This window comes from Flavobacteriales bacterium (assembly GCA_016713875.1).
Taxonomy (GTDB): Bacteria; Bacteroidota; Bacteroidia; order Flavobacteriales_F; family PHOS-HE28; genus PHOS-HE28.
Genome location: JADJOI010000003.1, coordinates 1767332 through 1882674 on the forward strand (window position 1 = coordinate 1767332; position 115343 = coordinate 1882674).

The window sequence follows — 115343 nt, forward strand, 5'->3', positions numbered from 1 at the left end:
CGAACACGATCCACCGGATGGTGCTGCTGGGCAGCGCCCAGAGCGGCGGCCTCACGGCCAGCCAGTTGAACTATGCCCTCTTCAGCGGCAGCTGTGGCAACCTGGGCGCCACCGGCCAGGTGGTCTGCGTGCAGGATGGTGACGGGTACGACATCCCGCTCACGGGCCTGACGACCGATACGGATTACCTCCTGTACATCTACAACCCGGGCAGCACGGGCTTCGAGGGCACCTTCGAGGTGCTGCTGGAACACCCGGGTGTGAACGATGCGGGCATCACCGACATCATCTCGCCGACCGGTCTGGTCTGCTCCTCGTTCCTGGCCCCGAAGGTGGCGCTCACCAACTTCGGCGAGGCCACCCTCACCAGCGTGGACATCGTGTATGACCTGAACGGCGGTGGTCCGAACCAAGGGCCCTTCACCTACACCTGGACGGGCAGCCTGCCCTACGAGGACACCCTGGTGGTGGACCTGCCCGGCTTCACGGCCCCATATGGCACGCATACGCTGAACGTGACGGTGCAGAACCCGAACGGTATGGCGGACGAGATCGCCATCAACAACAGCTTCAGCGAGCCGAACATCGACGTCACCGGCGAGACCGTGGTGGTGGAGATCACCACGGACAACGACCCGAGCGGCATCTACTGGGAGATCCAGGACCAGGCCTTCCAGACCGTGGCCCTCGCACCGGTGTACAACACGGGCAACACCACCGAGACCGTGCCCACCTGCCTGAGCACGCTGAACGGCAACTGCTTCAGCTTCTACCTGTTCGACTTCCTGGGCAATGGCCTCAGCGGCACGGGCAACGGCAATGGCAACTGGCGCCTGCGCACCACCGATGGCCGCACCCTGCTGGGCGACGACTTCAACGGTACGATCAACGGTGTGCTGAGCCCGAACAGCCCGCCGGCGACGGCCGGTTATGTGAGCGGCCACGAGTTCTGCCTGCCCCCGGGCCCGAGCCAGCCTCTGGCGGCCGAGTGCGGGGTGTTCACCAACCTGCTCCAGAGCAAGGTGTTCACCAGCATCGTGCCCGGCGTCACCACCTACCAGTTCGAGTTCTCCGACCCCGACGCCGGATTCCGTCGCCGTATCGCGGTGCCGCGCAACTGGGTGAAGTTCTCCGAGATGGTGACCAGCCCGCTGCTGCCCGGCGTGCGCTACTTCACCCGTGTCCGGGTGGACCAGGGTGCCAGCGGCTTCGCCGATGACCGGTTCGGCACGGGCTGCGAAATGGGTCTGGATCCGACCGCCGTGCCGGGCTGCACCGGCCTGGTGGACGACATCGGCTTCCCCGCCCACAGCTGCGGCGTGATCAAGACCTTCGGCGGGTCCGACAAGGTGTTCGCCCAGCCCGTGGTGGGCGCCACGCAGTACCGCTTCCGCTTCGTGAACGCGGGCGAAGGCTACCTGCGCACCATCGTCCGTCCGAACTACATCTGCCCGCTGAACTGGGTGACCCTGCCGCTCGTGAACGGCAGCACCTACGACGTGAGCGTGGAGGTGTTCTACGCCGGTCAGTGGAGCGGCTACTGCGGCCCGGTGTGCCAGGTGACCATCCTGAACCCGCCGGCCATGGCCCAGCAGCGTGATGCGGAGGTGGTGACCAACAGCGGTCTGCAGGCCTGGCCGAACCCGGTGCGCGACGGCGCAGTGAACCTCCGCCTGGACGGCCTCACGGCCGGCACCCAGCGCGTGAGCCTGGAGGTGTACGACCTCACCGGCAAGCGCGTGGTGGCCCAGGACATGGAGAACAGCGGCCCCGTGTTCAACACGGTGCTTGACCTGGATGGCTTCGCCGGTGGCGTGTACATGGTCCACCTCAACGTGGACGGTGCCGATCATCAGCAGCGCATCAGCGTGGTGAAGTAGCCCCGCTGACCGACCTTAAGCGAAAGCCCCCCGCCGGAGCGGGGGGCTTTTCGCGTTCGGGGGGGCAGGGGCTGTTGATAAATCAAAGCGACCAACGGCGCTATCCGGACGACGAATTCGGGGTTAACCCTTGTCGATCGGCAAACGATCCCTACATTTCACGTCCCGATCACATCCCCGTCCCAACGGACCCATTGCCGCACATCCTGAACCGACCTCCGGCCCTTGGGCCGGCCCGAACGAACACGCTGACCAGCCTGCGGGCTGCACCCACCGGACGATGGCCCGGCACCGCCACATCCACGAACCGAACCTCAACCAAAACCCTTCATCCATGAATTGTCGACCCTACTCGACATCGCCCCGGCGCCAGCGCTGGTGGCAACGTGGTGCCCTCGCTTTGGGCACGGTGGCACTGCTCGGCCTTCCCGCCGCTCAGGCCCAGTTCGTCATCATCGGCACGGACGCCGCCACCACCGCCGGCAGCGGCAGTGACCCGGTTGATGACTACTTTAATTACATGCGCTACCAAACGGTGTACACCGCCGCCCAGCTCAGCGGTGCCGGTATGCCGGCCGGGGCGCAGATCACGGGCCTCGGCTTCTCGGTGATCGAGGACAACGGCCCGGCCTTCCCCGCCTACACCATCCGGATGGCCCACACCGCGGCCACCAACAGCGCCGCTCACAATGCGGCCGCGCTGACCACGGTGTTCGGTCCGGCGAGCTACGATGCGGTCACCACCGTGGCCGGCTCGCATGACATGATCACCTTCAGCAGCAATTTCACCTGGAACGGCACGGACAACATCCTGGTGGACATTTGCACGGGCTCCAGTTCAATGGCCTTCGCCACTCCCTACGGGGGTGTGCGCGCGGCCACGCTGACGAGCGGTTCCCGGTATGTCCGCTGCGACGGCTGCGGCAGCCAGTGCGGGGTGAGCACGACCTCGACCAACGGCAACCGTCCGCAGATCCGCTTCAACTACACGGCCTTGAGCTGCACGCAGCCCGCCGCCGGCGGTACGGTGAGCGCGTTCTCCTGCGCCAGCCCGAACTACACCGTGGACGTGAACCTCACGAGCCTGGGCGACGCGCCCAACGTGGACATCGTGAGCAGCGTGCACGGCATCATCGCCGATGACGTGACCACCCTGACCGTCTACACCACGCCTTCCACGCCGTGGGGTACCCCGCAGACCATCACCGTGGTCCACAACGGGGACAACACCTGCAACTACGTGGTCGGCACCTATAACCAGAACGACCGGGACAACACCTGCCATACGGCAGGCACCTACCCCATTCCGGACAACGGCTGTGCAACATTGACCTATCAGGACCTGTCCTTCTGCGTGACCGACCCAGGCACGGTCCTGGGCACGGATGTATATGTGAACAGCGTGGACCTGATCATCGCCCACACGTGGAACGATGACATGGACATCCAGCTGATCAATCCGAACGGCACCGCGGTGAACCTGGTGCTCGACCGCTTCGGCAGTGGCGACAACCTGGGCGATCCGTCCTTGTGCCCGGGTGGCCTCTTCACCCTGCAGGCAGGCGGTGCGGCCCTGACGAACACCGCCACCAGCAACGTGGTGGGCACCTTCACCCCCGAGCAGCCGCTGAGCACGCTGCACGACGGCAGCGACCCCAACGGCGCCTGGACCCTGCGCGTATGTGACGACACCAATGGCGACTTCGGCGATGTGCGTTTCGTGAGGGTGAACCTGATCCCCTGCCTGCCGCCTACGGCCACCCCCAGCAGCACCAACGACTGCAGCACGAACACCTACACGGCCAGCGTGAACGTGACCGCCTTGGGCACCAGCGCCAGCGTGGACATCACCAGCAGCGTGCACGGCACCCTGTTCACCGGTGTGGGCACGGGCAGCTACAACAGCAACCCCACGACCCTGGGCACGCCCGAGACCATCACCGTGGTGGCCACGAACCCCGCGTGCAACCTCACCTTCAACTTCACCAACGCGGATAACGACGAGGTATGCCACACGATCGCCGCTTTCCCGGTGAGCAACACCTTCCCCATCACCAACGTGCCGTTCTGCGTGAGCGACCCGGGCACGGCCTTGGGTACGGACGCCTTCGTGCAGAGCGTGGACCTGATCATCAGCCACACCTGGAACGATGACATGGACATCCAGCTCATCAACGCGAACGGCACCATCGTGAACCTGGTGTTCGACCGGTTCGGCAGCGGCGACAACCTGGGCGACCCGGGTTTGTGCCCCGGTGGCCTCTTCACCCTGCAGGCGGGCGGTGCGGCCCTGACGAACACCGCCACGCCCAACGTGGTGGGCACCTTCACGCCCGAGCAGCCGCTGAGCACCCTGCACGACGGCAGCGACCCGAACGGGACCTGGACCCTGCGTGTGACGGATGATACCGGTGGCGATGACGGCGGCGTGCGCTACGTCGCTGTGAACATCGTGCCTTGCGAGGCGCCGGTGGCCGGTGGCCAGACCATCGTGCCGGCCTGTGGCACCAACGAGTACTTCATCGACGTGAACCTCACGAGCCTGGGCAGCAGCGCCAGCATCGACCTCACCAACAGCTACGACGCGAACGTGGTGACGGCCAATGCGACGGGCGTGTGGCAGGTGGGCCCCTTCCCCACCGGCACCACGGTGATCGTGACGCTGGAGGCCTCGAACCCGCTGTGCAACGTGAACCTGGCGCCGCAGACCTACAACTGCCCGCCGCCGAACGATGATTGCACGGGCGCCATCGCGGTGAACTGCAACAGCATCACCAACGGCAACACGCAGTTCGCCACCATCGATGCCGTGGGCACCTGCACCACGACACTGAACACGGCCGGTGGCGTGTGGTACACGGTGACCGGTACGGGCGGCGAGATCAAGGTGGCCCTGTGCGGATCGGCCTACGACACCAAGCTGGGCGTCTTCACGGGCACCTGCGGTTCGCTCGTTTGCCTGGAAGGCAATGACGACGACAACGGAACGAACGGCATCAATGTCTGCTCCAACGACCTGCACAGCAGCCTGAGCTTCCCCAGCACGAGCGGCACCACGTACTACGTGCTGGTGACCGGCTTCAGCACGAACGTGGGCGCCTTCAGCATGGAGGTGACCTGCGCGGGCAACAACGTGCCCCCGTGCGTGGACAACAGTGTGACGCTGGAGCTGCAGACGGACGGCTTCGCCTCTGAGACCAGCTGGAACATCGTGCCCTTCGGCAACACACTGCCGGTGTGCAGCGGCTCGGGCTACCCGGACAACGCGGTGGTGACGGCGGACTGCTGCCTGATCGACGGGTGTTATGACCTGAACGTGTTCGACAGCTTCGGCGATGGCATCCTGGCTCCGGGCGGCTACCGCCTGTGGGCCAATGGCGTGACCGGTCAGCGCATCATCGACAACTGGAACGACGGTGACGACTTCACCAGCGTGAGCAGCGCGGCCTCGCCGTTCTGCCTGCCGCTGGGCACGGACCAGCTGCTGTTCAGCAGCTGCGACCGCGAGGACTGGACCCCGAACGAGTTCGTGGTGGCGGCCGAGAACGCGGCCGTGAGCGCCGAGTGGACCGTGGGTGACCAGACGGACGATGGTTACCAGTTCTGGTTCTTCAACCCCGATGGTGGCTACAACCGCCGCATCTTCCGCAACCACGCCACCAGCGGCGGCTTCGGTCCCCCGAGCGCCACGCGTGCGTGCCATGTGAAGATCAGCAGCATGGTGACCAGCCCGGTGCCATACGATGTGCTGCTGAACGTGCGCGTGCGCAGCCGTGTGAACGGTGCGTACAGCGAGTTCGGCCCCGCCTGCCGCTTCCTGATGCCGAGCACGCCTCCGGCCTGCCCGACCACGAGCCTGGTGAACAACCCCGGCAACCCGAACTTCAGCTGCGGGGTCACCCGCACCTTCGGCGGATCGGGCAAGGTGTACGCCAACCCGGTGGCCGGGGCCAACAAGTACCGCTGGCGCTTCGAGCGTGACGGCGGCGGCTTCACCCGCGTGATCACCAGCAACACCGCCACCCTGGTGCTGAACTGGCTGACGCAACCGCTGGTGGACGGTGACACCTACAACGTGACGGTGGCGGCCAGCTTCGACAACGGAGCGAACTACTGCGCCTACGGCCTGAGCTGCCAGGTGACGATCGACAACACGCCCGGCGCCCAGCCGCGCGCGATGGAGACCGCCAGCGGCTTCAGCCTGTATCCGAACCCGAACCGCGGCGACCAGGTGGTGCTGAACATCACCGACCTGCCCGAGAGCGAGGTGCTGGTGACCGTGGACATCGTGGACGTGTTCGGCAAGCGCGTGATGAGCCTCACCGAGGGCGCCCAGAACGGCAGCCTGAACCTGGTGCTTGCGCTGGACAACAGCTTGGCCAGCGGTATGTACACCGTGCAGGTGACCGCAGGCGAACAGACCTTCACCGAGCGATTGGTGATCAACAAGTAAGGAGCTCCGCTCCTGCTGAAGGGGAAGCCCCGGCCGATGGCCGGGGCTTCTTCATTCCCGGGCGGGTATCACGAGATCCTGGGAGAAGCGACGAGGGGCACGTTCTACACAAGCTCCTCACGTCCAGGATATTTCAACCCGATCGAGCGAACCAGGATCCGGTCTTGTCGGGTTTATCAACCGTTTCGTCGGAAAAAATGATCCTTCCGTCGACGAATCCTCTTGACAGCAGGGTGAGATCGTGGCCAGTTTTGTCGACCGGTTACGACAATCGATCGGACCGGAACAACCGAACTCCCATGGCACACATCGAACTCCGTACCCGACCGGTGCTCCGGTCCTTGCGGTCGCTGCTGGCGATCGCCGCGTGGCTGCTGCCCAGCTTGTGGGCCACAGCGCAGGTCGCACAGACCTTCAACTCGTCCGGCAGCTTCACCCCGCCGGCCGGTGTCACCCAGGTGGTGGTGGAATGTTGGGGTGGTGGCGGCCGCGGTGGTACGCGCACCACGAACGGACAAGGCGGCGGCGGCGGCGGCGGGGCCTATTCCCGCGCGCTGGTGGCGGTGACCCCGGGCACGCCTTACACGGTGACGGTGGGTGACGGCAGCACGGGTACCGGCCCCGGGGGCGACTCCTGGTTCGGTACTGCGGGCACGGTGATGGCCCAGGGCGGCAACAGCTGCGGCAACAACAGCTCCACGGGTGTTTCGGGCGGCACGGCCGCAGCGTCGGTCGGCTTCGTGAAGTTCGACGGCGGCAACGGCGCGAACGGCGGCAACATCTTCATCACCCGGTGGGGCGGTGGCGGTGGCTCGAGCGCCGGGTATGGTGCAGCTGGCGCGAACGGTGTGCTCGGCACGGGCGGCACCGCGCCCGCAGGCGGCGGCAACGGTGGGAACGGCCCCACCAGCCAGGCCAACGGCGCGGCCGGCACCGTCCCAGGTGGGGGCGGTGGCGGTGCGGTCCGGACCAGCAGTGGCACCCGCACGGGTGGCGCCGGAGCCGATGGTTTGGTGATCGTCACCTACTACGACCCCGGTGTCTGCATCAGCGGCACGAACGGCTTCAACAGTATCCCGGACAATGCCTGCGGGGCCAGCCAGTTCATGCACGCCCCGATGCCGGTGACCGGCCAGCCCACCACCCTGGGCACCAACCCCGGCAACGCGCGCCTCACCAGCGTGGAGCTGATCGTGGCGCACACCTTCAACAGCGACTTGCGCGTGTCGCTGACCACCCCGGGTGGCCAGACCCGCAACCTGATCCTGAACCGCTTCGGTAACGGTGACAACCTGGGCAACCCGGGCGCCTGCCCCGGCACGGTGCTCACCCTGGCCGATGGTGGATCCGCCTTGGTGAACACCAACACCAGCAACGTGGCCGGCACCTACCAGCCTGAGCAGACCCTGGCCGGCTTCACCGGCGACCCCAATGGGGCCTGGGTGCTGAACATCTGCGACAACGCGAACTCCGACGTGGGCCGCCTGGTGATGGCGCGTCTGAACTTCTGCACGGTGCCACTGATCACGAGCTTCGGGTCCAACAGCCCGATCTGCGCCGGCCAGACCCTGACCTTGACCTCCGCCGCCACGGGCAGCCCGGCGCCGACCTTCTCCTGGTCCGGCTCCGGAACCTTTGCACCGAACACCACCAGCGCGAACGTCTCGGTGACCGGTGCGTCCACAGGCAACTATACGGTGACCGTCAGCAGCAGCTGCGGCTCGGCCCAGCAGGTGATCCCGGTGACGGTGAACCCGCTGCCCACGATGAGCTGCCCGGGTAACATCACCGGGATCTGCAGCGCGGACGCGCCCTTTGTGCTCGGCGGCGCCACGCCCCTGGGCGGCACCTACAGCGGCACGGGTGTGAGCGGTGGCAGCTTCGACCCCGGCGTGGCCGGAGCGGGCACGCACACCATCACCTACAGCTACACCGACGGCAACTCCTGCTCCAACAGCTGCACCTTCACCATGGATGTGACGCTGGCCACCACGTGGTACAGCGACCTGGCGGACGGCGACGGCCTGGGCGATCCGGGAAGCCCGCTGCTGGCCTGCAGCCAACCGGTGGGTTACGTGGCCGACAACACGGATGGCTGCCCTGCGGTGAGCGGCACGGTGGGCAGCGCGTGCAACGACGGCAACCCCTTCACCAGCGGCGACGTGCTGAACGGCAGCTGTGTGTGCGCCGGCACCCCGGCCCCCTGCACCAACTGGAACCTGGCGATCGCCACGGACGCCAACGGCGGCGACGTGAGCTGGCAGCTGAAGGACGCCAACAGCCCCTTCATCCTGGCCAGCGGCAGCGGCCTGGCCAACAACACCACGGTGAACAGCTCCTTCTGCGTACCGGTGGGGGCCTGCTTCGAGCTGACGGTGAACGATGCGGGTGGCAACGGCATCGCGGGTGGCGGCTGGGTGCTCACCAACGACCAGGGCGAGCGCGTGATCGACAACACGGGCAACGGCGGCTGCTTCGGCAGCAGCAGCACCTCGGTGAACGAGAGCGTGTGCAACGCCGTGGGCACGGACAAGCTGATGTTCAGCGACTGTGACAAGGAGGACCACCAGCCCGGTGGCAACGTCTTCGCCAGCGAGAACCCGGCGGTGAGCGCCCAGTGGGGCCTCGGGAACCAGGCGGACGACGGCTACCAGTTCTGGTTCTACGACCCCTGCGGTGGCTACAGCCGACGGATCTTCCGCAACCACGCCACCAGCGGCGGCTTCGGCCCGGCCAATGCGCAGCGCGCGACCAAACTGGCCCTGGCCAGCATCGTCACCAACCCGTTGCCGCAGAACACCCTGCTGAACGTGCGGGTGCGGAGCCGGGTGAACGGAGTGGACAGCAACTGGGGTCCGGCCTGCCGCTTCCGCATCGCCACGGTGGCCTGCCCGCAGACCAAGCTGATCGACACGCCGAACCACATCAACTACAGCTGCAATGTGACGCGCAGCTTCGGCGGCAGCGACAAAGTGAGCTGCTTCCCGGTGGCCGGCGCCAACAAGTACCGGTTCCGGTTCGAGAACGCCGGTGAAGGCTACCTGCGCAACGTGACCAGCAACAGCGCCACGCTGGTGCTCAACTGGTTGACCCTGCCCCTGCAGAACGGCGTGAGCTATGACGTGCAGGCGCAGGCCAGCTTCGACGGCGGCCTTACCTACTGCCCGCTGGGCGCCACCTGCGTGGTGACCATCCTGAACCCGCCCGGCCAGAGCGGGCAGCGTGCGCTGGAGGTCACCGCCGGGGTTGACGAGCTCGCGATGTGGCCGAACCCCACCGCGGACGGCGCCTTCGACATCCGCTGGAGCGGTCTGCCAGAGGGCGTGAGCACGGTGGAGCTTGCGGTGATCGACCTGAGCGGCCGCGTGATGGTGCAGTTGCAGCTGCCTGTGGCCGATGGCCTGCTCACCGGCCGGATCGTCCCGGACGCAGTGCTGACCAGCGGGCTCTACTTCGTCCGCCTCACGGCGGGCGAGCTGCAACGCACGGAGCGCCTCGTCGTGCGCTGAGCAGCGGAACCACGAACAGCGAAGAGCCCCGGCCGAACGGTCGGGGCTCTTCGCATCCACGGGGTGAGCCACCGTGTCGAAACCCGGCCTGGTCCGCCGGCGTAGAAGGCCTGCCCGGAGGACCCATGCCCGCTCGGCATCACCGGTCCACGGAACACGCAAACCCGCCTGCCATGGCACACATCTTCCCCGTTGAACCCCGGTCGCATCGTTACCTCCGCCTTGCCTTGCTGCCGGCCATCCTGGCCCTGGTCAGCATCCCGTGGAACCTGGCGGCCCAGGTGTCCACGAGCTACACCTTCAGCGCCTCCTCTGGCTCCTACAGCGAGATCAGCGGCGGTACGCAGCTCTGGGGTGGCTTCAATGGCACGTTCGATGACCAGGTCTCCAGCGCACAGACCATCCCGTCCTTCAACTTCAACGGCACGGCCTACACCGAGATGTACGTCTCGGCGAACGGGTTCATCACCTTCGGTTCGGCGCCGTCCGGTACCAACTACACGCCGTTGAGCAGCGGTGAGAGCTATTCGGGTGCGATCAGTGCGTTCGGAGCGGACATCGAGAACCGGAGCACGAGCTTCACTACACGGACCGTCCGTTGGCAGACCGTCGGCAACGAAGTGATCGTGCAGTGGAAGAACGCACGCCGGCAGGGCGAGAGCGAGTACTTCGACTTCCAGATCCGCTTGAACACGAGCACGAACGCGATCGTGATCGTCTATGGACCCCGGAGCACGCCGGACAATGCCACCTCCAACCAACCCCAAGTGGGCCTGCGGGGAGCGAACAACCTGCTCCTGAGCAACCTGAACAACCGGCGCGTCGGCACCGGCAGTGAGACCTGGGCGAACCCGCTGGCCGGGAACGCCTTCAGCAATACGATGCGGTACACGGACAGCTCCCCGGCCAAGAGCTGGAGCAGTGGACAGACCTATAGCTGGACCGCCTGCACGCCGCCCACGGTGAGCGTGACGCCGTCCGCTCCGTCCTATTGCCCGGGCGGCAGCGTGGCCTTGACCGCCTCCGGGGCCAACGCCTACACCTGGTCCCCGGCAGCGGGCCTCAGCGCAACCACCGGAGCCAACGTCACAGCGAACCCGACCAGCACATCCAGTTACACCGTAAGCGGCACCAACACCGGGTGTGCCTTCGCCGGGACCACGAACGTGACGGTGACCGTGCTGGATGCCCCGACCGGCGTGAGCGCGAACAGCTCGGCCGCTTCGGCGTGCGTGAACGGGACAGTGAACCTCACGGCAACGGGCAGTTATCCGGGCACGATCCTGTCCCAGAACTTCAACAGCGGCGCAGGCGGGTGGACCACGACGAACAGCTCCACGGGCGGAACCCCGGCTGACGCCGCCTGGACCTTGCGTCCGAACAACTACTTCTACAACGCGAGCTCCGGCTCCGACCCCACGTTCAGCAGCAATGATGGCAGCCAGTTCTACCTGAGCAACAGTGATGATCAGGGCAGCGGCGGCATCACGGCCACCACGCTCGTATCGCCGTCGTTCAGTCTGGTCGGCTACACCACCGCTTCACTGAACTTCTACCACCACTATCGGTTCAACTCGGGCGCTTCGGACCGCGCCTACGTGGATGTGTCCACGGATGGCACGAACTACACCAACTTGGTGACGTACAGCTCCACGCAGGGCAACTGGAACGCCTTCACGCAGGCCAACCTGAACCTGAACAGTTACGCGGGACAGCCGACAGTGTATGTCCGCTTCCGCTATGCCGCCACCTACGACTGGTGGTGGGCGGTGGACAACGTGAGCATCACGGGCGTGGGCAGTGCCCCGTTGACCTGGGGATGGACCTCGACCCCCAGCGGATTCACCTCCAGCGTGCAGAACCCGAGCGGCGTGGTGGTGACCCAGACGCGCACCTACACGGTGACGGCCACAGCGCCGAACAGCTGCACAACACAAGCAACGACCGGGACCGTGACGGCCGTCCCCGCTCCGAACGCCGGCACCAACGGAACTGTGACCGTCTGCAGCATCGACGCGCCGGTCAGCCTGTTCGCCCAGCTGGGCGGCACGCCGGACGGTGGCGGCATCTGGAGCGGGCCCAGCCCGGTGGTGGGCGGCAACTACGATCCGGCCACGATGAACCCCGGGGTATACACCTACACGGTGAGCGCGCCGCCCTGTGCGAATGCACAGGCCACGGTCACCGTCACGGAGAACACCGCTACCACCTGGTACGCTGATGCGGATGGCGACAGCTTCGGCGACCCCGGCGTGACGCAGCAGGCCTGCGCGCAACCGCCCAGCTACGTGGCCAACAACTCGGACAACTGCCCGAACGCCTTCGGTCTGATCGGCAGCGCCTGCAACGACGGCAACGCCTGCACCATCAACGATGTGCTCGACGGCTCCTGCAATTGCGTGGGCACCTTCCAGGACACGGACGGTGACAGCGTGTGCGATGCGAACGACAACTGTCCCACGGTGCCGGGGCAGATCGGCAGCGCGTGCGACGACAACAACGATTGTACCCTCAATGACGTGCTCGACGGCTCCTGCAACTGCGCGGGCACCTATACGGACACGGACGGTGACGGCACGTGCGATGGTGAGGACGGCTGCCCCACGGACCCGAACAAGACCTGGGAAGGCATCTGCGGCTGCGGCAACCCCGACGTGGACGGCGACGGCGACACGGTGATGGACTGCCTGGACGGCTGCCCCACCGACCCCAACAAGATCGCGCCGGGTGCATGCGGTTGCGGTACGCCGGACACGGACACCGACGGTGACGCTACACCGGACTGCAACGACCTGTGCCCGATGGATCCGAACAAGACGGCTCCCGGCACCTGCGGCTGCGGCCAGGCGGAACCCGGATCGGCCTGCAACGACGGCAACCCCAACACCGGCAACGACGTGGTGAACGCCAGCTGCCAGTGCGTGGGCCAGCCGCTGGACTGCGCCGGTACGCCGGGTGGTCCTGCCCTCCCGGGCACGACTTGCAACGACGGCGACCCGAACACGGCGAACGACGTGTATGATGCCAACTGCGTCTGTGCGGGTACACCGACCAACCAGGTGGTGGGCCTCACCTTGAACACCGACGCTAACGGCGGCCAGACCAGCTGGGAGATCATTCCCCAGGGAGGCGGCGCGCCCCTGTGCAGCGGATCCGGCTATCCGGACAACGCCACGGTGCCTTTGAACTGCCCGCTCGCCGACGGCTGCTACGAGCTGCGCGTGATGGACAGCTTCGGTGATGGCATGACCACCGGTGGATATGTGCTGCGCGACGCCGGCAACAAGCGCATCATCGACAACGCCAATGACGGTGCCTTCGGCTCGGTGAGCCAGATCGCCAACAGCGGCGGCTTCTGCCTGCCGCTGGGTAACGACCGCATCCGTCCGAGCCGCTGCGACCTGGAGACCCTGCTGCCCACGGATTGGATCGCCGCCGACGAGAACCCCGCCGTGGACGCCCAGTTCGGTGTGGGCAACCAGGCCGATGACGGCTACCAGTTCTGGTTCTTCAACCCCGATGGTGGTTACAGCCGCCGGGTGCTGATGACCCATGCCACCAACAACTACCTCTTCCCTTGGGGCCCCGGCCGGTGCAGCTACCTGCGCCTGAGCAACCTCACCACCTCGCCCCTGCCGCACAACCAGCTTCTGAACGTGCGGGTGCGCAGCATGGTCAACGGCGTGTACACCGCGTTCGGTCCGGCCTGCCGCCTGAAGATCGACCTGGTGAACCAGTGCCCGACCAGCCAGCTGGTGAACGACATCAACAGCAACCTGCACTCCTGCGGCATCACGAACGTGGTACTTGACGGATCGCAATACCTGCACACCCAGTACGTGGCCAACGTGGTGACCTACCAGTGGGAGTTCGACGACATCAACAGTGCCTACCTGCGCCGCATCACCAGCAGCGGCAGCGCCTTGCGCCTGAGCGCCTGGGCCACCCTGCCGCTGCAGTACAACACCACCTACAACGTGCGGGTGCGGGTGAGCTACGACGGCGGAGCGAACTACTGTCCCTGGGGCACCGCGTGCACCATCACCACGGCCCCGGTGCCACCGGGCCAGGGTCAAGGACGTGGGGTGACCGCCATGATCGAGAGCCCGGTGACCGAGTTCCGCCTGTGGCCCAACCCCAACCGCGGCGATGTGGTGAACGTGCTGGCCGATGGCCTGCCCATCGAGGCCTCTACCGCCGACCTTTCCATCACCGACCTCTTCGGCAAACAGGTGTACAACGGCCAGGTGCCGGTGGCCGATGGCACCGTGCGGCAGGTGATCGACCTCAGCGGCCGCGCGGCCTCCGGGGTCTATCTGGTGGTGCTGCGCGCGAACGAGGTCGAACGCATCCAGCGCTTGGTGATCGAGTGATCCGGATGTGCTCCATGGAACCCCGGGCGATGCTCGGGGTTTCATGCTTAGGGGCCCTCCGGATACAGGAGGTAGCGCGCCCGCACCGACCGGAACGCCTCCACCGCCGGCTTCCATGAAGCCCGGATGGCCTCCTCGGTCTCGCCGCGCCGGATGCGCTCCCGCAGATCGGGGCCACCGGCCAGCTTGTCGAAGAACGGGTTGAAGAACCCGTCCTTGTCCGCTGCGGCCTGGTACATGCCGATGAGCCAGCCCAGATGCAAACGCGGATCGAGCCGGCTGTAGAAGGTGCCGTACTCGGACAGGTCCAGTCCGGTGCATTCCTGCCCCTTGAACGGGGGCTCCTTGGCGCCGGGCATCGAGCGCGGCGTGAAGCGGTACGAACCCAGCGTACAGCCGGGGAAGCCGATGCACTGGAACGGCGCATCCGTGCCACGGCCCACGCTGACCACGGTGCCCTCGAAGAGGCCCAGCGCCGGGTACAGCATCACCGCGGAGAGGTTGGGCAGGTTGGGGCTCGGGCGAACCGGAGGCGCGTAGGCCATGCGGTGATCGTACCCGGTGCAGGGGATCACCGTGAGCGCCACCTGCCGACCCTCGCCGAGCCAGCCTTCCCCGGCGATCATGCGGGCGAACTCCCCCACCGTCATGCCATGCACCAGCGGCACGGGGTGCAGGCCCACGAACGAGCGGTGCTTGGGGTCCAGCACCGGGCCGTCCACGTAGAAGCCGTTGGGGTTGGGCCGGTCCAGCACGATCACCGGCAACCCGGCGTCCGCCGCGGCCTCCATCACGTAGTGCAGCGTGCTGATGTAGGTGTAGAAGCGCACCCCCACGTCCTGGATGTCGAAGAGCAGCACATCCACGTCCTGCAGCTGCTCCGGGCGGGGCTTCTTGTGGTCGCCGTAGAGCGAGACCAGTGGCAGCCCGGTGGGTGCATCGCGGCCGTCCTTGACCTGCTCGCCGGCGTCGGCGTCGCCCCGGAACCCATGCTCGGGCGCGAACACCTTCGTCACGCGCACGCCCAGCCCCACCAGCGTGTCCACCAAGTGCACGGCGCCCACCCGTCCGGTCTGGTTGGTGACCACGGCCACGCGCTTTCCCTGCAGCAGGGGCAGGTACTCCGCGGTGCGTTCCGCTCCCACGAGCAGGGCCTCAAGATGGGGTGGAGGCAGGGGATCCACCTGGGCCGGCATCTTCGCCGAGCAGGCGGAGAGCAGCGCGAGACCCAACAGGAAGGGGAACAGCGAAGGCATGGCGGAACGATCGAGGGCAGCGATGGAATGACGTCCGAGCGGGCGCGAAAGTAGCCCGGAGGCGCCCGCCCTACCTTGCGCCGCCATGGGCCTCGCCAGCTTCATCGCGCGCCGCATCCTGGCCGATCCCGAGCGGCAGGACCGGCTCTCCCGACCGATCGTCCTCATCGCTATGATCGGTATCGTGCTGGGCATGGCCGTCATGGTGCTCACCGTGGGGATCACGCGGGGCTTCCAGCGCGAGATCCGGGCCAAAGTGGTGGGCATCGGCGGCCATCTGCAGCTCACCGCCATCGCGCAGAACGACCCCAAGGAGACACCGCGGATGGTGTTCGACCCCGCGCAGGCCGAGGCCTTGCGCGCCCTGCCCGGGGTGGCCCACGTGCAGACTTACGCCACCAAGCCCGGCATCGTGGAGACCGAGGGCGACATCGAAGGCGTGGTGGTGCGCGGCCTCGGAGGCGACCTGGACCCCACCTACCTCACACGCCATCTGGTGGAAGGCCGGCTGCCGGTGCTCGCCGCCACCGAACGGCCGAACGAGGTGCTCATCAGCGCCTACCTCGCCGACCGCATGCGCATCGCGGTGGGCGACACGATCACGATATACCTGGTGAAGGACCGCGACGACATCCGACCGCGCAAATTCACCGTGACGGGCACGTACCGCACCGGCCTCGAGCAGGTGGACCACCAGGTGGTGGTGGTGGACATCGGTCACCTCCAGCGCTTTGCCCAGTGGGGCCTGACGGCGGAGATCCTCGTCAGCGATACCACCGTCGGACGTGCACGCCTGTTCCGCGTGGAAGGCCTGGCCTTCGGCGGCGACCGCGACCACATGGTCGAGTGGCCCGGCACCGCGCTGCACGGCAAGGGACCGCACCTCATCGACCCGGCGGAGCTGGCGCACCAGGATGGACGCCTGACGCTCGTGGTGCACGATGCCAGCGGGACCATGCCCGACACCGCCTGGGTCCGGTTGAGGCCCGATGATCTCGAACGGGTCACGGACTCGTGGGGCACCAACTATCCCGTCTTCTCAAGCTACTCCGTGGAACGCGGCGGCGGCGGCGGCAGCCACCGCCGGTATGTCGGCGGCATCGAGGTGGACCTTGCCTCCTTCGATCGGCTGGACGAACTGGAGGAGGTGGTGCACGCGCAGGTGCTCGAACCGGATCAGCGGCTCACCACCGTGCGCGAGCGGAGCCCGGAGATCTTCGCCTGGCTGGAGCTGCTGGATACCAACGTGGCCGTGGTGATCGTGCTGATGGTGATGGTGGCGATGATCAACATGACCAGTGCCCTGCTCCTCATCATCCTGGAACGCACCACCATGATCGGCGTGCTGAAGGCGCTCGGGGCCACCAATGGTCAGGTGCGCCGGATCTTCCTGCTGGACGGCGCCTACATCCTCGGCCTCGGCATCCTGGGGGGCGACCTGCTGGGCGTGGTGCTGGCGCTGGTGCAGCGCTGGACCGGCTGGGTGCGCCTGCCTGTGGAGAGCTACTACGTGGACGTGGTGCCGGTGGACCTGGAGCTCTGGCCCATGCTGCTGCTGAACGCGGGCACCCTGATGGTGTGCGTGGCCGCGCTGGTGCTGCCCAGCATGCTGGTGACCCGCATCGCACCGGCCCGTGCCATCCGCTTCGACTAGGGACGTGGATCCGGTCGCCCCTACCCGACCGACGCGTCGGTCTACCTTCGCGGAGCCATGCAGATCCACGAGAACATCCTCAGCACCATCGGCAACACGCCCCTGGTGAAGCTGAACCGCATCACCAAGGACGTCGCCGCCACCGTGCTCGCCAAGGTCGAGACCTTCAACCCCGGCAACTCGATCAAGGACCGCATGGCGATCAAGATGATCGAGGACGCCGAGAAGGCAGGCCTGTTGAAGCCGGGCTACACCATCATCGAGGGCACCAGCGGCAACACCGGCATGGGCCTGGCCATCGGCGCCATCATCAAGGGCTACAAGTGCATCTTCACCACCACCGACAAGCAGAGCAAGGAGAAGGTGGACATCCTGCGCGCCTTCGGCGCCGAGGTGATCGTGTGCCCCACCAACGTGGACCCCGAGGACCCGCGCAGCTATTACAGCGTGAGCAGCCGCCTGGTGAAGGAAGTGCCCAACAGCTGGAAGGCCAACCAGTACGACAACCCCAGCAATGCCCGCGCGCATTACGAGCAGACCGGGCCCGAGATCTGGGAGCAGACCGGCGGCAAGATCGACCACCTCGTGGTGGGCGTGGGCACCGGTGGCACCATTTGCGGCACCGCGCGCTTTCTGAAGGAGAAGAACCCGAACCTCAAGGTCTGGGGCATCGACACCTACGGCTCCGTGTTCAAGAAGTTGAAGGAGACCGGCATCTTCGACAAGAACGAGATCTACCCGTACATCACCGAGGGCATCGGCGAGGACTTCGTGCCGGAGAACGTCGACCTCAGCCTCATCGACCACTTTGAGAAGGTCACCGACCGCGACGCCGCCATCTACACGCGGAAGATCGTGAAGGACGAGGCCATCTTCGTGGGCAACAGCGCCGGCGCGGCCATGGCGGGCCTGCTGCAGCTAAAGGACCACTTCAAGAAGGGCGAAGTGGTGGTGGTGATCTTCCACGACCACGGCAGCCGCTACGTGGGCAAGATGTTCAACGACGACTGGATGCGCGAGCGCGGTTTCCTCGTGGAGGAGAAGCCCACCGCCGGCGACCTGCTGAAAGGCAAGGACCTGCAGTTGCTCAGCGTGGAGGCCGAGGAGCCCGTGCTCGCCGCGATCGACAAGATGCGCAAGCACAACATCGACCAGTTGCCCGTGTTCGAAGCCGGCAAGCCGGTGGGCACCATCACCGATGCCCGCCTGTTCGATGCCATCCTGGAGGACGCCGACGTGCGGACGCAGAAGGCCCGCGTGGTGATGGGCCCGGCCCTGCCCGTGGTTCCGCCCGATGCGCACCTGGACGAGATCGCGAAGAAGCTGGGGAACGGCAGCCCGGCGGTGCTGGTGGAGCAGCCGAACGGGTACGGGATCATCACCAAGCAGGACATCATTGGGAAATTGCGGTAACCCTCGGGATCATGCCTGAACTCTGCCGCTTCTATGGGATCATCATCCGGATGTAATTCATGGACCACAACCCGCCGCACTTTCATGCGGAATACCAAGGCCAATGCGCAGAATTCGACATCAGAACCCTTGAACTGATCGCCGGATCCTTGCCTGGTAGGGCGCACGCGCTTGTACTCGAGTGGGCATCCTACACCGCACGGAACTGCTGGCCAACTGGAACCGTGCTGTGGAGGGCGAGCTTCCTTCACCGATCGATCCACTAGCTAAGTGTCATGAACACGGTCGTCAAGGTCATTCCACTAGCCGCGAACCGGCTCATCCTGACCTTCGCGGATGGCTTCCAAGCGGAGGTCGACCTACAGCCTTTGCTCACCAAAGGCATCGCTTTGCAGGTCGCCGCTCCCGACCTCTTCGCACAAGTGGCCACCGAGCCGGGCGGTGGCATTTCCTGGCCGAACGGGTTCGACCTGTGTCCGGAATTCCTACGGGAACTGGCCGAGAAGCGGCAGGCAGCGGCATGATCAGCCACGCATCCGGTGAGCAGACGAGCGCCGGGTTGAGGCGAAGCACGGGAGAATGAAAATGAGAGCACGATATCCAGCTGCGGGTCTTCTGGTCATCTCGTTCGTTGCTTTCATCGGCTGGGCCTATTCGAATCTGGCTTTGGTCAACGTCGGGCTTGACCTGAAGTACTTGGAGTCCGCAACAGAGATCCTTTTGGGGCGTCAAGCAGAATGGATGATCATCCGATCAAGGACCGGCTGGGTTTCCCTTGGCTCAGCGACCGTGCTCTCCGTTCTGCTCGCTTATCGGTGGTTCTTCGTTCCGAGCAAAGGGTGAGTTGGGCGATCGCCCCATCATCTGATCATCTCATGATCTGATCTTCTGAACCTGATGCGCACCGTCACCGACCAGATGCGCCGCACCCTCCAGGTGACCGAACGGCCGGAACGCATCATTTCCCTGGTCCCCTCGCAGACCGAGCTGCTGCACGACCTGGGCCTGGGCGAACGCGTGGTGGGCATCACCAAGTTCTGCATCCACCCGGAGGCCTGGTTCCGCGGCAAGGCGCGCGTCGGCGGCACCAAGCAGGTGGACCTCGACAAGGTGCGCGACTTGAGACCCGACCTGATCATCGGCAACAAGGAGGAGAACGCACAGGCCGACATCGAAGCGCTCGAACGCGAGTTCCCGGTGTGGATGAGCGATGTGCGCGAGCTGGACGGGGCCCTGGACATGATCCGGCGCGTGGGCGCGCTCACCGGCACCACCAGCAAGGCCGAAGCGCTCGCGACCGGGATCGGGCACGCCTTCGCCACGTTGCAGCCGCTCACCCCTCCCCTTTCGGCCGCGTACCTCATCTGGCACGAGCCCATGATGGTGGCCGGCAACGACACCTTCGTGAACGACATGCTCGCGCGCGGCGGCCTCACCAACGCCTTCGCCCACCGCACAGAGCGCTATCCGCAGGTCTCCCCCGCCGAGCTCGCCGCCGCCGACCCGGACGTGATCCTGCTCTCCTCGGAACCCTTCCCCTTCGCTGAAAAGCACATCCAGCCCTACAACATGCTCTGCCCCGGCACCCCGGTGCATCTGGTGGACGGCGAACTCTTCAGCTGGTACGGCAGCCGGTTGCTGAAGGCTCCGGCCTACTTCAGCGGACTGAGAGCCGGATGGATGGCCTGATGGCCGGGAGGCCCCGGCCTACTTTTGCGCATCGCCCATGCGCCTTCGCGGACTTCTCCTCGCTCTGCTGCTGCTTCCCCTCGGGAGCCCGGCCCAGACCGTGGGCGTGGTGCTCAGCGGCGGCGGGGCGTCGGCCATGACGCACATCGGGGTGCTCATGGCGCTGGAGGACCATGGCATCCCCATCGACCGCATCACGGGCAGCAGCATGGGGGCCTTGGTGGGCGCCATGTACGCCGCAGGGTATTCGCCGCACGAGATCGACAGCCTGTTCCGGACGGACCAGTTCCGCACCATGGCCGAGGGCCGCGTGGAGGACCGCTACACCTACTTCTTCAAGCACGACCAGCCCGATGCCTCGGTGATCAATGTGAAGATCGACCTGGACACCCTGCTTCAGACCTCCCTGCCCACCAACCTGCGAAGCCCCGTGCTGATCGACTTCGAGCAGATGCGCGGCTTCGCCGGTGCCGGGGCCGCCAGCGGCTACGACATGGACAGCCTGTTCGTGCCCTTCCGCTGCGTGGCCAGCGACATCACGGCGCAGCGTGCGGTGCTGTTCAGGCGGGGAGATCTGGCCCAGGCAGTGCGCGCCAGCATGAGCTACCCGTTCTACTTCAAGCCCATCCGGGTGGACGGGCACCTGATGATGGACGGCGGCCTGTACAACAACTTCCCCAGCGACGTGATGTACGAAGAGTTCCTGCCCGATGTGATCATCGGCAGCAACGTGGCCAGCAACTCCGCACCACCCACCGAGGACGACCTGCTGAGCCAGCTGAAGGCCATGCTCCAGGAGCCCACGGACTATTCGGTGCGGTGCGACTACGGGCTCATCATCGAGCCGCGCACCAACACGGGCCTGTTCGATTTCAGCAGGATCGGCCCCACGATCGAGGAAGGCTACGCGGCCGCCATGGAGTGGATGCCGGAGATCGAGGCGCTGATCCCCAGGCGGGTGGCCCAGGCTGAGGTGGCCGCACGAAGGGCGGCCTTCCGGGCAAGGTGGCCCGCGCTTCGCTTTGGAGGCCTGGAGGTCACGGGCCTGCGCAAGGGACAGACGAGGTATGTGGAACGGATGCTCACCGATCGGGACAGTACGATCGCCATGCGGCGGTTCAAGAGCCTCTATTTCCGCCTGCACGATGACGACAACATCGGCCGCCTCTTCCCCATCGCCCGCTACGTGCCGGAACGGGGTGATTTCGACCTGCGCGTCGACGTGCGCGCCGAGAAGGACCTGCACGCCCGGTTCGGCGGCATGTTCTCCTCGCGTCCGATCAACACGGGCATGGTGGGGCTGCGATACAACCTGTTCGGTCGCTGGAGCTCCTCCTTGCAGGCGTTATCGTGGTTCGGCAAGTTCTACGCGGCCGGCCAGGTGCGCCTTCGGGCCGACCTGCCCACGGCGGCGCCCATCTACCTGGAGCCGCTGTTCACCATCCACCGCATGGACCACTTCCGGAGCTTCGCCACCTTCTTCGACGAGGTGCGCCCGTCCTTCCTGGTGCTGCGGGAGACCTGGGGCGGGTTGAACGCCGGCGTCGGCCTGGGGAACAAGGGCCGGCTGCGCTTCGATGTCAAGTACGGGCAGACACGCGACAGCTACTACCAGCAGCTCGACTTCAGCCCCACGGACACGGCCGATGTGACCGAACTCGTGCACTGGACGGGCGGCTTCATCGTGGAGCGCAATTCCCTGAACCGCAAGCAGCACGCCAACGCCGGTGATCAGTTGAAGTTCGAGGCGCGCTACGTCACCGGCCAGGAGCGCACCGAGCCCGGCAGCACGAACGCCCAGCGGGACCTGGTGCGCGACCAGCACGACTGGTTCTTCCTGAAGGCGACGCTGGACAAGTACTTCCTGGAGCGCGGTGTGTTCCGGTTCGGCGCGTTGGCGGAGGCGCTCTACAGCAACTACCCCTTCTTCGCCAACTACACGGCCACCGTGATGCGGGCGCCGGTGTTCCAGCCCACACCGGAGAGCCGCACCTATTTCCTGGAGAACTTCCGCGCGCAGCAGTACATCGCCGGCGGGGTGCGCACCATCATCGCCGTGTCGCGCAACAGGTTCGACCTGCGCTTGGAGGGCTACGTGTTCCAGCCCTACCGGGCGATCCTGCGCGCGGCCGACGACGAGCCGGAGGCGGGATTGGCGGTGAGCGACCGGGCCTATCTGGCCTCCGGCTCGCTGATCTATCAAAGCCCGGTGGGGCCCATCTGGTTCAACACGAGCTACATCGACGGCCTGCCCGAGCCCTGGGCCTTCAGCCTCAACTTCGGCTACGTCATCTTCGCCCAGCGCAGCTGGGAATGACAAGGCCCCGTCACCGGGGCCTCGTTCATCAGGGTGGTCGGTCTCAGGCCTGTGCCGTGGGCCCGCCGAAGTTCATCGGCACCTCGGGCATCTCGGTCTCGCGGATCGCACCGTGCACCTGCTCGTACTTCTGCACGTTGTCCGCCAGGGCGCGCATGAGGCGTTTGGCGTGCTGGGGGGTCAGCAGGATGCGGGCGCGCACCTTGGCCTTCGGCACCCCGGGCATCACGCGCACGAAATCGAGCACGAACTCCGAGTTGCTGTGGGTGATGATGGCCAGGTTGCTGTACACGCCATCGGCCACCTCCTCGCTGATCTCGATGTTCAGTTGGTTGGGTCGGGGTTGGTCTTTCTGGTCGGCCATGGTCAGGCTTGTTCGAGTGGCGAACGGCGAGTGTCGAGTGCCGAACTATCAACGGCACTCGCCACTCGCCTGCTCAATACGCGCCACTCATGTTCACTCGTCGATCTCCTGGGCGGCCAGGTTGTCGGCCATCATGCGGGCGTACTCCTCCTTGTTGTACACGGTGACCTCCTGGAAGCGGCGGGTACCGGTACCGGCGGGAATGAGATGGCCGACGATGACGTTCTCCTTGAGGCCGTTGAGGTTGTCCTCCTTGGCGTTCACGGCGGCCTCGTTCAGCACCTTGGTGGTCTCCTGGAAGGAGGCGGCGCTGATGAAGCTCTCCGTCTGCAGGCTGGCGCGTGTGATGCCCTGGAGCAGCGTGCGGGCCGTGGCCGGGCGGGCGGCGCGGGCCTCCACCGGCCTCTGGTCCTTGCGCTTCAGCACACTGTTCTCATCGCGCAGCTTGCGCATGGTCACCATCTGGCCCTCCTTCATGGTGGTGCTTTCTCCGGCGTCGGTCACCACCATCTTGTCGAACAGGTCGTCGTTCTCTCCCATGAACTCGGTCTTGTTCACGGCCTGTTTCTCCAGGAAGCGGGTGTCGCCGGGGTCCTCGATCTCCACCTTCCGCATCATCTGGCGCACGATCACCTCGAAGTGCTTGTCGTTGATCTTCACGCCCTGCATGCGGTACACCTCCTGCACCTCGTCCACCAGGTACTCCTGCACGCGGGTGGGGCCCTGGATGTCCAGGATGTCGGTGGGGCTGATGGAGCCGTCGCTCAGGGGCTGTCCCGCCTTCACGAAGTCGTTCTCCTGCACCAGGATGTGCTTGCTCAACGGCACGAGGTAGTACTTGTGTTCGCCGGTGCGGCTCTCCACGATGATCTCGCGATTGCCGCGCTTGATCTTGCCGTAGGAGATGATGCCGTCGATCTCGCTGACGATGGCCGGGTTGCTGGGGTTGCGGGCCTCGAAGAGCTCCGTCACGCGCGGCAGACCGCCGGTGATGTCACCGCCCTTGCCGCTGGTGCGGGGGATCTTCACCAGCACGTCGCCGGCCTCGATCTTCTGTCCGTCCTCCACGATGATGTGGGCGCCCACCGGCAGGCTGTAGCTCTTCAGCTCCTCCTTGCCCTTGGGATCCATGATGCGGATCGTCGGGTTCTTCTTCTTGTCGCGGCTCTCCACGATCACCTTCTCGGTGAAGCCGGTCTGCTCGTCGATCTCCTCCCGGTAGGTCACGCTCTCCTCGATGCTCTCGAAGGACAGGCTTCCGGCCAGTTCGGAGATGATGACCGCGTTGTACGGGTCCCAGGTGCAGATCACGTCGCCCTTCTTCACCTTGCCGGCCTTGCCGTACAGGTAGGCGCCGTAGGGCACGTTGCTGGTGGTGAGCACGATGCCCGTGTTGCTGTCCACGATGCGCATCTCGGTGCTGCGGCTGATGACCACCTCGGCGTTCTCGCCTTTGCGGTCCTTCTTCTTCACGGTGCGCAGCTCGTCGATCTCCAGGATGCCGTCGTACTTGGCCGTGATCTGGCTCTCCTCGGTGATCTTGCCGGCCACACCGCCCACGTGGAAGGTGCGCAGGGTGAGCTGGGTGCCGGGTTCGCCGATGGACTGCGCGGCGATGACGCCCACGGCCTCGCCCATCTGCACCTTGCGGCCGGTGGCCAGGTTGCGGCCGTAGCACTTGCCGCACACGCCCTGCTTCTGTTCGCAGGTGAGCACGCTGCGGATCTCGACCTCCTCGATGGGGCTGGCCCCGATGGCGGCGGCGATGTCCTCGTTGATCTGCTCACCACTGGCCACCAGCAGTTCGCCGGTCTGCGGATGATGGATGTCGTGCACCGCGGTGCGACCCAGGATGCGGTCGTGCAGGCTCTCCACCACCTCCTCGTTCTTCTTCAGGGCGGTGGCCACCAGACCGCGGAGCGTGCCGCAGTCCTCGGTGGTGATCACCACGTCCTGAGCCACGTCCACCAGACGGCGTGTGAGGTATCCGGCGTCGGCGGTCTTCAGCGCGGTATCGGCCAGGCCCTTGCGGGCACCGTGGGTGCTGATGAAGTACTCCAGGATGGACAGGCCCTCCTTGAAGTTGGACAGGATGGGGTTCTCGATGATGTCCTGACCGCCGCCGCCGCCGCTCTTCTGGGGCTTGGCCATCAGGCCGCGCATGCCGCTCAGCTGGCGGATCTGCTCCTTCGAGCCGCGGGCGCCGCTGTCCATCATCATGTAGATGGAGTTGAAGCCCTGCTTGTCGCTCTTGATGCGCTCCATGAGGCTGAACGTCACCTTCGAGTTGGTGTGCGTCCAGATGTCGATCGTCTGGTTGTACCGCTCGTTGTTGGTGATGAGGCCCATGTTGTAGTTGTTGGTCACCTCGTCCACCTCCTTCTGGGCGGCGCCGACCAGCTTGTCCTTCTCATCGGGCACCACCACGTCCATCAGGTTGAAGGACAGGCCGCCTTTGAAGGCGCTCATGAAGCCCAGCTCCTTGATGTCGTCGAGGAACTGCGCCGCCTTGGCGGTGCCGCACTCCTTCAGCACCAGGCCGATGATGTCGCGCAGCGCCTTCTTGGTCAGCAGTTCGTTGATGAAGCCCACTTCGTCGGGCACCACCTCGTTGAAGAGCACGCGGCCGCAGGTGGTCTCGATCATGCGGGAGGTGCCCGTCTTGGGATCGGTCCAGCGCACCTTGATCCAGCTGTGCAGGTCCACCTGGCCCTCGTTGTAGGCGATGATGAGCTCCTCGGGGCTGTAGAAGCTCCGGCCCTCGCCCTTCATCGCGCGCTCCTTGTCGCTCTTGCGGCCCTTGGTGATGTAGTACAGGCCGAGCACCATGTCCTGGCTGGGCACCGCGATGGGCGCGCCGTTGGCCGGGTTCAGGATGTTGTGGCTGGCCAGCATCAGCAACTGGGCCTCCAGGATGGCGGCATGACCCAGGGGCACATGCACGGCCATCTGGTCACCGTCGAAGTCGGCGTTGAACGCGGTACACACCAAGGGGTGCAGCTGGATCGCCTTGCCTTCGATCAGCTTCGGCTGGAAGGCCTGGATACCGAGGCGGTGCAGCGTTGGTGCGCGGTTCAGCAGCACCGGGTGCCCCTTCAGCACGTTCTCCAGGATGTCCCACACCACGGGCTCCTTCTTGTCCACGATCTTCTTCGCGCTCTTCACCGTCTTCACGATCCCCCGCTCGATGAGCTTGCGGATGATGAAGGGCTTGAAGAGCTCGGCCGCCATGTCCTTGGGAAGGCCGCACTCGTGCAGCTTCAGCTCGGGGCCCACCACGATCACGGAACGGGCGCTGTAGTCCACGCGCTTTCCGAGCAGGTTCTGGCGGAAGCGGCCCTGCTTGCCCTTGAGCGAGTCGCTCAGGGACTTCAGCGGGCGGTTGCTCTCGCTCTTCACGGCGCTGCTCTTGCGGCTGTTGTCGAAGAGGCTGTCCACGGCCTCCTGCAGCATGCGCTTCTCGTTGCGCAGGATCACCTCGGGCGCCTTGATCTCGATGAGGCGCTTGAGGCGGTTGTTGCGGATGATCACGCGGCGGTACAGGTCGTTCAGGTCGGAGGTGGCGAAACGGCCGCCGTCCAAGGGCACCAGGGGGCGCAGCTCGGGCGGGATCACAGGCACCACCTTCACGATCATCCACTCGGGCTTGTTCTCGCGGCGGCTGTTGGCGTCGCGGAAGGCCTCCACCACGTTGAGGCGCTTGAGGGCCTCGTTCTTGCGCTGCTGGCTGGTCTCGGTGTTGGCCTTGTGGCGCAGGTCGTAGCTCAGGCTGTCGAGGTCGAGGCGTTTGAGCAGTTCCTGCAGCGCATCGGCACCCATGCGGGCGATGAACTTGTTGGGGTCGGCATCATCGAGGTACTGGTTCTCCTTGCCCAATTGGTCGAGGATGTCCAGGTACTCCTCCTCGGTGAGGAAGTCGAGGTACTGCACGGGGTTGCCCTCCTTGTTCTTGGCCAGACCGGCCTGCACCACCACGTAGCGTTCGTAGTAGATGATCTGGTCGAGCTTCTTGGTGGGCAGGCCCAGCAGATAGCCGATCTTGTTGGGCAGGCTGCGGAAGTACCAGATGTGGGCCACGGGCACCACGAGCTGGATGTGGCCCATGCGCTCGCGGCGCACCTTCTTCTCGGTGACCTCCACGCCGCAGCGGTCGCACACGATCCCCTTGTAGCGGATGCGCTTGTACTTGCCGCAGTGGCATTCGAAATCCTTCACCGGACCGAAGATGCGCTCGCAGAACAGGCCGTCGCGCTCGGGCTTGTACGTGCGGTAGTTGATCGTTTCGGGCTTGATCACCTCCCCATGGCTGCGCTCCAGGATCAGCTCGGGGCTGGCGAGGCTGATGACGATCTTGTTGAAGTTGCTGTTGAGCTTGACCTCCTTCTTCATGGTTGACTAGGCAAGGCGTTCGACGTTGGGTGACCGCATGGCGCTCTTCATTCGAGCGACACGTTGAGCGCGAGGCCGCGCAGTTCGTGAAGCAGCACGTTGAAGGACTCGGGGATGCCCGGTGTGGGCAGGGGTTCGCCCTTCACGATGCTCTCGTAGGCCTTGGCACGGCCCACCACGTCGTCGCTCTTCACGGTGAGGATCTCCTGCAGGATGTTGCTGGCGCCGAAGGCCTCCAGGGCCCACACCTCCATCTCGCCGAAGCGCTGGCCGCCGAACTGGGCCTTGCCGCCCAACGGCTGCTGGGTGATCAGGCTGTAGGGGCCGATGGAACGGGCGTGCATCTTGTCGTCCACCATGTGGGCGAGCTTGATCATGTAGATCACGCCCACGGTGGCCGGCTGGTCGAACCGATGCCCGGTGCCGCCGTCGTGCAGGTAGGTGCGTCCGAAACGGGGCACGCTGGCCTCGTCGGTCTGCGCGTGGATCTCGTCCAGCGTGGCGCCGTCGAAGATCGGTGTGGCGTACTTGCGGCCCAGCCTCAGACCGGCCCAGCCCAGCACCGTCTCGTAGATCTGCCCCAGGTTCATGCGGCTCGGCACGCCCAGCGGGTTCAGTACGATGTCCACCGGTGTCCCGTCCTCCAGATAGGGCATGTCGGCGTCGCGCACGATGCGGGCCACGATGCCCTTGTTGCCGTGGCGGCCGGCCATCTTGTCGCCGATCGCCAGCTTGCGCTTGGCGGCCACGTACACCTTGGCCAGCTTCACGATGCCTGCGGGCAGCTCGTCGCCGATGCTCACCTGGAACTTCTTGCGCTTGTAGACGCCACTGACGTCGTTGTGCTTGATGTTGTAGTTGTGGATGAGCTGGCGCACCAGTTCGTTGACCTTCTTATCGGCCGTCCAGTTCGTGGGGTCCACCGTGATGAAATCGATGGCCTGCAGCACCTTGGGGGTGAACTTGACGCCCTTCTTGATCTGCTCCTCCTTGTACTTGTTGTACACGCCGTTGGAGGCCTGGCCGTTGAGCAGCTGCATCATCTTGTCGATGAGCACGTTCTTCAGCTCGCCCAGCTCCTTCTCGTAGTCCTTGTCGATGGCCTCCAGGACGGACTTCTCGTTGGTCTTGCCCTTCTTGTCCTTGATGGCGCGGCTGAAGAGCTTCTTGTCGATGACCACGCCCTTGGTGCTGGGGGGCGCCTTCAGCGAGGCGTCCTTCACATCGCCGGCCTTGTCGCCGAAGATGGCGCGCAGCAGCTTCTCCTCGGGGCTGGGGTCGGTCTCGCCCTTCGGCGTGATCTTGCCGATGAGGATGTCGCCCTCGTTGATCTCCGCACCGATGCGGATCAGGCCGTTCTCGTCGAGGTCCTTGGTGGCCTCCTCGCTCACGTTCGGGATGTCGGCCGTCAGTTCCTCCAGGCCGCGCTTGGTGTCGCGCACCTCCATGATGTACTCATCGATGTGGATGGAGGTGAAGATGTCCTCGCGGGCCACGCGCTCGCTGATCACGATGGCGTCCTCGAAGTTGTAGCCCTTCCAGGGCATGAAGGCCACCCGCAGGTTGCGGCCGATGGCCAGCTCGCCGTCCTGCGTGGCATAGCCCTCGCACAGGGTCTGCCCGTAGGTGACCTTCTCGCCCTTGCGCACGATGGGGCGCAGGTTGATGCAGGTGCTCTGGTTGGTCTTCAGGAACTTGGTGAGCTTGTACTCCTTCTCGTCGCCGTGGAAGGTCACGATGCGGTCCTCCTCGGTGCGCTTGTACTCGATGACGATGCGGTCGCTGTCGACGTACTTCACCACGCCCTCGCCCTCGGCGGTGAGCAGCACACGGCTGTCGCGGGCCACCAATTCCTCCAGGCCGGTTCCCACGATGGGGCTCTCGGGCCGCAGCAGCGGCACGGCCTGGCGCATCATGTTGGAGCCCATCAGCGCGCGGTTGGCGTCGTTGTGCTCCAGGAAGGGGATCAGGCTGGCGGCGATGGAGGCGATCTGGTTGGGCGCCACGTCCATCAGGTTGATCTCCTTGGGCGCCACCACGGGGAAGTCGCCCATCAGGCGGGCCTTCACGCGGTTGCTGTTGAACACGCCCTCGGTGGTCACCTGGGCGTTGGCCTGGGCGATCATCTTGTTGTCCTCCTCCTCGGCGCTGAGGTAGACCGGCACGGCCTTCAGGTCCACCTTGCCCTCCACCACCGGTCGGTAGGGGGTTTCGATGAAGCCCAGGCTGTTGATCTTGCTGTACACGCAGAGGCTGCTGATCAGACCGATGTTCGGTCCCTCAGGCGTTTCGATGGTGCACAGGCGCCCGTAGTGGGTGTAGTGCACGTCGCGCACCTCGAAGCCGGCGCGCTCGCGGCTCAGACCGCCGGGGCCCAGGGCGCTCATGCGGCGCTTGTGGGTGATCTCGGCCAGCGGGTTGGTCTGGTCCATGAACTGGCTCAGCTGGTTCGTTCCGAAGAACGAATTGATCACCGAGCTCAGGGTCTTGGCGTTGATCAGGTCGGTGGGCGTGAACACCTCGTTGTCGCGCACGTTCATGCGCTCGCGGATGGTGCGGGCCATGCGGGCCAGGCCCACGCCGAACTGGGCGTGCAGCTGCTCGCCCACGGTGCGCACGCGGCGGTTGCTCAGGTGGTCGATGTCGTCCACATCGGCCTTGGAGTTCACCAGCTCGATCAGGTAGCGGATGATGCTGATGATGTCCTCCTTGGTGAGCACACGCACGCTGAGCTCGCTCTCCAAGCCCAGCTTCTTGTTGATGCGGTAGCGGCCCACCTCGCCGAGGTCGTAGCGCTGCTCGCTGAAGAACAGCTTGTCGATCACCCCGCGGGCGGTCTCCAGATCGGGCGGCTCGGCGTTGCGCAGCTGGCGGTAGATCACCTCCACGGCCTCCTTTTCGGAGTTGGAGGTGTCTTTCTGCAGGGTGTTGTAGATCAGGGCGTAGTCGGCGGCGTTCACCCCGGCCTTGTGCAGGATGATGGTCTTGGCGCCGCTCTCCATGATCTCCTCCACGTGCTGCTCCTCCAGGATGGTCTCGCGGTCGATGAGCACCTCGTTGCGCTCGATGCTCACCACCTCGCCGGTGTCCTCGTCCACGAAATCCTCCACCCAGGTCTTCAGCACGCGGGCGGCCAGTTTGCGGCCCACGGCCTCCTTCATGGCGGCCTTGGTCACCTTCACCTCGTCGGCCAGGCCGAAGATGTTGAGGATGTCCTTGTCGCTCTCGAACCCGATGGCCCGCAGCAGCGTGGTCACGGGCAGCTTCTTCTTTCGGTCGATGTAAGCGTACATCACCCCGTTGATGTCCGTGGCGAACTCGATCCACGAGCCCTTGAAGGGGATTACGCGGGCGCTGTACAGCTTGGTGCCGTTGGCGTGGCGGCTCTGGCCGAAGAACACGCCGGGGCTGCGGTGCAGCTGGCTCACCACCACGCGCTCGGCGCCGTTCACCACGAAGCTGCCGCGCGGGGTCATGTAGGGGATCTGGCCCAGGTAGACATCCTGCACGATGGTCTCGAAGTCCTCGTGCTCGGGGTCGGTGCAGTAGAGCTTCAACTTGGCCTTCAGGGGCACGCTGTAGGTGAGGCCCCGTTCGATGCACTCATCGATGCTGTAGCGCGGGGGATCGATGAAGTAATCGAGGAACTCCAGCACGAACTGGTTGCGCGTGTCGGTGATCGGGAAGTTCTCCGAGAACACCTTGAAGAGGCCCTCGCTGACCCGGTTCTCCGGGAGGGTCTCGATCTGGAAGAACTCCTCGAAGCTCTTGAGCTGGATCTCGAGGAAGTCGGGATACGGGGTCGGCAGGGGGTTCGAGCCGAAGTCGATGCGCTTGCTCTTCTTGCTGATGGTCTTCGCCTGGGCCATGGGTTGCGATCGGGGAAAGGGAACGGGAAGGGACCGGGAACTTCGGGTGCGGCCGGGCGCCGGGCGCCGGGCATGCACATCAGGGCGGGGAACGACGTGCGACCACGACGCATCCGATCAGGCCCCGCAAGGGGTCTGTCCGGAGCGCCGTGGTCGTTTCGTCGTCAGGGGCTTTACTTGACCTCGACCTCTGCGCCGGCCTCCGTCAGTTGCTGCTTAACGGACTCGGCCTCCTCCTTGGAGACGCCCTCCTTCAGCGGCTTGGGAGCGCCGTCCACCAGGTCCTTGGCCTCCTTCAGGCCGAGGCCCGAAAGCTCCTTCACCAGCTTCACCACGGCCAGCTTGTTCTGGCCGCCGGACTTCAGGATCACGTCGAAGCTGGTCTTGGCCGGAGCGGCTTCGCCACCACCGGCGGCGGCGCCACCGGCGGCCACGGCCACGGCTGCGGCGGCGGGCTCGATCTTGTACTCGTCCTTCAGGTACTGGGCCAGGTCGTTCACCTCCTTCACGGTGAGGCTCACGAGCTGATCGCCCAGGGATTTGATGTCTGCCATTGTTCGGGGTTGTTACTTGTTGTTCGGGGAAGCGGACTGTGCGTAACGCGTTCGTGGGGGCGACGGTCGGGTCGCCCTCGTGGTCTGTTGTCAAGCGGCGCGCTCCTGCAGGGCCTTCACCAGGCCGGCGACCTTCTGGCCACCGGAGGCCTGGAGGCCGCCAAGCACGTTCTTGATCGGGCTTTGGAGCAGCGCGATGATGTCACCGATGAGCTCCTCCTTGCCTTTGAGCTTGGCCAGCACGGCCACCTGGTCGTCGCCGATGAAGACGGCCTCATCGATCCAGGCGCTCTTCAGCACGGGCTTCTTGTGGCTCTTGCGGAAGTCCTGGATCACCTTCGCCGGGGTGTTGCCCTTGTCGGCGAACAGGATCGAGGTCTGTCCCTTGAGCGAGCCCAGCAGGCCGCTGTAGTCGCGGCCCTCGACGCGCTCCATCGCCTTCTGCAGAAGGGTGTTCTTCACCACTTTCATGCGGATGCCGCTCTTGTGGCAGGCGCGGCGCAGGTTGCTGGTGGCCTCGGCCGTCAGCTCGCTGGTGTCGGCCAGGTACAGCACGTTGGTCGCCTTGATCTCCTCGACCAGTACGGCGATCGCCTGGTCCTTTTCGGTACGGGTTGCCATGGTTCTCGGGGATCTGGGGTTACTGCACGGTACGGGTGTCCACCTTGACGCCCGGGCTCATCGTGCTGCTGATGGCGATGCTCTTGATGTATGCGCCCTTCGCGGTGCTGGGCTTCAGCTTGATCAGGGTCTGGATCAGCTCGTGGGCGTTCTCGCTCAGCTTCTGGGCGTCGAACGAGGCCTTTCCGATCACCGCGTGGATGATGCCGGCCTTGTCCACCTTGAAGTCGATCTTGCCCGCCTTCACCTCCTTCACGGCCTTGGCCACGTCCATGGTCACCGTGCCGGTCTTGGGGTTGGGCATCAGGCCGCGGGGACCGAGCACACGGCCCAGCGCACCCACCTTGGCCATCACGTTGGGCGTGCAGATGATCACGTCCACATCCGTCCAGCCGCCCTTGATCTTCTCGACGAACTCGTCGAGGCCGGCCATGTCGGCGCCGGCCGCGGTGGCCTCCTCGCACTTGGCGGGGTCGGCCAGCACCAGCACGCGCACGTCGCGGCCCGTCCCGTGGGGAAGGCTCACCGTGCCGCGCACCATCTCGGTGCTCTTCTTGGGGTCCACCCCGAGGCGCACGGCGATGTCCACCGTGGCGTCGAACTTGGTGGTGCTGATCTGCTTGACGATGGACGCGGCATCCTTGAGCTCATAGCTCTTGGTGGCGTCGTATTTGGCCATCGCGGCCTTGCGTTTCTTGGTCAGGGTCGCCATGGCATCAAGCGTTCTCAAAGGGGTTCGTACCGGTCACCGTCACGCCCATGCTGCGGGCCGTTCCGGCCACCATGCTCATGGCGCTCTTCAGCGTGAAGCAGTTCAGGTCGGGCATCTTGTCCTCGGCGATGACCTTCACCTGGTCCCACGTGATGCTGCCCACCTTCTTGGTGTGGGGCACCCCGCTGCCGCCCTTGATCTTGGCCTGCTCGATGATCTGCACGGCCGCCGGCGGCGTCTTGATGACGAAGTCGAAGCTCTTGTCGCTGTACACGGTGATCACCACGGGCAGCACCTTGCCGGCCTTGTCCTGCGTGCGCGCATTGAACTGCTTGCAGAACTCCATGATGTTCACGCCCTTGGCGCCGAGCGCCGGGCCGATGGGGGGCGAGGGGTTCGCCGCCCCTCCTTTCACCTGGAGCTTGATCAGCCCCGATACTTCCTTGGCCATTGTTCTGGGTTTGTGTCCTGCTGGCGTCCGTCTTTCGGCGGACTCGGACGGGTTGTTCTCTTGCTTCTTCTATCGTGATGACGGGGCGATCCGATGGGTCGCCCTTCCGATGTTCAGACCTCTTTTTCCACTTGCATGAAGCTCAGTTCGAGCGGGGTCTTCCTTCCGAAGATCTTCACCATCACCTTGAGCTTCTTCTTCTCCTCGTTGATCTCCTCGATCACGCCGTTGAAGCCGTTGAAGGGACCGTCGATCACCTTCACGCCCTCGCCCACGTGGTAGGGGTTGTGAATGGCCTCCTCGGTCTCGGCCAGTTCGTCCACGGTGCCCAGGATGCGGTTCACCTCGCTTTGGCGAAGGGGCACCGGATCGCCGCCCTTCTCGGCCCCGAGGAAGCCGATCACGTCCGGCAGGTTCTTGATGCTGTGGGCGATCTCGCCGGTGAGGTCGGCCTCCATCAGCACGTAGCCGGGGAAGAAGTTGCGCTCCTTGCTCACCTTCTTGCCGTCGCGGATCTGGTAGAACTTCTCGGTGGGGATGAGGACCTGGGTGATGTACGTGCCCATGTTCGAGCGCTTCACTTCGCTCTCGATGCGCTCCTTCACCTTCTTCTCCTTCCCGGAGATGGCGCGGATGACATACCACTTGCGGTTGGCGGTCGCTACGGCCATGGTCAGCTCATCAGTTTGTAGATGAAACCGAGGATCCCCTTCCAGAAGGAGGTGTTGGTCATGTTGTGCACGCCGAACACGTAGTCCATCACGAACACCACCAGGCTGATGATGAGCGCGGTGACGAGCACGACGATGGCGCTGCCCTGCAGCTCCTTCCAGGTGGGCCAGGAGACCTTGTTGACGAGCTCGTTGTAGCTCTCGCTCAGGTATGTCTTGAAGCTTGCCACGTTGATCGCTTGCTTGGGCACGGGTGGCAGGAATCGAACCCGCAGCCTACGGTTTTGGAGACCGTCGCTCTACCAATTGAGCTACACCCGTTCGTTGTGTCCATTTTCGGCGGCGAAGGCCGGTCCACCTTGCGGCGGACCGGCCCGGCCACCAGGGTCGTTGTGCTTACTTGATGATCTCGGTCACCTGGCCGGCACCCACGGTACGGCCACCCTCGCGGATGGCGAAACGCAGGCCCTTGTCCATGGCGATCGGCACGATCAGCTTCACGTTGATGCTCACGTTGTCGCCCGGCATCACCATCTCGCGACCGGCCTCGAGGGTGATCTCGCCGGTGACGTCGGTGGTGCGGAAGTAGAACTGCGGGCGGTACTTGTTGTGGAAGGGGGTGTGGCGTCCGCCTTCCTCCTTCTTCAGCACGTAGATCTCGGCCTTGAACTCGGTGTGCGGGGTGATGCTGCCGGGGGCGGCGATCACCATGCCGCGGCGGATGTCCTTCTTTTCGATGCCGCGCAGCAGGATGCCGCAGTTGTCGCCGGCCTCGCCACGATCGAGCAGCTTGCGGAACATCTCCACGCCGGTGCAGGTGCTGTTCATCTTCTGCTCCTGCATGCCGATGATCTCCACGTTGTCGCCCACCTTCACCACGCCGGTCTCGATGCGGCCGGTGGCCACCGTGCCACGACCGGTGATCGTGAACACGTCCTCCACGCTCATCAGGAAGGGCTTCTCCACCTCGCGGGGCGGCACGGGGATCCAGTTGTCCACCGCGTCCATCAGGGCCATCACGGTGTCCACCCACTTGCCCTCACCGTTCAGGGCGCCCAGGGCGCTGCCACGGATGATCGGGGTGTTGTCGCCGTCGTACTCGTAGAAGGACAGCAGCTCGCGGATCTCCATCTCCACCAGGTCCAGCAGCTCCGCGTCGTCCACCATGTCCACCTTGTTCATGAACACGACGATCTTGGGCACGCCCACCTGACGGCCGAGCAGGATGTGCTCGCGGGTCTGGGGCATGGGGCCGTCGGTGGCGGCCACCACCAGGATGGCGCCGTCCATCTGGGCGGCACCCGTCACCATGTTCTTCACATAGTCGGCGTGGCCCGGGCAGTCCACGTGGGCGTAGTGACGGTTGGCCGTCGAATACTCCACGTGGGCGGTGTTGATGGTGATGCCGCGCTCCTTTTCCTCGGGGGCGTTGTCGATGGAATCGAAGCTGCGCTTCTCCGAGAGGCCTTTGGCGGCCAGCACGGAGGTGATCGCCGCGGTCAACGTGGTCTTACCATGGTCAACGTGACCGATGGTGCCGATGTTGACGTGCGGCTTGGTACGTTGGAAAGTCTCCTTAGCCATTGTCGTTCGGTCGTTATGGGTGTTCTGTTGTCGATCTGTCCGTTCACCTGTCGCACGTGCCTCCCCGCTTGGGGCGGGATGGAGCCGCAGCCGGTCCGGCGGAGCCTTTGACGGGAATTGAACCCGTGACCTCTTCCTTACCAAGGAAGTGCTCTACCCCTGAGCTACAAAGGCCGATGTTCTGGTCGGAGAAGGAGCGGGACCTTTCGGCGCCCGGACCTCCTCGATCGTGGAAGAGCGGGAGACGAGACTCGAACCCGCGACATTCAGCTTGGAAGGCTGATGCTCTACCAACTGAGCTACTCCCGCTTGAAAGGAAGGCCGATCGGTGAGGCAGGCCGGGCTCCTTGGCTCCGTGAGTGATGTGGTGGGGAGAGCAGGATTCGAACCTACGAAGCTGTGAAGCAGCAGATTTACAGTCTGCCCCCGTTGGCCACTTGGGTATCTCCCCTGTTCCGATCACGGAGCCAATGGACGGATTCGAACCCCCGACCTGCTGATTACAAATCAGCTGCTCTACCAGCTGAGCTACATTGGCACGTACAGCAAGCGAAAGAACGTCTTTCACCCACCTCCCGGAGAGGCCTCCCCGGGAATTGGGCCTGCAAATGTAGGAAACTTCCCGGCACCTCCAAACATGCGCAGGGCCCCGCTTTCGGCGGAGCCCTGTTGGCGCGGTGCGCCGGCCCATCGGGCCGGCACCCCAAGGTTATTTGGCGCGGGTCTTCGAGCGCTCTAGCTGACGCCGGATCGCCTCGGCCACCTGGTCGGTGGCCTCCTCGAAGCTCTTGCTCTGGCGCTTGGCGAAGAGCTCCCGGCCGGGCACGGCCATCTTCACCTCCACCACCTTGTTGCGGCGGTCCTCCCCGTCATGCTCCAGCCGCAGGAACACCTCGCTGCTGAGGATGCGGTCGTGGAACAGGGACAGCTTCTGCAGCCGTTCGCGGATGAAGCCGACCAGCTTGTTGTCAGCGTCGAAATGGATGGAATGCACGTTCACGTTCATGATCTGCTGAGGTCGTTTATGGGGTTTCCTGCCCCCCGCCACGCGGGTGGGCCTGCGCATGCACCTTGCGGAGCTTCTCCACCGTGTTGTGGGTGTACACCTGGGTGGCCGCCAGGTTGGCGTGGCCCAGGAGCTCCTTCACGGCGTTGAGGTCGGCCCCGTGCTCTAAAAGATGCGTGGCGTAGGTGTGCCGCAGCACGTGGGGGCTTCGTTTCGTTTGTGTGGTCACGGTGGCGAGCACGCGTTGCACGAGGCGTTGTACGCTGCGCCGCGCCAGGGGTTCCCCGGTGGGCCCCACCAGCAGGGGCGCCGCAGGGTCCGTGGTCGGCCGCTGGGAAAGATACACGCGAACGGCATCGAGCGTTCCGTCCGGCAGGGGTACGATGCGTTCCTTGTTGCGCTTGCCCAGCACACGGATGGTGCCCCGGTGCAGGTCCACCGCACCAGGCGTCAGGCCCAGCAGCTCGGCCAGGCGGATGCCCGTGCCGTAGAGCAGCTCCAGCACCAGCCGCTCCTCGGGCCGCAGCCCGGCGGCCGGACCGGCGGGGTCGAACAGGGGGGCCATGTGGCCCTCCGGCACGAAGGTGGGCAACCGCTTGGGCTGCTTGGGCGGCTCCACCAGCGCCGTGGGGTCGCCCTCCACCGCCCCCACCGTGCGGGCGAAGCGGTAGTAGGCGCGCAGCGCGCTCAATTGCCGGTTCACCGTGCGGGCCCCGGCGCCATCGCTCAAGCGCTGCATGATCCACGCGCGCACATCGCCGCCCTGCGCGCTGTCCAGCCCGTCGGACCCCCGGGCGGCCAGGTGGTCGGCGAACTGCCGAAGGTCACGCCGGTAGGCGGCCAGGGTGTGGGGGCTGCACCGTTTCTCGTAGGCCAGGTGCTCCAGGAAGCGGTCGACGGACATCCGGAAAGCAAGATAGGCGAAAGGTCCGGATGGACCCTTCGCCTATCAGTACGGCGAAGCGTTCGGGCTTATTGCTCGACGCTGTACGTCTTCAGCTTGTAGGCGGCGCGGATGATCTCCTTGCGGCGCTCTACGGACGGCTTGGTGAAGCTCTGGCGCCGGCGCAGGGCACGCATCGTGCCGGTGCGCTCGAACTTCTTCTTGAACTTCTTGAGCGCCTTGTCGATGCTCTCGCCTTCCTTGACAGGGATGATCAGCATGGGGTCCTTTTGTTCGAAGGGGGCGCAAAGATAGCGTCCTCGTTGATCTATGCAAATGGGTTCACTTGAGCACCTCCCGGCTGATCACCAGCTTCTGGATCTCGCTGGTACCCTCGCCGATGGTGCAGAGCTTGCTGTCGCGGTAGAACTTCTCAACGGGGAAATCCTTCGTGTAGCCGTAGCCACCGAAGATCTGGACCGCCTCGTTGCTGGCCCACACCGCCACTTCGCTGGCGTAGTACTTGGCCATGGCGCTCTCCTTGGTCATCTTCTTCCCGCGGTTCTTGAGATCGGCGGCCTGCTGGGTGAGCAGCTCGGCGGCCTCGATGCGGGTGGCCATGTCGGCCAGCTTGAAGGAGATGGCCTGGAAGTTGGCGATGGGTTGGCCGAACTGCTGGCGCTCCTTGGCGTACTTCACGCTGGCGTCGTAGGCGCCCTTGGCGATGCCCAGGCTGAGGGCCGCGATGCTGATGCGGCCGCCGTCCAGGACCTTCATGGCCTGCTGGAAACCCTGCCCCACCTCGCCCAGCACATTCTCCTGCGGCACACGGCAATCCTCGAAGATCACCTCCGCCGTCTCGCTGGCGCGCATGCCCAGCTTGTTCTCTTTCTTGCCTGCCTTCAGGCCCTTGGTACCGCGCTCGATCACGAATGCGGTCATGCCCTTGCTGTCCAGGAGTTCGCCAGTGCGTGCGATCGCCACCACCACATCGCTGCTGATGCCGTGGGTGATCCAGCACTTGGCGCCGTTCAGGACCCACTCGTTACCCTCCTGGCGGGCCGTGCACTTCATACGCATGGCGTCGCTGCCGGTGTTGGGCTCGGTGAGCGCCCATGCGCCCAGCCACTGGCCGCTGGCCAGCTTGGGCAGCCAGCGCCGCTTCTGCTCCTCGCTGCCGAAGCTGAGGATGTGGCCCGTGCACAGGCTGTTGTGCGCCGCCACGCTGAGGCCTATGCTGCCACAGATGCGCGACGTCTCCACGATGGTGTGGATGTACTCGAAATAGCCCAGCCCCGCTCCACCGTATGCCTCCGGCACCAGCACGCCCAGCATGCCGGCCGGGCCGAAGTGCTGCTTGAACAGGTCAATGGGCATGTACTGCCGCTCGTCCCAGTCCATCACGTGGGGGCGCAGTTCACGTTCGCACAGGTCGCGCACCGACTGCGCGATCAGGGTCTGGTTCTCGGTGGTGGTGAATTCCATTCGGGTTCAATAGGTCACCAGGCGGATGATGTCGGCGTCGTAGGGACGCAGGCGTTCAACACCGGCCAGGGCGGAGAGTTCGATGACGAAGGTGAAGGCGGCCACACGGCCACCTTGCATGCGTACGAGGTCGGCGGCGGCGGCAGCCGTGCCGCCGGTGGCCAGCAGGTCGTCGTGCACCAGCACCTGCATGCCGGGCCGCACCACGTCCACGTGCATCTCGATCTCGGCCGTGCCGTACTCGAGGGCGTAGCTGGTGCTCACCGTGCGGTGGGGCAGCTTGCCCTTCTTGCGCACGGTGACGAAGGGCACGCCGAGCTTCAGCGCCAGGGGCATGCCATAGAGGAAGCCGCGGCTCTCGATGCCGGCGATGGCGTCGATGGGGCGACCGTGCAGCCGCTCCATGAAGCCGTCCACCACCGCCTGGCTCAGGGCGGGGTCCTCCATCACCGGGGTGATGTCGCGGAACAGGATCCCGGGCTTGGGAAAGTCAGGCACCGCCCGGATGGCGGCCTGCAACCGGTCCTGTAGAAGCATTACTTCACGGAAAAATAGGGCGCGAAAGTACGGAGCGTCCCTTCATCCACCAGCGCACAGCCACGAAGGTCGTCCACCGTGCGGAACGGGCCGTGTTGGCGGCGATAGGCTACCAGGGTCTTGGCCAGCTTCCACCGCAGGTAGGGGTGTGCCGCCAGTTCCTCCACCGTGCCGCTGTTCATGGGCACGCGCCGCACCAGGGCGGTGTCCACCCGCAGCAGGGTGCGCAGCTGCGCCAGCGCCTCGGGCTTGTCCTTCAGCACGTACACCTCTGCCAGCTGGTCCAGGCTATGATATCCACCCAATTGGTCGCGGTAGCGCAGGATCCCGCGCGCGAACGACGGTCCCACGCCCGGCAGGGCCACCAGGGCGGCGCTGTCACAGCCGTTGAGCTCCAGCGCGACGCGCTCCGGGCGTGCGGGCCGCTCCGTGCGGGTCCAGATGCGCGTGCTGTCCCGCGGCCAGCGGCGTTCCGCGCGGGCCGCTCCCCCACCCTCCGGCCGGTCGGGCAGCTGCACGAAGGGCAGCAGGCGCGCCACCTGGTCGGGGTGCAGGCTGCGCAGGCGGGCCAGGTCCTGCCTGTGCTCGAACTGGCCGCCGTGGGCGATGTAGCTCAGCACCCCGCGGGCCTGCCGTTCGCTCAGGCCCAAGCGGCGCCAATCGTTCTCGGTGGCGGTGTTGGGGTCGAAGGCGAACAGGCTGTCGGCCGCCGGGGCCGCGTCGGCGGACCGGGCGCGCAAGCTGTCGGCGGCCTGTTGCTCGGCGAGCCAGGTGGCCAGTTGGGCTTCAGCGGCGGCCAGCAGCGCGGGATCGGGCGGTCGCTGCCGCATCCACGCGATCCACGCACCGAAGGCGGCGATGGTGAGCACCAGCACGAAGAGGCCGCGCCGCTCGGCGCGGTGCATGCTGAAGGCGTCCATCCATCGGGCACGACGCATGGTGCGGGATCCGCACCAAGGTAATGATCCGGATCAACCGACCAACTGGTCGCGCACCACGGCCAATCCCGCCTCGAAACCGCGCGGTGCATACCCCAGCTCGCGGCGCGCTTTGTCCAGCACGAATCCCGTGCGCGGCGGCCGATTGGCGGGCTGGCCCAGCGTGTTGCTCTTCACGGGGAGCACACCGTCCACCTTCAGACCGAAGAAGCGGCCCACGCGGTGCACCAGCTCCAGGATGCTCATGCCATCGGGACCGCTGAGGTGGTAGATGCCGGTGGCTCCCTGCTTGGCGATGCGGATGCAGCCCTCGGCCAGGTCCTCCGCCAGGGTGGGCATGCGCCATTGGTCGTCCACCACGCGGATGGGCTCGCCCTTCTCCAGGGCGCCCTTGGCCCACAGCACCACGTTGCTGCGGCTCAGCCCCGGGGCCACGCCGTACACGATGATGGTGCGGGCGATGGCCCACTTCGCCAGTCCGCCTTCCCGCACGGCCCGCTCGCTGTCCAGCTTGCTGTGGCCGTAGACGCTCAAGGGGGCGGGGGCGTCCTCCTCACGGTAGGGACCGGCCGCGCCGTCGAAGATGAAGTCGGTGCTGAGGTGGATGAAGTGGCTGCCGTGGCGCCGCGCGGCACGCACCAGGTGCGCGGTGGCCGTCACGTTCTGGAGGTGGCAGGCCGCGGGGTCCAGCTCGCAGGCGTCCACGTTGGTCATGGCGGCGGTGTGGATCACCGCCTCGGGGCGCACGACGTCGAACACGGCGTCCACCGCGGCGGCGTCGGTGATGTCGAGGGCGCGGTAGCGGTCGTGCAGGGGGTCGGGGCTGCGGTCGGGACCGCGGCTGGTGGCGGTGAGCGCCACAGTGGGGTCGTTCCGCAGGGCGGCCACGAGCTTCTGGCCCAGCAGGCCGTTGCTCCCGGTGATCAGGATGCGCATGCGGTGCGAAGAAAGGGCCTGGGGCGTGATCCTTCACACCAACCCCAATGACCGGGAACTCCGGCGGTATGCACGGGCGCGATCGAGCGGCATTCCATGCGGATCGAGCAGGACTATCTTTACGCTGTGCGCAGGATGCCTGCCTGCTGCGGTTGGAGGAAGCCTAGCGTGGCGAAGTCACAGACTTCGCGAGGCTCGTCGGCGGCTGGCCGACAGGCATCCTCCGCACAAGTCGCCCCGCGCGAACCCAGGGCGCGGGAAGACTTGCGCGATTTTGGGCACGGTGCCGAAGGCACGGGAGGACGGCCTTCCCGCTCTCGGGCCCATGCGCGCCTAACTCCCGCGCCAGGGAGAGGCTTGCACGGCCTTCCCACGGACCGGACCGGGCGGGAACACCCTTGGTAACCCGCGCACCGGTCCCGCCCCTCCTCACTTGCGGAGGTCCTCGAAATAGCCCTTCGTGTTGCCCATGTTGAAGAAGCTGATGAAGAGGGCGATGTAGCTGAGGTAGAAGAGCGATTGCACCGTCACCACGAACTTTCCCCAGCCGGTGACCGGGAAGTACTCGCCGAACCCGATGGTGCTGGTGACCACGAAGCTCAGGTACACCGCGTCGGTCCACCGGGCGATGGGCTGGTTCATGGCCTGCATGGCCATGTGCAGCACGGCAAAGCTGAACACCACCTCCAGGTAGTTGAGGAAGATGAGCAGCTTGCTGCGGCGGTAGCTGCGGGGCGAAGCAAAGGCGTCCGAAGCGAAGATGAGCGTGGGGATGTACAGCATGGTCTCGGCCATGAGCCAAACCACGAGGACCAGCGCCAGGGGATGCCGCTCCCAGCCCAGGACCAGCACCACCAGCGGAAGCAAGGTCTTGGCCAGCACGAGGAGCTCGATGGCGAAGTCCTGGTAGAGGGGACCCTTGCGCCAGAACAGGTGCTTGATGTACATACCAGGGAAGAGGAACTGACTGGCGGCGAGCAGCAGCCGCACGAGCTTTTCCAGGCCGGCGTCCTCCTCGAACGTGTTGTCCCAGATGGCACGCAGGTTGTCCCACCGCCGGGCGATGGTGGGATGCCGCTCACCGGGCCGCTGACCCCGCCCGATGATGAGCTTGCGGACCGTGCTGCGCATGGCCCCAAGGTAGATGCCGGTGCCCGACCCGGCGCGTGATGCCCGTCACGATGGTCCGTCCTACAGCTCCCACACGGTGCTGCGCTTGGCGAAGGGGCGCTTGATGCGCTCCTTGTGGGCCAGCACGAAGGCCATCACCAGGTAGACCACCAGGTTGAGACCGGCGGTGACGAAGCTGAGGTAGATGAAGCTGAGCCGCACCTGCTCGGTCTTGATGTTGAGCTTGTCGCCCCACCAGGCGCAAACCCCGAAGGCCTGGCGTTCGAAGGTGGTCTTGATGCGGTCGATCATGGCCTAAGGACGCGTGCCGCGCAAAAGGTGGCGTCCGAAGCCGCAAGATAAGCATCGGCGAGGGGTGCAGTACTGGTGTTGCAGCTCCAGCAGGGCCTGGCCCCGGGCGGCGGAATCCACCTGCACCCCCCGCTCGGTCCACTGCGCCAGCACGGTGTTGTGCTCGGGGGGTAGCTGTTCCAGCAGGGCGATGGCGCGGTCGCGCAGGGCCTGGTCGCCGCGGGCGCGGCCCAGCACGAAGAGCAGCGGCACCACGGCGTTGATGATGAGCTGGTCCACCGTGGCGGCCCCGAGGGGCTTGGGGCGCGGAGGCGTGGCGTGGTCGAAGCGGTAGTGCGTGGTCCAGTACGGCGTGGGCTCGGCCTGCAGCAGACGCCGCAGCGCGGGCACATCGGGCGCGGCGGCCAGGTCGGTGAGCTCGCCACTGAGGCGGGCCACCAGGGCGGCCAGCTGGGCCAGGCGCACGGTGGGGAAGGCAGCGGGGCGCAGGCGCCCGAAGGTCCACGCGGCCACGGGGGCCGGACGAAGGCCGTGCAGGCGCGCCAAGGCGCGGTGCTCGGCCTGCAGGCGCCGCGGGTGCTCGTCCACGAAGTCCACCTGCAGCAGCCCGGCCTGGCCGAAGACGAGGGCCTCCACCCGGAAGGCGTCGTCGCGCACGCGGCGCAGCACGCTCCACGGCAGGGCGTGGGCCAGCATGGCGAAGGGCTCGGCGTTGGCGCGCTGGCCGAAGGCGCGGCACAGCAGGTGCCAGGCGAGGGCGGCGCTGTCGCGCTGCAGCAGACCGTACAGCTCCTCGGCGGCGGCGGTACGGCGCACCAGGCGTTCCACCAGCACGCTCTCCAGCCAGGTGTGCAGGCGTTCGGGCTCGGCCGGGGGCAGGTGGGCGGCGCAGGGCACGGCCCCGCGCCCGCGCAACAGGCCGGCGAACAGGCTGAGGCTGGCGGTGCTCACGCGGGGCAGCAGCTCCACGGTGGGCAGCATGCGGCCGCCGACCGTGCGCGCCTCGGCGTCGTGCTCATACACCACGTGCAGCGCCACGCTCTCGTAGGCGGGATCATGCTGGTGGCCGTGGCGGGCCCATTCGCTGCTGCGCACATGCACCTCCACGGTGCCGGCCCACTCCAGGCCGCCGATGCGCAGCCGGGCATCGCGCAGGTCGGGACCGGCATCGCGCTGGATGCGGCCGGGGTGCAGCACCTCCACCGGGCGGCCGTCCACCGTGCGCAGGCCGTGGCGGTCGAAGAGCTGGGCCTCCCAGATGAACTGCAGCAGGTCCTCCCCGTATGGGAAGGCCGGATCGAGGAGCAGGTCGTGCGGTGCGGCGGCCTCGGGGTCGCGCACCACGTGCAGCGGGACGTGGGCGGGTGCGGAGCGCCACACCTGGGGTGATGCCTGTGGATGAAGGAGCATGGCTTGACGGATTTCAGATCAAATGAACGACGGATAAGATAACGATCCGTGGGGACCGACCGCACACCGATCCACGGAACGTGGGTTCCTTCAGGGTGAGCGCGCGATGAAGGGCGATAGCTTGGCGGCATGCGCACGTCGCTCGTCCTCCTCGGGTTGCTCAACACATGTGGGCTAATGGCCCAGCAGGTGGCGGATCCCGGTTTTCGCCCGGTCTTCAGCGATGCGGCGTTCCCTCCAGAAAAGGGCGCAGTGGTGGCCATCGATGAGGCGCACGGCAACTTGCACACCCGCGACGGCCGCTACCAGGGCTTCACGCGTGTGGCCGAGGCCGATGGTCATCGTGTGCGCACGTGGGACAGGGTGTTCGCTCCGGAGGCGCTGAACGCGGTGGACGTGCTGGTGATCGCCAACGCGCTGCATCCCTCGAACGCCGAGCAATGGGCACTGCCCACACCGTCGGCCTTCACCGATGCGGAGGTATCCGCTGTGCGCAAATGGGTGGAGAGCGGGGGGGCGCTGCTTCTGCTGGCGGACCACATGCCGTTCGCCGGCGCGGCCTCGGAGCTGGCAGAGGCCTTCGGCTTCACCGTGAGCAACTGCTTCGCGATGCGAGAGCCGCAGCGGTCCCTGGACCTCTTCACCAGCGGGCAGGGGCTGCTGGCCGAAGGACCGGCCGCCGGGCTGGACACGGTGGCCACCTTCACGGGCAGTGCGTTCAGGCTGGCCCCGGATGCACACCCCCTGCTGGAGTTGGGCCCGGACTGGACCCTTCTGGAGCCGGATACAGCGTGGAGCTTTTCCGATGGCACATCGCAACGCTCGGGCGAAGGCTGGGTGCAGGGCGCCGCGCTCGAGCTCGGCCAGGGTCGCATGGTGCTCTTTGGTGAGGCCGCGATGTTCAGCGCGCAGTTGGCCGGACCTGAGCGGAAGCCCGTGGGCATGAACCATCCGCAGGCGCGGGGTAACGTGGCCTTGTTGCGCGGGACCTTGCGCTGGCTCACGCGCCGCTGAGCGCGCGGGCCATCACCTGCTGCAGGCGCTGGGCCTCGCGGCGGGCGGCGGGCAGGGCCTCCCCGCCTTGTCCGGCGTAGAGGATGCCGCGGCTGCTGTTGATCAGCAGGCCTCCGTCGGCGGTGAGGCCGGCGCGGAGCACGGCATCGAGGTCGCCGCCCTGGGCGCCCACGCCGGGCACCAAGAAGAAGTGGCCGGGCGCCGTGCGGCGCGCCTCGGCGAGCACTTCGGGACGGGTGGCGCCCACCACGAACATGAGCTCATCGGGCCCGCCCCAGGTGGCGCAACGGTCCATCACGGTGCTCCACAAGGGGCGTTGACCGTAGACCGGTAGCTGCTGGAAGTCGTCCGCGCCCGGGTTGCTGGTGAGGCCGAGCACCACGGCCCATTTCCCCGGCCGGCTCAGGAAGGGGGTGATGCTGTCGCGGCCCATGTACGGCGAGAGGGTGACGGCGTCCACGTCGAGCCGGTCGAAGAAGGCCTCGGCGTACTTGCGGGCGGTGTTGCCGATGTCGCCGCGCTTGGCATCGGCGATGATGAAGCTGGGGCCGGTGCTGCGGATGAAGGCGATGGTGGCCTCCAGGTCCGGCCAGCCCTGATCGCCCAGGGCCTCATAGAAGGCGAGGTTGAGCTTATAGGCCACGGCCAGGTCATGTGTCACCTCCACGATGGCCTCGTTGAAGGCGCGCACGGGGTGGCTCTCGGCGCGGAAATGGTCCGGCAGCAGATGGGCCTCGGTGTCGAGGCCCACGCAGAGCAGGCTTCGGCGCTGGTGGATGAGGTCGACGAGGACGGCGCGGGTCATCGGGGGCGAAGTTCGGCCGATCGGCTGCTCACAGCCCGGCCTCGGCCTGCAGCTTCTCGGTGCGCTCGGCGAGCTGAAGGGCATCAATGAGGGGCTGTAGCTCGCCGTTCATCAGCTGGGGAAGGTTGTGCGCGGTGAACTCGATGCGGTGGTCGGTGACGCGGCTCTGTGGGTAGTTGTAGGTGCGGATCTTAGCGCTGCGGTCGCCGCTGCTCACCTGGCTCTTGCGCTGGGCGGCCACGGCGGCCTCCTGAGCGCGCACCTTGTCCTCATAAAGCTTGGTGCGCAACATCTGCATCGCCTTCAGTCGGTTGCCCAACTGGCTCCGCTCGGTCTGGCACATCACCACGATGCCGGTGGGCAGGTGGGTGAGGCGCACCTTGGTCTCCACCTTGTTCACGTTCTGGCCGCCGGCACCGCCGCTTCGGGCGGTCTCCATCTTCACATCGCTCTCCTTGAGCTCCACATCGGTCTCCTCGGCCTCAGGCAGGACGTTCACGGTGGCGGCGCTGGTGTGGATGCGGCCGCTGGCCTCGGTGGCGGGCACGCGCTGCACGCGGTGCACCCCGGCCTCGAACTTCAAGGTGCCGTAGGCGCCCTCGCCCAGCACGTTGAAGATCACCTCCTTGTAGCCGCCCACGGTGCCCTCGCTCACGTCCACCACCTCCACCTTCCAGCCACGGCCCTCGCCGTAGCGGGTGTACATGCGGAAGAGGTCGCCCGCGAACAGGCTGGCCTCGTCGCCCCCAGTGCCGGCCCGAACCTCCACGGTGCAGTGGCGGGCGTCATTGGGGTCCTTGGGCACCAGCATCAGGCGCACCTCCTCCTCCATGGCCTCAATGGCGGCTCTTCGCTCATCCCGCTCCGCGCGGGCCATCTCCAGCAGATCGGGGTCCTTCTCGGTGCGCAGCATCTCCTCGGCGCCGGCCAGGTCGCTGTGCAGCTTGCGGAAGCGCAGGAAGGCCAGTTCGATGGGCTCCAGGTCGCGGTAGGTGCGGTTGAGCTCGACGAACTTCCGCTGGTCGGCGATCACGGCCGGGTCGGCGAGCTGCTTGCCGATCTCGCTGCGGCGGTCGTACAGGGCGGAGAGCTTGGAAAGGAGATCGGACATGATGGTTCAGCCGCGGAGGCGCGGAGTCGCGGAGGAGGTGGAGGGGTGCGAGGGTGGAGAGGTGCGGGGGTGAAAAAGTGCAGGGCGTGGATCAGGTGTAGGTGAAGACCCCGTGCGGGCTGGTGAGCACGACCTCCTTGGCGGGCGCGGCCTCCACCCGGCCGATGACCTTCGCGTCGATGCCGAAGGACGTGGCGATGGCGATGACCTCCTGAGCACGGGTGGCTGGCAGATAGAACTCCAGGCGGTGGCCCATGTTGAAGACCTTGTACATCTCCTGCCAGTCGGTGCCGCTCATGCGCTGGATGGTGGCGAAGAGCGGCGGCGTGGGAAAGAGGTCATCCTTGATGACGCGCAGGCCCTCCACGAAGTGCAGCACCTTGGTCTGGGCGCCACCGCTGCAGTGCACCATGCCGTGAATGTCGGCGCGCAGGCCCTCCAGTACCCGCTTCACCACGGGGGCGTAGGTGCGGGTGGGCGACAGCACGGCCCGGCCGAGGTCGAGCGGAGTGCCCTCCAGGGGATCGGTCAACCGGGCCTGGCCGCTGTACACCAGCTCGCTCGGGGTGCCGGGGTCGTAGGTCTCGGGGTACGTCTCCCCCACCGCCTTGGCGAACACGTCGTGGCGGGCGCTGGTGAGGCCGTTGCTGCCCATGCCGGCGTTGTAGCTGCGCTCATAGCTGGCCTGCCCGGTGCTGGCGAGACCCACCACGACGTCGCCGGCCTGGATGCGGTCGTTGTCGATCACCGCCTCGCGCCGCATCCGGCAGGTGACGGTGCTGTCCACGATGACCGTGCGCACCAGGTCGCCCACGTCGGCGGTCTCGCCGCCGGTGCTGCGGATGTCGATGCCCTGATCGCGCATCTCCTGCAGGAAACGTTCGGTGCCGTCGATGAGGGCCGCCACCACCTCACCGGGGATCAGGCGCTTGTTGCGGCCGATGGTGCTGCTCAGGAGGATGTGGTCGGTGGCGCCCACGCACAGCAGGTCGTCGAGGTTCATCACCACGGCGTCCTGGGCGATGCCGTGCCACACGGTGAGGTCGCCCGTCTCGCGCCAGTAGGCATAGGCCAAGGCGCTCTTGGTGCCGGCGCCGTCGGCGTGCATCACGATGCAGTGGTCGGGGCTGCCGGTGAGGGTGTCGGGCACCACCTTGCAGAAGGCCTTGGGGAAGAGGCCCTTGTCCAGGTGGGCGATGGCCGAGTGCACCTCCTCCTTGCCGGAGGAGACGCCGCGCCGGGCATAGCGATCGGTGGTGCTCATGGTGGAAAAGAAGAACGCACCCACCGGATGGCGGATGCGTTCCGTGATCGATCGTGGCTAGTTGTTGGGCGCCGGTGCGGGTGCGGTCTGCTCCTTGGGCACGTGGTCGAAGCTGAGCACGCGGAACTCGGTGCGGCGGTTCATCTGGTGGGCGGCCTCCTGCTCCTCCTTGGTCTTCATCTTCGCGATCTCGGCATCGCTGATGCGGAGCTTGGTCTCACCATAGCCCACAGCTTGCATCCGGGCCGGGTCGATGCCCTTGCTGACGAGGTAGTTCACGCAGCTCTTGGCGCGGTTCTCCGAGAGCACCTGGTTGCGTTTATCGCTATCGCGCGAGTCGGTGTGGGCGGCGAGCTCGATCACGATGGTGGGGTTCTCCGTGAGGGTGGCATAGAGGAACTCCAGGGAGTCCTTGCCGGCCTGGGTGAGGGCGAAGCTGCCCAGCTCGTACTGCACCTCGGGCATCTTGATCACCACGTCCTTGCGGGCGGGCTGCAGGAAGTACTCCTTCACGAAGGTGGTGCTCTCATCCAGGCCCACGGTGGTGATCTGGTCGTTCACCACCAGGTACTCGTCCTTGCTGACGCGGATGGTGTAGGTGGTGTTCTCCTTGATGAAGCGGTCGCGGCCGTTCTCGGCGAAGGTGAAGCCGCCGTTGTCATCGGCCAGGGCGTTGTAGCTGGTGCCGTCGGTGCCCACCACCTCGATCTTGGCGCCGGGCAGCGGCGTGCTGGTCTCCTTGTCGTACACCGTGCCCTGGAGGGCGAAGACCAGGTCGGGCATGTAGAAGCGCCAGATGTCGTCCTGGCCTTTGCCACCGGGGCGGTTGCTGGTGAAGTAACCCCGCTCCTCCTCACCGTCGAAGATGATCCCGAAGTCGTCCGCGGGACTGTTGATGGGATACTTCACGTTCTCCACCTGGCCCCAGGTGTTGTCGCCGGTCTTCTCGGCGCGAAAGATGTCCATGCCGCCCATGCCCGGGTGGCCGTCGCTGCTGAAATAGAGGCTGCCGTCCTGGCGATCGAAGGGGAACATCTCGTCCTTCTTCGTGTTGATCTCGCCGCCCAGGTTGGTGGGGGCGCCCACGGGCTTGCCGTCCTTGTCCAGCTTCACCATCCAGATGTCCTTGCCGCCTTTGCCGCCCTTCATGTTGCTGCTGAAGAAGAGGGTCTGGTCGTCGGGGGACAGGGCGGGATGGCCGATGGTGACCACGGAGGTGTCCTGCTTGCTCTCCTTGCCCGTGGCCGCAGGCGCCAGCGCGAGCAGTTCGGGCTCGCTGTAGTTGCTGCCCACCTTCTTGGTCATCCAGATCTCGCAGCCGTGCACCTTGTTCTTCTCGAAGGCGCAGCGGGTGAAGTACATGATGGTGCGCTTGGCGTTGAAGGTCGGCGCGCCTTCATTGCCTTCGGTGTTGATGCTGGGGGGCAGCTTCACCGGCTCGCTCCACTTGCCGAGCTTGTCGCGGCTGCTGGCGAAGAGGTCGCTGAAGGCCTCGCCGATGATCTGGTCGGTGTTGGTGCCGGTGCTGGCGGCGCGGGTGCTGGTGAACACCACGTCCTCGTTCTTCTTGTCGCTGAAACCGGGGGTGAAGTCGTACTGCTGGGAGTTGAGCAGCACCTCGGGGTCCACGCTGTAGCGGCTGGGATTGTCCTTCCACTGCTGGGCCACCTGGCAGGCGTTGATGCCGGCGTCGGCGCGGGTGTCGCCGGGGTTCTTCTCCTTGTACTTGTTGTAGGCGGCGATGGCCTCGGCGTACTTGCCCTGCTCCTTCAGGGCCTCACCCAGGTGGAAGTAGGTGATGGGGTCGGAGTACTGGGCCTTGTTGGCCTTCTCGTACCACACGGCGGCCTGCTGGGCATCGCCGAGCACGCGATAGCACTCGCCCACCTTGAAGATGAGGGCGGCCTTGTCGCTGGCCTTCTTCTCGGTGGTGTAGGCCTTCTTGTAGAGCTCGATGGCGTTGAAGTAGTAGCCCTTGTTGAAGGCTGCATCCGCTTCCTCGGCGAGCTTGGTCTGGCCCATCGCCACGGTGGAGAACAGCAGGCCGGCGCTGAGGCAGGCCAGGTACAGGCGTGTACGCATCGGATCGTGCAGGATAAGTCCGGTTGGTTCCGGGCGAAAGTAAGCAAATGTTGGCACCTCCGCCTTGGATACCCAAGGCTGCCGGGTACAGCGCAGCGGCCCCGGTATACGGGTGGCTCAACGGGTGAAGAGCAGCTCGCGCAGCTTTGGCAGTGGCCAGATCTCGTCGTCCACCAGCAGCTCCAGCTTGTCGCTGTGGTAGCGGATCTGGTCCAGGAAGGGCTTCACCTTGTCGCAGTAGGCGATGGCCTTCTCCCGGGCGTCCTCGATGGTGTTGGCCTTCTTCCGAGCCTCGATCATCTGGCCGACCAGCGCGAAGATCCTGCCGATGTGCTCGCTGATCTCCTCGATGAGGGCGACCTGGGGGGCAGATGCCTTTTTCGCCTTTTCGGTACCGAGCACCTCGCGCAACCCTTTCACGTTGTCGATCAGACGGTTCTGGTAGGAGATGGCGGTGGGCACGATGTGGTTCTTGGCCAGGTCGCCGGCCACGCGGCTCTCGATCTGCACTTTCAGCATGTAGCTGTGCAGCTCGATCTCATGGCGGGCATCGAGCTCCACCTCGCTGAGCACCCCCATGTCGGCGAAGAGCTTCTTGGTCTCCTTGCGACCCCATACGTCCAGCGCGCGTGGTGTGTCAGGGATGTTGCTCAAGCCACGCTTCTTCGCCTCTACCTTCCACTCGTCGCTGTAGCCGTTGCCCTCGAAGCGGATGCGTTTACTGGCTACGATCAGGTCGCGGAGCGCGCGTAGGATGGCCTCATCGCGCTTCACATCCTTCTCCACCATGGCGTCCACGCTCTTGCGGAAGGCCACAAGCTGCTGGGCCACGATGGTGTTGAGCACGGTCATGGCCCCGGCGCAGTTGGCGCTGCTGCCCACGGCGCGGAACTCGAATTTGTTGCCGGTGAAGGCGAAGGGGCTGGTGCGGTTGCGATCGGTGTTGTCGAGCATCACCGGCGGGATGCGGCCGATGTCGAGCTTGAGCTCGGTCTTCAGGGCCGGGCTCATGGTGCTCTTCACGTTCTTCTCCAGTTCGTCCAGCAGCTTGCTCAGATGCTCGCCGATGAAGGCGCTGATGATGGCCGGCGGCGCCTCGTTGGCACCAAGGCGATGGTCGTTGCTGGCACTGGCGATGCTGGCACGCAGCACATCGGCATGGGTGTCGATGGCCGCGATGGTGTTGACGAAGAAGGTCAGGAACAACATGTTCTCCTTCGGGGTCTTCGCTGGGCGGAGGAGGTTCCTGCCCGTGTTGGTGGCCAGGCTCCAGTTGTTGTGCTTGCCGCTGCCGTTCACCCCTGCGTAGGGCTTCTCATGGAAAAGCACGCGGAAGCGGTGCTTGCGCGCGGTCTTCTCCATCACGTCCATCAGCAGCATGTTGTGGTCCACGGCGAGATTGAGTTCCTCGAACACCGGGGCGCACTCGAACTGGTTGGGGGCCACCTCGTTGTGGCGGGTCTTCACCGGGATGCCCAGCTTCAGGGACTCGGTCTCGAAATCGCGCATGAAGGCTTGGGCGCGCTCAGGGATGCTGCCGAAGTAGTGATCCTCCAGCTGTTGGCCCTTGGCTGGACTGTGGCCGAAAAGGGCGCGGCCGGTCATCATGATGTCCGGACGGGCGTAGTAGTGGGCCTCGTCGATCAGGAAGTACTCCTGCTCCCATCCCAGGGTACAGGTCACCTTGGTGACGTCCTTGTCGAACCACTGACAGATGGGTGTGGCGGCCTCGTCCACGGCCTTGATGGCGCGGAGCAGCGGCATCTTGTGGTCCAGCGCCTCGCCGGTGTAGCTGATGAAGATGCTGGGGATGCAGAGCGTGCGGCCGATGAGGAAGGCGGGGCTGCCGGGGTCCCAGGCGCTGTAGCCGCGGGCCTCGAAGGTGTTGCGGATGCCCCCGCTGGGGAAACTGCTGGCGTCGGGCTCCTGCTGCACGAGCATGCTGCCGTCGAAGCGCTCGATGCTGCGGCCGTTGCCGATGGGCTCGAAGAAGGCGTCGTGCTTCTCGGCGCTGGTGCCCGTGAGGGGCTGGAACCAGTGGGTGTAATGCGTAGCCCCTTTGCTGGCGGCCCACTCCTTCATGCCGCTGGCCACCTGGTCCGCCAGCTTCCTGTCAATGCGGTTGCCATGGGTCATGGCCTGTCGTACTGCGAAGTAGGCCTCCTCGGTGAGGAACATGCGCATGGCCTCCTCGCCGAAGACGTTGGCGCCGAAGTACTCGCTGATGCGCATGCTGGGGGGGTCCACCGGGCGGGGCTCCCGGTTCAGCACATCCTCCTGGGCCTTCGAACGCAAATGGGGGGTGGACATCGAAAAGAGGGGTGTTTCAGGCGGCGAAGGTATTTCAAGGAGGGGGTACTGCTCAAGAATGAACCTATTATCTTACGAACATCCTGTTCATCAGGGAGGGGGTACACCGAAAAAATCCACAGAAGTCCAGGTGAAAGCACCCCACCCCTCCCCGCCGACCGGCTGGAGGCACGGGGCTCATCACGGGCGCATCAATGGCCTGTGGAGGGCGCGGCAGGCGGCTCTACCGCAGGCGGCGGCGGCACCGCAGGCTCCTGCGGGGTGCTCCCCTCGGCGGGCCGGGCCTCGAAGGCCCGCTGCTGGGTCTCTACCTCGCGCCGCACCTCGTTGGCGCCCTTGCGGATCTCGCGCTGCACATCGTCGGTGGCGTCGCGCAGCTGACGCATGGTGCGGCCTGCGGTGCGGGCGATGTCGGGGATGCCCTTGGCGCCGAAGAACAACAGCACGAAGAGCAGGATGACGATCAGCTCGCCGCCGCTGACATCGAAGAAGAGGAGCACGCCCATGGACCCGTCAAAAGTAGGAAGGTCCCGCAGCGAGGCTGCGGGACCTTCCGGGATCATGGTGCCGATCAGGCGGCCACGGGGGTGGCGGCCGTGCGGCGTTCCTTCAACAGGTCCACGGTGGCGGCGCTCGCGATGAAGATGGAGCTGTACGTACCCACCAGGATGCCCATGAACAACCCGAACACGAAGCCCTTGATGGACAGGCCCCCGAGCAGGAAGATCACCAGCAGCACCAACAGGGTGGTGGCCGCCGTGTTCAAGGTCCGGCCCAGGGTGGAGTTGATGGCGCGGTTGAAGACCACGATGTTGCTGTCCCGCTTGTGCTCGCGCAGGTATTCGCGGATGCGGTCGAACACGATCACCGTGTCGTTGATCGAGTAACCGATCACGGTGAGGATGACCGCGATGAAGGCCTCGTCGATCTCCAGGCTGAAGGGCACGATGCCGTTGAGCAACGAATAGAGACCGAGGACGAAGAGGGCATCGTGGGCCAGGGCGAGCAGGCCCCCGAGGCCGTACTGCCAGCTGTTGAAGCGGATCCAGATGTAGACGAAGATGGCCAGCAGGGCAAGGGTCACGCTCCAGAACGCGGAGGTCTTGATGTCGTCGCTGATGGTGGGGTCCACCTTGCGGCTCTCGGTGACCTCATAGGCGTTGTTGAGCCCACCCAGCCCGGTGCGCAGGCGTTCCTCCACCTGGGCGTCGGCCTCCAGGCCGGTGCTGTTCACCAGGTAGTTGGTGACCACCTTCACCTGGCTGGCCCCACCATAGGACTTGACGTTGACCGTGCTCTGTGCACCGTCGGCATTGAAGCTGCGCTCCAGGCTGCCGCGCACCTGTTCCACGTCCACGGCCTGCTCGAACTTCACCACATAGGTGCGGCCGCCGCTGAAGTCGACCCCGAGGTTGAACCCGCGGGTGACCATGCTGAAGACGCCCACGCCGATGATGACGGCCGAGATGAGGTAGAACACCCGGCGCTTGCTCATCCAGTCCACTTTCACATCCACCAGGATGTTGCGGCTCCAATTGTTCCAGAAGCTGATCGTGCGGCCCTGCTCCAGACGCCAGGTCATGATCATGCGGGACAGGAAGAGGGCGGTGAACAGGGAGGTGAGGATGCCCAGGCCGAGGGTGGTGGCGAAGCCGCGGATGGGGCCGCTGCCGAACAGGTACAGGATCACCGCGGTGAGGAAGGTGGTGACGTTGGAGTCGATGATGGCCGAGAGGGCGCCCTTGTAGCCCAGGTCGACGGCGCTCTTGAGCATCTTGCCGTGGCGCAGTTCCTCACGCACCCGTTCGAAGATCAGCACGTTGGCGTCCACGGCCATGCCCATGGTGAGCACGATGCCGGCGATGCCGGGCAGGGTCAGCGAGGCCTGCAGGCTGGCCAGTGATCCGATGAGCACGAAGAGGTTCACCGCCAGGGCGATGTCGGCGATGAGGCCCGCGCTGGCGTAGTAGAGCCACATGTACAGCATCACCATCACCAGGGCGATGGCGAAGCTGAGCATGCCCTTGTTCACGTTGTCCTTGCCGAGGGAGGGACCCACGACGGTCTCGTCGATGATGCGGGCCGGGGCGGGCAGGGCGCCGGCCTTCAGGATGTTGGCCAGGTCGTCGGCCTCCTGGATCTGCTGGTTGAGGTCGCCCGAGCCCATGCTGATGCTGCTGCGACCGCCGGCGATCTCGCTGATGACGGTGGGCGCGCTGTACACCAGCTCGTCCAGCACGATGGCGATGGACTTGCCCACGTTATCACCGGTCATCACCTTCCAGGTCTGGGCACCCTCGGCGTCCATCTGCATCATCACCTCCACATCGCCCTTCATATCGAAGTCCTGGGCGGCGTTCACGATGGAAGAGCCGTCCAGCTTGGGCTTGCCACCGCGCGGCACGCGCAGGGCATACAGGGTGAGCACGTCGGTGCCTTCGATGGGCTTGGCGCCCCATGCGAAGCGCAGATCGGCCGGGAACACGCCCGCCAGGGACGTTCCGCGCAGCGTGGCGTTCACTGAGGCGGTGTCGAGCGCGCGGGCGTTGCCCACGGCGGCGCCCTTGGAGAGCTGGTAACCACCGGCCTGGGTGCCGAACACGCTGGGGGTAAGGATGGCGAAGAGCGGGTTCTCCTTCTGGAATTCGGCACGGCCACCAGCGGTGTCCACCGCGGCGGAGTCGCTATCGGCGCTCAGGGCCTGCAGCAGGTCCTCCCCGCTGTCGCTGTCCGCAGCGCTGCTGTCCGCGGCGGCCACAGCACCGGTCTCCAGCACGCGGAGGGCCATGCGGCGGTTCTTGGCGCGGCCCTCCTCGGTGGCATTGCTGGCCACGGGGTGTTGGGAACCATAGCCCTCGGCCTCCAGGCGGCCGTTGGCCACGCCCTTCTTCTCCAGGTCGGCCACCACGGCCTCGGCGCGCTGCTGGCTGAGCTTCTGGTTGGCCGCGGCGTTGCCGGTGCTGTCGGTGTAGCCGCCGATCTTCAAGCGGACATCCGGGTAGGCCTTCAGGATCTCCGCCAGGTTGTTCAACTGGGCATCACTGCTGTCGGCAAGCAGTTCCGCACTGCCACTGCGGAACACCACGCGGTCGAAGTTGAACCAGGTGGTCTTGTCCACGGGACGGCCGCTCTCGAGGAAGCCGAGCAGGCCGCTTTCCACCCCGCCGGCCAGGCCGTCGATGCTGACCCCGGTGGACAGGGCCTTGTTGTAGGCGCCATCCGTTTCGGCAGCGGTGGAGGCGCCCCCCTTGGCATCGCGCAGGCGCTTGTTGGCCGCCTCCAACAGGGGATACACTTCAGTGTTGTCGTAGGTCTCCCAAAACTCCAGGTTGGCGGTGCTCTGCAGCACCTTGCGCACGCGCTCCTTATCCTTCACGCCGGGCAGTTCCACCTGGATGCGGCCGCTGAACTGCTGCTTCTGGATGCCCGGCTGGGCCACCCCGAACTTGTCGATGCGGTTGCGGAGGATGTTCTCCGTGTTGTTGATGGCGGTGCGGGCCTCGCGGCGCAGGGCCTCCACGATCTCGTCGTTGGAGGCTTCGCGGGGGAACATGTCCTTCTTGTCGGCAGAATGGAACACGGCGGCCATCTTGGCGTTGGGGGCCTGCTTGTTCCATTCGTCGGCGAACAGGGTGATGAAGTCCTCGGTGCTGCTGCTCTGGCGGGCGCGGGCGGCGGTCATCACCGCCTGGAAGGTGGCGTCGTTGCTGTTCTCGCTGAGGTTGGCCACCAGTTCGGGGATGCTCACCTCGAGCGTAACGGCCATGCCGCCCTTGAGGTCGAGGCCCAGGTTGATCTCCTTCTCCTTGCACTCGCGGTAGCTGTAGCCGAACACCGGGTAGATCCTCTCCTCGGCCCGGTCGCGGAGCACGCGGTTCTCCATGGCGATCATCAGCGAGTCGCGGTCGGCCATGGCGTTGCCGGGCACGGCCATCACCGAATCGGCCAGGTAGGCGGCCTGCTCGCGGGCCTCACGTTCCACCCGAGAGGTGAAGAGGGAGAAGGAAAGCTGCCACAGGCACGCGAGCGCCAGCAGGATGGTGAAGATCCACAACGCGCCTCTGTTCTGCATATCCGACGGGGTGTTTCGGGGGATGGGGACCGCGCCAGGATGCGGCACGGCCTTTCAATGGGGCGGCAAATATAGAAAGGGCCTCGAAGCGCCGGACCGCTTGGCCGGCACCTAGCTTTGTCCGGTCCCGGCGGGCAACGGAGCGCCTCCATCCCTCGTCCGGACGTTACCTCCCATGCGTTCCAAGCTCCTCCCCTACGCCGCCGGTCTCCTGCTGATCGGCGTGCCGGCCCACGGCCAGTTCGTACTTCGCCACGATGGCAGCCTGCCGGTAACGCGCAACGGCGCTGCTGTGCCGATGGCCTGGGCCGGAGGGCTCAACTGGTGCCAGGTGTCACAGGCCGACCTGGACCTCGACGGCACCAACGACATCTTCATCTTCGACCGGGCGGGTGATGAGGTGGTGGTGCTGCTGCACGACGGTGTGCCGGGAAGCACGAACTACACCTACGATCCGGTGCTGAGCAGCACCTGGCCCTTCAACGAACTGGACAGCTGGGCCCTGCTGCGCGACTACAACTGCGACGGTAAAAAGGACCTCTTCGGCTATGTGCAGGGCCAGGGCGGCTTCGCCGTGTACAAGAACGTGAGCGACGGCAACGGGCTTGAGTTCGAACTGGCCTTCAGCCTGGTGGGCAGCAACTACGTACCCACCTGGAGCCCGAACCTGTACGTGACCCAGGTGGATGTGCCCGCCATCGACGACATCGACGCGGACGGCGACCTGGACGTGCTCACCTTCAGCATCTTCGGCGCGTACGTGGAGTACCACAAGAACCTGAGCATGGAGCTGTACGGCACCTGCGACAGCCTGGTGTACGAGGTGCGGAACCGGTGCTGGGGCTACTTCAGCGAGAACGTGAACAACAACTCCACCCAGCTGAACCACCCGTGCGGATTCAACGTGCCGGATCCGGAGTTCCCGCTGGAGCCGGGCGTGATCGCCGATGCGGTGGAGGCCCTGCACCAGCGTGGTCACGAGGCGACACGCACCCAGGGCGAAGAAGTAGTGGACGGTCGTTCCGCCGCACACGTGGGCAGCACCTTGCTGACCCTCGACCTCGATGGCGACACCGTGAAAGAGCTGATCCTCGGCGACATCTCCTTCAACACGTTGAACGCCCTGTTCAACGGGGGCAGCTTGAACGATGCCCTGATGGTGGCGCAGGACAGCACCTACCCGGTCCAGGATGTGCCGGCTTCCCTGCCGGTGTTCCCCGGGGCCTACCACGTGGACGTGAACCACGACGGCAAGCGTGACCTGGTGGTGAGCCCCAACGCCACGAGCCTCGCGCACAACTTCCTAAGCGTGTGGTACTACCTGAACACGGGCACCGATGCGGTGCCGGTGTTCGATCAGACCAGCACCACGCTGTGGCAGGGCGACATGCTGGACTTCGGGGAAGGCGCCTACCCGGTGCCTTTCGACCACAACGGCGACGGCCTGATGGACCTGATCGTGGCCAACTACGGCTACTACAACCCGGGGGGCGACTACCCCGGCAAGCTGGCGCTGCTGGAGAACACGGGCACGGCCACGGCGCCGGCGTTCACCCTGGTGACGGACGACTACATGAGCTTGAGCACGAGCGGCATCGGCGCCGCCATGTACCCGGCCTTTGGCGATGTGGACGGCGACGGGGACCAGGACCTGATCATCGGCGACCTCCAGGGGCGCATGCACCTCTTCCGCAACACCGCCACGGGCCCGGTGGCCGCCTTCAGCCTGGAAACGCCCAACATCACGGACGGCAACGGGGCCGTCATGGACGTGGGCCAGTTCGCGACGCCACAGCTGGTGAAGGTGGACAACGACCCCCTGCTCGACCTGATCGTCGGGGAGCGCAACGGCAACATCAACTACTTCCGCAACACAGGCACGACCGCCGCGCCCATCTGGACCCCGGCAGCGGACACGCTGGGCGGTGTGGTGGTGAACGAATGGTGGAACGTGACGGGCTACAGCGTGCCGTGGATGTACCTCAACAGCGATGGCGAGCGTGAACTGGTGGTGGGCTCCGAGTCAGGCTGGTTCCACCAGTTCAAGAACATCGATGGCAACCTCAATGGGGTGTTCACCTTGATGGACAGCACCTTCCAGGAGATCCGCGAGGGCATGCGCAGCAGCATGACCCTGGTGGACATCAACGGCGACGGGCACCTGGACGCGTTCACCGGCAACTACCGCGGTGGCATCGGCTACTGGCGAAACGACGTGGGTGTGGGCATCGATGGTCCGTGGTCCGGTGCCACGACCGCTCTGACCCTGCGGCCCAACCCGGCCGGCGACCGCGTGGACCTCTTGCTCGGCGACGGCTTCAGGAGCGGCATGACCTACCGCGTGGTGGGCCCCACCGGCCAACTGGTGCTGAGCGGCCGGGTGGAGCAAGCCCGGCAGGGCGTGGACATCAGCAGGCTGAGCCCGGGCGCCTACGCGGTGTGGGTGGAGGGCGGTTCCGGCATGCAGCACGGCCGATTGATGGTGGTGCGCTAGCGCGCCGCCTGCCCGGGAAAAGGAGCGCCCGCCTTCCCGCCATGAGGCGTGGAGGCGGGCGCTCCTCGCTGAGGTCAGGACCGGTTCAGGCCGGCACGTTGTTCATCTTGTCAAACACATCCATCACCTCCTTCACGGCCTTGGCGCTGGCGTTGCAGAGCTCCTGCTCGTCCTTGGTGAGCTTCAGCTCGATGATGCGTTCGATGCCCTTGCGGCCGAGCACCACGGGCACGCCCATGTACACGTCCTTCAGGCCGTACTCGCCAGTGAGCCAGGCGCACACGGGGAACACCCGCTTCTGGTCGCGCACGATGGCCTCCACCATCTGGGCGGCGGCCGTACCGGGGGCATACCAGGCACTGGTGCCGAGCAGGTTCACGATCTCGCCGCCACCCTTCTTGGTGCGATCCACGATGGCGTTGAGCTTATCCTCGGCGATGAGCTCGGTGACGGGGATGCCACCCACGGTGGTGTAACGCGGCAGGGGCACCATGGTGTCGCCGTGTCCGCCCATCAGCACCGCCTGGATGTCCTTGGGGCTCACGTTCAGCTCGGTGGCCAGGAAGGCGCGGTAGCGGGCCGTGTCCAGGATGCCGGCCATGCCGAACACGCGTTGGGCGGGGAACTTGCTGGTGAGGAAGGCGCAATAGGTCATCACATCGAGCGGGTTGCTCACCACGATGATGATGGCGTTGGGGCTGTGCTTCACCACCTGTTCGGTGACGCTCTTGACGATGTTGGCGTTGGTGGCGATGAGGTCATCGCGGCTCATGCCCGGCTTGCGGGGCAGGCCGCTCGTGATCACCACCACGTCGCTGTCCGCGGTCTTGCCATAGTCGTTGGTGCTGCCGGTGATGCGGCTGTCGAACAGGCTGATGGGCGCGGTCTGCCAGAGGTCGAGTGCTTTGCCTTCGGCGAACCCTTCCTTGATGTCGAGCAGCACCACTTCATTGGCGAGCTCCCAACGGGCACAGGCGTCGGCGCACGTGGCGCCCACGTTGCCCGCCCCCACGACGGTGATCTTCATGTGATGACGGTTTGGTCGGTTAAGGTGATTGCCCGGTCGGGCCGGAGCGGGGGCGAAATTAACCGAGCGGGACGGGAGCGGGCTGAGGGAGCTCATTCCACGGCCGCGAACCGCGGCCCGGCCGGGAAAAGTGACGAACTGGACACGGTCCAGGCATCCTTTTCGAGGCGGTTGCGTCTGCACCTTGTAGATGGCTACCTTGGCGACCACCCAGCGAGCCTCCATGCCTCCCGGCCTGGCAACCGACCCGATCGAGCATCGTCTGCCATCCGTGCAGCACGTGGAAGGAGGGCTTGAGCCCGGCTTCGAGCCCATCATCGATGGGTGCATCGCGGGCGAACATCGCAGCCAGCAGCGGGTCTACGAGCTGTTCTACGGGAAGATGCTGGCCGTGTGTCTGCGCTACACCAAGAACACCGACCAGGCCAAGGACATCCTGCAGGACGGCTTCATCAAGGTGTTCCGCAGCATGGACCGCTTCAACCGGAGCGGCAGTTTCGAGGGCTGGATCCGCCGGATCATGGTGAACACCGCCATCGACCACTTCCGACGCACCAAGAACGCCTATCTGCTGCTGGGCGAGGAGCGCAGCATCGAGGATTTCGGCGATCAGGACGAGGAGGATGTGCTGGAGGACAGCAGTGGTGAGGAGGAGATGGACCTGAAGCCAGCGGATGTGATCAATGCCATGCAGAAGCTGACACCGGCCTACCGGACGGTGTTCAACCTGTACGTGTTCGAGGAGATGACCCACAAGGAGATCGCCGACCTGCTCGGGATCAACGTGGGCACGTCCAAGAGCAACCTGGCGAAAGCGAAGAACAACCTGAAAAAGATGCTCAGGAAGGAGCGCAAGCTGCTTTGAGCACGGAGAAACGGACATGAACAAGAACACGTTGGACCCATTCGAGAGGCGGCTGAAGGACTCCTTGGAGGAGTTCGAGGTCCCCTACAACTCGGCCGACTGGGCACAGTTGCAGCGGGCGATGGCCGGTAGCTCCGGACGTGCGCGGTGGAGCAAGGGAGGTCTGCTGGCGCTGCTGCTGGCCGGTGGCATGGCCGCTGGTGGTGTGTACTGGTCGTTCAGCGACGAGGTGGTCGCGGACACGGTCCAGCGCCCGTCCGGCGCGGTCGCCACCGAGGCTGCCCCCGGATCATCGACACCCCTGCCGGGCAGGCAGGCTCGGAGGTCCCTCCGGCACAGGTCGATCAGGCGATCACCGTGGAGTCCGCCGGGCCCACCACCGGTCCGCGCGCTTCGACATCGACGAGCGCTCCGATCGAGCGCACCTCCTTGTCCTCCACGGCCGTGGCGGCCGTGGCCGAGGTGGTGGCACCCAGCTCCCCCACCGCCAAGGATGACGGCACCATGGCCTTCAGCGCCAGTGTGGCCGAGGGCTGTCCGGGCACGGCCATTCAGTTCACGGCCAACGGCACACCGGACGACGCCATCTACCTCTGGAACTTCGGCGATGGCAGCTTCAGCAATCAGGCCCGGCCGGACCACACCTTCGCCAAGTCGGGCAAGTTCGAGGTGATGCTGTCGGTCTCGAACCCCGGTGGCGGCACCATCCTGAGCAAGCCGAGCAGCGACCTGATCGTGATCCACGAGGCGCCGGAAGCATCGTTCAACGCGCAGAAGGTGGAGTACGACGGCCACATCCCCTCGGTGCACTTCGAGAACCGTTCGATCGGCGGTAAGCAGTACAGCTGGGACTTCGGCGATGGAAGCACATCGTCCGTGGCACATCCCGACCACATCTTCCTGAAGAAGGGGGTGTACTCCGTGAAGCTCACGGTGACCAACGAAAGCGGCTGCGTGGACACCAGGGAGCGCGAGATCCGTATCGAGCGCGACTACAATCTGGACGCACCGCTGAGTTTTTCGCCGAACAGCGACGGCAACGACGACCTGTTCATGCCCGAGGCGCTGCGCACCCTGGGAGTTCGGTTCAACCTGGTGATCCAGGACGCCGGCACCGGTCGCAAGGTGTATGAGACCACCGACGCCACCCGCCCCTGGACGGGCCGCGTGGACAACCGGAGCGAAGTATGCGCCGCCGGCGAGTACGTCTGGATGGCCACCATCAAGGAAGGCGCGCATCTCGGTGATGTGGTCTTCAATGGTAAGGTGAGCCTGGTACGCTGATCCGAACTACCGACCTGAAAGGCCCCGCCTCGGCGGGGTCTTTTTCTTGGAACCCAAGGCTGCACGGGCATGGGCCGGAAAGTGAGGTCGCAGCGTGCGATCTTTGGCGACGCGGGCACCGGACCAGCCTGCTCCTTCGTCATTTCCGCGGATGCCAACTCTTCGTCCTCCCCTGGATCGTGCCTTTCACTTGTTGCTCGCGCTGTGCGTTTCGCTGGTGGTCGGACTTCCCGAGGCACAAGCCCAGCCCGTGGTGCTGATGAACGATGGCGCGGACAGCCTTTGCAACGCATCGTTCTTTGACAGCGGCTACAACGGTGACTACGGCAACGGCGAATACAGCGTGCTGACCTTCTGCCCGGGGATCCTGGGAGCGTTCTCACAGGTGGCCTTTCTGCAGTTCCAACTGGGCCCGGGCGACCAGCTGAACGTGTATGACGGTCCGAACACGGGCTCGCCTTTGCTCGTCTCCGGCACCGGCACCAGCCTTTCGGGGCTCGTGGTGGCAGCCACCGGGGCCAGCGGCTGCCTCACCTTCGAATTCACGTCGGACGGTGCCGGTGTGGACCTCGGCTGGGTGGCGCAGATCCTCTGCGACCAACCCTGCGACGAGCCCACGGCCGTGATCGCACCGCTGGTCGCCGATCCGTTGAAGATCTGCCCGGGGGATGCCGTGACCTTCGATGCCGCCGGCTCCTTCGCGGCACCGGGCCGGTTCCTCACCACCTACCTCTGGGAGTTCGGCGATGGGACCACCGGCAGTTCGGCGCAGGAGGTGCATGTGTTTCCCGCCCCGGGAGAGTACACGGTGACCCTGACGGTGACCGACGATATCGGTTGCGTGAGCGTGAACTACGAGGACGTCAGGATCCGCGTGGGCACGGTGCCCGACCTTGATGTGAGCCTCAACCCGGCCACCATCTGCGACGGGGAGACCGCTACCTTGGTGGGAGCGGCACAAGGCACGGTATGGACGAACGTGCCGCAGCCCTTTGTGGATGGGCTCACGGTGCTTCCGGACGGAAGTGGCGTATCCTATTCGGCCGGGGTGAACATCAGCGGCTTTCCGACCGGAACGCAGATCACGACCGGCACGGACATCACCCAAGTGTGCCTGGTGATGGAACATTCCTATATCGGCGACCTGTCCGTGACGCTGACCTGCCCCAACGGGACGCAGGTCACGCTGTTCGACGAGTACAACCTGGGGATGGGCCCTGGGAACACCTTTCTGGGCGACCCGATCGATCCGGGTACGGGCACCCCGGGCAACGGTTGGCAGTATTGCTTCAGTACCGCAGGCGTTTTCGGCCCGTTCTCGATCGAGAACGCCGCAGGCAACTACACGCTCTCGACCATCAACCCGGGCAACAGCATGACCCCGGGCAGCTACACCTCGGAGGACCCCTTCACCGACTTCGTGGGCTGCGACCTGAACGGCACCTGGACCTTGACCATCACGGACAATCTGCTGGCGGATGACGGGTTCATCTTCAGCTGGTGGATCGATGTGGACCCAACGCTGTACCCCGCGGTGGTGGATTTCACCCCGACCTACGGGGCCGGGTGCGACAGCACGTACTGGTCAGGGCCCGACATCGTGTGGAACGGTCCGGGATGTGATTCCGTGCAGGTGGCTCCCGGCATTCCCGGCAGTTACGACTACGTGTACACGGTGACCGACGACCATGGCTGCACCTACGATACGACGTTGACGCTTGTGGTGACCCCCTCGCCCACCATTGACGCCACGGCCACCCTGAGCGCCTCGTGCAGTGATCCGGTGCAGCTGGATGTGGACCTGTTGCCTCCGTTGGCACCTGGCGTGCTGGTCTACCAATGGTCGCCGCCGGCAGGTCTCACCAACCCCAATATCCGCGACCCCCTGGCCGCCCCAGCGGTGCCCACTTGGTATGTGGTGAACGTCTTCATCAACGGCCATCCGCTGTGCGCTGCCATCGACAGCGTTCTGGTGAACCCGATCACGGTGCTGCAGAACGACAGCGTGGTGACCGATGCGGTGTGCAACGGTGATGCCGGCACGATCCAGGTGATCACCTTGGGCACCGGTGGTCCATGGGACTACACCTGGACGGATGCGGCGAACAACACCGTGCTGTCCATCCTGGGTGCGAACGGAAGCAGCTTCAACGGACCGGCCGGCACCTACACGGTGGTGATCGCCGAAGGCGCCAACGGCAACGGCTGCAGCGATACGCTCACTGCCACCATCGCCGAGCCACCACCGGTGACGATCGCGCTGATCGGCAACGACACCACCATCTGCAGGACCGGCACGGCGGTGCTGAACGCGGTGGCGGGAGGAGGGTCCGGTGGCGTGCAGCAGGTCTGGACGAACGGTCCGGTCGGCAATGGACCACACTTGGTGAGCCCGGCCACGAACACCACCTACGCGGTGCACGCCGTGGATGGCAGCGGGTGCAGTTCGGACACCTTGGAGGTGACCGTGAGCCTGCTGCCCTTCCTCAATTTCAGCCTTCCCGACACGGTGGTCACCTGTCCGGAGGTGCCTGTGGGCCTGGCGGCAGCGGGTGTGCTGGGCGGCGATGGGGCCTACACCTACGACTGGGGCAACGGCCCCGGTCCGCTTCCCACCGACACCGTGATCCTCACCACCTCGCAGACCATCTGCATGACCTTGCGCGATGGGTGCGAGACCCCGGCGCTGACCCGGTGCACGGTGGTGGAGGTGACCCCGATCCCACCACTGGTGCTCTATGCGGACAGCACCCTGGGCTGCGAGCCGTTCGCCGTGTGGTTCACCGTGGAGGACACCACGGGTGCTGCACAGGTCGAGTGGGACTTCGGCGATGGGGTCACGGTGGACGGACCACCTGAGGTAGGCCATGCGTACGGCGACCCCGGAGGGTTCGACGTGACGGCGATCGTGACCTGGCCGAACGGCTGCACGGACACCACGACGATCGTGGACATGATCACCGTGCTGGCCCTGCCGCAGGCTTTGTTCAGTTGGACACCGCAGCCCCCCACGGTGCTGTGGCCCCATGTGCAGTTCCACGAGGAGAGCGCGGACAATGCGGTCACCTTCGATTGGGACTTCGGCGGGCTGGGGAGCTCCACGGAACCCGATCCGCTCTTCACCTTCCCCGATCAATTCGGCGGCAGCTACCCGGTGACGCTGGTGGTGACCAACATCCTGGGTTGCCCGGACAGCACTACGCGCTGGGTGGAGGTGCGCGACGAACTCTTGGTCTACGTGCCGAACACCTTCACACCCGACGGCGACGGACTGAACGAGACCTTCCGGGTGATCGGCAACGACATCGATCCCGATGATTTCGAGATGACCATCTTCGACCGCTGGGGTGCGGTGCTGTTCAGCACCACCGACCCCGCCGAGGCGTGGAACGGCACAGCCAAGAACGCCGGTGGACCGCTGGTGACCGGGGTGTATCCCTACCTGCTTCGGGTGCGCTCCCTGTACAGCACCGAGTCGCGCGAGTACCGCGGCTCGGTGAACCTGCTGAAATAAGTCCGGCGAACGATCCGCACCCTGCCGTTGGATCAACGGCACCGAGGCGGTGCCCCGGGTGTTCGTCGACGACATCGGCGGGCTCGTCCAGATCCTGACGGGCACGTGAAGCAGGCGGTTAGCTTCACCGGGCGCACCGGAGCGCAGCAACCACCTGCATGCGTTGATCCTTACCCCGCCCGAGATCCTGAAGTCAAGCCCGCATCGAGCGCAGCACCCGATCCACGGCGTGCGCGGGACGTCTGCTGCGCTGCTGTTCATGGCGGCTGTAACGTGGTCGGGCGAGGTCCGTTCCCAGGTCTTCGAGATCTCCAACGGCACGGACAACACGTGCACAGGCGCCTTTCTCGACAGCGGCGGTCAGGGCGGTGCCGGGTACGGGAACAACGAGAACTACACCTACACGCTCTGCCCGGATAATCCTGGAGATGCGATCTCGGTGGACTTCATCACGTTCCAGCTTTCCACGGCCGGCGTCGCCCCGATCGACAACCTGACGATCCACGATGGCAATAGCACCTCGGCCCCGCTGATCGGCAGCTATACCGGCACCCAATTGCAAGGCCAGGTGGTGTCGGCCAGCCCCGGCAACAGCAGCGGCTGCCTCACCTTCGTGTGGACCTCCAACGCCACGGGTACCGGCATCTTCGCTGCATCCATCACCTGCTATGTGCCGTGCGTGCGGCCTGTGGCCGCGGCCACGATGACACCCGCCGCGCCGGCCATGATCTGCCCCGGGGAGAGCGTGAGCTTCAATGGCAGCGGCTCCACCGCCGCAGCGGGCTTCAGCATCGCCAGCTACACGTGGGACTGGGACGATGGCACCACCTCGACCTCGGCGAACCCGGCGGCCTCGCACACCTTCACCGCTCCGGGCGAGTACGTGGTGCAGTTGGTGGTGGAGGACAACAACGGCTGCGCGAGCGTCAACCTGCTGGACCTGCAGGTGCTGGTGGGCACCGAGCCGACGTTCACGGGAACTCTGGCGGACCCGGGCACTTGCGTAGGCACGCCCGTATGCCTCGATGGCGTGGTGAACGCCACCACGTGGAGCGCCCAACCGACGGTCGACTTCGGTGGGGGGGTGGCCCTTCCGGACAACGTGGGGAGCTGCTTCACCTCGCAGCTACAGTTCACCGGCTTCTCTCCGGGCGCGACGCTCACGAACGTCAATCAGTTGCAGAGCATCTGCCTGGACATCGAGCACTCCTTCCTCGGCGACCTGGTGATCAGCATCATCAGCCCGAGCGGTGAAACGGTGGTGCTGCACCAACAGGGCGGTCTGGGCACCTACCTCGGCGTTCCGGTGGACAACGAGCTGACGCCGAACGCGGTGGGCACCTGCTGGACCTACTGCTTCAGTCCAACGGCGACCAACGGCACCATGGCCGCCAACGCAGGCGCAACGCTTCCAGCCGGCACCTACGAGAGCGTCGATCCCCTGGCCGGCCTGCTCGGCGCGCAACTGAACGGGATGTGGACGATCGAGATCTGCGACCTGTGGACCTTCGACAACGGCTTCCTCTGCGGGTGGAGCATGGCGTTCGACCCGGGGCTCTTCGGCACGCTCACCGAGTTCACCCCCACGTACGGCGGGGCCTGCGACAGCACGTGGTGGACCGGTCCGGACATCGTGAGCAGCACCGGTGATTGCGACGGGATCTGCGTGCAACCGCCCACGCCGGGCACCTATGCTTACGTGTACCACGCGGCGGACAACTTCGGGTGCTCCTACGACACCACGGTGTCGGTGACCGTATATCCTCCACCCACCGTGAACGCTGGTGCGGACGTCACCATCTGCGCCGGACAGGGCCCTGTGCAGCTCGGTGCGACGGCCAGCGGTGGTGCGCCCACCTCCGCGTGCACCTACGTGCTGCAGATGCTCGACAGCTTCGGCGATGGATGGAACGGAGCGTCCGTGACGATCACCATCAACGGCGTGCCGGCCACGTACACCCTGAACAATGGGGCCAACGGCACGGTGAACCTGCCGGTGCAGACCGGCGATGTGATCGCCATCTCCTTCACCTCGGGCACCTACGACAACGAGATCACGTACCGGCTGCGCAATGGATCCAACACCATCGTGTTCCAGGATGGCCCCTCTCCCACCATCGGGCCCGCCTGGAGCGGCGTGGTGGACTGTGGCACCGTGCCCGCGACTTACAGCTACAGCTGGAGCCCGACCGCGGGTCTGAGCGATCCGAATATCGCGAACCCCACCGCCAACCCCGGCACCACCACCACCTACACGGTGACGGTGACACAGAACGGCCAGCCCGCTTGCGTCGGGAGCGATCAGGTCACGGTGACCGTGGCCACACCCTACGGCGCCGGCACGGATGGTGCGATCACCGTGTGCAGTGATGCGGCGCCGTTCGATCTCTTCGCCCTGCTGACCGGCGCCACGACCGGCGGCACGTGGACAGCCCCAGGGGGTGCAACGGTCGGTGCCACCTTCTCGCCAGGCACGGACGCGGCAGGCATCTACACGTACACGGTGACCACCGGTGCGCCCTGCCCGGGGAACGATCAGTCGACCGTGACGGTCACCGTGGTGGACCTTCCCGACCCCGGCACCGACGGCAGCATCACGCTCTGCAGCACCGACGCACCCGCCGATCTCTTCACACTCCTCGGCGGCACGCCCGATGCCGGAGGCGCGTGGAGCGGTCCCAGCACGCTCACCGGCAGCAGCTTCGATCCGGGCAGCATGCTCGCAGGCGTGTACACCTACACGGTGACCGGTGCCGCGCCGTGTCCGAGCGAGAGTGCGAACGTGACCGTTGTGGTGAACACGCCTCCTGATCCCGGCACCGACGGCAGCATCACCCTTTGCAGCACCGACGCACCCGCCGATCTCTTCACACTCCTCGGCGGCACGCCCGATGCCGGAGGCGCGTGGAGCGGTCCCAGCACGCTCACCGGCAGCAGCTTCGATCCGGGCAGCATGCTCGCAGGCGTGTACACCTACACGGTGACCGGTGCCGCGCCGTGTCCGAGCGAGAGTGCGAACGTGACCGTTGTGGTGAACACGCCTCCTGATCCCGGCACCGACGGCAGCATCACCCTTTGCAGCACCGACGCACCCGCCGATCTCTTCACACTCCTCGGCGGCACGCCCGATACCGGTGGTGCATGGAGCGGCCCGAGCACGCTCACCGGCAGCAGCTTCGATCCGGGCAGCATGCTCGCAGGCGTGTACACCTACACGGTGACCGGTGCCGCGCCGTGTCCGAGCGAGAGTGCGAACGTGACCGTTGTGGTGAACACGCCTCCTGATCCCGGCACCGACGGCAGCATCACCCTTTGCAGCACCGACGCACCCGCCGATCTCTTCACTCCTCGGCGGCACGCCCGATACCGGTGGTGCATGGAGCGCCCGAGCACGCTCACCGGCAGCAGCTTCGATCCGGGCAGCATGCTCGCAGGCGTGTACACCTACACGGTGACCGGTGCCGCGCCGTGTCCGAGCGAGAGTGCGAACGTGACCGTTGTGGTGAACACGCCTCCTGATCCCGGCACCGACGGCAGCATCACCCTTTGCAGCACCGACGCGCCCGCCGATCTCTTCGTGCTGCTCGGCGGCACGCCCGATGTCGGAGGCGCGTGGAGCGGACCCAGCACGCTCACCGGCAGCAGCTTCGATCCGGGCAGCATGACCGCCGGGGTGTACACCTACACGGTGACCGGCGCTGCGCCGTGTCCGAGCGAGAGTGCGAACGTGACCGTTGTGGTGAACACGCCTCCTGATCCCGGCACCGACGGCAGCATCACGCTCTGCAGCACCGACGCGCCCGCCGACCTCTTCGCGCTGCTCGGCGGCACGCCCGATGTCGGAGGCGCGTGGAGCGGGCCCAGCGCGCTCACCGGCAGCAGCTTCGATCCGGGCAGCATGCTCGCAGGCGTGTACACCTACACGGTGGCCGGTGCCGCGCCGTGCCCGAGTGAGAGCGCCACCGTCACGGTCGCCGTGAACGCCCCGCCCGATCCGGGCACGGACGGCAGCATCACGCTCTGCAGCACCGACGCACCCGCCGACCTCTTCGCCCTGCTGGGCGGCACGCCCGATGCCGGTGGTGCGTGGAGCGGCCCGAGCACGCTCACCGGCAGCAGCTTCGATCCGGGCAGCATGCTCGCAGGCGTGTACACCTACACGGTGACCGGTGCCGCGCCGTGCCCGAGTGAGAGCGCCACCGTCACGGTCGCCGTCAACACCCCGCCCGATCCGGGCACCGACGGCAGCATCACGCTCTGCAGCACCGACGCACCCGCCGACCTCTTCGCCCTGCTGGGCGGCACGCCCGATGCCGGTGGCGCGTGGAGCGGGCCCAGCGCGCTGGCCGGTAGCAGCTTCAATCCGGGCAGCATGCTCGAAGGCGTCTACACCTACACAGTGACCGGCGCTGCGCCGTGTCCGAGCGAGAGTGCGAACGTGACCGTTGTGGTGAACACGCCTCCTGATGCGGGGCTTGATGGTGGATTGACGCTGTGCGTCTCCAGTCCTTCGGTGCCACTCATCACGGGCTTGAACGGAAGTCCCGGTGCCGGTGGAACATGGACTGGACCCGGTGGGACCGCGGTCGCTGGGCTGTTCACCCCCGGGACCGATCCCACCGGCACCTACACCTACACGGTGGTCGGCCTTGCTCCCTGTCCATCCGCAACCGCGATCGTGCAGGTCATCGTGGCCACGGATCCGGATCCCGGGATCGACGGTGCTCTCCTGCTCTGCACGAGCGACGCGTCCACCCTGCTGTTCGCTGCGCTCGGAGGAACCCCCGATGCCGGCGGGAGTTGGTCAGGTCCGAGCCCAGTGGGCGGCGGACTTTTCGATCCCGGCACCATGCTCGCGGGTGTCTACACCTACACCATCACGGTGCCACCGCCCTGCACCAGCGCCAGCAGCACGGTGACCGTGACGCTGAACACGCCGCCCGATCCGGGTGTTGACGGCGCCCTCTTGCTCTGCGCCACCAGTCCGGCCGCCGCTCTCCTCAGTGGCTTGGGCGGATCGCCGGATGCGGGTGGCGTGTGGAGCGGGCCCAGCCCGGTGATCGGCGGCCTCTTCGATCCGGTGGGCATGGCGCCTGGCACCTACACCTACACCGTCGCCGGAACGGCCCCCTGCCCAGCCGCTGCGGCCATCGTGGAGGTCACCGTGGTGGCCAACCCGGATGCGGGAACGCCGGGTGCGATACGCTGTGCACCAGCAACGCGGCGACCGCCCTCTTCGCACAGCTCGGCGGCACGCCCGATGCGGGCGGAAGCTGGAGCGGTCCCAGCACGCTCAACGGCAGCAGCTTCGATCCCGGCACCATGCTCGCCGGCGTGTACACCTACACCATCACGGTGCCACCGCCCTGCACCAGCGCCAGCAGTGCGGTGACCGTTGCGCTGAGCACCCCGCCCGACCCGGGTGTTGACGGTGCCCTCTTGCTCTGCGCTACCAGCCCGGCCACGGCGCTCATCGGCGGCCTTGGCGGTTCGCCCGATGCGGGTGGCGTGTGGAGCGGGCCCAGCCCGGTGGTCGGCGGCCTCTTCGATCCGGCCGGCATGGCCCCTGGCACCTACACCTACACCGTCGCTGGAACGCCCCCCTGCCCAGCCGCTGCGGCCATCGTGGAGGTCACCGTGGTGGCCAACCCGGATGCGGGAACGCCGGGTGCGATCACGCTATGCACCAGCAACGCGGCGACCGACCTCTTCGCACAGCTCGGCGGCACGCCCGATGCCGGCGGAACTTGGAGCGGGCCCAGCACGCTCAACGGCAGCAGCTTCGATCCCGGCACCATGCTCGCCGGTGTGTACACCTACTCCATCTCAGTACCACCGCCCTGCATGAGCGCCAGCAGTGCGGTGACCGTTGCGCTGAGCACCCCGCCCGACCCTGGCACGGGCGGCGCACTCTTGCTCTGCGCTACCAGCCCGGCCACGGCGCTCATCGGCGGCCTTGGCGGTTCGCCCGATGCGGGTGGTGTGTGGAGCGGGCCCAGCCCGGTGGTCGGCGGCCTCTTCGATCCGGCCGGCATGGCCCCTGGCACCTACACGTACAGCGTCGCCGGCACCGCGCCCTGCCCAGCCGCTGCGGCCCTCGTGGAGGTCACCGTGGTGGCCAACCCGGATGCGGGAACGCCGGGTGCGATCACGCAATGCACCACCGATGCGGCGGTAGACCTCTTCGCGCAGCTCGGCGGCACGCCCGATGCCGGCGGAACTTGGAGCGGGCCCAGCGCGCTCAATGGCAGCAGCTTCGATCCCGGCACCATGTTCGCCGGGGTGTACACCTACACCATCACCGTGCCGCCGCCCTGCAGCAGCGCCAGCAGCACGGTGACCGTGACGCTGAGCACGCCGCCCGATCCGGGTGTTGACGGCGCCCTCTTGCTCTGCGCCACCAGTCCGGCCGCCGCTCTCCTCAGTGGCTTGGGCGGATCGCCGGATGCGGGTGGCGTGTGGAGCGGGCCCAGCCCGGTGATCGGCGGCCTCTTCGATCCGGTGGGCATGGCGCCTGGCACCTACACCTACACCGTCGCCGGAACGGCCCCCTGCCCAGCCGCTGCGGCCATCGTGGAGGTCACCGTGGTGGCCAACCCGGATGCGGGAACGCCGGGTGCGATCACGCTGTGCACCAGCAACGCGGCGACCGACCTCTTCGCACAGCTCGGCGGCACGCCCGATGCGGGCGGAAGCTGGAGCGGTCCCAGCACGCTCAACGGCAGCAGCTTCGATCCGGGCACCATGCTCGCGGGCGTCTACACCTACACCATCACGGTGCCGCCGCCCTGCAGCAGCGCCAGCAGCACGGTGACCGTCACGCTCAGCACACCGCCCGATCCGGGAAGCGATGGGGTGTTGACCGTATGCGCGGTGAGCGGCCCGGCCTCGTTGATCACGGCCTTGGGGGGCACACCTGATGCGGGCGGCCTATGGACCGATCCCAACGGCGATCCCCACAATGGGCTCTTCGACCCGCTCGTGGACCCCGTCGGCATCTACACCTACACGGTGGTCGGTCAGGCCCCTTGTCCGGCCCTGTCGGCCTCGGCCACGGTGCAGGTGCAGGCCGCACCCTCCGCTGGAACCCCGGCCGTGCTGAACCTGTGTGCGAGCGGATCGCCCGTGGACCTGTTGCCGGTGTTGGGCGGAGCCGATCCGGGCGGCACCTGGACCGACCCGAATGGCGATCCCTTCACCGGTCCCTTCGACCCCACCGCGGATCCTGCAGGCCTGTACACTTATACCGTGGCAGGAACAGCGCCCTGTCCCTCCGCATCGGCCACGATCACGGTGCAGCTGCTGACCGACCCGGATGCAGGCGCCGATGCCACGCTCACGCTGTGCTCCACGGGTGCAGTGGTGGACCTCTTCAGCCAATTGGGTGGCACACCGGACGCCGGTGGCCAGTGGCTTGATCCGAACGGCCAACCGGTGACCGCCAGCTTCGATCCGGCGAGCGGGGCCGTGGGGAACTACACCTACGTGCTGGTGGTGCCGGCCCCTTGCGTGAACGATACGGCCCACGTGATGGTGAGCGTGATCCCCGCCGTGGACGCCGGCCTTGACGGAGCGCTGCTGCTCTGCGCCACCGATGCGCCTGTTCCCTTGTTCGGTCAGTTGGGCGGCACGCCAGATGCCGGAGGCCTCTGGATGGATCCCCAGAACCAGCCGTGGACCGGCCCCTTCGACCCATCGCTCCATCCGGCCGGCACCTATACGTACCAGGTCGATGGCACCGCACCCTGCCCGGATGATGCCGCCACCGTGGTGGTCGCGGTGGAAGCACTGCCCGACGCAGGTGTGGACGGCAGCACGACCGTATGTCCCGAAGCCGCACCGGTGAACCTGTTCACGCTGCTGGGCGGAACGCCGGATGCAGGTGGTGCGTGGACCGATCCGAACGGCTGGCCGAGCAACGGTGTGTTCGACCCTGGGACCGACCCCCAAGGCGGTTACACCTATACCGTCCTCGGCCAGGGTGCCTGCCCCAACGCCAGCGCCAGCGCCACGCTGAGCATCTTCCTGCTGGCGCCGCCCGATGCGGGCCCCGACCTGGTGGTGTGCGACCTCATGGCCCCGCTGAACGCGACCGGCACGTGGAGCAGCGGTCACTGGATCGCGGGAGACAGTGCGGAAGTGCTCGATGCGTTCGCCCCGTTCACGATGGCCAAAGCGCCCGGCTCCGGGGCGTACAGCTTCATCTGGTCGGTGCTGTCCACGGATGGTTGCGCGATGGCCGACACGGTCGTGATCACCTTCACCACGCCGATCACCGCGGTGGAACAGACCACGGATGCGATCTGCCACGGGGCGTGCGACGGATCGGTCCAGGTGGACGCTGCCGGAGGCAACGGGGCCTTCACCTTCCAATGGTCGCCCCTGGTGAACGCCACGTCCACGGCGACCGCATGCAGTGCACAGGGGCTCTGCGCAGGCCTGTACACGGTGACCGTGCTCGACACGAACGCCTGCTCCGCGCAGCTCACCTTCCCCATCGGCGAACCGCCTCCGTTGGTGATCGATGCCATCGCAACGACGCCCGAGACCTGCCCGGGCACCTGTGATGGCACGCTTCAGGTGGTGGATCCCGAAGGCGTCCTCTACAGCTTCGACGGCGGCACCACCTGGCTGCCGGACCCCATCAGCATTGCGCTCTGCTCCGGACCGTACACCGTGCTGATGATGAACGCGGTCGGCTGCCTGGCCGCCTCACCGGCGATGCTGATCCCGCCAGCCCCGGTGGTGGCGGACTTCGTGGCCCAGCCGGATACCGTGCTCGTCTCGGACCCCACGGTGATCTTCACCAACGAGAGCGACAATGCCAGTTGGTTCACCTGGGACTTCGCCGGATCGGGCACGAGCACGCTTCACGACCCTTCGTTCACCTTCCCCGATGTGCTGGGCGGCACCTACACCGTGTGCCTCACCGCGGTGAACGGCAATGGCTGTGTGGACAGTATCTGCCATCCGGTGGTGGTGCTGGACCTCCTCGCGGTGCATGTGCCGAACGCCTTCACACCGAACGCCGACGGCATCAACGACCACTTCATGCCCGTGTTCAACGAGCCTTCGTTGCTCACCGAATACACCTTCATGATCTTCGACCGGTGGGGCGAGCTCATCTGGGAGAGCGTGGTGCCGCACGAGCCCTGGACCGGGGACTACAATGGCATACCGGTGCAACAGGAGGTCTACACCTGGCGGTTGATCTACAAGGACGGACGCTCGTTCAAGAAGGAGGCAGTGATGGGGCATGTGACGGTGCTTCGATGAGGGATCTCGCCTTAGGGAACGTAGGTCGCCTATCGGATGGGTGAGCGTGTGACAGCGCCCATCCATGATCGACCTTCCCGTTCAGGCGCGTGCCACAGCGCGGTCAGTGGTTTCGCATGCCCAGTCCGAGGCTATCGAGGAGGTCGCCGGTCCCCATGGAGGGCCCGGTGATCAGGAGCAGGGGTGGGGCCGACGACGCTTCGATGACCTGTATCCTTCCGTTCAAGCGGTCGGCAAAGGCCACTGCATCGAAGCCATCGAGGAGTATGCGGTCGATCGTCACACGCTCAAGTTCCTTGAGCTTCCAGGTGCGCCTATCCAGGTCGGGCTGGACGGTCTCTGGAAAACCATCGATCAGGCACGGACACCCGTAGTTCATCATGTGCTTGGTTGGCAGCCAGCCCAACACAAGTAGGTCGGCCTTCTCCTCCATGGCCACCACGTGGATCTTCGCACATCGTGTCTTGACCTCCTGAAGCGCCATGACATGCAGGTTCTTCTCCTTCGCGGGATGGACCTGCACTTCAATGACGATAGGGAGTCGTGTGACCTTGAGGCCCAGCAACGCTCCGGAAGCCAGTCCGACCACTCCGATCGACCAGCGCGGCAGAAGTTCAGGAACGAGCGCCAAGGCGATGACGACCAACACCGGTGCACCGATGAACATCCTCGTCCAGGAATAGAACACGGTCGGCATCCCGTCATTCACCTTATTGACACCGATCGCGGCCACCAACACCACCGCACTGAGGAGGAGGAAGGCCGCCACCTCACGGTGCCTACGGGTCCAAAGCCAGGCACCGAGCCCAAGCAGGATGAGGACGAGAAAGCCGCCATGCCCCCAGAAGAAGGGCGTCGCCTGGCCCAGTAAAAGGTCGACGGCCTGCAGCGTGATCCGTTGCAGATCGAAGTCCAACGGCCATTCCCGATGGACCACGTACTCAGGGCGGGCATCATAGAACGTGTTGGCAAGATGCCGTAGCGCAAGGCCGGGAATGGCTCCTACAGCCACGTGAAGCCACGCGCGTCGGTCCCCGCGGAACCTGAAGGCCAGCAGGACCAGCACCGGTGCCAGCAGCAACGCTGCGTTGGGGTTCGCGGTCCACGCAAGCGTGGCGAGGAACGCACAGGGTGCGAGCAGCATGCGTAGCTGAGGGAACAGGGGCACCACGGAGAATGAGGCGAGGCAGACACCGGTCACGAACCCTCGCGGCATGGAGGATACCAGGCCGAACTCCACGGGCAAAGCGATCGGGACCACCAGGATCAATGCGGTCTGCACGGGCCGGCGATCGCGGTACGCCAATGCGGCGAGCATGAAGTAGGGGAACAGCGCAAGCGAGGCGGTGACCAAGGGCAGGGCACGTTCATGACCCAGACCGGCCCAAAGAAGCGGCACTGCCAGGAGACCCTCCAGCATGGTGTTGTACCGCTGACCGTAGAAGAAGGGCTCATGAAAACGGCCATGCGCCATTTCCTCGGCAGCATTCCACATAATGGTCTGATCATCGTCGATGTACCGGAACGAGAACCGCTCAAGCACGAGCCATCGGTCCAGGAGCACGAGCAGAACGCACGCCGCCAACAGTACGGACGACCAACGCCTCCATCGGCGGGGTTCATCATTGGCTTGGACGGGCGCGATCACGGTGCAAGTTCATCAACCCCATGGAACGGGTGATGGTCGCTGCCTGCAGCACGACGCAAGAAGCCCGGCTCATCGCCGGGCTTTCCCGTTCCGGGGGGGCACAGGCAAGATGCCTGTGGGCCTTACACGTCCAGCTTGGCGTACACCGCGTTCTTTTCGATGAACTCGCGGCGGGGCGGCACATCGTCGCCCATGAGCATGCTGAAGACGCGATCGGCCTCGGCGCCGTTCTCAATGGTGATCTGACGCAAGGTGCGGCGCGTGGGGTCCATCGTGGTCTCCCATAGCTGCTCGGCGTTCATCTCACCGAGACCCTTGTAGCGCTGGATGCCCACGCTGGCGTCCTTGTTGGCCCCTTTCATGCGCTCCACGATCGCGTCGCGCTCGGCCTCGGTCCAGCAGTACACCTGCTCCTTGCCCTTCTTCACCATGTACAGCGGCGGGGTGGCGATGTAGAGGCAGCCGCGTTCGATCAGCGGTTGCATGTGGCGGTAGAAGAAGGTCATGATCAACGTCTGGATGTGGCTGCCGTCCACGTCGGCGTCGCACATGATGATGATCTTGTGGTAACGCAGCTTCTCCATGTTCAGCGCCTTGGAGTCCTCCTCGGTGCCGATGTGCACGCCCAGGGCGGTGTAGATGTTGCGGATCTCCTCGTTGTCGAGGATCTTGTGCTGCATCGCCTTCTCCACGTTCAGGATCTTGCCGCGCAGGGGCAGGATGGCCTGGAACTCGCGGTTGCGGCCCTGCTTGGCGGTTCCGCCGGCCGAGTCGCCCTCCACCAGGAAGAGCTCGCTCTGGCTGGCATCCTTGCTCTGGCAGTCGGCGAGCTTGCCGGGCAGGCCGCCGCCGGTGAAGGCGCCCTTGCGCTGCACCATCTCGCGTGCCTTGCGGGCGGCGTGGCGGGCCTGGGCGGCCAGGATCACCTTGTCCACGATCTGCTTGGCGTCGCGCGGGTGCTCCTCGAGGTAGTTCTCGAGCATCTCGCTCACGGCGATGTTCACCGCGCCGCTCACCTCGTTGTTGCCCAGCTTGGTCTTGGTCTGGCCCTCGAACTGGGGCTCGGCCACCTTCACGCTGATGACGGCCGTGAGGCCCTCGCGGAAGTCGTCGCCCGCGATCTCGAACTTGAGCTTGCCGGTGGCCCCGCTGTTGTCCGCGTACTTCTTCAGGGTGCGGGTGAGGCCGCTGCGGAAGCCGGCCAGGTGCGTGCCCCCCTCGTGGGTGTTGATGTTGTTGACGTAGGAGTGCAGGTTCTCGTTGAACGAGTCGTTGTACACCATGGCGATCTCCACGGGGATGCCCTGCTTCTCCCCCTCCATGTAGATCACGTCCTCGATCAACGGCTGTCGGTTGCCGTCCAGGTACTTCACGAACTCCACCAGGCCCTTCTCGCTGTAGAAGGTCTCGCTCACGAAGCTGCCGTCCTCGTTCGTGCGGCGCTCGTCGGTGAGGGAGAGCTTGATGCCTTTGTTCAGGTAGGCCAGTTCGCGGAGGCGGGCGGCCAGGGTGTCGAAGTTGTACTCGCTGACCTGGAAGATGCTGAGGTCGGGCTGGAAGGTGACGATGGTGCCCCGGTAGTCCGTGGCGCCGATCTCGCGCACCGGGAACAGGGGTTTGCCTTCGCTGTACTCCTGCTCGTACTTCTTCCCGTCGCGGTGCACCTCGGCGCGCAGCAGGGTGCTGAGCGCGTTCACGCAGCTCACGCCCACACCGTGCAGACCGCCGGACACCTTGTAGCTGTCCTTGTCGAACTTGCCCCCGGCGTGCAGCACGGTCATCACCACCTCCAGGGCGCTGCGGCCCTCCTTGGCGTGCATGTCCACGGGGATGCCGCGTCCGTTGTCCTTCACGCGGATGCCGTTGGTGGGGGTGATGCTCACCTCCACCGTGTCGCAGTGCCCGGCAAGGGCCTCATCGATGGAGTTGTCCACCACTTCATACACCAGGTGGTGAAGGCCCTTCACCCCGATGTCACCGATGTACATGGCGGGGCGTTTGCGCACCGCTTCCAGGCCTTCCAGCACCTGGATGCTGTCCGCCGAATAGCTGGCGGCGGCCTTCTTCTTCTCGCTCATTTCCACGACGGTCTCGGACATGTTCCTTGAGGTTCTGCCTCCCCGGATGGGAAGGGCTCGCGAAGATACCGGATCGGCGTGTGCCGAAGGGGACCTTTTCCCAACAGCGACGCGGGTTTTGTTGATATTTAACAGGGCCTTCCGTCTTGCCCATGTCCGGGGGATCGCTATACGGTGCTGAAGGGAGCATCAAGGTGGTCCGGGAACGGGCCTCGGCACGCCCCTTGGTCCAACGCCCCCCTTTCCGGCTCCTGAAGTTCTCCACCACCCTGTCGAATGAAGATGATGGATGATTAGCTTCGGAGCAAACTCATCACACCATGAGAACGCCCTTCCGCCCTTCCGCCCTTCCGCCCTTCCGCACACCGCTAAGCTGCTGATGCTCGTGGGCCTGCTCGCCTTGCCCTCGGCGCTGCTCACGGCCTTCCGCTCCGGCCACCCCATCGCCCCCATGGCCGGGGCCACCTTCCGGATCGACAATGCGACCGGCTGTCCGTATGCGGCGATCATCAAGCACAGCAACAACTGCCCGGCGACCACGTTGCCGTCCACCACAAGCCTGAGCATTCCTGCATTCGGCTCTGCGTCCGTGACGGTGACTGGTACTTACATCAATTCGATCGAGCTGTGGACCGGCACCACATGGGCCACCTGGTCCTGCACGGGAAGCGGCTGGAGCAATACCGTTCAAGTGTGCCCGCACCCGCCATTGGCCCCGGACTATTGGGCATGGGTCGAAGGGGATGGCGGTATGAATAACAAGATCGATTGGGACCCATGGTAGTCCGTCACCTCTTCCTTGGGGCCGGGCTAATCGTAAGCTCGTCACTGTTCGGTCAATCTCGGAATTACAACGTATTGTTCGGTTCCAACTACTGGTTGAACCTGTACAACGAGGTGGCCACCGTGATCCCCTGCTCATGGTCCATCACCAAGCGGAGCGCCAGCATCAGCGAATCGGATGGCGCCCTGAGCCTGGTGGTGGATGAGACCGGCATCCACAACGCCAACTTCGACCTGGTGCAGGGCGGCGGCACGCAGGACCTGGGCTGGCCGGCCGAGCTGGCCAGCCTGCTCATCCTGCCCAAGCCCGGTGCCCCGCAGCACTACGCGGTGTTCGTCAACACCACGGAGGCCACCAAGCAGGCCGGATACGTGGAGGTGGACATGAGCGCCAACGGCGGGGCCGGGGCCGTGGTGGGGACGGGCACCACTTGGTACATGACCGGCTGCACGGCGAAGCTGGCGGCCACCCTGCACGCCAACGGCAGCGACTACTGGATCCTCCAGCACGCCGATGGGTCCAACGCCTTCCAGGCGTACGTGTTCAATGCATCCGGGCTGGCACTGACCCCGGTGATCTCCAACACGGGGCCCGTGATCGGCCCCACGGGCACCTCGGCGAAATTCTCGTCGGACTACCATGGCGATATGCGCTTTTCCGTGATGGGGGAACAGTTGTTCATGGGTTACGCTCACACCCAGGATACCGCAGCCTCGGCGCTGTTCTGGTTCGATCCGGCGTCCGGCTCGGTTCTTCTGCGGACCGATGCGCTGCTGCCAGCCACTCGTATCATCGATAACTTCACCGGCGATACACTGTTCATCCGGAAACGTGCGGACTTCGTCTGCGGGGTGGATATCGCGCCGAGCGGCAGCCATGCTTACGTCTGCATCTTGGACACGGCGCGCAGCGATAGCGGATACAACCAGAGCGTTGTCCTCCAATACGATCTCGGGCTTCCGGATCCAGAGATCGCGCGGAGCGCGCTCGGAAAGGACGGCTCATTCGCTGGCCTCTCACCTTGGGGCGAGGACACCACGGGAAACAACCTCTTGTTCGGAGCCGATGGTAAACTGTATTTGCGAGGACTCTACGCTGGCGGCGGCTCCCTCTTGCGTCTACCAGAATTGCCGATAACACTTGCTGGCCCACCGATCAACTGGGAGTACATCTACATGGGGAGCAGCAATTTCGGTACCTGGGGCCTGCCCCTCTTCTGCAAGCGTTACCACGACAGCGAGCCGGTCTGGCTGGGGGTACCCGAGCGGCAGGCGGCGGCCTCCTTCCGGGCCGTGCCCAACCCGATCGCCGAGCGGGGTGCCTTGGTGTGGGGTGATAGCCCACCGCCTGACCACTTGATCTGGCGCGACGCCATGGGGCGCATGGTGCGCTCGGAGCCTGCCATGAACAATGGCCCGACCACGGTGCTCGCGCGCAAGGAACTTCCTGCCGGGCTTTACGTGCTGGAGGTATTCCGCAAGGGCAAGCCCTTGGGCAGCACCCGGGTGTTGATCGAGTAGTCCGCCCGTTCAAGAACGCGGACCCCGCCACGGGCGGGGTCCGTTCGTTCATCCGGCCCAACGGCTAGAACGCGTAGCTCGCCCCGCCGATCAGCAGGGTGCGCTGCACGGGGTAGCGGTACCAGCGCTCGTAGCGGCTGGCGCTGAGGTTGCTGGCCTGCAGGAACACGCTGAGCCGCTTGGTGTAGCGGTACTCCGCCCCCAGGTGCAGGTCCACGAAGCCGTTGAGCTCCACCACTTCGGTGCGGTCGGGGCTGGTATCCTGCACGCTGCTCCACACCGGGCTGAAGGCCTTGCGCTTGCCCATCAGCACGGCGTCCAGCTTCACGATGAGCTTCTCGCGCAGGCTGTACTGCCCCCCCAGGGTCAGCTGGTACGGGGGCAGGTTCCAGGGCTCGACCTGGTCGCCCATGGTGTAGTTGAAGATGTCGAGGCGGGCGTGGGCCCGGATGCCGCGTCCCGCATCGTAGCTGATGTCGCCGCTCACGTCCAGCACCTGCATGTCGTCGTACACCGGGGCGAACTGGTTGCCGAAGCTGTTGAACGCCTCGGTGACGTAGAGCAGGCGGTCCTTCCAGCCGCTGTAGCTCACGCGCACATCGAAGCCCAGGGTGCTGCTGAGGCTGCCGCGCAGGCCGCCGTACAGGTCGTAAAGCAGGCTGGTGTTGGCCAGTGCCGGGGCGGCTTCGGTCCAAGGGTTCTCCTGGGTGATGCTGCGCAGGCTGTTGCGGCGGCGCTGCCCGTCCACCCCGATGTAGGGCACCAGGATGTCGTCGAACAGGCTGTAGCTCAAATAGGCCTGCGGGAACACGTGGAAGCTGGTCTTCGCAAGCGCATCCACCGTGATGCCGGCGCCGACGCGCACCACATAGCGCTCACCCCGGGTGCTCACCGAGGGCGTCAGCGTCACCATCGTGCCGTTCTGGCGGAAGTTGGGCACGGTGTCGCTGGCCAGGCCCGTGTAGGCGTTGTTGTCGATCAGCAGCTGTCCGGCGTAGGTCTCCGAGCCCACCTGTTTGCCGGCCTCGGCCACGAAGCGGATATTGGTCTCCCGGCTACCGGTCTTGTTGGTGTAGTAGCGGGCATCCAGCCGCACGTCGTGGGCCAGGGCCGCACTATCGGCATACAGGCTGCGGACGCGGGCGGTGAAGCCCATGTCGTTGTACACCTGGCGGGGGTTGGGCACCTCCAGGCCCAGGGTGTCGAAGCCCTCGGTGCGGAAGCCGTAGTAGCCCACGCCGCGCCGGGCATAGTCCCCCCGGATCTGGATGGCGTGGTGGCGCAGCATGCGCGTGTAGAAGGCATCGACCGAGTTGAAGCTGTAGTCGCTCGGCCCCACGTCCTTCAAGCCGCCGGCGCTGCTGAAGTGCTTGAGGTGGATGCCGTAGGCGTCCTTCTTGCTGCGCCCCTGGTCGTAGTACAGCTCGCCCAGCGGGGTGTTGTACAGGCCGAAACCGAGCTTCACGAAGCCCTTGTACAGGCGTTCGTTGGCCTGCGACACGCTGAGCTTGGCCGGGGCGATGCTGTCCACCTTCACCGGCAGCCGGGCCTGCACGGGTTGCACCGTGTAAGTGATGGTGCGCTCGGGCACCACCGTGTCCAGCAGGGCGGGCCGCTGGTAGATCTTCTGCACGTCGGCGATGGTGGGGTTGTAGATCCCGTGGATGTAGTACTGCCCGCCGGGCGTGCTGCCTTCCTGAGCGGCCACGCACAGCGGCAGGCCCAGGACCAGGGGGAGCAGGAGGTGGCGCACGCTCATTCCTCTTCGGCGTTGGGGTGGCTGTCGTTCACCGGCACCTCGATGTCGTCCTGCGGGGCGGGCGTGGTCTGCTGCACCTCGCTGGCCAGGATGGCGTCCAGGCGGGTGCGGGCCTGCTGCACCAGGGCGGGATCCTGCACATGGTCGATCACGCTCTGCAGGGTGGCCTTGGCCTGGAAGGGATCGTTGAGCTGCATGTACACATCGCCCAGCAGGATGAAGCCGCGGGCCTTCCAGTGCTCGTAGCTGGGGTACTTCTGCACCAGCTGGAACACCTCCTGTTCGGCGTCGCGGCCGCGCTGCTGCATGAAGCGCACATAGGCCATGTGGTAGCGGGCCTCAGCGCCGAAGGCGTTGGTGCTGGCCTGGGCCACGGCCTTGTAGGCGGTGTAGGCCTTGTCCAGCTCGTTGGTGTTCAGCGCGCGGGCGGCGGCGAGCAGCCCGGCCTCGGCCTTCAGGTCAGCGCTGATGCCGGGCTCCAGCAGCACCTTCTCGGCGGCCTGCGCGGCATCGTCCGGACGGCCCAGTTCGCGAAGGCAGCGCATGCGCCCCACCTTGGCCGCCAGCACGTTCTGGGGGATGGCCGCCACCTGTTCCAACCGGGTGAAGTGCTGCAAGGCCCCCTCCCACCGCTGCTCGCGGAACAGGATGTCGCTGGCGCCGAAGAGGGCGCTCTCCAGCAGGTCCGGGGTGCCCGCCGCGGCCACGGCCTCCAGGTCGGGCAGGGCCTCGGTGTAGCGCTTGGCGCGGTAAGCGCAATCGCCCCGGTAGTAGCGCGCGTGGATGGCGAAGGCCCCCTGGGGATACTTGGCCAGGTAGTCCCCGAAGGCCCCGATGGCCTGGTCGCACTTGTCGTCGAAGTAGAGCGCCTCCGCGCTGCGGTAGTACTTCTCGTCGAGGTCCAGGCTGGCCGGGTCCACGAAGTTCAGCGAGCGCAGGTAGGTCTCGTACTCGCCCACCTTGCCCTGCTCCACGTAGATGCTCTCGATGCCGGCGAGCGCATCGCGCGAGCCCTCCACGGTGGGGTACTGCGCCACGATGGCCTTGAACGCCTGCAGGGCGCGGTCCGCATCGCCCTGCCGCTTGTGCACCAGGGCGCTCTGCAGCATGCTCTGCCGCACATGGGGGCTGTGGGGGTGCTGCTGCACCACCTGCTCGTAGTAGCCCAGCGCGTCGGCGTCCTTGTCCAGGTTGATGTAGGTCTCGGCGAGCTGGAACTTGGCGTCGGCGGCGAAGCGCGAGTTCGGCCGGTCGGTGAGCAGCGAGCGGAGCACGGCGATCTTCTCGGTGAACTTCTGGTCGAGGCCGAGGCACACGCCCTTCTGGTACAGGGCGTAGTCCTTGTCCACGGTGCCGGCCTTGATGGCCTGGTCGTAGTACGCCACGGCCTGTTCCTCGTCCTTGGCCAGGTAGTACAGGTCGCCGATGCGCAGCAGGGCGTCGGCGCGCTGCTTCGCGTCAGTGCGCGGCGCGGCGGTGTACCGGCGGAAGGCGGTGAGGGATTCATCGTACTGCTTCAGCTTGAAGTAGGCGTAGCCCATGCTGTAGCTGGCCTGCTCGTAGAGGTCGGTGGCGTAGGCGCCCGGGCTGTTGCGCAGGTCATCGTACTTGCGCAGGGCCTGCTCCTGCTCACCGGCTCCATAGTAGGATTCACCCATCCAGTAGTGGCAGCGGGCGTTCACCACCGGGTCCATCGGGAACTTGAGCGCCCGCTGGAAGGCCTTGGCGGCGTCGGCGTAGCGGCGGCCATCATAGAGCTCCACGCCGCGGTCGTGCGCCAGGCGCTGGTAGGTGGACTTCAGCCGCGTGTCCTTGTCGCGGATCTCGTCCAGCGCCTCGAGCGCGGCCTCGTAGTTGCGCGACTTCAGGAACACGTCCACGAGGAAGCCGTAGGCCTCGTCGCGGCGCGGGGTGTCCGGGTACTTCTTCAGGTAGTCGCGTAAGGCGATGATGGCCTCGCTGTACGGGTCGAAGCTCAGCTCGTAGGCGAGCTTGGCGTAGTTGAACAGCGCATCCTCGGTGATGCGGGCGTCGAAGCCCAGCTGGTAGGCGCGCTTGAAGGCGTTGCGGGCGTAGTTCTTCTCCTTCAGGGCCAGATAGCAGTCGGCCATGTGGTACACGGCCAGTTGGCTCAGGCTATCGTCCTCGGTGGTCACCAGGGTGAATTGGGACAGGGCCTTCTGGTGGTCGCCGGCCTTGTAGTAGGCATGGCCCAACTGATAGCGCTCGGTGCGGCCCACGCCGGCCCCGCGGGCGATGGCCTTTTCGAGGTAGGGTACAGCCTCAGCGTAGCGCCCGGTGCGGTAGTGAGCCTCGCCCGCCAGGCGGTTGATCTCGCCGATGCGCTTGGTGCCCTCGGGGTCTTCGAGCAGCGGCTTGGTGTAGGCGATCACCTCGTCGTAGTGGCCTTGCATGAAGTGGATCTCGGCGATGTAGAAGGGCACGATGCGCCCGAAGGAGGGATCGTCGCGCAGCTGCTCGAACACGGGCAGGGCGGTGGCATAGCGGCCCCGCTCATAGTCGATGTGGGCCGTATAGTAGCGGGCCGGCACGGCGTAAGGGCCGGTGCCATCCTTGACCCGCCCGAAGGCGGTTAGCGCGTGCTCGGTATGCCCCTCCTGGAAGTGGGCGTAGCCGTGCTTGAAGTGGAACTCCTCGGCATCGGCGGCACCCAGCGCGGTAGCGTCCACCTGCACGGCCCAGGCCAGGCAGTCGGTCCACCGCTTGCTGGTGAAATAGTGGCGGAAGAGCTCGAAGCGGACGGCGGCCACATGCGGGTCCTCGGGGTGCTCGTCCATGAAGCGGAGCAGCCGGACGGGCGCATCCTGGTGGAAGAGGCGGACGGCGCTGAGGGCGCTGAGGAACTCGGCCTCGATGCGCACGGGGGCCTTGGCGTCGCGCGTGGCCTCGGCGATGCGGTCCAGCTCGTATTGTGCGGCGGTGTACTGGGCCTTGTCGAACAGGTCGCGGGCGTGGTCGATGGCGGCGCGGGGGCGCTCGTAATGGGCCGGCCGCTGGGCCCCGGCCACCACCGCCAGCAGCAGGGCCAGGGCCAGCGCGGCAGAGCGCGGACGGCATGGCGGGCGGCGGAGGGTCTTCATCAAGCGACCAAAGATCCTGGGCGGGCCAGGGAGGCAAGGCGTGCGCCGTTCGGACTTATCCACGCGGAACTGTTCATGCGACGCACGGGCCGCACACCCTCAACGCGGGGGGCCGCAGGGAAATTTTCCACCTTTGGGGCCCCGCGTCCCGCAAGGGTTCCACGCGGACCAGCATGAGCGACGCCCCTGTGATCGAGCTGCGCGCCGCGCGCATCTTCCAGCGCGAGAACCTGGTGCTGAACCTGGTGGACCTCACCGTGTCGAAGGGTGAGTTCATCTACCTCATCGGCCGCACCGGCACGGGCAAGAGCAGCCTGATGCGCACGCTGTACGGCGACCTGCCGCTGCGCGAGGGCGAAGGGCGCTGCTGCGGCTTCGACCTGCGCACGCTGAAGCGGGGCCAGGTGCCCTATCTGCGGCGGAAGATCGGCATCGTGTTCCAGGACTTCCAGCTGCTCGGCGACCGCACGGTGAACGAGAACCTGCTCTTCGTGATGAAGGCCACCGGGTGGACGGACCGCAAGCGCATGGACCAGCGGGCGGCCGAAGTGCTGGAGAAGGTGGGGCTGAGCACCAAGGGCTACAAGATGCCCCATGAGCTCAGCGGTGGCGAACAGCAGCGCGTGAGCATCGCCCGTGCGCTGGTGAACGACCCGGAGCTGATCCTGGCCGACGAACCCACCGGCAACCTCGACCCCGAGACCACCGGCGGCATCCTGGACCTGCTGTACAGCATCAGCCAGAGCGGCCGCTGCGTGCTGATGGCCACGCACGACTACACCCACATGCGCTCCCTCAACGCGCGCGTGGTGCGCTGCCACGACGGCAAGCTGCTGGAGGAACGGATGAGCGCCTAGGCCCGGGTCTGTCCGATGTGCGGACCGCGAACGGTGCCCCGCACCCCTGCACCTCTCCACCACCGAACCGCTGCACCCCAGCTTCCAGCCACCAGCCACCGGCCACCAGCCTCCAGCCACCGGCCTCCAGCCACCGGCCTCCAGCCGCCCGCCTCAGGCCTCCAGCCTCCGCGCCCTCTGCCCCTTTGCGTGAGGTCAAGTCCCCTGTTGCCGTCAGGTCCCCTCGGAATTCTGACTCAGTGGACGCACTCGAACTCCCCACACCCGTTGCCCCTCCGCGTGAGCTTCGGTCGCACCCTCGCACTCTTCCACCCTCGCACTTTCCCCCCCGCGTTCAGCGCAGCAGGTCCACGATGGTTTGAGCGTTGCGGCGATTGCTGAAGCGCTCCTCCAGCACGGTGATGCGGCGTTCCAGCGTGCTGCCATTGGCGGGCTTGGCCATGCAGGCCTGGATGCTGAGCCGCATGTGCTCGGGGTCGTCATGCACCAGGCAGAGGTCCTCCAGGCCGGTGTCCTTCACCATGGGGCTGTTGCACACCACGTGGCGGCCGGTGAAGAGGCAGAGCAGGAGCTTGAGCTTGATGCCCGTGGCCTGGAAGGTGGGCAGCACGTTCACCTGGGCCTGCCGGACCAGCTCGGTGATCTCGGCGGTGGGGATGTTCTCGCGGAGCTTCACGTTGGTGGAGCCGGCCACGGCGGCACGCAGCTCCTTGCTGGCCCCGCTGCCGGCGATCACCAGGGGCACGGGCAGCTCGTTGAACACCTCGTTCACCAAGTAGAGGGCGGCCTGGTCGTTCTCCGGCACGCTGAGGGCGCCGTGGTAGAGGCAGAAGCGACCCAGCCCGCCCGGCACGTCCACCCGGCCGCTGGGGTGGAAGGCGGGCACATGCACCACGCGGGGGAAATGCGCGGCGAAGTAGGCCTGGTCGTTGGGTGAGATGGCCAGCAGCGCATCGGCCTCGCTCAGCACCGGCTCGAAGCGCTTCAGCTTGCGGGCCTCCTGGGTGAAGTAGGTGCGCTTGAAGGTGCCCCGCTCCGCCTTGGCCAGCGCGTCGTAGTAGTCGTGCTCCACGTTGTGCGTGCGCACCAGCCGCTGGCGACCGGCCAGGCGCGGATCGCCCAGGAAGTAGCAGGAGTGCAGGCCCTCGAACAGGATGGGGTGCTCGTCCATCGCCAGCCGGTCCAGCAGCTCGTCGCTGCGGCGGCTCACCACCACGTAGGGCAGGCTGCTGAAGAGCAGGTGCTTGCTGGTGCTGCGCGGGTAGTAGTGCACGCTGGCGCAGAACCGGTCGAGCTCTTCCGCGGGCTTGCGGCCGTAGGTGTAACAGTGCAGGTGCACCCGCACGCCGAGCTCGGCGAGGGCCGCGGCCTTGTGGTACACATCGATCACCCCGCCATAGTCCGGCGGGGCGGGCACGTCGAAGCTGACGATATGCAGGTGGCGCTCAGCCAAGGTCGGAGAAGAGCCGGCGGAGGAGATCACGCTCCCGGGCGCCGTCGAACGTTCGGGCCGCGAAAGTAGCGTTCGTCCGCAAGGCGGCCAGCCGGTCCGGATCGGTGCGCAGGGCCTCCACCGCACCGGCGATGGCCTGCGGGGTGGGCATGGGCAGCAGCACCCCGCAGTCGTGGGCGCGCACCACGGCCGCCACCTCGGGAAGGTCGGTGGCCAGCACGGGCAGTCCGGCGTGCAGGTAGTCGAAGAGCTTGTTGGGCAGGCTGTAGCGGTAGTTCAGGTTGCTGTCCTTGTCCAGCGACAGGCCCAGGTCGGCGGCGCGGGTGAAGTCCATCAGCCGCTCGTAGGGCATACGGCCCATCAGCCGAACCCGGTCCTGCAGGCCGTGCTCCTGCACCAAGCGTTCCAGCACGGGCCACGCGTCGCCGCTGCCGATCACCAGCAGCAGGGCCTGCGGCAGATGGCGCATCGCCAGCACCGCCTCCTCCCCGCCGCGGTCCACGTTGATGCCCGCCCCCTGCAGCACCAGCACGAAGCGGTCGTCCGGCAGGCCCAGCGCGGGACGCCCCGGCGCGGGGGCCAGCGGCCTTGGCACCGGGATGTTGCGCACCACGTGCACCGGCACCCCGTAGCGCTGGCGGTAGACGTTCGCGATGCTCTCGTTCACCGTCACCACGTGCTTCAGGCGGGGGAAGATCCAGCGCTCCAGGGTGCGCCACACGCGCTGCACGCGGGGCCGGCCCACCAGCTCGGGCACTTCGGTGAACAGCTCGTGGCTGTCGTACACCAGCGTGGTGCCGGTGATCCGTGCAGCGAGGAAGTTGGCGGGCAGCGTGTCCAGGTCGTTGCTCACCAGCACGGTGGCGCGGCGCCGCAGCAGCAGCAGGAAGAGGCGCAGGTTGTACTCCGCGTAGAAGAAGGGCCCCTTGCGGAAGACCAACCGCATGCGCGTGGTGGCGTAGGGGCGCTCGATCGCAGGGCTCCCGGGCAGCATGCGACCCACCAGCAGCACCGCGTAGCCCAGGTCCTGCAGCACCGTGCACGTGCGGTGGACGCGGTTGTCCGTGGCCAGGTCGTTGGTGACGGAGACGATGGCGCGCTTGGGCGTGGAGGGCATCGGCCCAAATTAACGCGGCCCTCCGGTTATCTTGTGAAGCCCGCATCCGCGGGCAGATGCAAGGAGAACATCTCTCGGTTGTCACAGGCTGGCGCGATATTGAGACATTAATGACCAAGCATAACGCCCTCGATCTCCTCACCGCAATTGCTGCACTCGCTTACTGGGGGGCACCCGTAATACAGTACCATATGACGCACTCGCTTGAACATCACTGGACCTTAGCGCTCTCCTATGCTGTCTATGGCTTCTTTCTGCTCGTTGTTCAGGCACCTGTTCCATTCCTGATTCAGCTCTCTTGCGCGTTGCTCACATGGGTTCTTCTGCGCATGAGCTTTCGAGATCGCTGGCACAAAGAGTCTCCGCCTCGGCCCTGAGCCTCCCTCCGTAAACTTGCCGCCATGACCGTGGAGCACGACGCCGACCTGGCCCCGCACACCACCTTCCGGGTGCCGGCCCGCGCCAGCGCACTCGCCCGTTTCGGCACCGTGGACACGCTGCGGCAGCTGCTGGGCGCGCCCGAGCTGAAGCCGCTGCCACGCCTGTTGCTCGGCGGCGGCAGCAACGTGCTGTTCACCCGCGACTGGCCGGGCCTGGTGCTGTTGAACGAACTGCCCGGCGTGGCCGTGGTGCAGGAGGACGACGACCACGTGTGGCTGAAGGCCGGCGCCGGCGTGGTGTGGCACGAGCTGGTGATGCACACCGTCGAGCGGGGCTGGGGCGGCCTGGAGAACCTGAGCCTGATCCCCGGCAAGGTGGGCGCCGCCCCCATGCAGAACATCGGCGCCTACGGCGTGGAGCTCAAGGACAGCTTCGCCGCGCTGGAAGCGCTGAAGATGGACGACGGAAACGTGGTCACCTTCCGCGCGGACGATTGCCGGTTCGGCTATCGCGAGAGCTTCTTCAAGCGCGAGGGCCGGGACCGCTTCGTGATCCTCAACGTCACCTTCCGCCTGCGGAAACATCCGGAGCTCAGCACCGGCTACGGCGCCATCCGTGAGGTGCTGGCCGAGCGCGGCATCACGGCACCCACCGTGCGCGACATCAGCGACGCGGTGGTGCACATCCGCCGCAGCAAGCTGCCCGACCCCGCGGTGCTGGGCAATGCGGGCAGTTTCTTCAAGAACCCCGTGGTGCCCGAGGCCGTGGCCCGGCGGATCCAGGCGGCGCATCCCGCAGCGCCCGTGTACCCGGCCGGTGAGGGCCACGCGAAGCTGGCCGCCGGCTGGCTGATCGAACAGGCGGGCTGGAAAGGACGACGCGACGGCGCCTGCGGCGTGCACGACCGCCAGGCCCTGGTGCTGGTGAACCACGGCGGCGCCACCGGGCGGGAGGTGTTCGACCTCAGCGAGCGCGTCCTCCGCGATGTGCAGGCCCGCTTCGGGGTGGAGCTGGAGCGCGAGGTCAACATCCTCTGAGCCCGCCCCGCGCCGACCGTCCCGCGGAAGCATGCCGGGTCGGCCCGGGATCCGCATCTTCGGGGCCCCATCCCTCCGCCATGACCCTCCTCCGCTCGCGCGCGGCCCTGCCGCTGCTCTTCCTCGCCGCCTCCGCCACGGCCCAACTGCAGGAGCTCACCCTGCGCGACGCCATGCAGAAAGCGGGCACCGATCTGGGTCCGGAGCGATGGCCGCAGCTCAGCTGGGTGCAGGGGGCTACCACCTACAGCTACGTGAAGCGCGACACGCTGTGGGAGAACGGCATCGGCAAAATGAGCGATCAGGTGGCCGCCACGCTCACCGACCTGAACCGCGACCTGCCGGACAGCGCGAAGCTGAAGGCCTTCCCGGCGATCACCTGGGAGTCGGCGGCGCGCTTCCGCTTCGACCACAACAGCCACGTGTACACCTGGGACCGCGGCCGACGCACACTGAACGCGCGGGTGCGGCTGCTTCCCGAGGCGGCGCACGAGGACATGGGCGAGGGAGGCCGGGTGGCCTATACCGTGGAGAACGACCTGTACGTGGGCCTGCCTGACGCGCCCCAGGCCGTGCGCGTGACGAACGACGGCACGGACGGCATCGTGAACGGACAGAGCGTGCACCGCAACGAATACGGCATCGAGAAGGGCACCTTCTGGAGCCCCGGCGGCGGCAAGCTGGCCTTCTACCGGATGGACGAGCGGATGGTGACCACCTACCAGTTGGAGGACATCGGCAGCAAACCGAGCAGCTTCAAGGCCATCCGCTACCCGATGGCCGGGCAGGCCAGCCACCACGTCACCATCGGCGTGTTCGACCTGGCCACCCGGCGCACCCTCTTCCTGAACACGGGCGAGCCGAAGGACCAGTACCTCACCAACATCGCCTGGGGCCCGGATGAGCGGCATGTGTACGTGGTGCACCTGGACCGCGCCACCACCACCGCACGCCTGGTGGAGTACGACCTCGCCACGGGCAACGCCGTGCGCACCGTGCTGGAGGAGCGCGACGAACGGTACGTGGAGCCGCTGGTGCCCATGCGCTTTCTGAAGCGCCAGCCGCAGCAGTTCATCTGGACCAGCGCGCGCGACGGCTGGACGCACCTGTACCTGTACGACCTGCGGACCGGGCTCGTGCGGCAGCTCACCACCGGTGCGTGGAACGTCAAGCGCATCGTGGGGCTCGACGCGCGCGAAACGGCGGTGATCGTGGAAGGCACCGAGGTGGGCACCGGCTTCACCGGGGCCGGCGCCATTAGCACACAGCTCTACCGCGTGGAGATGAACAATGGCCGCAGCACGGCCCTCACCACCGCGCCCGGCACGCACCATGGCGAACTGAGCAGCGACGGGCAATATCTCCTGGACCAGTGGACCAGCACCACGGTGCCCGCACGCATCGAACTGCTCGACGCCCGCACCGGCCAGGGCCTGAAGGTGATGCTGAACAGCAAGGACCCGCTGGCCGGTGTGCGTCGCGGTGCGGTGGAACTGCTGGACATCCCCGGGGAGAACGGCGAGCGCCTGCACGCACGTCTGATCAAGCCGAGCCGGTTCGACAGCCGCCAGCGCTACCCCGTGATCGTGTACCTGTACAACGGCCCCCACGTGCAGCTCGTGACGGATAGCTGGCTCGGCGGGGCTCCGCTGTGGATGCTGCACGCGGCGGAGCGCGGCTACCTGGTGTTCACCGTGGACGGCCGCGGCAGCCCGTGGCGTGGGCGCGCCTTCGAGCAGGCCGTGCACCGGCGGCTGGGCGAGGCGGAGCTACAGGACCAACTACATGGAGCGGCCTACCTGAAGAGCCTGCCCTTCGTGGACCCCGACCGCATGGCTGTGCACGGGTGGAGCTTCGGCGGCTTCATGACCACCAGCCTGATGCTGAAAGCCCCCGGCACGTTCAAGCTCGGCGTGGCCGGCGGCCCGGTGATGGACTGGGCCATGTACGAGGTGATGTACACCGAACGCTACATGGACACCCCGCAAGAGAACCCCGAGGGCTACGCGGCCAGCCAGCTGGTGGGCAAGTGTGATCAGCTCCAGGGCGAACTGATGCTCATCCACGGCCTGCAGGACGATGTCGTCCTGCCCGAACACAGCTATGCCTTCCTCAAGGATTGTGTCGGCAAGGGCGAGCAGGTGGAGTTCTTCGTGTACCCCGGCCATGCTCACAATGTGCGCGGCCGCGACCGGCTGCACCTGATGACCATGGTGCTGGACCGGATCGACCGAAGTCTCCTGCCGGGGAAGTGACGGACCGGAGCCTTGGGATCACGCGATAGGCCTCGCATGTGGCGCAGGATATTCACCATGGTGAGTTTCCTTTGGGCAAAACCCGAACGTATGCTCAGGACCTTGACGCTACTCGCCTTCTGCCCTACCGTGCTGCTGGCTCAGACCACCTGGAACGTGGACGTGGGCGGCAGCACCATCGGCACCACCGACCCCTACTATGCACCGCAGGACCTCGTGATCGAGGTGGGCGATATCGTGGTGTGGGACGAAACCTCGGGCACCCACAACATCAACGGCAGCACCAGCACCTTCCCGAACAACCCGGCGAGCTTCTACTCCGGCACGCCGCAGAACACCCAATACCCGTGGACCTTCACCTTCACGGTGCCGGGGTTCTATGAGTACCACTGCGACCAGCAGGGCCATGCCGCCACCCAGTTCGGCACCATCACGGTGGTCGACCCCACCAATGTGCAGGAGTACCGTCAGCCCGATGCCGTGATGCTCTTCCCGGTACCGGTGCAGGACCGCCTCATGGTCTCCATCAACGGCTGCACGGGCGCGCAGACCGGCGAGGTGCTGAACGCCGATGGCCGGGTGGTGCGCAGCCAACCACTGCTCGATTCGAAGCTGAACGCGGTGGACCTGACGGGCCTGCCTGCGGGCAACTACTACCTGCTTGTGCTCGGCACTGGCCGCAAGCCCATCATGAAGCCGTTCGTGAAAGAGTGACGCGTGCTCAGCGCACCAGCACCAAGGGCGAGGTCAACACCTCGCCCTTCGTGTTCGTGGCCCGCACGATGTAGTGGCCGGTGGGGGTTCCGCGCAGATCGGCCTGCACCAGCGGACGCCCGGCGGGTAGCACACCCTGGTGGAGCGGACGCACCAAGCGACCGGTGAGGTCCATGAGCTCGATCCGCCAGTCGCGATCGATCGCACCGTTCACCTGCACGCTCACCGGACCGTCCGTGGGCACGGGCCAGATGCGCAACGCGACGGTCGGCGCGGCAACGGTGGACGCCACACCGGTGCCGGGATCCAGGGGGATGGCCAGGTGCGCCGTGGTGGCGAAGCTGAGCTTGGCCAGCTGTTCGAAATAGGGCACGTCCATGAATTGCACACGGTCGTTCGGCGTGTGGTACTGCGGGTTGGGGTCGTTGTCGAAGTCCTCGATCACCAGGATGGCCCCGTAGTCCTCCGCCCAGAAGGAGGCATGATCGCTGTACAAGGCCCCCGGCGTATTGATGGCGATGTTGGCCCCCAGGCCGTAGAGCCCGTTCACCAGCAGGGCCGTGTCCTTGATGGCGAGCGAGTTGGCCACGGCCCGCGTGTGGATCCGCATCAGGCCGTCGCCGTTGCCATCGTAGGCGATGGCGTCCATGTTCACCGCTCCGGCGATGGTGTCGTCGTTGGCGGCGGCCACACCGGCGTAGAAGATGCTCCCGAGCTTGCCCAGCTCCTCCTCGTCCCAGAAGGCGAAGACCACGGTGTGGTCGAATGCCATGTCGGCGAACACGCGCGCAGCCTCCAGGGTGGCGGCCGTCCCACTGCCATCGTCATCGGCGGCGGGCGCCGCCACCGGTCCTCCCGGCATGGCGTCATAGTGGCTGCAGATGATCACCTTGCGGCCCGGGTGCACCAAGCCGGGCTTCACCGCGAGGATGTTCTCGCCCGTGCCGCCGCTGAACACCTGCACAGCGGGCGCGTAGCCCCAGGAACCGAGCTTCTGCTGAATGTAGTCCGCCGCGATCGGATTGCCCGCGGCGTTCTTGTGTCGGCTCACGATCGTCACCGGTCCGTTGCCCACGTCCACCGACACCTCGCCGCTGAGCTCCTCCACGAAGCGCATCATGCTGTCGATGCTTGTGGCGCTCAGCATGTCGGCCACGGCGGTGTTCTGCGCGAGGGTAGGCATCACCGCCGGGAGTAGCGCTGCCAGCACGAATGCTCGGAAGGAGCTCATGAGACGCTTCATTGCACCACCACACGCTCCACGAACGTGCGCTCGTCCGTGCGGATGGATACAAGATAGGTGCCCGGACGGCCGTGCATGGGAATGACGAGCGTGCCGGAGGTGAGGAGCGGACGGGCCACTTCGCGGCCGCCGGCGTCGTACACCACCACCTCGCGCACCCGACCCGTGAGGCCGGACACACGCAGCACGCCGTCGCGCACCGGGTTGGGGAACACGCGCACGCCAAGGTCGACCAGGCCGTCGATGCCCACGGAGAAGTCGGTCAGCTGCACCTCCTTCACCAGCACGGGCTTCCGATCGGCGTCGTTGTACATGGTCTCGAAACTGTCGATCGGTGCGCTGCTGTAGCTGAAGAGCTCCTGGTTCCAGCGGGCCGGCGCCGTCTGGTACCAGAAGCGCACCACCACGTTGATCAGCCCGGTGTAGCCGCCCATGGGCACGTGGTAGTGCACGATGTCGCCCCCGTTGCCCTCGACCCCCAGCGCGTCGCGGTTGAAGTCCAGGTCGGTGGCGGGCACCCCGGCCACCACACAGGTGTCGTAGGCGTAGTGCGTCGTGGTGAAGCCCTCTGGTGCGAGGCGGTTGTCCTTCAGGTGCTGATCGGCGCGCAATAGCACGGTGGTCTTGTCGCCGTTCACATCGCCCATCACGTGCTCATAGATCTGGGCCTGGTCGGCGCTGGTGATCACGTCGTGGTGGGGCTCCCAGTCCGCGTCGTGGCCCACCACCTCGTAGGTGTCGTCGAAGCCCCCGCTGCGGAAGAGGGTATCCTGGCCTGACACGTCCATCACCAGCAGTTCCATGAAGGCCCGCCGGCTGGGGTAGCCGCTGGGGAACTTGTGGCCGGCCAGGTTCAGCAGCGACACGTCGATGAAGGCCGTGTCCGCCGTGCGGTCCACCACGGTGGCCTCCATCAGCAGGCTCTGGTCCTGAAGCAGCCGCAGGGTGCGGGCGATGGTGCTGTCGAACTGGGTCTCGTTGGCCGTGAGCCCGAGCGGGCCGATGTTCTCCTTCATCAGGCCCAGCATGAAGCTGTTGGCCCCGGCGAAGTGGTGCATGCCGAAGGGGAAGCGGCGTTGCAGGAAGAGGTAGAGCGCCGAGATCACCACCGCGTCGTCGTTGCGGGGCACATGGCAGCCCTGGCAGCTGATGCCGTTGGGGTCGCCGTTGAGGTCGTTGAAGCGGCTGTTCAGCCACTCGTGGTAGGTGGCCTGCTCGGCGAAAGAGCCACCCGTAAGGTTGCCTTGCAGGTCGACGGTTTCAGTGATCAAGGTGTGACAACCGGCGCATAAGGTGGCGCTGTTGATGTGCGCCCCGTACTGCGGCTCGTAGCCCACGAAGGAGGTCATCGGTGCGCCGAACAGGGGCAGCGGGTCATCCGGCCCGCCATAGGGACCGTAGAGGGGGCTTCCGAGCGTATCGAAGCGCAGGTCTCCGCTGAACAGCAGGCCCAGGCTGTCGGCGCTCTGGATGTGGCAGCCCACACAGCTCACCCCGGCGAGGCCGATGGGATCCTGCTCCAGCTCCGCGATGGACTAATGACCGCCGCCGGTAAGGAATTTGTCGTGCCGGCCCATGGGGGCGTGGCAGCTGGTGCACTTGTCCTCGATGATCCCCTGCAGGGCCGGGTTCACCAGCCCTTCGTGGCTCACCTTGGCGCGCCAGAAGGGATCGCGGGCGCTGTTGGCCATCATGGAGCTGCGCCAGTCATCCACCACGTTCACGTCCACCCCGTTGGAGTCCACACCGGCGTACTCCATGGGGTCATGGCCATGGCAGCCCTCGCAGTTGCCGCTGGCCATGAAGTAGGTGTTCTGGCCCACGGCCAGGCCCTGACCACCGCGGTCCGCGGCGAATGCGGCCAGTTCCTCCGCGGTATGGTAGGCCTTGGCCACCGGTGGCCCACCATCATTCCAGGCGATCAACACGGCGACGATCGCGCCGAGGGCGAGCATTACGCCCAAGCGCATCACGGGTAGGCTTCGCATCATGTGCAGGTTCCTTGCAGGTGGCCCAAGGTAGCAGGTCCGCGGGCGGTGACGCATGACCGTGGAGCGGTCACGCTTGAGGTCCTGAGAGCCTGTTCGGGATCTCTTGAATGATGGGCTCCGAGACCATCTTCTTGGTCAGGCACAGCTAAAAATTGTCGCATAGCGGTGCCTCCGTGACCATTTTTCGGCGAAGCATGGCCGGAAAAGGGGCCGGAGAGCGCATTTGAAGAGATCCCGAAGAGGCTCTGAGGTCGGTGGGGCTCAGCTGCCGCGCTGGCTGCCCTTGCGCACGGTGGTGCCGGCGCTCTTGGCCTTGGTGCCGGTGCCGGGCTTCGGCGCGTTGGCCTTTTTCACGGCGACATCGGTCTTGGCCGGGCCCTTGCTCTTCTTCTCTCCCGCCTTCGTGTCGGCCGTCCTATCGCCGTCCTTCGCCTCTTCCTTGGCGTCCAGCGCGCCCGAACGGGCCAGTTGCTCGTACCAGGCGAACAGCTTGCGCACGTCGCTCGGGTAGATCCGGCTGCGGTCGTGCTCGGGCAGCACCTCGCCAAGCTTCTTCCACAAGGTCTCCTCATCGCCCTTGGGATCCACGCTCAGCGTACCCTTCTCCTGGGCATGCAGCTTGGCGAGCACGTCCTTCAGGGGCACGTCATCGCCAGTGGTGAACATGCTGATCTCCTCCAGGGAGCTCACGCGCATGGAGGTGGGAACAGGCACCCGCTTGCCGTCGATAAGACTTTCGGCGATGATGGCCTGGCGGGCCTGGGCCACCACGCGGAAGAGACCGGACTTGCCGGCCACGGAAATGATCTTGCTGAGGTCCATGGGTCGAAGGAGGGCAAAGCTAGCTCCCCCGTCAATACGGACAGGTCTCACCCGGCAGGAACCGGTCCCACCGCTTGATGGTCAACAGGGTCACGGTCCCCTGGTCGTCGGTGAGCGCGGTGGGCTTCATCAGACCGCCGAGCTCCACCAGCAAGCCTGCAGCGGGATCACCACCGGCCTTGCGGAAGCCCTCCTCGATGTCCGCCGCCTCCGGGGCGAACCGCACGAGCATCAGGCGGCCGCTGTGGCATTCGCGGAAGTTCCACACGTTGGGCCGGCCTTGGAAGAAGGACCCCTTCAACGTGCGGCCATCGGACGGGGTCAGGTCCTCGGCTTCGCGCCTCAGCGTGTTCTGATCGGCCGGCAGCACGGTGGTCCCGGCCTGGTCGTACGTCACCAGCGAACCGTCGGGCTGCACAGCGAAGCGCTCCACCTGCTCCCCGCCGCCGAGGGTGAGCTCCAGGCGCCCCTGCTCGTCCATGCGCCAACGGCCCCAGGTGCACGAGGCGGCCTCCAGGTCCCCGTTGCGGCGGCGTTGCTGCTGCACCACGCAGCCCCCGAAGGACCAGAGCTGGACATCCATGCGGATGCCCTCACAATCGGCACAGGGAAGCACGGCCGCATAGTGGCCGGGGGCGGCGGTCGGGGCCGGTGCGGCAGCGGGCGGTGCAGGTTGCTCGCCTGGGCTCGCCGGTCGGTCCGAGCAGGAGGCGAACAAGAGGGCGGAGGCCCAGAGGGCCACGAAGCCGGATCGGCGCATCAGGTCTTCTGCTTGCGTTTGCGGGCGGCCGGGAAGAGGATGTTGTTCAGGATCAACCGGTAGCCGCTGCTGTTGGGATGCAGGCTCAGGTCGGTCGGCGGGTCGCCCACCATGTGCTGGTAATCCTCCGGGTCGTGGCCGCCATAGTAGGTCCATTGGCCCAGCGCATACTCACCATGGATGTACTTCACGGTGCCCTGCGCCTTGTTCTCACCCATCACGGTGACACCGGGCTTCACCAGGCCCTTGCGGAACGCCGTGGTCTGCCCCATGAAGCCGCGCACCACCTGTTCGTGGCTTTGGCACAGCATGGTGGGCACGATGTCCCACTTCGCGCTGAAGTCGAACAGGGTGAAGAAGTCGCGCTCCTGGCCGATGCTGCCGTGGATGTCGGTGGCGTCGATGTTGCTGAACTCGTACACCATCGGGTCCACCACCAGGCGGAAGTCCTTGAAGGCGAAGCTGCGGTCGAAGTCGATCTTCTGCTGCGCGGCCGGATCGATGGGGTCGTGATCGAACTCGGGCGTGCAGATGTCCACCCCTTCTGCGGCCAGGGCGATGTCGTAGCTGTCCGTGCCGCTGCACATGGTGAAGAGGTAGCCCCCGCCGGCCACGTAGTCGCGGATGCGGGTGGCCACGGCCAGTTTCATCTGGCTCACCTTGGCGAAGCCCAGGGTGGCGGCCATCTCCTCGCTCTCCTTCACCTGGGCGATGTACCACGGCGCGTTGCGGTAGTTGCGGTAGAACTTGCCATACTGGCCGGTGAAGTCCTCGTGGTGCAGGTGCAGCCAGTCGTACTGGGGAAGCACGCCGGCGATCACCTCGGGATCATAGATGCGTTCGTAGGGGATCTCCGCGTAGGTCATTACCAGGGCCACGGCATCGTCCCAGGGTTGGAAGCTGGCGGGGGCGTACACGGCGATCCGGGGGGCCTTCTCCAGCTTCACCACCTCCATGTTCACCTCGGGGTCGGCGATCTCGGCCAGGATGGCGGCGGCCTGCGCGTCGGCGATCACCTGGTGGGTGACCCCGCGGATGCTGCACTCCTGCTCGATCGCGGGGATGTGGTCGATGAGGAAGCTGCCGCCGCGGTAGTTCAACAGCCACTCCACGGTGACGTCGCGCTGCAGGGTCCAGTAGGCGATGCCATAGGCCTTCAGGTGGTCGCGCTGGCTGCCGTCCATGGGGATCAACAGACGCGAGGCCTGCAGGCCGAGCCCGACGAGCAGGGCCAGGAGGAAGGTGACGCTGCGCGCGCCGCGGGGATCAGAAGGGAGCTTCGTCGGCATCGTCGTTCATCCGGCTGGGGCGGGTGATGGTGCGCATGCCATCCGATCCCGTGCCACCGGCATCGAAGGCCACCGGTGTCGTCTCCAGGTCAGCGAATTTAGCCAGCTCGGGGATGAAGCGCAGCAGCACGGTGTCCAGGGCGCCGTTCCGGTGCTTGGCGATGATGCACTCGCCGATGCCCAGGGTGCTGCCGTAGTGGTCCTCGTAGATCTTGTAGTACTCCGGCCGGTAGAGGAAGCACACCAGGTCGGCGTCCTGCTCGATGGCGCCGGATTCGCGGAGGTCGCTGAGCTGCGGGCGCTTGTCGCCCCCGCGGGTCTCCACGGCGCGGCTTAGCTGGCTCAGGGCGATGATGGGCACATCGAGCTCCTTGGCGATGCTCTTGATGCTGCGGCTGATGCTGCTGATCTCCTGCTCGCGGTTGCCGCCCTTGTTGTCGGTGCCGGAGGTCATCAGCTGCAGGTAGTCGATGATGATCAGCTCCACGTTGTGCTGGCTCTTCAGGCGGCGGCACTTGGCGCGCAGTTCGAAGATGTTCAGCGCGGGCGTGTCGTCGATGAAGATGGGGGCCTTGTCCAGCCGGCTGATGTGCTGGTGCAGGAGCGCGAACTCCTGGTCGTTGAGGTCGCCCTTGCGGAGCTTCTCGGAACTGATGCCGGCCTCGCTGGCGATCAGACGGGTCACCAACTGGGTGCTGCTCATCTCCAGGCTGAACACGGCCACGGCGCGCTTCTGCTCCACGGCGATGTTGCGGGCCATGCTGAGCACGAAAGCGGTGTTGTGCGTCACCGTCATATCCTCCAACAGGAAGAGCCGGTTGCCGTCGATCTCGAATCCGTAGTAGTCGTCCTCCCGGTCGAACTCCACCCGGATGCCGGTGTGTTGATGATCCTTGGTGGGTGTGGCGACCCGGGGCTTTTTCCGCTCCACACGGACGGGGATGCGCTGAAGGTCGCCTCCGATACGGACACGCCAGACCTGCGAGGAGAAGCCGCGTTCCTTGATGCCGGCCGTCTTGGCCGTGATGCTGGTCCTGAACCCGAGCGAATCGGCCAGGAACTTGATCTGCCGCGCCAACCCTTCGTTCTTCTGGGTGATCTCGAAGACGTTGAACTCCTGGGCATAGTGGCCGTCGCTGTCCAGCAGACCCGCGAGCAACCTCAGGCGGTGGTCAGAGGAGTTGATCAGGTACGCCTGCGGGATGTGTTTGTTCTCCAGCAGGTCCAGCGCGCGCAGGTCGGCCTGCAGGCTCGGCAGGTCGCGACCGCCCCGGCGGCCCTGGGTCACGGCGTAGTTGTTCGTGCGGCCCTCCTGCACATACTCCACCAGCTCGAGCTCACGTTCCCGGGCCATTCCGCCCAGGTAGGCGATCACCTCCGGCTCAGTGGTGGTGATCCGCGAGCTGTAGCTGTGGCCGTCGCCCAGCCAAAGGCCGAGGAAATAGGGGTCGATGGAAAGCTCGCGCTCGGGGAACTCCACGGCCACCTTGTAGCCCTTGTGATTGCTGCGGAACTTCTCCGAACGGGAGAGCCAGTCGCACACCTCGATGTTCAGCACCTCGCCATGCACATGCCCGCCCTCGTTGCGGCTGCGCTTCAGGGAGAGGATGTGCGACTCGTTGACGCGGTAACTGATGCCGCTGTTCTGGTGCACCCAGTACATCCGTTCCCGGCCACGCGCGAGGCTCAACACTCTTCTCGGCGTGGAATCGTCGCCCATCAGCAGCTCGCCGACCCGCACATCCTCCACGTTGCGCAACGAACCGTCGTACATCAGCACCTTGGTGCCCTTGCCCAGGCATTTCCCCATGCCGGGGCGCGCGGCCACGATGACCATGTCGCTGCGCTGCCAGCCGGCGGTGATCTTGTCGAGCTTCACGAAGCCGGTGGGCACCCCGCTCACCCCGCCGGTGTTGTGCTTGGCGCTCTCGATCTGGGCGATGGCGTCCCGGATCAGGTCGCTCATCGGCTCGTAGTTGCGCTTCAGGTTGCCGCTGGTGATGCCGTAGAGGTCCTGCTCGGTCTTGTCCAGCAGGTCGAACACGTCCGCCGTCTCGTCAAAGGCATCGCGCATCGTCTCGGCGGAGATGCGGATCAGCTCGCGCAGGATGTGCTTCTGGCTGATGATGCGCGCGTGGTACTGCACGTTCGCGCTGCTGGCCACCTTGTTGGTGAGCTGGCTGATGTAGAACGGCCCGCCCACCACATCCAGCTCGCCGCGCTTGCGCAGCTCCTCGGTCACCGTCAGGATGTCGATGGGCTGGTCGCTGCGGAAGAGGCCCTGCACCGCATCGAAGATGCGCTTGTGCGCCTCGACGTAGAAGCTGTCGGGGCTCAGGATGTCGATGGCCTCGTTCACCGCGTTGCGCTCCAGCATCAGCGCGCCCAGCACGGCCTGCTCCAGCTCGGGCGCCTGCGGCGGCAGCTTGCCGGCCTCCAGGGCGGGATCGAGCAGGGACGGAGCGGTGCGGCGCCGGCGGTCGGCGCGGATCGGCGGGGTGTCGGCCATCAGAAAGCGGGCGGAAGCGGCGTGGAAGGGGGCCAAAAATAGCCGCATCGCCGTCCCTCGCCGAGGAGATCATCAACAACTCATCCGCCGCGCACTAACATTGTGGATGTGGATGACGCGCACCGCCCATCACCGCTCCGGCCCCTCGCGCGTGGCGGTCGCTTGGCGATGCTCGCGCTCGCGCTACTGGTGCATGTCCTTTCGGGATGCCGGAAGGACGAAGACACCACGGGGCCGTCCGTGACCATCCTCGCACCGGGCGCGGGCGCACAACTGCAGATCCCCGGTGAGGTCACCGTGCGGGCGGCCGTCAGCGACGACCGGCAGGTCACCACCGTCCGCTTCACGCTGCTCGATCCCCAGGGCATCCCGGTGGTCGGCAGTGCATCCGTCGCCGTGGACGCCGCCTCGGCCGAAGTGGAGCGCACCCTCTTGCTCGGCGATGAAGCCCTGCGCTCCGGAACGTACACCATCATGGTCACCGCGAACGATGGCACCAACGAGAGCCGGGCCTTCCGGGCGATCGCCGTGATCGAAGCCCCTCTCCGGCTGCGGGCGCTGTTCGTGGTGAGCACGGTCGGTGCGCAGACCTCGGTGATGCGGATCGACAGCACTGGTGCCGAAGCTCCCTTCGCCATGCTCGACCAGGATGTGCGCCATGCCGTGCTCAGCACGCGCTCCAGCGCCCTGGTGATCGCCGGCGATGTCAGCGGCCCGATCACCGCGCTGGACGCCGACCAGGGCACCGTGCGCTGGCAGATGCCCAATACCAACGCGTTGGGTGGCACGTTCTTCACCGGGCTCGACCGGATCGACGACGACCGGCTGCTGATCGGCCGGTCCGATGGCGAGCTGCGCGCAGTGGCGGCCTTCAGTGGCACCGGCTACTTCACGGCCCTGGCGCTGGACGGGCGCTATCCGCGACGGCACGCCGTGCTGGGCGGGCGGCTGCTCAGCGAGCAGCCACTGGTGGCGGGCAATGGCCGGCGGTTGGTCCTGTACACCGCCTACACGGGCGAGCTGCTGGCCGAGCGCCCCTTGGACCTGGTGCTCGCCGGCTTCGCCACGCTGGACGACGACCGGGTGCTGCTGTTCGGGGAACGCGCGGGGGACGGGGTGGTGCAGGAGCTCAACGTGGAGCTGGGCGGTGGATGGGAACCGCAGGCGCTCATCGGACAGCCGATCCGGGCGGTGGCCTCGGCCCCGGGACAGGTGCATGCCCTGGCCACGCCCACCGGTCTGCTGCGCTACACCTACGCCAGCAACACCGTGGAAACCCTGATCGCCGGTCAGGCGGTGGATGCGGTGGTGCGCGATGCCGTGTCCGGAGCGCTCTACATCGCTACGGCCGGGCAGGTGCAGCGGATGGACGCCGGCAGCGGGGCGGTGCTGCAGAGCTGGCCGATCACAGGGTCGGCGGTCGCGCTTCTGCCCTTCTACAACCGGGAGCCCTGATCAGGCTTTGGCCTTGCTCTTGGAGGCCGGTCTGGCCTTCTCCACCACGCCCATGTCGCAGAACTTCTTGATGCGGCGCTCCACCAGCTTGTCCGGATCGGTCTTGGACAGCTTGTCAAGCCATTTCACCACTTCGGCCTTCACCGTACGGCAGGCCCCGTCGATGTCCGCATGGGCGCCGCCCACGGGCTCGGGGATGATGCCGTCGATGAGCTTGTTGACCAGCATGTCCTGGGCGGTGAGCTTGAGGGCCTGGGCGGCCTGCGCCTTGAAGTCCCAACTGCGCCAGAGGATGGAGCTGCACGATTCCGGGGAGATCACGCTGTACCACGTGTTCTCGAGCATCAACACCTTGTCGCCGATGCCGATGCCGAGCGCACCGCCGGATGCGCCCTCGCCGATCACGATGCAGATCACCGGCACGCGCAGCCGCATCATCTCGAAGAGGTTGCGTGCGATGGCCTCGCCCTGACCCCGCTCCTCGGCTTCCAGACCGGGGAAGGCGCCCGGGGTGTCGATGATGGTCACCACCGGCTTGTTGAACTTCTCGGCGAGCTTCATCAGGCGCAAGGCCTTCCGGTAGCCCTCCGGGTTGGCCATGCCGAAGTTGCGGTACTGGCGCATCTTGGTGTTGATGCCCTTCTGCTGGCCCACGAACATCACCGAGCGACCGTTCACCAGGCCGAAGCCGCCCACCATGGCCTTGTCGTCCTTCACGGTGCGGTCGCCGTGGAGCTCCACGAAGCTGCCATCGGTGATCACCTCGATGTACTTCAGCGTGTAGGGGCGGTCGGGATGACGGCTCACCTGCACCCGCTCCCACGGGCTGAGGTTGGTATAGATCTCCCTCCGGGTGTCGGCGAGCTTCTTCTCCAGGTCGCGCAGGGTGGGCTGCACGTCCACCGCGCTTTGCGCGGCCACCTCCTTCAACTTCTCGATCTGCTCGATGATGTTCTGGATGGGCTTCTCGAACTCCAGGAAGGTCTGCATGCCGATGGCTTGAAGGGGCGAAAATAGGCGGAGCGCGCGGCGGTGGTGCGGAATGACCTCACCTCCCGCCACCAACCGCCTGCTGGCCGTGCAGGCCGCCCCCCAAAGCCACCTGCCCACCCGCAGCTACACCTACGACGCCAACGGCAACCTGCTCACCGACAGCCACCGCTACCTGCAGGAGACCACCTACGGCCGCGCCAACCTGCCCTTCCGCCTGGTGCAGGACGACCCCGGCCCCGGGCGCACCATCAGCACCTACCTCTACGACGCCAACGACCAGCGCATCTACGCCCGCAGCGGGGCGGAGCCCGCTGTGGACCGCTGCGCCTACACCCTGCGCGACGTGGACGGCAGCGAGGTGGGCGTGCTGGACCTGGCCCGCCCGTGGGATGCCGAACCCATCGGGGACGAGAATTCCTGCCCCGAGGGCTGGTCCTGGTACCTCTTCGGCGCCCACCGCCTGGCCCGCATCACCCCGGCCTGCGATCAGCAGCCCGCGCTGTACACCGCCGACCTGGGCCGCGCCGCCTTCGCCCAGGGCAGCGAACCCTACGACCTGCTGCTGGGCTTCCTGCAACTGCAGCTGGCCCAGCCCGGCGGCATCCAGTGGCCCCTGCTGCTGCGCATCGTGCACGTCACCGACAGCACCGACCTGTACCTGGGCGATGCGCACTACGAGCAGCTTACCGCGCAGGACACGGCCCTGGCCGCCCTGCCGGTGACCCGCGTGCAGTTCGAGCACGAGCGCGCGTGGGTGGTGCTCACCGCCCCCGACAAGCGGCAGGTGGAATTCAGCCTGGAGGAAATGCTGGGCACCGCGCAGCAGCGATCCTCCGGCGGCGTACCTTTCGCGTACACCGCTCCGGCCCACACCGCCCTGAACCAGGTGACCTATTACGACCACGACCACCTGGGCAACACCCGCCTCACCTACACCCCCACGCGGTGCCAGGACCTGGCGCCCACCGATGGCGTGCCCGAGTGGGCCCTGAACATCGAACATGCCGTGGACTACGACCCCTATGGGAAAATACTCCGCGAGTTCGTGAATAGCGGTGGACCCGAGAAGTACCTGACCACGCACCATGAGCGGGATGTGGAGACGGGGCTGGACTACAGAGGGGCCAGGTACTACGACAGCGACGTGGCGCGGTTCCTATCGCTAGATCCGGCCCAAGCCGAATACCCGAGTTGGAGCGCGTACAATTACGTGATGGGGAATCCGATTTACTTCACCGATCCCGATGGACGACGCGCCGATGGATACGTAGATGAGAACGGCAACTATCTGGGTGATGATGGCGATACGAAATCCCACGAGACGCGGGTGATCTCAAAAGACAAGTGGAATGAATTGACCGCATGCGGGGAGTACTGTGAAAATGGAGGGGTCAACCAAGGAGGTCGAGAGCGACTCCAAGGAGAGAGTATGCTGTTGTCGGACTGGCACCACAGCATCAACATCACCCAGGGCACTTGGGACAAGCTCGTTGCGAAAGGCGGCCACGAATTAGCGCCCTATCTTAACAACACAAGTTCCCACACGGCCTGGTTCAAGCCTGGTCAAGACACCCCGGACCAGTCGATTGAGGACCATGGGGCGTACCCCGTGCAGCCAGGGCATCAGATCTACGCTGGAATTGATGGTTACGCCACCTGTGGCGAGTCCAGCGCGATGAGAGGAAGCGGGAATGAACGGGTATGGAAGATACCAACCCGCTCCCGTGCAACAATCACCGACAGCGGTGTCCGCAATACTGGGCCTTTGGGCAGCGCCCAGTTAGTGGATCGCGCATGGCTCGCGGATAAGCAGGCTGGCTTCTTCGGGTTCAGGAGGGACAACGACTGGGACGCGCTGTTCCGCGCCGCAGGATCATACTAGCTATGAGGAAACTGCTCGCCTTCTCCAGCGTCGTCATTGTTGCCTGCATTATTGTGTTAATGGTGCGGGGCGAATTGGTTGCTGTTGAGTTGGGGCATCACTCTCCCAACTGCCACGGCAAATACTACCCGCTCTTCTGGTACTGCTGCCTTGGCGTGATAGCGATCGCCCTGCTGCTTTGCTTGGTCTTCCTCTTCACACTTATCACCAAGCGAATCGCCTATAGCACATGGGAGATTGCGGTCTTCCTTTTTGGCGCAGCCGTGCTAATGTTCTTGGTCTTCTATCCAGCCGGACCGCGCATGTTCCTGGAATGGCTCCTGGGCGACTGCCTGAACTACGACTTGATCTGGTGGTGAGCACAGTTCAGCTATACGCCTTGCGCGCCTTGTAGTCGCGCAGGAGCGCGGCGATGACCTTAATCACGGTAGCGCGCTCCTCGGCGGGTAGCTGGTCCACCACTTTGTACTGCTGGATCACTTCGGCGTGGGAAAGCGAGGCCACGGCCTTGGCATCCGTATCCCCCCCGCTGGCGCGGATCTGCGATCCGTGCCGTTCCCGTTCACTTGGCGTTGCTTGCGGTGAACACCTCCAGCCCCAAATCGCGCAAGTCTTCGGCGTGCGGTGGGCCAGGCGGGCGAGCAGGCCGGCGACTTGTGCGGAGGATATCAAAGAACGAAATACCGCGCAGCAGCGATACTCCGGCGGCGTACCTTTCGCGTACACCGCCCCCAAATCGCGCAAGTCTTCGGCGTGCGGTGGGCCAGGCGGGCGAGCAGGCCGGCGACTTGTGCGGAGGATCTCAACGGACAGGTCTCCGGCCAGTTTCCCTTGGCCGCCGAAGCCTTGGCGAAGGCGCGCAACTGGCCACCGCGAACTACCTTTCCCTCCAATGGACCCGGTCCTGTTCTCCGAGCGGACGATGCCGGACAGTGGTGGGCGAAGTCACAGACTTCGCGAGACTCGTCCATGGCTGGCCCCCAAATCGCGCAAGTCTTCGGCGTGCGGTGGGCCAGGCGGGCGAGCAGGCCGGCGACTTGTGCGGAGGATATCAAAGAACGAAATACCGCGCAGCAGCGATACTCCGGCGGCGTACCTTTCGCGTACACCGCCCCCAAATCGCGCAAGTCTTCGGCGTGCGGTGGGCCAGGCGGGCGAGCAGGCCGGCGACTTGTGCGGAGGATCTCAACGGACAGGTCTCCGGCCAGTTTCCCTTGGCCGCCGAAGCCTTGGCGAAGGCGCGCAACTGGCCACCGCGAACTACCTTTCCCTCCAATGGACCCGGTCCTGTTCTCCGAGCGGACGATGCCGGACAGTGGTGGGCGAAGTCACAGACTTCGCGAGACTCGTCCATGGCTGGCCGACAGGCATCCTCCGCACAAGTCGCCCCCAAATCGCGCAAGTCTTCGGCGTGCGGTGGGCCAGGCGGGCGAGCAGGCCGGCGACTTGTGCGGAGGATATCAAAGAACGAAATACCGCGCAGCAGCGATACTCCGGCGGCGTACCTTTCGCGTACACCGCCCCCAAATCGCGCAAGTCTTCGGCGTGCGGTGGGCCAGGCGGGCGGGCAGGCCGGCGACTTGTGCGGAGGATCTCATCGAGCAGGTCTCGGGCCAGTTTCCCTTGGCCGCCGAAGCCTTGGCGAAAGCGCGCAACTGGCCACCGCGAACTACCTTTCCCTCCAATGGACCCGGTCCTGTTCTCCGAGCGGACGATGCCGGACAGTGGTGGGCGAAGTCACAGACTTCGCGAGACTCGTCCATGGCTGGCCGACAGGCATCCTCCGCACAAGTCGCCCCGCGCGAACTCAAAGCGCGGGAAGACTTGCGCGAGTTTGGGGGCGGACCCAAGAGGTGGAGCGTGTGGCCGACTACATCCGTTATAACCCGGTGGTGGAAGGGTTCGTGGCCACCGAAGAGGACTACCTTTACTCATCCGCTCATGATGCCCGCTTGCTGCGGTTGGAGGAAGCCTGAAAGGGCGAAGTCACAGACTTCGCGAGGCTCGTCGGCGGCTGGCCGACAGGCATCCTCCGCACAAGTCGCCCCGCGCGAACCCAGGGCGCGGGAAGACTTGCGCGATTTTGGGGCGCAGGTCAACCCAAGCCAGCTTTTAATGGAAGTACGCCATGACAAACTATTGCCGATCCTTTGGCCTTGTGATCATTACACTCGTTGTTGTGAGCTTGCCATCATGTGGAGGTCTTGCACATTCTGCCGACTACAATAGAAGAAGTGACAAAGGCGAGAGGATCGGAATGTGGATCGCATTCAACGACACAACCAAGCAGTTTGAGTGTACGACGTATCGTGCGGGCATCCCAGATGGTCCAGCATCTGGTTACTATCGGGAAGGAGGAACGTCCTATAAAGGCTCCTACCAATGCGGGAAAAAGGATGGAAGATGGACGCAGTACCGGCCAAATGGAGAAGTGGGCGGAGTCCGGGTGTACCGTAACGACAGCGTGGTCGAAATGGAACTTTACAATCCTTCTTGGTAGACCCCCGCTCGCCCCAAATCGCGCAAGTCTTCGGCGTGCGGTGGGCCAGGCGGGCGGGCAGGCCGGCGACTTGTGCGGAGGATCTCATCGAGCAGGTCTCGGGCCAGTTTCCCTTGGCCGCCGAAGCCTTGGCGAAAGCGCGCAACTGGCCACCGTGAACTACCTTCCGGTCCATGAGCCGCAGGTACCGCATCTTGGATCCCGAAGGGCTGTACTTCGTGTCGTTCGCCACGGTGGGCTGGGTGGATCTGTTCACCCGCCGGACCTACAAGGACATCGTGGTCGACAGCCTGCGGCACTGCCAGGCGGAGAAAGGCCTGCTGCTGTTCGAATGGGTGATCATGACGAGCCATGTGCACCTGATGATCAAGGCCGGTGGCGACGCGGACCTGTCCGGGGTCTTGCGCGACCTGAAGAAGTACACCAGCAGGCAGCTCGTGAAAGCCATCGAGCATCATCCCCAGGAGAGCCGGAGGGAATGGCTGATGAAGATGTTCCGGGAAGCCGGCGAGCGCAACAGCAACAACACCACCTACCAGGTCTGGCAGCAGCACAACAAGCCGTTGCTCCTGGAGCGGACCCAAGAGGTGGAGCGTGTGGCCGACTACATCCGTTATAACCCGGTGGTGGAAGGGTTCGTGGCCGCCGAAGAGGACTACCTTTACTCATCCGCTCATGATGCCCGCTTGCTGCGGTTGGAGGAAGCCTGAAAGGGCGAAGTCACAGACTTCGCGAGGCTCGTCGGCGGCTGGCCGACAGGCATCCTCCGCACAAGTCGCCCCGCGCGAACCCAGGGCGCGGGAAGACTTGCGCGATTTTGGGGCACCTGATGATCAAGGCCGGTGGCGACGCGGACCTGTCCGGGGTCTTGCGCGACCTGAAGAAGTACACCAGCAGGCAGCTCGTGAAAGCCATCGAGCATCATCCCCAGGAGAGCCGGAGGGAATGGCTGATGAAGATGTTCCGGGAAGCCGGCGAGCGCAACAGCAACAACACCACCTACCAGGTCTGGCAGCAGCACAACAAGCCGTTGCTCCTGGAGCGGACCCAAGAGGTGGAGCGTGTGGCCGACTACATCCGTCATAACCCGGTGGTGGAAGGGTTCGTGGTACCGAAGAGGACTACCTTTACTCATCCGCTCATGATGCCCGCTTGCTGCGGTTGGAGGAAGCCTGAAAGGGCGAAGTCACAGACTTCGCGAGGCTCGTCGGCGGCTGGCCGACAGGCATCCTCCGCACAAGTCGCCCCGCGCGAACCCAGGGCGCGGGAAGACTTGCGCGATTTTGGGGGCTTCGCGCTCGAGTCCGAATTCGTGGATGCGGAGGGTAAGAACCGATCGAGCAACATAGTGAAGGAATTGATCGTGGGGTCGGTTGACCAGGCGGTCTTCAGCCTGGAGGGGTATGAGATACAGGAACTGCCCAGCCTGGGACAATAGCCACCATGTCATCCAAACACCAACCGATGCGACCAACCCTCCACGCCCGAGCGCTTGTCGGGGCTTTGCTGATCCATCTGTGTTCCTGTTCATCCAGCAACGCCGATCAGTTGGCCGGGTCTTCTGCTGATCCTGGTCCATGCGATGCGAACCTCATGGCCACGGTCTCCGGCCAAGAGGACTTCAAGGCATGCGGTGCCTACGCCTACACCGCTCTGGGTTATCCCTCCATCATCGGTAATGATGGGAAGAGTTGGATCACCGTGGGGTTCCTCACCAAGGATCGCGGCGCGTTGATCCCCGGCACATACACGATCACGAACGGGGCGGTCGTTCCGGCGGGACAAGGGTTCCCGGTGAACTTCGTTTACAAGGAAGGTTCAAGCGCACTGGACCACACGTTCGCTGCGCAGAGTGGTACGTTGGAATTGACCATAGCCGACGGTAACCGGTACAAAGGCACATTCCAAGGCTCGACTAGCCGTATGCAGGGGGAGAAGGACGTGCGGGAACTTTCGGGTTCCTTCGATGTGGTTTTCGACGACACGAAATCCGTCGGAAAACGGAAGTAGCAGCTGCTGGAAAAGCAACAACCCCAGCGCTCGGCCGGGGCTGCTCGTGAATGGTAGGAAAGGGGCCTACGCCCCCGGCTCGCTCGCCGGCGGCAACTCCTTCGGATCGTCGGCCTTGCCGATCTTCTTCTTGCCCTTGGTCACCTTGATGGCCACATCGGTCTTCTCCTTGTTCAGGCCGATGGAGATCTTGTCACCTTCCTCAACGCCTTGGTTGATGATCTCTTCGGCCATGGGATCCTCGATGAACTTCTGGATGGCGCGCTTCAGCGGGCGCGCGCCGAACTTCTCATCGTAGCCCTTTTCGGCCAGGAAGTCGCGGGCTTCATCGGTGAGCTTCAAGTCGTAGCCCAGCTCGGCAACGCGCTTGTACACGCTGGCGAGCTCGATGTCGATGATCTTGTGGATGTGCTCGCGTTTCAGCGAGTTGAACATGATGATGTCATCGATGCGGTTGATGAATTCCGGGGCGAAGGCCTTCTTCAGCGCCTTCTCCACGATGCCGCGGTTGTTCTCCTGACTTCCGCAATGGGACACCCGGCGATCAGGCCAAGGCATCCAAGAGCCGACGTTGTTCATCCGATGGAGCCAGGATCATCGATCGTTTGAGGCCGGAGTCTGGGGTGTTGTAGTGGACCTGGTACATGTTGACGGCCAGTTCGCAGGCGCGCTTCAAGGAGAGCGCGGCTCCTCGTTGCTGCAGGGTCAGCTCGATGTTCTTGAGGATGGCGTACGCGATGAGGACCACGCCCCACTCTGGCGCGAGTCTTCCTCCGGATCTCTGGCCCCGAACTCTGGTCCGAGTATTCGGCGTGTGTGGGCGTTGGGCGTGGGCACGGCCGTCCACTCGGACCCTGCGCACGATCTCCCGCACGATCCCACACTCCCCTGCACCCTGAGCGTGCCGAAGAAGCGATGAGGATCCCGGCCTCGCCGACCGGGAAATCGGACCTTTGCGGCCATGCTGGTCTTCCCCTGCGCCAAGATCAACCTGGGCTTGAACGTCGTGCGGCGGCGGGCCGATGGCTACCACGACATCGAGAGCGTGCTGGTGCCGATCCCCCTGTGCGACGCGCTTGAGGCTGTCGTGGACCCGGCGCTCGAGGCGGGCCAGGTGGCGGTGACGCGCACCGGGCGGCCCGTGCCTGGCGATGCGGGGGACGACCTGGTGGCGCGCGCCTACCGTCTGGTGCTTGCGCGGCACCCCCTGCCGGGCCTACAGGTGCACCTGCACAAGGCCATCCCCATCGGCGCCGGACTGGGCGGCGGTTCGAGCGATGGCGCGCATATGCTGCAGCTGCTGGACCGCCTGTTCGGCCTGGGACTTGGCCCGGCAGTGCTGCACGAACTGGCGGCGCGGCTCGGCAGCGACCCGCCCTTCTTCCTTCACGACGGGCCCTGCCTGGCCGAAGGGCGCGGCGAGCGCCTCACCCCCGTGGAGCTTTCGCTCAACGGCCTGTGGCTCGTGCTCGTGGACCCGGGCATCCATATCAGCACGGCCGAGGTCTATGCCCGCACCCGGCCCTCCGGCACATCGGTCGACCTGCGGTCCATCCTGTCCGGGCCGGTTGTGTCCTGGCAGGGCCGGCTCATCAACGGCATGGAGGAGGCCGTATTCACCCTGCACCCCGCGATCGGTCGCATCAAGCGCGCCTTGCGCGAGGCCGGAGCGCGCTACGCCAGCATGAGCGGGTCGGGCTCCTCGGTCTTCGGCCTGTTCACGGAGCGTCCGCGGTTCGCACCGCTCACCTTCGGCGCACCGCATTGGACCCTGCCGCTAGGGTCGGGCCAGCAAGCCTAGCACCACCTCGCGCGCCTCGGCCGCATCGTGAGGCTTGGCGTGGATGCGCAACTCCCCATCGAGCACGAACAGCGTAGGCGTTCCCTGCACCGCATAGGCGCGCGCCGCCGGATCACCCCAGCCCTGCAGGTGTGAGAAACAAGGGAAAGTGATGCCCTTCGCCGTGCGCGTGGTCTCCACCAGGCCGGCATCATCGTCGAGGGCCACCCCGATCACCTGCAACCCGTCGCCGGATCGTTCGGTGTACATCCGGGCCAGCCCGGGCATCTGCTCGTGGCAATGGTCGCAGGTGCTCGAGTAGAAGAACAGGACCACGGCCCGGTGGCCGCGGGCCAGATCGGAGAGGGGCCGGACGGTCCCTGTGGCGGGATCCTTCAGGGGGGCATCGGGTCCGATACGGCCGACCGAGACCCGTTGGAACGCCTTGACCTTGTCCAGCGTGGCCGCGGAAAAGCGCAGGGCCTGCGCCTCGCGGTCCACGTAGCGGTCGATGAGGTGCTGCAGGGCGATGTCCGGGCCGTAGGTGGCGAAGATCTCCACCAGGTGCTCGATCATGAAACGCCGGCATTCGGCGCAGCCGCCGGTGAGCGCGATGAGGGTGTCGGACGCGTTGACGAACTGCTCTTCGTTGAACGCGCGGATGTTGCGCAGGAAGACGAGCACCGCCTGCGGATGCACGGCGCTGCGCATCAGGCCGGGATCATCGAAGGCGAAGGCCCGGGCCACGTCCATGGGTGGCCGTCCTTGCATGCCCAACAAGGCACGATCGGCGCGGACCACCTTTGCGAAATAGCTCTCAGGATGTTGCTCGATCAATCGATCGAGATGAGCGTCCTTGAGGGCATCGGCCCGTTGGACGATGGAATCGAGCTGGCGGCTCCGGCTCACCTCGTCGGGGCGGAGGTCCACCCGTTCCAGGTCAGCGGCCTTTCGCATGGCCTGCGTTTCGCGGCTCACGGCCTTGTATGCCCAGAGGCGTTCGTTCTCTGCGCTTTGGAGCACGGTGATGTGGGACTGGAGCGGTCGGCCGCTGAAGAGCAGGACGACCTCCTGCTCGCGGGGGTCGAGGATGATATCCGCGCGGTCGGTGTCGTTGACCGCGAGCTGGTAGAAGCCCTGGCCGGGGATGGCCGTGGCCGGGAAGGCGAACTCTCCCTGGGGGTCGACAAGGCTCTGGAGCAGGAGCTGATGGGAGGCGCCGCGGGTGTCGAACAGGAGCACCGAATCGGGCGCATCGCCCACGAAGCGGCCGGAGAGGCGTTGAGCCGGAAGGAGGCCGGGAGCGGCCATGAGCAGGGAGAGGAGCAGGGTGCGCACGTCAGGCAAGGATAAAAAAAGAACCCCGCCACTTGCGTGGCGGGGTTCAGATCGGCGACGACATACTCTCCCGGGCTTTTGGCCCAGTACCATCTGCGCTGGTGAGCTTAACTTCTCTGTTCGGAATGGGAAGAGGTGGACCTCACCGCAATAGTCACCTGAAATCGTGAGTGCGATTTCAACGTGTCGTTAGACCGGACCAGAACAGACGGAGATCGTTCCACGAACGAACCGTTGAGGTCAAAGTTTACGGGTAATTAGTACCGCTCGGCTTTGCCATTGCTGACTTTACACCTGCGGCCTATCAACGTGGTAGTCTTCCACGACCCTTATGAAGAAGTCTCATCTTGAGGTGGGCTTCGTGCTTAGATGCTTTCAGCGCTTATCCCGTCCGAACATAGCTACCCAGCGATGCAGCTGGCGCCACAACTGGTACACTAGCGGTTCGTCCACCACGGTCCTCTCGTACTAATGGTAGCTCCCCTCAAACTTCTAACGCTCGCAACAGATAGGGACCGAACTGTCTCACGACGTTCTGAACCCAGCTCACGTGCCACTTTAATCGGCGAACAG

77 protein-coding genes, 5 tRNA genes, 2 rRNA genes and 1 pseudogene (2 of these 85 running past the window's edge) are annotated in these 115343 nt (G+C 65.8%); 31 read left to right on the plus strand and 54 right to left on the minus strand.

Annotation, left to right across the window (positions count from 1 at the left end; genetic code table 11):
• The 4 genes from IPJ87_09240 to IPJ87_09255 all read left to right on the plus strand — a co-directional run.
• On the plus strand, positions 1–1880 hold the end of the coding sequence (locus IPJ87_09240; protein ID MBK7942045.1) for a T9SS type A sorting domain-containing protein. It extends 7360 nt beyond the left edge of the window; 1880 of the gene's 9240 nt are visible here — the last part of the coding sequence; the start codon falls outside the window, past its left edge; the stop codon is at positions 1878–1880.
• 334 nt (positions 1881–2214) lie between these two features.
• Complete coding sequence (locus IPJ87_09245) at positions 2215–6333, plus strand: proprotein convertase P-domain-containing protein (GenBank protein ID MBK7942046.1); 4119 nt, start codon at positions 2215–2217, stop codon at positions 6331–6333.
• Between the two features lie 299 nt (positions 6334–6632).
• Positions 6633–9842, plus strand: coding sequence for a T9SS type A sorting domain-containing protein (locus IPJ87_09250; GenBank protein ID MBK7942047.1), 3210 nt, complete (start codon positions 6633–6635; stop codon positions 9840–9842).
• A gap of 173 nt (positions 9843–10015) precedes the next feature.
• Positions 10016–14215, plus strand: coding sequence for a T9SS type A sorting domain-containing protein (locus tag IPJ87_09255; GenBank protein MBK7942048.1), 4200 nt, complete (start codon positions 10016–10018; stop codon positions 14213–14215).
• Between the two features lie 47 nt (positions 14216–14262).
• Here IPJ87_09255 and IPJ87_09260 read toward each other — a convergent pair whose 3' ends face one another.
• Positions 14263–15471 (minus strand): DUF1343 domain-containing protein, encoded by a 1209-nt coding sequence (locus IPJ87_09260; GenBank protein ID MBK7942049.1) that lies wholly within the window; start codon positions 15469–15471, stop codon positions 14263–14265.
• An 85-nt stretch (positions 15472–15556) separates the two neighbouring features.
• Here IPJ87_09260 and IPJ87_09265 point away from each other — a divergent pair, with 85 nt between their 5' ends.
• From IPJ87_09265 to IPJ87_09290, 6 genes and pseudogenes are all read left to right on the plus strand, one after another.
• Positions 15557–17125: an ABC transporter permease gene (locus IPJ87_09265; protein MBK7942050.1), complete on the plus strand. Its 1569-nt coding sequence runs from the start codon at positions 15557–15559 to the stop codon at positions 17123–17125.
• Between the two features lie 57 nt (positions 17126–17182).
• Complete coding sequence (locus IPJ87_09270; protein MBK7942051.1) at positions 17183–18538, plus strand: pyridoxal-phosphate dependent enzyme; 1356 nt, start codon at positions 17183–17185, stop codon at positions 18536–18538.
• A gap of 11 nt (positions 18539–18549) precedes the next feature.
• Positions 18550–18801, plus strand: a pseudogene (locus tag IPJ87_09275) (DUF4160 domain-containing protein).
• Between the two features lie 12 nt (positions 18802–18813).
• Positions 18814–19062: a DUF2442 domain-containing protein gene (locus IPJ87_09280; GenBank protein MBK7942052.1), complete on the plus strand. Its 249-nt coding sequence runs from the start codon at positions 18814–18816 to the stop codon at positions 19060–19062.
• Between the two features lie 373 nt (positions 19063–19435).
• Positions 19436–20227, plus strand: a complete 792-nt coding sequence (locus tag IPJ87_09285) for an ABC transporter substrate-binding protein (protein MBK7942053.1) — start codon at positions 19436–19438, stop codon at positions 20225–20227.
• Between the two features lie 37 nt (positions 20228–20264).
• Positions 20265–22544, plus strand: a complete 2280-nt coding sequence (locus IPJ87_09290; GenBank protein ID MBK7942054.1) for a patatin-like phospholipase family protein — start codon at positions 20265–20267, stop codon at positions 22542–22544.
• Between the two features lie 43 nt (positions 22545–22587).
• Here the strand turns inward: IPJ87_09290 and IPJ87_09295 are convergent, their stop codons facing one another.
• From IPJ87_09295 to IPJ87_09415, 25 genes are all read right to left on the minus strand, one after another.
• Positions 22588–22908: a DUF3467 domain-containing protein gene (locus IPJ87_09295; GenBank protein ID MBK7942055.1), complete on the minus strand. Its 321-nt coding sequence runs from the start codon at positions 22906–22908 to the stop codon at positions 22588–22590.
• A gap of 93 nt (positions 22909–23001) precedes the next feature.
• Positions 23002–27297, minus strand: a complete 4296-nt coding sequence (gene rpoC, locus IPJ87_09300) for a DNA-directed RNA polymerase subunit beta' (GenBank protein ID MBK7942056.1) — start codon at positions 27295–27297, stop codon at positions 23002–23004.
• A 47-nt stretch (positions 27298–27344) separates the two neighbouring features.
• Positions 27345–31166 (minus strand): DNA-directed RNA polymerase subunit beta, encoded by a 3822-nt coding sequence (rpoB, locus tag IPJ87_09305; GenBank protein ID MBK7942057.1) that lies wholly within the window; start codon positions 31164–31166, stop codon positions 27345–27347.
• Between the two features lie 173 nt (positions 31167–31339).
• On the minus strand, positions 31340–31720 hold the full coding sequence (gene rplL / locus IPJ87_09310) for a 50S ribosomal protein L7/L12 (GenBank protein MBK7942058.1): 381 nt from the start codon (positions 31718–31720) through the stop codon (positions 31340–31342).
• Between the two features lie 90 nt (positions 31721–31810).
• Positions 31811–32341 carry a 50S ribosomal protein L10 gene (locus IPJ87_09315; protein ID MBK7942059.1) on the minus strand — a complete coding sequence of 177 codons (531 nt, stop codon included), beginning with the start codon at positions 32339–32341 and terminating at the stop codon, positions 31811–31813.
• Positions 32342–32360: 19 nt separating this feature from the next.
• On the minus strand, positions 32361–33053 hold the full coding sequence (locus IPJ87_09320; protein ID MBK7942060.1) for a 50S ribosomal protein L1: 693 nt from the start codon (positions 33051–33053) through the stop codon (positions 32361–32363).
• A 4-nt stretch (positions 33054–33057) separates the two neighbouring features.
• Entirely contained in the window at positions 33058–33504 is a 447-nt protein-coding gene (rplK, locus tag IPJ87_09325; protein ID MBK7942061.1) for a 50S ribosomal protein L11, read from the minus strand.
• A gap of 113 nt (positions 33505–33617) precedes the next feature.
• On the minus strand, positions 33618–34175 hold the full coding sequence (gene nusG, locus IPJ87_09330; GenBank protein ID MBK7942062.1) for a transcription termination/antitermination factor NusG: 558 nt from the start codon (positions 34173–34175) through the stop codon (positions 33618–33620).
• Between the two features lie 2 nt (positions 34176–34177).
• Complete coding sequence (gene secE / locus IPJ87_09335; protein ID MBK7942063.1) at positions 34178–34405, minus strand: preprotein translocase subunit SecE; 228 nt, start codon at positions 34403–34405, stop codon at positions 34178–34180.
• 18 nt (positions 34406–34423) lie between these two features.
• Positions 34424–34496: transfer RNA gene (locus IPJ87_09340), tRNA-Trp, on the minus strand.
• Positions 34497–34571: 75 nt separating this feature from the next.
• On the minus strand, positions 34572–35759 hold the full coding sequence (tuf, locus tag IPJ87_09345) for an elongation factor Tu (GenBank protein MBK7942064.1): 1188 nt from the start codon (positions 35757–35759) through the stop codon (positions 34572–34574).
• A gap of 102 nt (positions 35760–35861) precedes the next feature.
• A tRNA-Thr gene (locus IPJ87_09350) sits at positions 35862–35933 on the minus strand.
• Positions 35934–35995: 62 nt separating this feature from the next.
• Positions 35996–36068, minus strand: a tRNA-Gly gene (locus IPJ87_09355).
• 56 nt (positions 36069–36124) lie between these two features.
• A tRNA-Tyr gene (locus IPJ87_09360) sits at positions 36125–36210 on the minus strand.
• Positions 36211–36224: 14 nt separating this feature from the next.
• Positions 36225–36297 (minus strand) — tRNA-Thr (locus IPJ87_09365).
• Positions 36298–36468: 171 nt separating this feature from the next.
• On the minus strand, positions 36469–36765 hold the full coding sequence (gene raiA / locus IPJ87_09370; GenBank protein ID MBK7942065.1) for a ribosome-associated translation inhibitor RaiA: 297 nt from the start codon (positions 36763–36765) through the stop codon (positions 36469–36471).
• A 16-nt stretch (positions 36766–36781) separates the two neighbouring features.
• Complete coding sequence (locus IPJ87_09375) at positions 36782–37669, minus strand: tyrosine-type recombinase/integrase (GenBank protein MBK7942066.1); 888 nt, start codon at positions 37667–37669, stop codon at positions 36782–36784.
• A 68-nt stretch (positions 37670–37737) separates the two neighbouring features.
• A complete protein-coding gene (locus IPJ87_09380; protein ID MBK7942067.1) occupies positions 37738–37929 on the minus strand; it encodes a 30S ribosomal protein S21 in 192 nt (63 codons plus the stop codon).
• A 61-nt stretch (positions 37930–37990) separates the two neighbouring features.
• Positions 37991–39133 carry an acyl-CoA dehydrogenase family protein gene (locus IPJ87_09385; GenBank protein MBK7942068.1) on the minus strand — a complete coding sequence of 381 codons (1143 nt, stop codon included), beginning with the start codon at positions 39131–39133 and terminating at the stop codon, positions 37991–37993.
• A gap of 6 nt (positions 39134–39139) precedes the next feature.
• The gene (locus tag IPJ87_09390) at positions 39140–39670 is read right to left on the minus strand and encodes an adenine phosphoribosyltransferase (GenBank protein ID MBK7942069.1); all 531 of its coding nucleotides are present in this window, start codon (positions 39668–39670) and stop codon (positions 39140–39142) included.
• Positions 39670–40608 (minus strand): helix-hairpin-helix domain-containing protein, encoded by a 939-nt coding sequence (locus IPJ87_09395; GenBank protein MBK7942070.1) that lies wholly within the window; start codon positions 40606–40608, stop codon positions 39670–39672. Before IPJ87_09395 ends, IPJ87_09390 begins: the two co-directional genes overlap by 1 nt.
• A 33-nt stretch (positions 40609–40641) precedes the next feature.
• Positions 40642–41544, minus strand: a complete 903-nt coding sequence (locus tag IPJ87_09400; protein ID MBK7942071.1) for an SDR family oxidoreductase — start codon at positions 41542–41544, stop codon at positions 40642–40644.
• Between the two features lie 429 nt (positions 41545–41973).
• Positions 41974–42675, minus strand: a complete 702-nt coding sequence (locus IPJ87_09405; GenBank protein ID MBK7942072.1) for a two pore domain potassium channel family protein — start codon at positions 42673–42675, stop codon at positions 41974–41976.
• A 60-nt stretch (positions 42676–42735) separates the two neighbouring features.
• On the minus strand, positions 42736–42966 hold the full coding sequence (locus IPJ87_09410; GenBank protein MBK7942073.1) for a PspC domain-containing protein: 231 nt from the start codon (positions 42964–42966) through the stop codon (positions 42736–42738).
• A gap of 3 nt (positions 42967–42969) precedes the next feature.
• The gene (locus IPJ87_09415) at positions 42970–44376 is read right to left on the minus strand and encodes a DUF2851 family protein (GenBank protein ID MBK7942074.1); all 1407 of its coding nucleotides are present in this window, start codon (positions 44374–44376) and stop codon (positions 42970–42972) included.
• 129 nt (positions 44377–44505) lie between these two features.
• Here IPJ87_09415 and IPJ87_09420 point away from each other — a divergent pair, with 129 nt between their 5' ends.
• The gene (locus IPJ87_09420) at positions 44506–45390 is read left to right on the plus strand and encodes a DUF4350 domain-containing protein (protein ID MBK7942075.1); all 885 of its coding nucleotides are present in this window, start codon (positions 44506–44508) and stop codon (positions 45388–45390) included.
• On the opposite strand, the gene pyrF is transcribed toward IPJ87_09420, so the two are convergent.
• The 7 genes from pyrF to secD all read right to left on the minus strand — a co-directional run bounded on the left by pyrF (position 45377) and on the right by secD (position 57034).
• Entirely contained in the window at positions 45377–46195 is an 819-nt protein-coding gene (pyrF, locus tag IPJ87_09425; protein MBK7942076.1) for an orotidine-5'-phosphate decarboxylase, read from the minus strand. The genes IPJ87_09420 and pyrF overlap by 14 nt on opposite strands.
• Positions 46196–46223: 28 nt before the next feature.
• Positions 46224–47306 (minus strand): peptide chain release factor 1, encoded by a 1083-nt coding sequence (prfA, locus tag IPJ87_09430; protein MBK7942077.1) that lies wholly within the window; start codon positions 47304–47306, stop codon positions 46224–46226.
• 91 nt (positions 47307–47397) lie between these two features.
• Positions 47398–48570: a phosphoribosylformylglycinamidine cyclo-ligase gene (locus IPJ87_09435; GenBank protein MBK7942078.1), complete on the minus strand. Its 1173-nt coding sequence runs from the start codon at positions 48568–48570 to the stop codon at positions 47398–47400.
• A 57-nt stretch (positions 48571–48627) separates the two neighbouring features.
• Positions 48628–50652, minus strand: coding sequence for an OmpA family protein (locus IPJ87_09440; GenBank protein MBK7942079.1), 2025 nt, complete (start codon positions 50650–50652; stop codon positions 48628–48630).
• Between the two features lie 117 nt (positions 50653–50769).
• Entirely contained in the window at positions 50770–52962 is a 2193-nt protein-coding gene (locus IPJ87_09445; protein ID MBK7942080.1) for a glutamine synthetase III, read from the minus strand.
• 191 nt (positions 52963–53153) lie between these two features.
• Positions 53154–53468: a twin-arginine translocase TatA/TatE family subunit gene (locus tag IPJ87_09450; protein MBK7942081.1), complete on the minus strand. Its 315-nt coding sequence runs from the start codon at positions 53466–53468 to the stop codon at positions 53154–53156.
• Positions 53469–53533: 65 nt separating this feature from the next.
• Positions 53534–57034, minus strand: coding sequence for a protein translocase subunit SecD (secD, locus tag IPJ87_09455; GenBank protein ID MBK7942082.1), 3501 nt, complete (start codon positions 57032–57034; stop codon positions 53534–53536).
• A 175-nt stretch (positions 57035–57209) separates the two neighbouring features.
• On the opposite strand from secD, the gene IPJ87_09460 reads away from it, so the two are divergent.
• Complete coding sequence (locus tag IPJ87_09460; GenBank protein MBK7942083.1) at positions 57210–59528, plus strand: VCBS repeat-containing protein; 2319 nt, start codon at positions 57210–57212, stop codon at positions 59526–59528.
• 85 nt (positions 59529–59613) lie between these two features.
• On the opposite strand, the gene mdh is transcribed toward IPJ87_09460, so the two are convergent.
• Entirely contained in the window at positions 59614–60555 is a 942-nt protein-coding gene (mdh, locus tag IPJ87_09465; GenBank protein ID MBK7942084.1) for a malate dehydrogenase, read from the minus strand.
• Positions 60556–60778: 223 nt separating this feature from the next.
• On the opposite strand from mdh, the gene IPJ87_09470 reads away from it, so the two are divergent.
• The 5 genes from IPJ87_09470 to IPJ87_09490 all read left to right on the plus strand — a co-directional run bounded on the left by IPJ87_09470 (position 60779) and on the right by IPJ87_09490 (position 75494).
• Entirely contained in the window at positions 60779–61420 is a 642-nt protein-coding gene (locus tag IPJ87_09470) for a sigma-70 family RNA polymerase sigma factor (GenBank protein ID MBK7942085.1), read from the plus strand.
• 429 nt (positions 61421–61849) lie between these two features.
• Positions 61850–62704: a PKD domain-containing protein gene (locus IPJ87_09475; GenBank protein ID MBK7942086.1), complete on the plus strand. Its 855-nt coding sequence runs from the start codon at positions 61850–61852 to the stop codon at positions 62702–62704.
• A 190-nt stretch (positions 62705–62894) separates the two neighbouring features.
• Complete coding sequence (locus IPJ87_09480; GenBank protein ID MBK7942087.1) at positions 62895–66218, plus strand: PKD domain-containing protein; 3324 nt, start codon at positions 62895–62897, stop codon at positions 66216–66218.
• A 259-nt stretch (positions 66219–66477) separates the two neighbouring features.
• Positions 66478–71610, plus strand: coding sequence for a PKD domain-containing protein (locus IPJ87_09485; protein MBK7942088.1), 5133 nt, complete (start codon positions 66478–66480; stop codon positions 71608–71610).
• The gene (locus IPJ87_09490; GenBank protein ID MBK7942089.1) at positions 71541–75494 is read left to right on the plus strand and encodes a gliding motility-associated C-terminal domain-containing protein; all 3954 of its coding nucleotides are present in this window, start codon (positions 71541–71543) and stop codon (positions 75492–75494) included. Before IPJ87_09485 ends, IPJ87_09490 begins: the two co-directional genes overlap by 70 nt.
• A gap of 103 nt (positions 75495–75597) precedes the next feature.
• Here IPJ87_09490 and IPJ87_09495 read toward each other — a convergent pair whose 3' ends face one another.
• A complete protein-coding gene (locus IPJ87_09495) occupies positions 75598–76575 on the minus strand; it encodes a hypothetical protein (protein MBK7942090.1) in 978 nt (325 codons plus the stop codon).
• A 288-nt stretch (positions 76576–76863) separates the two neighbouring features.
• Between IPJ87_09495 and IPJ87_09500 the strand changes: the two genes are divergently transcribed.
• Positions 76864–77175 (plus strand): hypothetical protein, encoded by a 312-nt coding sequence (locus tag IPJ87_09500; protein MBK7942091.1) that lies wholly within the window; start codon positions 76864–76866, stop codon positions 77173–77175.
• 89 nt (positions 77176–77264) lie between these two features.
• On the opposite strand, the gene gyrB is transcribed toward IPJ87_09500, so the two are convergent.
• Positions 77265–79220 (minus strand): DNA topoisomerase (ATP-hydrolyzing) subunit B, encoded by a 1956-nt coding sequence (gene gyrB / locus IPJ87_09505; GenBank protein ID MBK7942092.1) that lies wholly within the window; start codon positions 79218–79220, stop codon positions 77265–77267.
• 379 nt (positions 79221–79599) lie between these two features.
• Here gyrB and IPJ87_09510 point away from each other — a divergent pair, with 379 nt between their 5' ends.
• Both IPJ87_09510 and IPJ87_09515 read left to right on the plus strand, forming a co-directional pair.
• Positions 79600–80004: a hypothetical protein gene (locus tag IPJ87_09510; GenBank protein ID MBK7942093.1), complete on the plus strand. Its 405-nt coding sequence runs from the start codon at positions 79600–79602 to the stop codon at positions 80002–80004.
• Between the two features lie 74 nt (positions 80005–80078).
• Positions 80079–81524 carry a hypothetical protein gene (locus IPJ87_09515; GenBank protein ID MBK7942094.1) on the plus strand — a complete coding sequence of 482 codons (1446 nt, stop codon included), beginning with the start codon at positions 80079–80081 and terminating at the stop codon, positions 81522–81524.
• 64 nt (positions 81525–81588) lie between these two features.
• On the opposite strand, the gene IPJ87_09520 is transcribed toward IPJ87_09515, so the two are convergent.
• Both IPJ87_09520 and IPJ87_09525 read right to left on the minus strand, forming a co-directional pair.
• A complete protein-coding gene (locus IPJ87_09520; protein MBK7942095.1) occupies positions 81589–83283 on the minus strand; it encodes a hypothetical protein in 1695 nt (564 codons plus the stop codon).
• Positions 83280–86384 (minus strand): tetratricopeptide repeat protein, encoded by a 3105-nt coding sequence (locus IPJ87_09525; protein MBK7942096.1) that lies wholly within the window; start codon positions 86382–86384, stop codon positions 83280–83282. The genes IPJ87_09520 and IPJ87_09525 overlap by 4 nt, the downstream gene beginning before the upstream one ends.
• A 173-nt stretch (positions 86385–86557) precedes the next feature.
• Here IPJ87_09525 and IPJ87_09530 point away from each other — a divergent pair, with 173 nt between their 5' ends.
• Positions 86558–87241: an ATP-binding cassette domain-containing protein gene (locus tag IPJ87_09530; GenBank protein ID MBK7942097.1), complete on the plus strand. Its 684-nt coding sequence runs from the start codon at positions 86558–86560 to the stop codon at positions 87239–87241.
• Between the two features lie 334 nt (positions 87242–87575).
• Here IPJ87_09530 and IPJ87_09535 read toward each other — a convergent pair whose 3' ends face one another.
• Both IPJ87_09535 and IPJ87_09540 read right to left on the minus strand, forming a co-directional pair.
• Complete coding sequence (locus tag IPJ87_09535; protein MBK7942098.1) at positions 87576–88694, minus strand: glycosyltransferase; 1119 nt, start codon at positions 88692–88694, stop codon at positions 87576–87578.
• A complete protein-coding gene (locus tag IPJ87_09540; protein ID MBK7942099.1) occupies positions 88687–89811 on the minus strand; it encodes a glycosyltransferase in 1125 nt (374 codons plus the stop codon). The genes IPJ87_09535 and IPJ87_09540 overlap by 8 nt, the downstream gene beginning before the upstream one ends.
• A gap of 401 nt (positions 89812–90212) precedes the next feature.
• On the opposite strand from IPJ87_09540, the gene murB reads away from it, so the two are divergent.
• The 3 genes from murB to IPJ87_09555 all read left to right on the plus strand — a co-directional run bounded on the left by murB (position 90213) and on the right by IPJ87_09555 (position 94198).
• Positions 90213–91229, plus strand: coding sequence for a UDP-N-acetylmuramate dehydrogenase (murB, locus tag IPJ87_09545; GenBank protein ID MBK7942100.1), 1017 nt, complete (start codon positions 90213–90215; stop codon positions 91227–91229).
• A gap of 80 nt (positions 91230–91309) precedes the next feature.
• Positions 91310–93484, plus strand: coding sequence for a DPP IV N-terminal domain-containing protein (locus IPJ87_09550; protein MBK7942101.1), 2175 nt, complete (start codon positions 91310–91312; stop codon positions 93482–93484).
• Between the two features lie 90 nt (positions 93485–93574).
• The gene (locus IPJ87_09555) at positions 93575–94198 is read left to right on the plus strand and encodes a hypothetical protein (GenBank protein ID MBK7942102.1); all 624 of its coding nucleotides are present in this window, start codon (positions 93575–93577) and stop codon (positions 94196–94198) included.
• 7 nt (positions 94199–94205) lie between these two features.
• On the opposite strand, the gene IPJ87_09560 is transcribed toward IPJ87_09555, so the two are convergent.
• The 7 genes from IPJ87_09560 to dnaB form a co-directional block, all read right to left on the minus strand.
• A complete protein-coding gene (locus IPJ87_09560; protein ID MBK7942103.1) occupies positions 94206–95381 on the minus strand; it encodes a M20/M25/M40 family metallo-hydrolase in 1176 nt (391 codons plus the stop codon).
• Between the two features lie 56 nt (positions 95382–95437).
• Positions 95438–96934, minus strand: a complete 1497-nt coding sequence (locus IPJ87_09565) for a T9SS type A sorting domain-containing protein (protein MBK7942104.1) — start codon at positions 96932–96934, stop codon at positions 95438–95440.
• Between the two features lie 42 nt (positions 96935–96976).
• A complete protein-coding gene (locus IPJ87_09570) occupies positions 96977–97432 on the minus strand; it encodes a hypothetical protein (GenBank protein MBK7942105.1) in 456 nt (151 codons plus the stop codon).
• 261 nt (positions 97433–97693) lie between these two features.
• Positions 97694–98254: a DUF5606 domain-containing protein gene (locus IPJ87_09575; GenBank protein MBK7942106.1), complete on the minus strand. Its 561-nt coding sequence runs from the start codon at positions 98252–98254 to the stop codon at positions 97694–97696.
• Positions 98255–98285: 31 nt separating this feature from the next.
• Complete coding sequence (locus IPJ87_09580) at positions 98286–99014, minus strand: copper resistance protein NlpE N-terminal domain-containing protein (GenBank protein MBK7942107.1); 729 nt, start codon at positions 99012–99014, stop codon at positions 98286–98288.
• Positions 99014–100303 carry an asparagine synthetase B gene (locus tag IPJ87_09585; GenBank protein MBK7942108.1) on the minus strand — a complete coding sequence of 430 codons (1290 nt, stop codon included), beginning with the start codon at positions 100301–100303 and terminating at the stop codon, positions 99014–99016. Before IPJ87_09585 ends, IPJ87_09580 begins: the two co-directional genes overlap by 1 nt.
• A complete protein-coding gene (gene dnaB / locus IPJ87_09590) occupies positions 100281–102812 on the minus strand; it encodes a replicative DNA helicase (protein MBK7942109.1) in 2532 nt (843 codons plus the stop codon). The genes IPJ87_09585 and dnaB overlap by 23 nt, the downstream gene beginning before the upstream one ends.
• Before the next feature lie 240 nt (positions 102813–103052).
• Between dnaB and IPJ87_09595 the strand changes: the two genes are divergently transcribed.
• Positions 103053–104267: a hypothetical protein gene (locus tag IPJ87_09595; GenBank protein MBK7942110.1), complete on the plus strand. Its 1215-nt coding sequence runs from the start codon at positions 103053–103055 to the stop codon at positions 104265–104267.
• Here IPJ87_09595 and IPJ87_09600 read toward each other — a convergent pair whose 3' ends face one another.
• On the minus strand, positions 104268–105257 hold the full coding sequence (locus tag IPJ87_09600; GenBank protein ID MBK7942111.1) for an acetyl-CoA carboxylase carboxyltransferase subunit alpha: 990 nt from the start codon (positions 105255–105257) through the stop codon (positions 104268–104270).
• Positions 105258–105309: 52 nt separating this feature from the next.
• Here IPJ87_09600 and IPJ87_09605 point away from each other — a divergent pair, with 52 nt between their 5' ends.
• On the plus strand, positions 105310–107142 hold the full coding sequence (locus tag IPJ87_09605; protein ID MBK7942112.1) for an RHS repeat-associated core domain-containing protein: 1833 nt from the start codon (positions 105310–105312) through the stop codon (positions 107140–107142).
• Positions 107143–107144: 2 nt separating this feature from the next.
• Complete coding sequence (locus tag IPJ87_09610; protein ID MBK7942113.1) at positions 107145–107501, plus strand: hypothetical protein; 357 nt, start codon at positions 107145–107147, stop codon at positions 107499–107501.
• A 7-nt stretch (positions 107502–107508) separates the two neighbouring features.
• Here the strand turns inward: IPJ87_09610 and IPJ87_09615 are convergent, their stop codons facing one another.
• Positions 107509–107886: a hypothetical protein gene (locus IPJ87_09615; GenBank protein ID MBK7942114.1), complete on the minus strand. Its 378-nt coding sequence runs from the start codon at positions 107884–107886 to the stop codon at positions 107509–107511.
• Positions 107887–109815: 1929 nt separating this feature from the next.
• Between IPJ87_09615 and IPJ87_09620 the strand changes: the two genes are divergently transcribed.
• The 3 genes from IPJ87_09620 to IPJ87_09630 all read left to right on the plus strand — a co-directional run bounded on the left by IPJ87_09620 (position 109816) and on the right by IPJ87_09630 (position 111652).
• The gene (locus tag IPJ87_09620) at positions 109816–110352 is read left to right on the plus strand and encodes a transposase (protein MBK7942115.1); all 537 of its coding nucleotides are present in this window, start codon (positions 109816–109818) and stop codon (positions 110350–110352) included.
• 119 nt (positions 110353–110471) lie between these two features.
• The gene (locus tag IPJ87_09625; protein MBK7942116.1) at positions 110472–111080 is read left to right on the plus strand and encodes a hypothetical protein; all 609 of its coding nucleotides are present in this window, start codon (positions 110472–110474) and stop codon (positions 111078–111080) included.
• A 155-nt stretch (positions 111081–111235) separates the two neighbouring features.
• Positions 111236–111652, plus strand: a complete 417-nt coding sequence (locus IPJ87_09630; GenBank protein MBK7942117.1) for a hypothetical protein — start codon at positions 111236–111238, stop codon at positions 111650–111652.
• A 66-nt stretch (positions 111653–111718) separates the two neighbouring features.
• On the opposite strand, the gene IPJ87_09635 is transcribed toward IPJ87_09630, so the two are convergent.
• Positions 111719–112231 carry an ATP-dependent Clp protease ATP-binding subunit gene (locus tag IPJ87_09635; protein MBK7942118.1) on the minus strand — a complete coding sequence of 171 codons (513 nt, stop codon included), beginning with the start codon at positions 112229–112231 and terminating at the stop codon, positions 111719–111721.
• Positions 112197–112400: a hypothetical protein gene (locus IPJ87_09640; protein MBK7942119.1), complete on the minus strand. Its 204-nt coding sequence runs from the start codon at positions 112398–112400 to the stop codon at positions 112197–112199. Before IPJ87_09640 ends, IPJ87_09635 begins: the two co-directional genes overlap by 35 nt.
• A gap of 213 nt (positions 112401–112613) precedes the next feature.
• Between IPJ87_09640 and ispE the strand changes: the two genes are divergently transcribed.
• A complete protein-coding gene (gene ispE / locus IPJ87_09645; GenBank protein MBK7942120.1) occupies positions 112614–113453 on the plus strand; it encodes a 4-(cytidine 5'-diphospho)-2-C-methyl-D-erythritol kinase in 840 nt (279 codons plus the stop codon).
• On the opposite strand, the gene IPJ87_09650 is transcribed toward ispE, so the two are convergent.
• From IPJ87_09650 to IPJ87_09660, 3 genes are all read right to left on the minus strand, one after another.
• Positions 113430–114770 carry a redoxin domain-containing protein gene (locus IPJ87_09650; protein ID MBK7942121.1) on the minus strand — a complete coding sequence of 447 codons (1341 nt, stop codon included), beginning with the start codon at positions 114768–114770 and terminating at the stop codon, positions 113430–113432. The two genes, ispE and IPJ87_09650, sit on opposite strands and share 24 nt — an antisense overlap.
• Before the next feature lie 49 nt (positions 114771–114819).
• A 5S ribosomal RNA gene (gene rrf / locus IPJ87_09655) occupies positions 114820–114932 on the minus strand.
• A 74-nt stretch (positions 114933–115006) separates the two neighbouring features.
• Positions 115007–115343 (minus strand): 23S ribosomal RNA (locus IPJ87_09660); it runs 2555 nt beyond the window's last position.

What these genes read in the sequence shown, in the direction of transcription:
- IPJ87_09245 (MBK7942046.1), top strand. Translation starts at nt 2,215, where the DNA reads ATGAATTGTCGACCCTACTCGACATCGCCCCGGCGCCAGCGCTGGTGG.
- IPJ87_09250 (MBK7942047.1), top strand. Translation starts at nt 6,633, where the DNA reads ATGGCACACATCGAACTCCGTACCCGACCGGTGCTCCGGTCCTTGCGG.
- IPJ87_09255 (MBK7942048.1), top strand. Translation starts at nt 10,016, where the DNA reads ATGGCACACATCTTCCCCGTTGAACCCCGGTCGCATCGTTACCTCCGC.
- IPJ87_09260 (MBK7942049.1), bottom strand. Translation starts at nt 15,471, where the DNA reads ATGCCTTCGCTGTTCCCCTTCCTGTTGGGTCTCGCGCTGCTCTCCGCC.
- IPJ87_09265 (MBK7942050.1), top strand. Translation starts at nt 15,557, where the DNA reads ATGGGCCTCGCCAGCTTCATCGCGCGCCGCATCCTGGCCGATCCCGAG.
- IPJ87_09270 (MBK7942051.1), top strand. Translation starts at nt 17,183, where the DNA reads ATGCAGATCCACGAGAACATCCTCAGCACCATCGGCAACACGCCCCTG.
- IPJ87_09280 (MBK7942052.1), top strand. Translation starts at nt 18,814, where the DNA reads ATGAACACGGTCGTCAAGGTCATTCCACTAGCCGCGAACCGGCTCATC.
- IPJ87_09285 (MBK7942053.1), top strand. Translation starts at nt 19,436, where the DNA reads ATGCGCACCGTCACCGACCAGATGCGCCGCACCCTCCAGGTGACCGAA.
- IPJ87_09290 (MBK7942054.1), top strand. Translation starts at nt 20,265, where the DNA reads ATGCGCCTTCGCGGACTTCTCCTCGCTCTGCTGCTGCTTCCCCTCGGG.
- IPJ87_09295 (MBK7942055.1), bottom strand. Translation starts at nt 22,908, where the DNA reads ATGGCCGACCAGAAAGACCAACCCCGACCCAACCAACTGAACATCGAG.
- rpoC (MBK7942056.1), bottom strand. Translation starts at nt 27,297, where the DNA reads ATGAAGAAGGAGGTCAAGCTCAACAGCAACTTCAACAAGATCGTCATC.
- rpoB (MBK7942057.1), bottom strand. Translation starts at nt 31,166, where the DNA reads ATGGCCCAGGCGAAGACCATCAGCAAGAAGAGCAAGCGCATCGACTTC.
- rplL (MBK7942058.1), bottom strand. Translation starts at nt 31,720, where the DNA reads ATGGCAGACATCAAATCCCTGGGCGATCAGCTCGTGAGCCTCACCGTG.
- IPJ87_09315 (MBK7942059.1), bottom strand. Translation starts at nt 32,341, where the DNA reads ATGGCAACCCGTACCGAAAAGGACCAGGCGATCGCCGTACTGGTCGAG.
- IPJ87_09320 (MBK7942060.1), bottom strand. Translation starts at nt 33,053, where the DNA reads ATGGCGACCCTGACCAAGAAACGCAAGGCCGCGATGGCCAAATACGAC.
- rplK (MBK7942061.1), bottom strand. Translation starts at nt 33,504, where the DNA reads ATGGCCAAGGAAGTATCGGGGCTGATCAAGCTCCAGGTGAAAGGAGGG.
- nusG (MBK7942062.1), bottom strand. Translation starts at nt 34,175, where the DNA reads ATGGCCGTAGCGACCGCCAACCGCAAGTGGTATGTCATCCGCGCCATC.
- tuf (MBK7942064.1), bottom strand. Translation starts at nt 35,759, where the DNA reads ATGGCTAAGGAGACTTTCCAACGTACCAAGCCGCACGTCAACATCGGC.
- raiA (MBK7942065.1), bottom strand. Translation starts at nt 36,765, where the DNA reads ATGAACGTGAACGTGCATTCCATCCATTTCGACGCTGACAACAAGCTG.
- IPJ87_09375 (MBK7942066.1), bottom strand. Translation starts at nt 37,669, where the DNA reads ATGTCCGTCGACCGCTTCCTGGAGCACCTGGCCTACGAGAAACGGTGC.
- IPJ87_09380 (MBK7942067.1), bottom strand. Translation starts at nt 37,929, where the DNA reads ATGCTGATCATCCCTGTCAAGGAAGGCGAGAGCATCGACAAGGCGCTC.
- IPJ87_09385 (MBK7942068.1), bottom strand. Translation starts at nt 39,133, where the DNA reads ATGGAATTCACCACCACCGAGAACCAGACCCTGATCGCGCAGTCGGTG.
- IPJ87_09390 (MBK7942069.1), bottom strand. Translation starts at nt 39,670, where the DNA reads ATGCTTCTACAGGACCGGTTGCAGGCCGCCATCCGGGCGGTGCCTGAC.
- IPJ87_09395 (MBK7942070.1), bottom strand. Translation starts at nt 40,608, where the DNA reads ATGCGTCGTGCCCGATGGATGGACGCCTTCAGCATGCACCGCGCCGAG.
- IPJ87_09400 (MBK7942071.1), bottom strand. Translation starts at nt 41,544, where the DNA reads ATGCGCATCCTGATCACCGGGAGCAACGGCCTGCTGGGCCAGAAGCTC.
- IPJ87_09405 (MBK7942072.1), bottom strand. Translation starts at nt 42,675, where the DNA reads ATGCGCAGCACGGTCCGCAAGCTCATCATCGGGCGGGGTCAGCGGCCC.
- IPJ87_09410 (MBK7942073.1), bottom strand. Translation starts at nt 42,966, where the DNA reads ATGATCGACCGCATCAAGACCACCTTCGAACGCCAGGCCTTCGGGGTT.
- IPJ87_09415 (MBK7942074.1), bottom strand. Translation starts at nt 44,376, where the DNA reads ATGCTCCTTCATCCACAGGCATCACCCCAGGTGTGGCGCTCCGCACCC.
- IPJ87_09420 (MBK7942075.1), top strand. Translation starts at nt 44,506, where the DNA reads ATGCGCACGTCGCTCGTCCTCCTCGGGTTGCTCAACACATGTGGGCTA.
- pyrF (MBK7942076.1), bottom strand. Translation starts at nt 46,195, where the DNA reads ATGACCCGCGCCGTCCTCGTCGACCTCATCCACCAGCGCCGAAGCCTG.
- prfA (MBK7942077.1), bottom strand. Translation starts at nt 47,306, where the DNA reads ATGTCCGATCTCCTTTCCAAGCTCTCCGCCCTGTACGACCGCCGCAGC.
- IPJ87_09435 (MBK7942078.1), bottom strand. Translation starts at nt 48,570, where the DNA reads ATGAGCACCACCGATCGCTATGCCCGGCGCGGCGTCTCCTCCGGCAAG.
- IPJ87_09440 (MBK7942079.1), bottom strand. Translation starts at nt 50,652, where the DNA reads ATGCGTACACGCCTGTACCTGGCCTGCCTCAGCGCCGGCCTGCTGTTC.
- IPJ87_09445 (MBK7942080.1), bottom strand. Translation starts at nt 52,962, where the DNA reads ATGTCCACCCCCCATTTGCGTTCGAAGGCCCAGGAGGATGTGCTGAAC.
- IPJ87_09450 (MBK7942081.1), bottom strand. Translation starts at nt 53,468, where the DNA reads ATGGGCGTGCTCCTCTTCTTCGATGTCAGCGGCGGCGAGCTGATCGTC.
- secD (MBK7942082.1), bottom strand. Translation starts at nt 57,034, where the DNA reads ATGCAGAACAGAGGCGCGTTGTGGATCTTCACCATCCTGCTGGCGCTC.
- IPJ87_09460 (MBK7942083.1), top strand. Translation starts at nt 57,210, where the DNA reads ATGCGTTCCAAGCTCCTCCCCTACGCCGCCGGTCTCCTGCTGATCGGC.
- mdh (MBK7942084.1), bottom strand. Translation starts at nt 60,555, where the DNA reads ATGAAGATCACCGTCGTGGGGGCGGGCAACGTGGGCGCCACGTGCGCC.
- IPJ87_09470 (MBK7942085.1), top strand. Translation starts at nt 60,779, where the DNA reads ATGCCTCCCGGCCTGGCAACCGACCCGATCGAGCATCGTCTGCCATCC.
- IPJ87_09485 (MBK7942088.1), top strand. Translation starts at nt 66,478, where the DNA reads ATGGCGGCTGTAACGTGGTCGGGCGAGGTCCGTTCCCAGGTCTTCGAG.
- IPJ87_09490 (MBK7942089.1), top strand. Translation starts at nt 71,541, where the DNA reads ATGCTCGCCGGCGTGTACACCTACACCATCACGGTGCCACCGCCCTGC.
- IPJ87_09500 (MBK7942091.1), top strand. Translation starts at nt 76,864, where the DNA reads ATGACCCAGACCGGCCCAAAGAAGCGGCACTGCCAGGAGACCCTCCAG.
- gyrB (MBK7942092.1), bottom strand. Translation starts at nt 79,220, where the DNA reads ATGAGCGAGAAGAAGAAGGCCGCCGCCAGCTATTCGGCGGACAGCATC.
- IPJ87_09510 (MBK7942093.1), top strand. Translation starts at nt 79,600, where the DNA reads ATGCTCGTGGGCCTGCTCGCCTTGCCCTCGGCGCTGCTCACGGCCTTC.
- IPJ87_09520 (MBK7942095.1), bottom strand. Translation starts at nt 83,283, where the DNA reads ATGAGCGTGCGCCACCTCCTGCTCCCCCTGGTCCTGGGCCTGCCGCTG.
- IPJ87_09525 (MBK7942096.1), bottom strand. Translation starts at nt 86,384, where the DNA reads ATGAAGACCCTCCGCCGCCCGCCATGCCGTCCGCGCTCTGCCGCGCTG.
- IPJ87_09530 (MBK7942097.1), top strand. Translation starts at nt 86,558, where the DNA reads ATGAGCGACGCCCCTGTGATCGAGCTGCGCGCCGCGCGCATCTTCCAG.
- IPJ87_09540 (MBK7942099.1), bottom strand. Translation starts at nt 89,811, where the DNA reads ATGCCCTCCACGCCCAAGCGCGCCATCGTCTCCGTCACCAACGACCTG.
- murB (MBK7942100.1), top strand. Translation starts at nt 90,213, where the DNA reads ATGACCGTGGAGCACGACGCCGACCTGGCCCCGCACACCACCTTCCGG.
- IPJ87_09550 (MBK7942101.1), top strand. Translation starts at nt 91,310, where the DNA reads ATGACCCTCCTCCGCTCGCGCGCGGCCCTGCCGCTGCTCTTCCTCGCC.
- IPJ87_09555 (MBK7942102.1), top strand. Translation starts at nt 93,575, where the DNA reads ATGCTCAGGACCTTGACGCTACTCGCCTTCTGCCCTACCGTGCTGCTG.
- IPJ87_09560 (MBK7942103.1), bottom strand. Translation starts at nt 95,381, where the DNA reads ATGCCTACCCTCGCGCAGAACACCGCCGTGGCCGACATGCTGAGCGCC.
- IPJ87_09570 (MBK7942105.1), bottom strand. Translation starts at nt 97,432, where the DNA reads ATGATGCGAAGCCTACCCGTGATGCGCTTGGGCGTAATGCTCGCCCTC.
- IPJ87_09575 (MBK7942106.1), bottom strand. Translation starts at nt 98,254, where the DNA reads ATGGACCTCAGCAAGATCATTTCCGTGGCCGGCAAGTCCGGTCTCTTC.
- IPJ87_09580 (MBK7942107.1), bottom strand. Translation starts at nt 99,014, where the DNA reads ATGCGCCGATCCGGCTTCGTGGCCCTCTGGGCCTCCGCCCTCTTGTTC.
- IPJ87_09585 (MBK7942108.1), bottom strand. Translation starts at nt 100,303, where the DNA reads ATGCCGACGAAGCTCCCTTCTGATCCCCGCGGCGCGCGCAGCGTCACC.
- dnaB (MBK7942109.1), bottom strand. Translation starts at nt 102,812, where the DNA reads ATGGCCGACACCCCGCCGATCCGCGCCGACCGCCGGCGCCGCACCGCT.
- IPJ87_09600 (MBK7942111.1), bottom strand. Translation starts at nt 105,257, where the DNA reads ATGCAGACCTTCCTGGAGTTCGAGAAGCCCATCCAGAACATCATCGAG.
- IPJ87_09605 (MBK7942112.1), top strand. Translation starts at nt 105,310, where the DNA reads ATGACCTCACCTCCCGCCACCAACCGCCTGCTGGCCGTGCAGGCCGCC.
- IPJ87_09610 (MBK7942113.1), top strand. Translation starts at nt 107,145, where the DNA reads ATGAGGAAACTGCTCGCCTTCTCCAGCGTCGTCATTGTTGCCTGCATT.
- IPJ87_09620 (MBK7942115.1), top strand. Translation starts at nt 109,816, where the DNA reads ATGAGCCGCAGGTACCGCATCTTGGATCCCGAAGGGCTGTACTTCGTG.
- IPJ87_09625 (MBK7942116.1), top strand. Translation starts at nt 110,472, where the DNA reads ATGATCAAGGCCGGTGGCGACGCGGACCTGTCCGGGGTCTTGCGCGAC.
- IPJ87_09630 (MBK7942117.1), top strand. Translation starts at nt 111,236, where the DNA reads ATGGCCACGGTCTCCGGCCAAGAGGACTTCAAGGCATGCGGTGCCTAC.
- IPJ87_09635 (MBK7942118.1), bottom strand. Translation starts at nt 112,231, where the DNA reads ATGAACAACGTCGGCTCTTGGATGCCTTGGCCTGATCGCCGGGTGTCC.
- ispE (MBK7942120.1), top strand. Translation starts at nt 112,614, where the DNA reads ATGCTGGTCTTCCCCTGCGCCAAGATCAACCTGGGCTTGAACGTCGTG.